The 115,343-nt window shown below is 60.4% G+C and carries 94 protein-coding genes and 1 riboswitch (2 of these 95 cut by a window edge); of the genes, 64 read left to right on the top strand and 30 right to left on the bottom strand.

Features of this window, described 5'->3' with window-relative positions:
* On the bottom strand, window positions 1-599 hold the beginning of the coding sequence (locus J2T60_RS09070; protein WP_253448711.1) for a GGDEF domain-containing protein. 1,294 nt of this gene lie to the left of the window's left edge; the window shows 599 of its 1,893 coding nt (coding positions 1-599); the start codon lies at window positions 597-599; the stop codon falls past the left edge of the window.
* A gap of 202 nt (window positions 600-801) precedes the next feature.
* On the opposite strand from J2T60_RS09070, the gene J2T60_RS09065 reads away from it, so the two are divergent.
* The 4 genes from J2T60_RS09065 (at window position 802) to pepN (ending at window position 10,849) form a co-directional block, all read left to right on the top strand.
* Entirely contained in the window at window positions 802-1,917 is a 1,116-nt protein-coding gene (locus tag J2T60_RS09065) for a pyridoxal-phosphate-dependent aminotransferase family protein (protein ID WP_253448692.1), read from the top strand.
* Window positions 1,918-2,638: 721 nt separating this feature from the next.
* Entirely contained in the window at window positions 2,639-5,473 is a 2,835-nt protein-coding gene (locus J2T60_RS09060; RefSeq protein ID WP_253448689.1) for a hypothetical protein, read from the top strand.
* 24 nt (window positions 5,474-5,497) lie between these two features.
* Window positions 5,498-8,116 carry an efflux RND transporter permease subunit gene (locus tag J2T60_RS09055; RefSeq protein WP_253448686.1) on the top strand — a complete coding sequence of 873 codons (2,619 nt, stop codon included), beginning with the start codon at window positions 5,498-5,500 and terminating at the stop codon, window positions 8,114-8,116.
* Between the two features lie 90 nt (window positions 8,117-8,206).
* Window positions 8,207-10,849: an aminopeptidase N gene (gene pepN / locus J2T60_RS09050; RefSeq protein ID WP_253448683.1), complete on the top strand. Its 2,643-nt coding sequence runs from the start codon at window positions 8,207-8,209 to the stop codon at window positions 10,847-10,849.
* Window positions 10,850-10,920: 71 nt separating this feature from the next.
* Here the strand turns inward: pepN and J2T60_RS09045 are convergent, their stop codons facing one another.
* Window positions 10,921-11,433, bottom strand: a complete 513-nt coding sequence (locus J2T60_RS09045) for an outer membrane beta-barrel protein (RefSeq protein ID WP_253448680.1) — start codon at window positions 11,431-11,433, stop codon at window positions 10,921-10,923.
* 152 nt (window positions 11,434-11,585) lie between these two features.
* Here J2T60_RS09045 and purT point away from each other — a divergent pair, with 152 nt between their 5' ends.
* Together purT and J2T60_RS09035 are read left to right on the top strand one after the other, a co-directional pair.
* Window positions 11,586-12,770: a formate-dependent phosphoribosylglycinamide formyltransferase gene (gene purT, locus J2T60_RS09040; RefSeq protein WP_253448677.1), complete on the top strand. Its 1,185-nt coding sequence runs from the start codon at window positions 11,586-11,588 to the stop codon at window positions 12,768-12,770.
* 133 nt (window positions 12,771-12,903) lie between these two features.
* Window positions 12,904-14,160, top strand: a complete 1,257-nt coding sequence (locus tag J2T60_RS09035) for an EAL domain-containing protein (RefSeq protein WP_253448674.1) — start codon at window positions 12,904-12,906, stop codon at window positions 14,158-14,160.
* Window positions 14,161-14,503: 343 nt separating this feature from the next.
* Here the strand turns inward: J2T60_RS09035 and J2T60_RS09030 are convergent, their stop codons facing one another.
* Window positions 14,504-15,715 (bottom strand): EAL domain-containing protein, encoded by a 1,212-nt coding sequence (locus J2T60_RS09030; protein WP_253448671.1) that lies wholly within the window; start codon window positions 15,713-15,715, stop codon window positions 14,504-14,506.
* A gap of 126 nt (window positions 15,716-15,841) precedes the next feature.
* Here J2T60_RS09030 and J2T60_RS09025 point away from each other — a divergent pair, with 126 nt between their 5' ends.
* From J2T60_RS09025 to J2T60_RS08995, 7 genes are read left to right on the top strand one after another with little or no spacing between them, the layout of a single operon-like run.
* Window positions 15,842-18,019, top strand: coding sequence for a CHASE2 domain-containing protein (locus J2T60_RS09025; protein WP_253448668.1), 2,178 nt, complete (start codon window positions 15,842-15,844; stop codon window positions 18,017-18,019).
* A 16-nt stretch (window positions 18,020-18,035) separates the two neighbouring features.
* The gene (locus J2T60_RS09020) at window positions 18,036-18,542 is read left to right on the top strand and encodes an SH3 domain-containing protein (protein ID WP_253448666.1); all 507 of its coding nucleotides are present in this window, start codon (window positions 18,036-18,038) and stop codon (window positions 18,540-18,542) included.
* A gap of 2 nt (window positions 18,543-18,544) precedes the next feature.
* Window positions 18,545-19,381 (top strand): M48 family metalloprotease, encoded by an 837-nt coding sequence (locus J2T60_RS09015; protein WP_253448663.1) that lies wholly within the window; start codon window positions 18,545-18,547, stop codon window positions 19,379-19,381.
* Window positions 19,329-20,684 (top strand): OmpP1/FadL family transporter, encoded by a 1,356-nt coding sequence (locus tag J2T60_RS09010; protein WP_253448660.1) that lies wholly within the window; start codon window positions 19,329-19,331, stop codon window positions 20,682-20,684. Before J2T60_RS09015 ends, J2T60_RS09010 begins: the two co-directional genes overlap by 53 nt.
* 18 nt (window positions 20,685-20,702) lie before the next feature.
* Entirely contained in the window at window positions 20,703-22,076 is a 1,374-nt protein-coding gene (locus J2T60_RS09005) for an alpha/beta fold hydrolase (protein ID WP_253448657.1), read from the top strand.
* Window positions 22,073-24,967 (top strand): TolB family protein, encoded by a 2,895-nt coding sequence (locus J2T60_RS09000; protein WP_253448654.1) that lies wholly within the window; start codon window positions 22,073-22,075, stop codon window positions 24,965-24,967. Before J2T60_RS09005 ends, J2T60_RS09000 begins: the two co-directional genes overlap by 4 nt.
* 43 nt (window positions 24,968-25,010) lie before the next feature.
* Window positions 25,011-25,502, top strand: coding sequence for a hypothetical protein (locus tag J2T60_RS08995; RefSeq protein ID WP_253448652.1), 492 nt, complete (start codon window positions 25,011-25,013; stop codon window positions 25,500-25,502).
* Between the two features lie 179 nt (window positions 25,503-25,681).
* On the opposite strand, the gene J2T60_RS13415 is transcribed toward J2T60_RS08995, so the two are convergent.
* Window positions 25,682-26,272, bottom strand: coding sequence for a CPBP family intramembrane glutamic endopeptidase (locus J2T60_RS13415; RefSeq protein ID WP_253448649.1), 591 nt, complete (start codon window positions 26,270-26,272; stop codon window positions 25,682-25,684).
* Window positions 26,273-26,412: 140 nt separating this feature from the next.
* On the opposite strand from J2T60_RS13415, the gene J2T60_RS08985 reads away from it, so the two are divergent.
* Window positions 26,413-27,900, top strand: a complete 1,488-nt coding sequence (locus J2T60_RS08985; protein WP_253448646.1) for a diguanylate cyclase — start codon at window positions 26,413-26,415, stop codon at window positions 27,898-27,900.
* A 1-nt stretch (window position 27,901) separates the two neighbouring features.
* Here the strand turns inward: J2T60_RS08985 and J2T60_RS08980 are convergent, their stop codons facing one another.
* A complete protein-coding gene (locus J2T60_RS08980) occupies window positions 27,902-28,960 on the bottom strand; it encodes an alpha/beta fold hydrolase (RefSeq protein ID WP_253448643.1) in 1,059 nt (352 codons plus the stop codon).
* A gap of 82 nt (window positions 28,961-29,042) precedes the next feature.
* Here J2T60_RS08980 and nfi point away from each other — a divergent pair, with 82 nt between their 5' ends.
* On the top strand, window positions 29,043-29,729 hold the full coding sequence (nfi, locus tag J2T60_RS08975) for a deoxyribonuclease V (protein ID WP_253448640.1): 687 nt from the start codon (window positions 29,043-29,045) through the stop codon (window positions 29,727-29,729).
* On the opposite strand, the gene J2T60_RS08970 is transcribed toward nfi, so the two are convergent.
* Window positions 29,721-31,334 (bottom strand): diguanylate cyclase, encoded by a 1,614-nt coding sequence (locus J2T60_RS08970; RefSeq protein WP_253448637.1) that lies wholly within the window; start codon window positions 31,332-31,334, stop codon window positions 29,721-29,723. The genes nfi and J2T60_RS08970 overlap by 9 nt on opposite strands.
* A 167-nt stretch (window positions 31,335-31,501) precedes the next feature.
* Here J2T60_RS08970 and J2T60_RS08965 point away from each other — a divergent pair, with 167 nt between their 5' ends.
* From J2T60_RS08965 to wrbA, 4 genes are all read left to right on the top strand, one after another.
* Window positions 31,502-32,893: a sodium/proline symporter gene (locus J2T60_RS08965; RefSeq protein ID WP_253448634.1), complete on the top strand. Its 1,392-nt coding sequence runs from the start codon at window positions 31,502-31,504 to the stop codon at window positions 32,891-32,893.
* A gap of 216 nt (window positions 32,894-33,109) precedes the next feature.
* A complete protein-coding gene (gene pyp, locus J2T60_RS08960) occupies window positions 33,110-33,487 on the top strand; it encodes a photoactive yellow protein (RefSeq protein ID WP_253448631.1) in 378 nt (125 codons plus the stop codon).
* A 44-nt stretch (window positions 33,488-33,531) separates the two neighbouring features.
* Entirely contained in the window at window positions 33,532-34,743 is a 1,212-nt protein-coding gene (pcl, locus tag J2T60_RS08955) for a 4-coumarate--CoA ligase (RefSeq protein ID WP_253448627.1), read from the top strand.
* 141 nt (window positions 34,744-34,884) lie between these two features.
* A complete protein-coding gene (wrbA, locus tag J2T60_RS08950; protein ID WP_253448625.1) occupies window positions 34,885-35,490 on the top strand; it encodes an NAD(P)H:quinone oxidoreductase in 606 nt (201 codons plus the stop codon).
* Here the strand turns inward: wrbA and J2T60_RS08945 are convergent, their stop codons facing one another.
* Both J2T60_RS08945 and J2T60_RS08940 read right to left on the bottom strand, forming a co-directional pair.
* On the bottom strand, window positions 35,491-36,600 hold the full coding sequence (locus J2T60_RS08945; RefSeq protein WP_253448623.1) for a peptidoglycan -binding protein: 1,110 nt from the start codon (window positions 36,598-36,600) through the stop codon (window positions 35,491-35,493).
* 3 nt (window positions 36,601-36,603) lie between these two features.
* Window positions 36,604-37,746, bottom strand: coding sequence for a flagellar motor protein MotA (locus J2T60_RS08940; RefSeq protein ID WP_366518301.1), 1,143 nt, complete (start codon window positions 37,744-37,746; stop codon window positions 36,604-36,606).
* 133 nt (window positions 37,747-37,879) lie between these two features.
* Between J2T60_RS08940 and J2T60_RS08935 the strand changes: the two genes are divergently transcribed.
* The 7 genes from J2T60_RS08935 to J2T60_RS08905 all read left to right on the top strand — a co-directional run bounded on the left by J2T60_RS08935 (window position 37,880) and on the right by J2T60_RS08905 (window position 44,512).
* On the top strand, window positions 37,880-38,974 hold the full coding sequence (locus J2T60_RS08935; RefSeq protein ID WP_253448621.1) for an MlaE family ABC transporter permease: 1,095 nt from the start codon (window positions 37,880-37,882) through the stop codon (window positions 38,972-38,974).
* 2 nt (window positions 38,975-38,976) lie between these two features.
* Complete coding sequence (locus J2T60_RS08930; protein WP_253448619.1) at window positions 38,977-39,738, top strand: ABC transporter ATP-binding protein; 762 nt, start codon at window positions 38,977-38,979, stop codon at window positions 39,736-39,738.
* Window positions 39,738-40,664 carry an MlaD family protein gene (locus J2T60_RS08925; RefSeq protein WP_253448617.1) on the top strand — a complete coding sequence of 309 codons (927 nt, stop codon included), beginning with the start codon at window positions 39,738-39,740 and terminating at the stop codon, window positions 40,662-40,664. Before J2T60_RS08930 ends, J2T60_RS08925 begins: the two co-directional genes overlap by 1 nt.
* A 10-nt stretch (window positions 40,665-40,674) precedes the next feature.
* Window positions 40,675-41,280 carry an ABC-type transport auxiliary lipoprotein family protein gene (locus J2T60_RS08920; protein WP_253448615.1) on the top strand — a complete coding sequence of 202 codons (606 nt, stop codon included), beginning with the start codon at window positions 40,675-40,677 and terminating at the stop codon, window positions 41,278-41,280.
* Window positions 41,277-41,768: a GNAT family N-acetyltransferase gene (locus J2T60_RS08915; RefSeq protein WP_253448613.1), complete on the top strand. Its 492-nt coding sequence runs from the start codon at window positions 41,277-41,279 to the stop codon at window positions 41,766-41,768. The genes J2T60_RS08920 and J2T60_RS08915 overlap by 4 nt, the downstream gene beginning before the upstream one ends.
* Before the next feature lie 113 nt (window positions 41,769-41,881).
* On the top strand, window positions 41,882-43,246 hold the full coding sequence (locus tag J2T60_RS08910; protein ID WP_253448611.1) for a dicarboxylate/amino acid:cation symporter: 1,365 nt from the start codon (window positions 41,882-41,884) through the stop codon (window positions 43,244-43,246).
* 729 nt (window positions 43,247-43,975) lie between these two features.
* A complete protein-coding gene (locus J2T60_RS08905; RefSeq protein WP_253448609.1) occupies window positions 43,976-44,512 on the top strand; it encodes a DUF924 family protein in 537 nt (178 codons plus the stop codon).
* A 13-nt stretch (window positions 44,513-44,525) separates the two neighbouring features.
* Here the strand turns inward: J2T60_RS08905 and J2T60_RS08900 are convergent, their stop codons facing one another.
* The 4 genes from J2T60_RS08900 to cysG form a co-directional block, all read right to left on the bottom strand.
* Window positions 44,526-46,334 carry a bifunctional sulfate adenylyltransferase/adenylylsulfate kinase gene (locus J2T60_RS08900; RefSeq protein WP_301288402.1) on the bottom strand — a complete coding sequence of 603 codons (1,809 nt, stop codon included), beginning with the start codon at window positions 46,332-46,334 and terminating at the stop codon, window positions 44,526-44,528.
* Window positions 46,335-46,364: 30 nt separating this feature from the next.
* The gene (locus J2T60_RS08895) at window positions 46,365-48,131 is read right to left on the bottom strand and encodes an SLC13 family permease (protein ID WP_253448607.1); all 1,767 of its coding nucleotides are present in this window, start codon (window positions 48,129-48,131) and stop codon (window positions 46,365-46,367) included.
* 13 nt (window positions 48,132-48,144) lie between these two features.
* Window positions 48,145-49,128 (bottom strand): cysteine synthase A, encoded by a 984-nt coding sequence (gene cysK, locus J2T60_RS08890; RefSeq protein WP_253448605.1) that lies wholly within the window; start codon window positions 49,126-49,128, stop codon window positions 48,145-48,147.
* A 147-nt stretch (window positions 49,129-49,275) separates the two neighbouring features.
* Window positions 49,276-50,706, bottom strand: a complete 1,431-nt coding sequence (gene cysG, locus J2T60_RS08885) for a siroheme synthase CysG (RefSeq protein WP_253448603.1) — start codon at window positions 50,704-50,706, stop codon at window positions 49,276-49,278.
* 229 nt (window positions 50,707-50,935) lie between these two features.
* Between cysG and J2T60_RS08880 the strand changes: the two genes are divergently transcribed.
* The 3 genes from J2T60_RS08880 to J2T60_RS08870 are packed head-to-tail and all read left to right on the top strand — an operon-like array spanning window position 50,936 to window position 55,165.
* Window positions 50,936-52,756, top strand: a complete 1,821-nt coding sequence (locus J2T60_RS08880) for an assimilatory sulfite reductase (NADPH) flavoprotein subunit (RefSeq protein WP_253448602.1) — start codon at window positions 50,936-50,938, stop codon at window positions 52,754-52,756.
* On the top strand, window positions 52,756-54,477 hold the full coding sequence (locus J2T60_RS08875; RefSeq protein WP_253448600.1) for an NADPH-dependent assimilatory sulfite reductase hemoprotein subunit: 1,722 nt from the start codon (window positions 52,756-52,758) through the stop codon (window positions 54,475-54,477). Before J2T60_RS08880 ends, J2T60_RS08875 begins: the two co-directional genes overlap by 1 nt.
* Window positions 54,455-55,165, top strand: coding sequence for a phosphoadenylyl-sulfate reductase (locus J2T60_RS08870; protein WP_445376058.1), 711 nt, complete (start codon window positions 54,455-54,457; stop codon window positions 55,163-55,165). The genes J2T60_RS08875 and J2T60_RS08870 overlap by 23 nt, the downstream gene beginning before the upstream one ends.
* A gap of 692 nt (window positions 55,166-55,857) precedes the next feature.
* Here J2T60_RS08870 and J2T60_RS08865 read toward each other — a convergent pair.
* Complete coding sequence (locus J2T60_RS08865; protein ID WP_253448596.1) at window positions 55,858-56,871, bottom strand: LysR substrate-binding domain-containing protein; 1,014 nt, start codon at window positions 56,869-56,871, stop codon at window positions 55,858-55,860.
* A 603-nt stretch (window positions 56,872-57,474) separates the two neighbouring features.
* A riboswitch (SAM riboswitch) is annotated at window positions 57,475-57,588 on the top strand.
* Window positions 57,589-57,687: 99 nt separating this feature from the next.
* Here J2T60_RS08865 and J2T60_RS08860 point away from each other — a divergent pair.
* The 7 genes from J2T60_RS08860 (at window position 57,688) to J2T60_RS08830 (ending at window position 66,250) form a co-directional block, all read left to right on the top strand.
* On the top strand, window positions 57,688-58,662 hold the full coding sequence (locus J2T60_RS08860; RefSeq protein WP_253448594.1) for an alpha/beta fold hydrolase: 975 nt from the start codon (window positions 57,688-57,690) through the stop codon (window positions 58,660-58,662).
* Window positions 58,649-59,839, top strand: coding sequence for a cystathionine gamma-synthase (metB, locus tag J2T60_RS08855; protein WP_253448582.1), 1,191 nt, complete (start codon window positions 58,649-58,651; stop codon window positions 59,837-59,839). Before J2T60_RS08860 ends, metB begins: the two co-directional genes overlap by 14 nt.
* Window positions 59,836-60,927 carry a homoserine dehydrogenase family protein gene (locus J2T60_RS08850; RefSeq protein WP_253448579.1) on the top strand — a complete coding sequence of 364 codons (1,092 nt, stop codon included), beginning with the start codon at window positions 59,836-59,838 and terminating at the stop codon, window positions 60,925-60,927. The genes metB and J2T60_RS08850 overlap by 4 nt, the downstream gene beginning before the upstream one ends.
* A 110-nt stretch (window positions 60,928-61,037) precedes the next feature.
* The gene (locus tag J2T60_RS08845) at window positions 61,038-62,324 is read left to right on the top strand and encodes an amidohydrolase family protein (RefSeq protein WP_253448576.1); all 1,287 of its coding nucleotides are present in this window, start codon (window positions 61,038-61,040) and stop codon (window positions 62,322-62,324) included.
* A gap of 2 nt (window positions 62,325-62,326) precedes the next feature.
* Window positions 62,327-63,529, top strand: a complete 1,203-nt coding sequence (locus tag J2T60_RS08840; RefSeq protein WP_253448573.1) for an amidohydrolase family protein — start codon at window positions 62,327-62,329, stop codon at window positions 63,527-63,529.
* An 88-nt stretch (window positions 63,530-63,617) separates the two neighbouring features.
* Entirely contained in the window at window positions 63,618-64,802 is a 1,185-nt protein-coding gene (locus J2T60_RS08835; protein WP_253448570.1) for an MFS transporter, read from the top strand.
* Window positions 64,803-65,008: 206 nt separating this feature from the next.
* Window positions 65,009-66,250: a GGDEF domain-containing protein gene (locus tag J2T60_RS08830; protein ID WP_253448567.1), complete on the top strand. Its 1,242-nt coding sequence runs from the start codon at window positions 65,009-65,011 to the stop codon at window positions 66,248-66,250.
* On the opposite strand, the gene J2T60_RS08825 is transcribed toward J2T60_RS08830, so the two are convergent.
* On the bottom strand, window positions 66,251-66,658 hold the full coding sequence (locus J2T60_RS08825; protein WP_253448564.1) for an arginine repressor: 408 nt from the start codon (window positions 66,656-66,658) through the stop codon (window positions 66,251-66,253).
* Between the two features lie 145 nt (window positions 66,659-66,803).
* Here J2T60_RS08825 and J2T60_RS08820 point away from each other — a divergent pair, with 145 nt between their 5' ends.
* The 11 genes from J2T60_RS08820 to J2T60_RS08770 all read left to right on the top strand — a co-directional run bounded on the left by J2T60_RS08820 (window position 66,804) and on the right by J2T60_RS08770 (window position 80,163).
* On the top strand, window positions 66,804-68,003 hold the full coding sequence (locus J2T60_RS08820; RefSeq protein ID WP_253448562.1) for an aspartate aminotransferase family protein: 1,200 nt from the start codon (window positions 66,804-66,806) through the stop codon (window positions 68,001-68,003).
* On the top strand, window positions 68,000-69,043 hold the full coding sequence (locus J2T60_RS08815) for an N-acetylornithine carbamoyltransferase (RefSeq protein WP_253448559.1): 1,044 nt from the start codon (window positions 68,000-68,002) through the stop codon (window positions 69,041-69,043). The genes J2T60_RS08820 and J2T60_RS08815 overlap by 4 nt, the downstream gene beginning before the upstream one ends.
* The gene (gene argB / locus J2T60_RS08810; RefSeq protein ID WP_253448556.1) at window positions 69,040-70,002 is read left to right on the top strand and encodes an acetylglutamate kinase; all 963 of its coding nucleotides are present in this window, start codon (window positions 69,040-69,042) and stop codon (window positions 70,000-70,002) included. The genes J2T60_RS08815 and argB overlap by 4 nt, the downstream gene beginning before the upstream one ends.
* Window positions 69,992-71,398 carry an argininosuccinate lyase gene (locus J2T60_RS08805; RefSeq protein WP_253448553.1) on the top strand — a complete coding sequence of 469 codons (1,407 nt, stop codon included), beginning with the start codon at window positions 69,992-69,994 and terminating at the stop codon, window positions 71,396-71,398. Before argB ends, J2T60_RS08805 begins: the two co-directional genes overlap by 11 nt.
* Window positions 71,391-72,647, top strand: coding sequence for an argininosuccinate synthase (gene argG / locus J2T60_RS08800; RefSeq protein ID WP_253448550.1), 1,257 nt, complete (start codon window positions 71,391-71,393; stop codon window positions 72,645-72,647). Before J2T60_RS08805 ends, argG begins: the two co-directional genes overlap by 8 nt.
* A complete protein-coding gene (locus J2T60_RS08795; protein ID WP_445376057.1) occupies window positions 72,647-73,708 on the top strand; it encodes a hypothetical protein in 1,062 nt (353 codons plus the stop codon). The genes argG and J2T60_RS08795 overlap by 1 nt, the downstream gene beginning before the upstream one ends.
* A 573-nt stretch (window positions 73,709-74,281) precedes the next feature.
* Entirely contained in the window at window positions 74,282-75,343 is a 1,062-nt protein-coding gene (gene argC / locus J2T60_RS08790; protein WP_253448544.1) for an N-acetyl-gamma-glutamyl-phosphate reductase, read from the top strand.
* Between the two features lie 99 nt (window positions 75,344-75,442).
* Window positions 75,443-76,993 carry an AbgT family transporter gene (locus tag J2T60_RS08785; protein WP_253448541.1) on the top strand — a complete coding sequence of 517 codons (1,551 nt, stop codon included), beginning with the start codon at window positions 75,443-75,445 and terminating at the stop codon, window positions 76,991-76,993.
* A 316-nt stretch (window positions 76,994-77,309) separates the two neighbouring features.
* The gene (locus tag J2T60_RS08780) at window positions 77,310-78,350 is read left to right on the top strand and encodes a hypothetical protein (protein ID WP_253448538.1); all 1,041 of its coding nucleotides are present in this window, start codon (window positions 77,310-77,312) and stop codon (window positions 78,348-78,350) included.
* Between the two features lie 130 nt (window positions 78,351-78,480).
* Window positions 78,481-79,575, top strand: coding sequence for an Lcl C-terminal domain-containing protein (locus J2T60_RS08775; RefSeq protein WP_253448535.1), 1,095 nt, complete (start codon window positions 78,481-78,483; stop codon window positions 79,573-79,575).
* Window positions 79,576-79,590: 15 nt separating this feature from the next.
* Entirely contained in the window at window positions 79,591-80,163 is a 573-nt protein-coding gene (locus J2T60_RS08770) for an Lcl C-terminal domain-containing protein (protein WP_253448532.1), read from the top strand.
* 24 nt (window positions 80,164-80,187) lie between these two features.
* Here the strand turns inward: J2T60_RS08770 and J2T60_RS08765 are convergent, their stop codons facing one another.
* Window positions 80,188-81,462: a HipA domain-containing protein gene (locus J2T60_RS08765; RefSeq protein WP_253448529.1), complete on the bottom strand. Its 1,275-nt coding sequence runs from the start codon at window positions 81,460-81,462 to the stop codon at window positions 80,188-80,190.
* Between the two features lie 185 nt (window positions 81,463-81,647).
* Between J2T60_RS08765 and J2T60_RS08760 the strand changes: the two genes are divergently transcribed.
* The 6 genes from J2T60_RS08760 (at window position 81,648) to J2T60_RS08735 (ending at window position 87,844) form a co-directional block, all read left to right on the top strand.
* Window positions 81,648-82,847 carry a GGDEF domain-containing protein gene (locus J2T60_RS08760; RefSeq protein ID WP_253448526.1) on the top strand — a complete coding sequence of 400 codons (1,200 nt, stop codon included), beginning with the start codon at window positions 81,648-81,650 and terminating at the stop codon, window positions 82,845-82,847.
* Between the two features lie 74 nt (window positions 82,848-82,921).
* Complete coding sequence (locus J2T60_RS08755) at window positions 82,922-84,829, top strand: ATP-binding cassette domain-containing protein (RefSeq protein WP_253448523.1); 1,908 nt, start codon at window positions 82,922-82,924, stop codon at window positions 84,827-84,829.
* A gap of 9 nt (window positions 84,830-84,838) precedes the next feature.
* Window positions 84,839-85,735 (top strand): alpha/beta hydrolase family protein, encoded by an 897-nt coding sequence (locus tag J2T60_RS08750; RefSeq protein WP_253448520.1) that lies wholly within the window; start codon window positions 84,839-84,841, stop codon window positions 85,733-85,735.
* Complete coding sequence (locus J2T60_RS08745) at window positions 85,736-86,404, top strand: rhomboid family intramembrane serine protease (protein ID WP_253448518.1); 669 nt, start codon at window positions 85,736-85,738, stop codon at window positions 86,402-86,404.
* 5 nt (window positions 86,405-86,409) lie between these two features.
* Window positions 86,410-86,811 (top strand): NfeD family protein, encoded by a 402-nt coding sequence (locus J2T60_RS08740; protein ID WP_253448515.1) that lies wholly within the window; start codon window positions 86,410-86,412, stop codon window positions 86,809-86,811.
* Entirely contained in the window at window positions 86,792-87,844 is a 1,053-nt protein-coding gene (locus J2T60_RS08735) for a synaptic vesicle VAT-1 family membrane protein (RefSeq protein WP_253448512.1), read from the top strand. The genes J2T60_RS08740 and J2T60_RS08735 overlap by 20 nt, the downstream gene beginning before the upstream one ends.
* 599 nt (window positions 87,845-88,443) lie before the next feature.
* On the opposite strand, the gene J2T60_RS08730 is transcribed toward J2T60_RS08735, so the two are convergent.
* Entirely contained in the window at window positions 88,444-90,582 is a 2,139-nt protein-coding gene (locus J2T60_RS08730) for a S9 family peptidase (RefSeq protein WP_253448509.1), read from the bottom strand.
* A 102-nt stretch (window positions 90,583-90,684) separates the two neighbouring features.
* Here J2T60_RS08730 and J2T60_RS08725 point away from each other — a divergent pair, with 102 nt between their 5' ends.
* Window positions 90,685-92,280 (top strand): amidohydrolase family protein, encoded by a 1,596-nt coding sequence (locus J2T60_RS08725; RefSeq protein WP_253448506.1) that lies wholly within the window; start codon window positions 90,685-90,687, stop codon window positions 92,278-92,280.
* A 45-nt stretch (window positions 92,281-92,325) separates the two neighbouring features.
* On the opposite strand, the gene J2T60_RS13410 is transcribed toward J2T60_RS08725, so the two are convergent.
* The 4 genes from J2T60_RS13410 to J2T60_RS08705 form a co-directional block, all read right to left on the bottom strand.
* Window positions 92,326-93,972, bottom strand: coding sequence for a GGDEF domain-containing protein (locus J2T60_RS13410; RefSeq protein WP_253448503.1), 1,647 nt, complete (start codon window positions 93,970-93,972; stop codon window positions 92,326-92,328).
* A gap of 120 nt (window positions 93,973-94,092) precedes the next feature.
* The gene (locus tag J2T60_RS08715; protein WP_253448500.1) at window positions 94,093-94,605 is read right to left on the bottom strand and encodes an elongation factor P hydroxylase; all 513 of its coding nucleotides are present in this window, start codon (window positions 94,603-94,605) and stop codon (window positions 94,093-94,095) included.
* Between the two features lie 55 nt (window positions 94,606-94,660).
* Window positions 94,661-95,074, bottom strand: coding sequence for a hypothetical protein (locus J2T60_RS08710; RefSeq protein WP_253448497.1), 414 nt, complete (start codon window positions 95,072-95,074; stop codon window positions 94,661-94,663).
* Between the two features lie 82 nt (window positions 95,075-95,156).
* On the bottom strand, window positions 95,157-97,493 hold the full coding sequence (locus J2T60_RS08705) for a Tex family protein (RefSeq protein ID WP_445376056.1): 2,337 nt from the start codon (window positions 97,491-97,493) through the stop codon (window positions 95,157-95,159).
* Window positions 97,494-97,682: 189 nt separating this feature from the next.
* Between J2T60_RS08705 and J2T60_RS08700 the strand changes: the two genes are divergently transcribed.
* Window positions 97,683-99,485 carry a tetratricopeptide repeat-containing diguanylate cyclase gene (locus tag J2T60_RS08700; protein ID WP_253448490.1) on the top strand — a complete coding sequence of 601 codons (1,803 nt, stop codon included), beginning with the start codon at window positions 97,683-97,685 and terminating at the stop codon, window positions 99,483-99,485.
* Window positions 99,486-99,499: 14 nt separating this feature from the next.
* On the opposite strand, the gene J2T60_RS08695 is transcribed toward J2T60_RS08700, so the two are convergent.
* The 4 genes from J2T60_RS08695 to J2T60_RS08680 form a co-directional block, all read right to left on the bottom strand.
* Window positions 99,500-99,898 (bottom strand): thiol-disulfide oxidoreductase DCC family protein, encoded by a 399-nt coding sequence (locus J2T60_RS08695; protein WP_253448487.1) that lies wholly within the window; start codon window positions 99,896-99,898, stop codon window positions 99,500-99,502.
* Entirely contained in the window at window positions 99,895-100,872 is a 978-nt protein-coding gene (locus J2T60_RS08690; protein WP_253448484.1) for a bile acid:sodium symporter family protein, read from the bottom strand. Before J2T60_RS08690 ends, J2T60_RS08695 begins: the two co-directional genes overlap by 4 nt.
* 29 nt (window positions 100,873-100,901) lie before the next feature.
* On the bottom strand, window positions 100,902-101,306 hold the full coding sequence (locus J2T60_RS08685) for a globin (protein WP_253448481.1): 405 nt from the start codon (window positions 101,304-101,306) through the stop codon (window positions 100,902-100,904).
* Window positions 101,307-101,418: 112 nt separating this feature from the next.
* Window positions 101,419-102,135, bottom strand: coding sequence for an SDR family oxidoreductase (locus J2T60_RS08680; protein WP_253448478.1), 717 nt, complete (start codon window positions 102,133-102,135; stop codon window positions 101,419-101,421).
* A 154-nt stretch (window positions 102,136-102,289) separates the two neighbouring features.
* Between J2T60_RS08680 and J2T60_RS08675 the strand changes: the two genes are divergently transcribed.
* The 3 genes from J2T60_RS08675 to J2T60_RS08665 all read left to right on the top strand — a co-directional run bounded on the left by J2T60_RS08675 (window position 102,290) and on the right by J2T60_RS08665 (window position 106,150).
* Complete coding sequence (locus J2T60_RS08675; protein WP_253448476.1) at window positions 102,290-102,847, top strand: hypothetical protein; 558 nt, start codon at window positions 102,290-102,292, stop codon at window positions 102,845-102,847.
* Window positions 102,848-102,954: 107 nt separating this feature from the next.
* Complete coding sequence (locus J2T60_RS08670) at window positions 102,955-103,632, top strand: rhomboid family intramembrane serine protease (RefSeq protein WP_253448473.1); 678 nt, start codon at window positions 102,955-102,957, stop codon at window positions 103,630-103,632.
* A 67-nt stretch (window positions 103,633-103,699) separates the two neighbouring features.
* On the top strand, window positions 103,700-106,150 hold the full coding sequence (locus tag J2T60_RS08665; protein ID WP_253448470.1) for a S9 family peptidase: 2,451 nt from the start codon (window positions 103,700-103,702) through the stop codon (window positions 106,148-106,150).
* A 601-nt stretch (window positions 106,151-106,751) separates the two neighbouring features.
* On the opposite strand, the gene J2T60_RS08660 is transcribed toward J2T60_RS08665, so the two are convergent.
* From J2T60_RS08660 to J2T60_RS08645, 4 genes are read right to left on the bottom strand one after another with little or no spacing between them, the layout of a single operon-like run.
* The gene (locus tag J2T60_RS08660) at window positions 106,752-107,336 is read right to left on the bottom strand and encodes a DUF3106 domain-containing protein (RefSeq protein ID WP_253448467.1); all 585 of its coding nucleotides are present in this window, start codon (window positions 107,334-107,336) and stop codon (window positions 106,752-106,754) included.
* Window positions 107,323-107,550 (bottom strand): hypothetical protein, encoded by a 228-nt coding sequence (locus J2T60_RS08655; protein ID WP_253448464.1) that lies wholly within the window; start codon window positions 107,548-107,550, stop codon window positions 107,323-107,325. Before J2T60_RS08655 ends, J2T60_RS08660 begins: the two co-directional genes overlap by 14 nt.
* Window positions 107,537-107,893: a hypothetical protein gene (locus J2T60_RS08650; RefSeq protein WP_253448462.1), complete on the bottom strand. Its 357-nt coding sequence runs from the start codon at window positions 107,891-107,893 to the stop codon at window positions 107,537-107,539. The genes J2T60_RS08655 and J2T60_RS08650 overlap by 14 nt, the downstream gene beginning before the upstream one ends.
* Window positions 107,890-108,417, bottom strand: coding sequence for a sigma-70 family RNA polymerase sigma factor (locus J2T60_RS08645; RefSeq protein ID WP_253448459.1), 528 nt, complete (start codon window positions 108,415-108,417; stop codon window positions 107,890-107,892). The genes J2T60_RS08650 and J2T60_RS08645 overlap by 4 nt, the downstream gene beginning before the upstream one ends.
* A gap of 153 nt (window positions 108,418-108,570) precedes the next feature.
* On the opposite strand from J2T60_RS08645, the gene J2T60_RS08640 reads away from it, so the two are divergent.
* The gene (locus tag J2T60_RS08640; protein ID WP_253448456.1) at window positions 108,571-109,518 is read left to right on the top strand and encodes a hypothetical protein; all 948 of its coding nucleotides are present in this window, start codon (window positions 108,571-108,573) and stop codon (window positions 109,516-109,518) included.
* A 149-nt stretch (window positions 109,519-109,667) separates the two neighbouring features.
* Window positions 109,668-110,561 (top strand): DUF4382 domain-containing protein, encoded by an 894-nt coding sequence (locus J2T60_RS08635; RefSeq protein WP_253448453.1) that lies wholly within the window; start codon window positions 109,668-109,670, stop codon window positions 110,559-110,561.
* 83 nt (window positions 110,562-110,644) lie between these two features.
* On the opposite strand, the gene J2T60_RS08630 is transcribed toward J2T60_RS08635, so the two are convergent.
* Together J2T60_RS08630 and J2T60_RS08625 are read right to left on the bottom strand one after the other, a co-directional pair.
* Window positions 110,645-111,712: a methyltransferase gene (locus J2T60_RS08630; protein WP_253448450.1), complete on the bottom strand. Its 1,068-nt coding sequence runs from the start codon at window positions 111,710-111,712 to the stop codon at window positions 110,645-110,647.
* 18 nt (window positions 111,713-111,730) lie between these two features.
* On the bottom strand, window positions 111,731-112,597 hold the full coding sequence (locus tag J2T60_RS08625; RefSeq protein WP_253448448.1) for a MipA/OmpV family protein: 867 nt from the start codon (window positions 112,595-112,597) through the stop codon (window positions 111,731-111,733).
* Between the two features lie 185 nt (window positions 112,598-112,782).
* On the opposite strand from J2T60_RS08625, the gene J2T60_RS08620 reads away from it, so the two are divergent.
* The 4 genes in view from J2T60_RS08620 to darH are tightly spaced (at most 2 nt apart) and all read left to right on the top strand, a layout consistent with a single transcriptional unit that may run on beyond the window.
* Complete coding sequence (locus J2T60_RS08620; protein WP_253448445.1) at window positions 112,783-113,736, top strand: dialkylrecorsinol condensing enzyme; 954 nt, start codon at window positions 112,783-112,785, stop codon at window positions 113,734-113,736.
* The gene (locus J2T60_RS08615; RefSeq protein WP_366518300.1) at window positions 113,729-114,889 is read left to right on the top strand and encodes a beta-ketoacyl-ACP synthase III; all 1,161 of its coding nucleotides are present in this window, start codon (window positions 113,729-113,731) and stop codon (window positions 114,887-114,889) included. Before J2T60_RS08620 ends, J2T60_RS08615 begins: the two co-directional genes overlap by 8 nt.
* Before the next feature lie 2 nt (window positions 114,890-114,891).
* Window positions 114,892-115,341 (top strand): DarG family dialkylresorcinol biosynthesis protein, encoded by a 450-nt coding sequence (locus J2T60_RS08610; RefSeq protein ID WP_253448442.1) that lies wholly within the window; start codon window positions 114,892-114,894, stop codon window positions 115,339-115,341.
* A gap of 1 nt (window position 115,342) precedes the next feature.
* On the top strand, window position 115,343 holds a 1-nt sliver of the coding sequence (darH, locus tag J2T60_RS08605; protein ID WP_253448439.1) for a BtrH-related acyltransferase DarH. Its footprint extends 1,037 nt past the window's final position; only 1 of the gene's 1,038 nt is visible here; its start codon straddles the right edge of the window (only 1 of its three bases is visible, at window position 115,343); its stop codon lies beyond the right edge, outside the window.

The raw sequence follows: 115,343 nt of genomic DNA, 5'->3' as shown, positions 1-115,343 counted from the left end.
CTGTTGAGCAGGGAGCTGACTGCAGCTACCCCGGCGTCATTGTCGCCCTGCTGTTTGCCGCCCCGGCGCAGCCATCGGCTGACACCCCGGTTTTCCTTTTCCACCTGACCAAAGGTTTCCAGTAGCTGGTTTTCCAGGGCCTCGGCGGTCTGCTTGAGTTCCCGGGTGCCGGCATCCTGCAGCCGGCTTTGCAGGCTGAGCAGGGTCTCGTCATCCGGATGCCGAGTCTTGATCAGCATCAGTATCTGCAGGAGCAGGCGTCGCAGCACCTGTTCCATTGATCCGCCGGTCTCCGGCAGGCGGATATCCTTCTCAGCCTGGTGTCGCAGAAAGCGGCCCATGCGCTCGATGGTATCCAGCACTTCTTCCAGGGCCGCATCACCACGGGCATTCTGGCGGATTTCTTCCAGATAGCGGCTCAGCTGGGAATCGCCGCCCATGCCGGCCATGGCTACCTGAGCCAGGGCGCGCCGCAGTCGCCGTTCCATTTCCCGGGCTTCATGTCCCTGGGCTTCCAGGCTGTCCAGAGCCTCCCGGTAACGTCGTTCCCAATGGGCCTGACCGTCTTCTTCGGGAGGGGTGCCGGATTGATCGTTCATGGTTGCTCCGCCAAGTGGGCGATCAGCAAAAGATATCATGTCAGCCTGCCCCAATCCCGGGGCCTCCCGATCGATGGTGGTGAATCCCCGACCGCTTCCTGCGACAATGCGCGCTTCCCGTTATCCGGCAGGTCAATGACTATGAGTGGTGACCGAAGAGGTGTTGCTGCTGGGCGACTGGGTGATGCAGTAGGAGAGAGCAATGAGCAATCAAGGGTTTTATCCACCGCAGCGGCTGTTGATGGGCCCGGGTCCATCCAATGTGTCCAGGCGCGTCCTGGAGGCCACGGCACGACCCACCATCGGGCATCTGGATCCCTTGTTCGTGGATTTCATGGACGCCACCAAGGGCCTGCTGCAATGGCTGTTTCGTACGGACAATGCTCTGACCCTGCCGGTCTCCGGGCCAGGCACGGCGGGAATGGAAGCCTGCTTTGCCAATCTGCTGGAACCGGGGGATGAGATCGTCATCTGTCGCAACGGAGCCTTTGGTCAGCGCATGGTGGAGATGAGCGAACGTATGGGAGCCCGGGTCGTGGTGGTGGATCAGGACTGGGGCCGGGCGGTGGACGTGGACGCCGTGGAGGCCGCCCTGAGCGTACACCCCGATGCCCGGATCCTTGCCTTCGTTCACGCCGAGACCTCCACCGGGGCCCGCTCCGATGCCCGGGCTCTGGCCCGTCTGGCACGTGAGCATGATTGCCTGAGCCTGATGGATTGCGTAACCAGTCTCGGGGGCATTCCGGTGGAACTGGATGCCTGGGAGGTGGATGCGGCCTATGCCGGCACCCAGAAATGCCTGTCCTGCCCACCCGGCCTGTCGCCGGTAAGCCTGAGCGAACGGGCCGCGGCCCGTATCCGGGCGCGGGAAAAACCGGTGCAGAGCTGGTTCATGGATTTCAGCCTGGTGATGAGCTATTGGGGCGGCGGCGGCAAGCGGGCCTATCACCATACCGCCCCGGTCAATGCCCTGTACGGCCTGCATGAGGCCTTGCTGGTGTTGCAGGAAGAGGGATTGGAGGCGTCCTGGGCCCGTCACGAACGGGTGCATGGAGAGCTGGTGGCGGCGATGGAGGATCTGGGCCTGGCTTTTCTGGTGCCGGCCGATGAGCGTCTGCCCCAGCTCAATACCGTCAAGGTACCCGAGGGGGTGGATAAGGCGGCGGTCCGGGCGCAGTTGCTGGATGAAGGCATTGAGATCGGTGCGGGGCTGGGGCCGCTGGCCGGGAAGGTTTGGCGTGTCGGGTTGATGGGGGAGAGTGCCCGATCGGAGAGTGTGGCGCGGTTGCATCGGGGGTTGAGGCAGGCGTTGTCGTAGGGGGGGATGATTTATAGCGCGCTGGCCCATTAGAGATCATCAACGGCCGCCGGGTCATCGAAGCCAAAGCCAGCTCACCTCCACCACTGCTTTAATTCAGGAGGATCGAGTGCAGGGTGGGACTGGCCAGGGCTGTGCGCGACAGGGATGTCGCGCCCAGAGCCCCAAGGATGGGTCCATGCGTCCCTGGACAGTTCCACCCTGTACTCGAGCCGTGAAATTTAAGCAGAAAACAATATCCTCAGCTGGCTGTGGCTAGAAAAGCCGGTAGTCGCCTAACGGAACAGCGCCTTAATTTGCCCAATGGGAACACTGAACAATCTTTAGAGCTGCTGCGTGCCAGCGCTTGGTCAGGTCGGATTGTTTTGGAGCGAGTTGAGTTTAGCCAGCCGATAGGAATGGTTTTCTTTCACGGCTTTTACGGCTCGAGCACATGGTGGAATTGTCCAGGGACGCTGTAAATCCGTCCCTGAGACGCTCTGGGCGCGACATCCCTGTCGCGCACAGCCCTGGCCAATCCCACCATGTGCTCGATCCTCCAGACTGAAAGTAGTGGTGGGTGTGAGCTGGCTTTGGCTTCGTTCCGCTTGCTTATGTAGCTAACTTCTTGAGGGGATAAAGCGACGATATTTGCGCTGGGATAGGATGGGGTTGCAGAAGGGAAGGGGATCGTGACAGTGAGTTTATTAAGACATCAAGGAACGACGCTAAAGGGGGCGTAATGAAAGTGGGTCATGGTATTGGGAGGGGGTTGCTGCTGTGTCTGGTGATGATGCCACTGACACTGTGGGGGCAGGCCAATCCCTGGTTGGAATGGCGCAGCTTCGACAGCGAGCATTTCCAGGTGCATTATCCGGCGGAGCTGGAAGCCACCGCGCGCCGGGCGGCCGGGATTGCCGAGGCGGTGCATGAAGAGCTGAGTGCCGGGATGGACTGGCAGCCAAGCCGGCCCACCCATCTGATTATCAATGACCAGTTTGATCAGGCCAACGGCTGGGCCACGCCACTGCCGCGCAACACCATCACCCTGTATCTTACCCCGCCGGATGGGCTCAACAGCCTGGCCCAGCACGATGGCTGGTTGCGGCTGCTGATTACCCACGAGTATCTGCATATCCTGCACCTGGACAAGGCCGAGGGTTTCCCCAAGGGGGCGCGTCGGGTGCTGGGGCGTCATCCTTTGTTGTTTCCCAATCTATTCAATCCCACCTGGATGATTGAAGGCCTGGCGGTGCATGTGGAAAGCGATGCCGAGCACGGCATTGGCCGCAGTCAGTCCAGCTTGTTTGAAATGATGTTGAGAGAAGAACTGGCGGACGGCTTCAAGCCCTTCGACCAAGTGGGCATGGATGGCCTGAGGGATTGGCCCGCCGGCACCACCCCCTATCTCTATGGGGCCTTCTTTTTTCGCTATGTGGCCGAGACCCGGGGCGAGGAGACGGTGCAGGCCCTGGTGGATAACTACAGCAACAACATCATTCCTTATCTGCTCAATCGCAATCTTCGTCAGACCCTGGCCCGGGACGGCGAGGCCCTGTGGTCGGATTTCGAAGGCTGGGTGCAAGACAACTTGATGCCGGTGCGCGAGGCGTCGGTGGAGGCGGGTCTGGTGGCCGGTGAGCGGCTTACCGAGCATGGTTTCAGAACCGCCTCCCCTCGGGCGGTGGCCGATGAACAGGGCGAGCGGGTTTATTATCTGCGTTCCGATGCCCGGGCCGAGCCGGCCCTGATGGTCTGGGATGAGGATAAGGGACCCCGGCATCTGGCGGATCTCAATGCGGGGGCCCGTATTGATGCCCACCCGGAGGCCGGCGTGCTGGTGGCCATGCCGGAGGTCTGTCGCAACCGCAATCACTATTACGATCTTTATCACTGGCAGCCCGACAGCCGGCGCCTGCGTCGTCTGACCCACTGCAGCCGCTATCGCGATGCCGTCTGGCTGCCCAATGGGGAAGGTATGGTTGCCGCCCGCATCGAGGCGGGGCAGGCGCGGATTGATCGCCTGGATGCCCGTGGTAGGCGCCAGCTGACAGTGTGGCGGGGCGAGCAGGACGAGATTCCCGGCCGCTTGGCCATGTCGCCCCAAGGCGATGCCCTGGCCCTGAGTCTCTGGCGGCCCGGGATCGGCTGGGGCCTGTATCGCCTATCCCTGTCCCATGGCCGACTGGAGGACCTTGGGATTTCCGGCATGATGGTGGGGGATGTTCGCTATGCCGCCGATGGACGTTCCCTGCTGTTCAGCAGCGACCATGGTGGTATTTTCAATCTCCGCCGCCTGGATTTGGACAACGGGCAGCTCACCACTCTGAGCCGGGTGGCGGGAGGGGCTTTTGCACCGACCCAGGCCCAGACAGGCTCCGACCTGTTCTATATCGGCTATTCCTCCGAGGGCTATGATCTTTATCGCCTGCCCCTGGACGAGCAATTGCTCGAGCCCTTGCCAGAGCCCCCCACCTTCCAGCCCAGGGCCGAGGTGGGCGAGGCGGTAGCAGGTGAGGACCGTGCTTACCGGCCCTGGTTGACCCTGCCGCCCACCAGCTGGACGCCCTTGCTGGCGGCCAGTGAATCCACTGTGGAAGTGGGGGCCCTGATTGAGGGTAATGATGTACTGGGGATTCACCGCTATTCGGCCGGGGGTTTGCTGGAACTGACCGAAGGGCTGGCCTCCGGTGCGCTGTCCTATCGCTATGCCGAGCGCTTGCAGTTTGGTCTGTCTCGCCAGCATGACTATTACCAGGCGGAGCTGGACGGGGAGGACGAGCAGTCCTTAATCCGGGCCCGGGCCGAGGACCAGGTGGATCTGGTCTGGACCCTGCCCTGGATTCGTGACGACTGGATGCTGGCAGGCCATCTTGGCGGGGCCTGGACCCGGGAGTCGGATGTATTCAATCATGACATCACTGAACCCTGGCCCACACGACGCAGCGGTGCGGCCGGTGTGGCCATCAGTTGGGATGACAGCAGCCGCTATCTGCATTCGGTCAGCCGCAGTCATGGTCGCCAGATTCGCTTCGTGGCCGAGGACAATAGTGTTTTCGGCAGTGATTACAGCGGCCTGGTTTACAGCGTAGACTGGCGGGAATACCTGCCCCTGAGTGGCGAGCATGTACTGTATCTGCGCGGGGTACATGCCTGGGGCAGTAATAACCCCCGGCCTTTCCGCCTGGGTGATGCCCATGCGGCGGATCTGTTGGATACGGGCGGGCTGTTTGATCGCCGTCGCTATGCCCTGCGTGGTTATGATCGCCTTGAGACTGGCCGTCGTCTGCAATTGGCCACGGCCGAATGGCGTTTTCCCATTGCCCGGCCACAAAGGGGTTTCACCCGTTTTCCCCTGGGTGCCCACCAGTTCTCGGGGCGTCTGTTTGCCGAGGCGGGTGCCGCCTGGGATTCGGGCAGCTCACCGGACGATTACCGGCGCAGCGTTGGCGGCGAGTTGCTGGCGGATCTGAACCTGTTCTACCGTGCCAATCTTCAATTGCGTCTGGGCCTGGCCCGTGGCCTGGATGAAGAAGAAGATACCCGGGCCTATCTGCTGCTGAGCAGTCCCTTTTAAAACCCATCGTTTTCAAGGACCCTCATGTTCGCATTCATTCGAGCCCTGTATTACCGCCTGACCCTGGATCACGGCTGGATTGTGCTGTTGCTCATGGTGGCCCTGCTGGCGGCGGCCGCCACCCAGGTGCGCCACTTCCATCTGGATGCCTCGGCCGAGTCCCTGATGCTGGCCGGCGACGAGGATATGCACTATTACCGCAAGGTGCGTGCCCAGTACGGCTCGGATGATTTCCTCATCGTGACCTTCACGCCCGAGGCGGCGTTGTTCAGTGATGAAAGCCTGGAACAGCTCAAGGTTTTGCGGGATGAACTGGTTAACGTGGAGTCGGTGGCCTCGGCCATGACCATCCTGGATGTGCCGCTGCTGCAAAGCCCGCCGGTGACCTTTGATGAGGTTCAGTCCGATATCCGGACCCTGTCCGATCCGGATACGGATCGGGACCTGGCCCGCCAGGAATTCCTGGAAAGCCCCCTTTACCGTGATCTTCTGATGAACCGGGACGCGGATACCACGGCCCTGCTTTTGACCCTGGAACAGGATGAGGAACTCTATGCCCTGCTGCAGCGCCGGGATGCCCTGCGTATTCAGGAAGTGGAAAGTGGTCTGAATGCTGAAGAAGTCGCCGAACTGGCTTCCGTGGAAGCCGACTACCGGCAAGCCAGTCGTGCCCATCAGGCAGAGCTGGAATCCACCATTGCCGATGTTCGCCGGATTCTGGATGCCCATCGCAATGGCAGCCGCATTCACCTGGGCGGGGTGCCCATGATTGCGGTGGACATGATCGAGTTCGTGCGCAATGACATCGCCACCTTCGGGGTGGGGGTGGCCCTGTTCATTATTCTCCTGTTGGCTTTTACCTTCCGGCGACTGCGCTGGGTCTTGTTGCCGGTGGGGGTTTCCGGCGGCGTGGCGCTTGGCATGACTGGCTTCCTGGGTTTCATGGACTGGCCGGTGACGGTGGTCTCCTCCAATTTCATTTCCCTGGTGCTGATCATCACCCTGTCGCTGATGATCCACCTGATCGTGCGCCACCGGGAGTTGCATCAGGCCCATCCCGAGGCGGATGGGCGATGGCTGATGGCGGAGACCATTGAAAGCAAGTTCAAACCTTCTTTATATACCGCACTCACCACCATGATCGCCTTCGGGGCCATGGTCTTTGCCGATATTCGCCCGGTGATGGATTTCGGCCTGATGATGGTTTGTGCCGTGGCCTTTGCTTTTGTGCTGACCTTCGCGGTGTTTCCCGCCGGCTTGGCACGCTTGAAGCCGGGCCCTCTGCCCACGCTGAGTCGGGACTATACGGCCCGTTTCAATGCCCGGGTGGCGGAACTGGTCAGCGGCCGGGAATTGCGGGTGATGGGGGTCTTCCTGCTGATCGCGATGATTGCTGCGGTGGGGATTACCCGCATTACGGTGGAAAATCGTTTCATCGATTATTTCAAGTCGGACACCGAGATCCACCAGGGCATGGCTCTGATCGACCAGGAACTGGGGGGCACCACGCCCCTGGATGTGGTGTTGGATCCCAGTCAGGCCTATCTGGACGATGGCGACTGGGGGGCGGAACAACTGGCTGAAGAAGCCGGTGATGACGCCAGCGAGGCCGGGGAGCCGGCTTCTACCGAGGAGAGGGATGAAGCCACTTCGGAGGATGACGATTGGGATGACGACGAGTGGGGGGATGATGACTGGGGCGATGACGATTGGGGTAATGGTGAATTGGACCGGGACGGTCCGGTAGGCGGCTATTGGTTCAATGAATACCAGGTGGATGTGATGGAGGATATTCACAACTACCTGGAGTCCCTGGACGAGACCGGCAAGGTGCTGTCGGTGGCCACCAGTCTCAAGCTCATGCGCCAGCTCAATCAGGGTCGCCAATTAAGCTCTTTCGAGATGGGCATCATGTTTGAGCAGCTCCCTGCTGACCTGCGGGAGATTCTCTTCGACCCCTATATGACCGACGATGGCGACCAGATTCGTTTCGACATTCGGGTGATCGATTCCGATCCCAATCTGGAACGCGACGCCCTGCTGAAAAAGATCCGCTCTGACCTGATGCGTCAATTCGACCTGGGCGAGGAGCAGATCCGTCTCAGTGGGATGCTGGTGCTCTATAACAATGTGATGCAGAGCCTGGTGCGTTCCCAGTGGGTGACCCTGCTGGTGGTGTTCTCGGCCATGATGCTGATGTTCGCCTTCCTGTTCCGCTCCCTGAAAATGGCCTTCATCGGTCCCCTGCCCACCCTGGTGGCCTCCATCTCGGTGATGGGCCTGATCGGTTGGGTGGGGCTGCCCCTGGATTTGATGACCATGACCATCGCGGCCATTACCATTGGCATCGGGGTGCATGACACCATTCATTACACTCACCGCTTCCAGTCGGAAGTGGCGGACAGCGGCAGCTATGCTCAAGCGCTCCGGGAAAGCCACCGCCAGGTGGGTCGGGCCATGGTGTATACCTCGGTGATTATCATCGCCGGTTTCTCCATCCTGACCCTGTCCAACTTCATGCCGACCATTTATTTCGGTCTGCTCACCGGGGTGGCCATGACCTTTGCCCTATTGAGTAACCTCTTTTTGCTGCCGGCCCTGCTGGGGCAATTCCGCCCCTTCAGCACCGGCAATGGCAACTGACAAGAAACCGGACATACGGGGCCGGCATCGTTGAACGCCGGCCCCCTGATCGGCTCCAAGTGATACGACGTTTTTAACGGGAATACCATCATGAGAGAAGACCAAGCCAGAACCATTCGATTGGCCGAATACCAGCCCCCCAGCTGGACGGTGGACAAGGTCCGCCTGCGTTTCGAGCTGGATGCCGAGGCCACCGTGGTCCATAGCGAACTCAAGATTCGCCGGGGCGAGGGTCCTCATTCCGATACCCTGCGACTGGATGGTGAAGCGCTGGAGTTGTTGTCCGTTCAGGTGGACGGTGAAACCTTGTTGGCCGCTGACTATGAACAGGACGATGAATCCCTGAGCTTTCCCATCAGCCAGGATCAGGCTACCGTCACCCTGGTCAATCGGGTCCACCCGGCCCGAAACACGGCCCTGGAAGGCCTGTATCAGTCCGCCGACTTTCTGCTGACCCAGTGCGAGGCGGAAGGCTTTCGCAAGATCACCTATTTCCCGGACCGGCCCGATGTGATGGCCGAGTTCGAAGTACGTCTGGAGGCCGACAAGGCCCGTTATCCGGTACTGCTGTCCAACGGCAATCCGGTGGCCAGCGGCGAGCTGGAAGACGGCCGCCACTTTGCCGAATGGCATGACCCCCATCCCAAGCCAAGCTATCTCTTTGCCCTGGTGGCCGGGGATTTGGGCTATATCGAAAAGCCCTACGCCACGTCGGCGGGCCGGGACGTGACCCTGAGGGTCTATGCCGAACATCGCAATATGGATCAATGCGATTTCGCCATGACCTCCCTGATCAATGCCATGCGCTGGGATGAAGAACGCTTCGGGCTCAACTATGACCTGGACGTCTACAACATCGTGGCCACGGACGACTTCAACATGGGGGCCATGGAAAACAAGGGCCTGAATATCTTCAATTCCCGTTTCGTCCTGGCCCGGCCGGATACCGCCACCGACGAGGACTTTTTGGGGATTGAATCGGTGATCGGCCATGAATACTTCCATAACTGGACCGGCAACCGGGTCACCTGCCGGGACTGGTTCCAGTTAAGCCTCAAGGAAGGCCTGACCGTATTCCGGGATCAGGAGTTCTCCGCCGATCGCAATTCCCGGGCGGTAAAGCGCATCGAGGATGTGCGTCTGCTGCGGGCCGGTCAGTTCCCGGAGGATGCCGGGCCCATGGCCCATCCGGTGCGCCCGCCGGAGTACCAGGAGATCAACAACTTCTACACCGCCACCGTCTACATCAAGGGCGCGGAAGTGGTGCGCCTGTATCACAGCCTGCTGGGCGAGGAAGGGTTTCAGAAGGGCATGCGCCTGTACTTCGAACGCCACGACGGGGATGCGGTGACCACCGAGGATTTCCTGGCGGCCATGGCCGATGCCAATCAAATGGATCTGTCCCGGATGCAGCGCTGGTATGACCAGGCGGGCACGCCCACCGTCCATGTAACGACTGACTACGATGAAGACAAGCGCCGTTTGACCCTGACGCTCAAGCAAAGCCTGCCGGACACTCCCGGGCAAAGCGATAAACAACCCACCCTGATTCCGGTGCCCATGGGCCTGCTCAACAGCCAGGGCCGGGCCATGCCCCTGAAGCTGGCGGGGGAGGAAAAGCCCCGGGGCGAGGAAGCCGTATTGCAATTGACCGAGACCGAACAGCGTTTTGTCTTTGAAGGGGTGAGTGAAAGGCCGGTGGTTTCCCTGCTGCGGGGCTTCTCGGCCCCGGTGAAGCTGGACTTTGATCAAAGCGATGCCGACCTGGCGCATCTGATGGCCCACGATCAGGATTCCTTCAATCGCTGGGAAGCCTCCCAGCGGCTGTGCTGCCGGGTCATTATTCAAGCCATGGAAGCCATCCAGGCCGGTCAGACGCCCCAGTTCCCGGACAGTATCGATCAGGCCTTTGCCGCATTGCTGCGTGATGACAAGGCCGATCCCGGTCTGCGGGCCGAGGCCCTGACCCTGCCGGCCGAGACCTGGTTGGCGGAGCTGGTCAGCCCCATTGATCCAGTCGCCATTGCCGATGCCCGACATGCCCTCAAAGTGCATCTGGCCAAACGCTTCCACGAGGATTGGGCGCGTTTGTATGCGGACAATCAATTGCAGGGTGAGTACCAGCCCGAGCCCCGGGATATCCTCAAGCGTCGCCTGAAGAACCTGGCCCTGTCCTATCTGGCGGCCAGCGGCGAGAGCGAGTCCGTGAAAAAGGCCGTGGCCCAGTTCGATACCGCCGATAATATGAGCGATCAGATGGCGGCCATGAAGTCGGTGGTGCTGGAAGGCCACACCCAGGGCGAATCTTTGCTGACCCGTTTCTACAAGCAGTGGAAGTCTCAGCCGCTGGTGGTGGACAAGTGGTTCACCCTGCAGGCCATGCGTAGCGATGGTGATGCGGTGGCTCGCATTCGGGAGCTACGCGATCATCCGGCGTTCAAGATCACCAATCCCAACAAGGTGCGTGCCCTGTATGGGGCTTTCGCCAATGGCAATCGCAAGTCCTTTCATGCCGAGGATGGGCGGGGTTATGAGCTGATCGCCGATGTGGTGATGGAGCTGGATGAATTGAATCCGTCCATCGCGGCCCGTCTGGTGAGTGTCTTCAACCCCTGGAAGCGGATGGATGAGACCCGTCAGGGCTTGATGAAGGCTCAGCTTGAGCGCATCAAGGCCAAGGGTAAACTAAGCCGGGATGTCAACGAAATCGTCTCGCGTGCCTTGGGCCAGTAAGGTTAAGCGACGCTAAACCAAAAAGGCCGGTCGAATGACCGGCCTTTTTCAGTTTCAGGCTGACAGGGAGATCAGAACGTCAGCGTGGCACTCAGGTAATCCAGGTCGGCTTCGAAATCATCATCCAGCTTCGTGCGTGTCCACTCGAAATGCCAATTGCTTACGCTGACACCAACGCCATAGGCGAAGTTGGTGCTTGACTGGCTGAAAGAGCCTCCGGCGGATGGGGAAAAGTCGAAGTCCGATTGGGCTACACCGATCTTGCCTCGAATTTTCACTGCAGGGGTCGGCGACTCACCCACAAAGAAAGCACTCAGCATGTTACCGCTGTAATCCATGCTGCCCATCAGGTCATCGAATTCGCCATCCGTCAGGGTTTGGGTGTAATTGCCTTCCACACTGAAAGGGGTGGCCGGAATGTTGATGTCCACCCGAAGGTTGACGGCGATGGCTGCGTCGTCATCATCTTCCAGCGTCAGAGCACCAGCGCCCACGCCGAAGTCGATCAATGGCAAAGCCTGGGCGGTGGGAGCGACAGTCAGGCTGCCGGCCAGGGCGAGGCCCGCGATAATCTGCTTGTTCATGATTCATTTCCTCTTCATTCTGCAAGGGGTCCCATTGCGGGAATCATCTTAACACCTGCAGCATAATCGCCAAGCGCCGTCCTTGCCATGTTGCTCGCGTGGGGACGGTATAATCCGGCCATTATCGTTGTCTGTTTTGCCATGAGGTGCTTATGAGCAGTATAGGAACTCCCGCCAGTCCCAGCGCCAAGCGTGTGATACTTCTGGGCAGCGGCGAATTGGGCAAGGAAGTGGCCATTGCCCTGCAGCGGCTGGGTTGTGAGGTGATTGCGGTGGACCGCTACGCCAACGCCCCGGCCATGCAGGTGGCCCACCGCCACCATGTCATCGACATGCTGGACGGGGAGGCCATTCGAGCGGTGGTGGACCAGGAAGCGCCCCATCTCATCGTGCCGGAAGTGGAAGCCATCGCTACCGATATGCTGGTGATCCTGGAGGAACGGGGTCACAACGTGGTGCCCAATGCCCGGGCCACAAAGCTCACCATGAACCGGGAAGGCATCCGGCGTCTGGCCGCCGAGGAACTGGATTTGCCCACTTCGCCTTATCAATTTGCCGAGAGCGAGGCCGAGTACCGCGCTGCCGTGGAGACGGTGGGGCTGCCCTGCGTGGTCAAGCCGGTGATGTCCTCCTCCGGCAAGGGCCAAAGCCTGGTGCGGGCGGAGAAAGATATCGTGCCGGCCTGGGAATACGCCCAGTCCGGGGGCCGGGCCGGCAAGGGCCGGGTGATCGTGGAAGGCTTTGTGGATTTTGACTACGAGATCACCCTGCTCACCGTGCGCCACCGGGACGGGACGGCCTTTTGTGAACCTATCGGGCATCGCCAGGAAGATGGTGATTACCGGGAATCCTGGCAGCCCCAGGCCATGTCCGAGCAAGCCGCCCGGCGTGCCCGGGAGGTGGCCGAGGCGGTGACCACGGCCTTGGGCGGCTACGGGGTCTTTGGGGTGGAGTTGTTCATCAAGGGCGATATGGTCTGGTTCAGTGAAGTCTCGCCGCGGCCCCATGACACGGGCTTGGTGACCCTGATCTCCCAGGACTTGTCCGAGTTTGAGCTCCACGCCCGGGCGATTCTGGGCCTGCCCATTCCCGCCATTCGCCAATGGGGCCCTTCGGCGTCCGCGGCCCTGGTGGTGCATGGGGATTCCCAGCAGGTCCGCTTTAGCGGCCTGGATCAAGCCCTGGCCGAGCCGGACACGGATTTGCGCTTGTTCGGCAAACCCGAGGTTCAGGGCAGCCGCCGTATGGGTGTGACCCTTGCCCGGGGCGAGGACATCGAGGAAGCCGTGGGCAAGGCAGTGGCGGCCCGAACGGCGATCCAGGTGGACTTGGGCTAGATGTCGACCCGCTTGGGCGATCAATCGCCTATCCTGCTAAGCTGAAAAAAGCCGTTTGCCGAAGCGGCGCGAAGTCAGTCAAAAGGGTTTTCATATTGGTGCCCGCCGGGGCCGTCATTCAGGGGAGCATGGCATGCCGGATCAATTGCCCAGAGAGCAGTTCGCGGCCGGAGAGCAGATCTTTGCCCAGGGAGATCTAGGCGACAAGGCCTATTTCATTGACCGGGGCAGTGTGGACATCAGTGCCGAGCAGGGCGGGCGGCGGGTGGTGATTGCCCGCCTGAAGGCCGGTGATTTGTTCGGCGAGCTGGCCCTGATCAATCAGCAGACCCGCTCGGCCACGGCGGTGGCGGTGGAACCCACCGAAGTGGTGGCTATCACCGCGGCCCAGTTGGACCGGGCGCTGAAAGGCGCCAACCCTTTGCTACGCAAACTGCTGCAGGTGAATCTGGGCCGTTTCCAGTGGACCCAGCAGTTCATGCTTCAGAATACCGAGAGTGGTGATGCAGGCCAGCCACTGGAAAAACGGGCCAAACGGGATCTGGCCCTGGAAAAGGAAATCGAGACGGCGATCGGGGAACGCCAGTTCGAAATGCATTACCAGCCCATTATTGCCCTGCGGGGGGGAAACACCGTGGGTTTCGAGGCCCTGATGCGCTGGCGCCATCCCCGGCGGGGCTTGCTGTATCCGGCCGAGTTCATCGAGGTGGCCGAACGAACGGGGCAGATTGTTGAGATGGGGCGCTTTGCCCTGGAGGAATCCCTGAATGCCCTGAAGGCCTTCCAGATGCTGTCCAGCGGGGCCGGGGCCAGCCCCCGTCCGCCCCTCACCGCCCTGGCCGAAGCAGCACCGGAACCCCGGCCCCGCTCCCGGGACCCCTTGTTCATGAGTATCAATGTGTCGGGGCGCCAGCTCTTCGAGCTGCAGGAGATCGATACCATTGGGGATCTGGTGATGGCTTCCGGGGTGGACCCGAAACAGGTCAAGCTGGAGATCACCGAGAGTTTGCTGGTGGATGATCCGGGCCATGCTGCGGCGGCCTTGCAGATGCTGCGTGAATACGGCATGAAGATCGCGCTGGATGATTTCGGCACCGGCTATTCCAGCCTGAGCTATCTCCATCAGTTCCCCATGGATACCCTGAAAATCGATCAGACCTTTGTCTCCACCATGGGCCGCGATCCCAAGAGCTATCGCATTGTTCGGGCCATTGTGGGTTTGGCTCAGGAGTTGGGCATGGAGACCATTGCGGAGGGCATCGAACGGAATAATCAGCTGGCCGGTTTGCGGGAAATCGAGTGCGACTATGGCCAGGGTTATCTGATGTCCCGCCCGGCTTCCTTCCGCGAGGCCCGCAAGTTGCTCCAGAGTCGTCAGGCGCGCTGGTAAACGCTTGGGACGCCAAAATAAATTCAGCTACAACAGCACCCAGAACGAAGCCGAAGCTAGCTCACCTCCACCACTGCTTTCCAACTGGAGGATTGAGCACATGGTGGGATTTTCCAGGGCTGTAAGCGACAGGGATGTCGCGCCCAGAGCGTCTCAGGGATGGATTCACAGCGTCCCTGGAAAATCCCACCATGTGGTCAAGCCGTGAAGCTTCGAAAGCAGTCCACTTCCCTCCGGCTGGCTGAGCTTGAATCGCACCGTAGATTTCTGAAACTGACAGTATTAGGACATTGAGCCATTAGAATGTTGAATCGTGTTCCTATTGGGTGATGGTCCTGGAGGCCTAATGCCTCGGCACCTCAAACCGTGGGGCACCGGCCAGCAGCTGGCGGATCTGATCGGCGGTTTGGGGCTTGGCCATGAGAAAGCCCTGGACGTAATCGCACTCGAAGCGATTCAGACTGGCCAGCTCCTCCTCGTTCTCCACCCCCTCCGCAATGATGTTCAGGTCCAGATCCCGGGCCAGGCCCGAAATGGCCCGCACGATGCGCTCCCGGCGGGGATCATGGATCATGTCCTGGACAAAGGAACGGTCGATCTTGAGGGTGTCCAGCGGGAAGAGATGCAGATAGCTGAGGCTGGAATAGCCGGTGCCGAAATCATCAATGGCCAGGCGCACGCCCAGGTCCCGCAATTGCTGCAGGGCGATGGCCGCGTGCATGGGATCATCCACCAGCAGGCTTTCGGTGATCTCCAGCTTGATCCGCTCCGGGGCTACCCCCGATTGCTTGAGCACCGCACCGAGATGCTCGATTTCGTCCAGCTCCAGCAATTGGCGGCCGGAGACATTCACACTCATGAAAAGCGGTGGCTGCTCGTCGAGTGCCTGTTGGTCCACGATGGCCTGAAAGCCCTTGAGCTGTTCCAGGGCTTCTTCCAGAGCCCAGGCCCCCATGGCGACGATCTGGCCGGTGGCCTCCGCCACGCCGATGAACTCGCCGGGGGAGACCGTGCCCCGGTCCGGATGGCGCCAGCGCATCAGGGCCTCGAAACCGGCGATATGCCCTTTTTCCAGATCCACAATGGGCTGATAGAACAGCTCGAATTCCCGGGTCTTGATGGCGCGGCCGATTTCCGCCTCCACATTGCGGTCCCGCTCAGCCTGGTGGGCCAGGGAACTGTCTTCGGACTTGGGGGAGGCATGCTGGAGCATGAAGCGCTGGGTCCAGATGAAGCGGCCCAGGTTGCCCCGCAGCAGGGTTTGGAGCAGGGGGTCCGCGGAATCAATGGCGGCCTGCAGGCGCTCGGTGGAGATGACCGTGGCCTCGGTGTCGCGAGTGGTGGTGGCGGTGGCCGTGCGGGCCTGATGGCTGATCAGGGCCAGTTCACCGAAGACCTCACCGGGGCCCAGATTGGCGATGACCACTTTCTTGCCACCCTGATCGGTGGAAATCTCCACCTGGCCGGAACGGATCAGATAGGCATGGTCACCGGGCTCACCTCGATGGAATATGGTTTCTCCAGCATCGAAACGCGTGTTGGGCAGTTCGGCCATTGTGTCCCTCCCCGGCAATCCTTTCGGCGACAATCCCCCATAAGGGGGACAGCTGTCAACGCCCCATCCAGGGGGCCGTTACTGGCATCGGAAATGGTTACACTGTGGATTGGGGGTAGTGTCTGAATGCAATGGTCACATCACAAAAAGCAGGCGCGATGGCTGGTCCTGATCGGACTGCTGGCCGGATTGCTGGTAACGCTGATTCATCTGGCGGGCGGTTTTCAGCGCCTGGAATGGATCAGCCAGGATGCCCGTACCCAGGTCATGCGTTCAGAGGCCCGGGTTCACGAGGATCTGGCGCTTGTGCTCATTGATGAAACCTCGCTCACCCAGCTCAACCCCCTGCTGGGTCGTTTTCCCTGGCCCCGCTCGGTGTATGCCGATCTGCTGGAATTCCTGGCCCAGGGCAACCCCCGGGCGGTGGTCTTTGATGTGCTGTTCAGCGAGAACCAGTGGCTGGACAATGAGGCCCGTGACGCGCTGAGTCGGGAGGACGAGGCCCTGGCCATGGAAACGGCGGCCGCCGGCAATGTCCACCATGCCCTGCATGTCCACCGGGAGTCTCCGGATGAGCAGGCCGATACCGTTCGTGCTCAGGCCCTGCCGGATTTCGTGGTGAATCGCCATGCCCTGAGCCGGGCCGAGGGTTTTCCGGATCTGGGGCGGAACAGTTATCTATTGCCCTTTGATGAGCTCGCCCAGATGTCGGCGGGCCTGGGCGGCGTGGGCCTGGATTCTGATGCCGACGGGGTTTATCGCCGGGTCAGTCCCTTTTTCGTCTATCAGGACGCGGTCCTGCCCGGTTTGTCCACCACCGCTTTGCATGAGCAGCTGGCTCCCGAGGTCCTGCAGCAAGGCGATCAGGCCCTTCACATGAACGGGCAGGTATTGCCCGTGGACGGGGAAAGCCGTCTGCATGCCAACTTTTATGGAGATGTGCCGGCTTTTTCCTTTTCCGGACTGATTCAGAGCCGTTCCGCACTGCTTCGGGGTGAAGCGGATCGCATGCTGGTTCAGCCGGAGGAGTTCGAAGACAAGATCGTGTTTATTGGCGGTTCGGCCATTGGGCTACACGATATCAAGCACACGCCCATGGACAGTCGAACGCCCGGGGTGGAAATTCACCTGACCGCCGCCAGTAATCTCCTTAAAGGAGATTATCTGCGGCCCATGCCGGTCTGGTTCACGCCGGTGTTGATCATGGCCTTGTCTCTGCTCACTGCCCTGGGTTTTCTCATGAGCCGGGTTTATCGCCAGTCGCTTTTACCCCTGGCCCTGATGGTGGCCCATGTGGGGTTTGCCTTCTGGGCCTTTGGCCAGCATTACCTGGTGGATCTGGTGGCGCCGGTGGCGGGTCTCGCCTTCAGCGGCCTGTTCTGCATGGCCTACGTCTCCGCCACCGAGGGGCGTGACCGACGACGGGTGCGGCGCATGCTCTCTCAGTATGTCTCACCGGCGGTATTGGCCGAGGTGGTGGATCGTTACGAGGATCACATCAGCGCCGAGGTGGGCACGGATGAGGAAATGACCATCCTGTTCTCCGATATTCGAGGATTCACCGGTATCTCCGAAAGCTATCCTCCGGCCCAGGTGGTGGAACTGCTTAATCGTTACCTGTCCCGCCTGAGCGATGCCATCTTTGATCACGACGGTACCCTGGACAAGTTCATTGGTGACGCCATCATGGCCTTTTGGGGGGCGCCTATCCGGGTGGCGGATCATGCCGACCGGGCGGTGTTGGCGGGCCTGGCCATGCAGCGGCAGGTGGATGCCCTGAACCAGGAACTAGAGGCGGAAGGCCAGCCCCTGCTGCGGACCGGTATCGGCCTGCATAGTGGACGAGTGGTGCTGGGGAATATCGGTTCCGATCGAAAGCTTGACTACACTGTGATTGGTGACAATGTGAACCTGGCTTCCCGCATCGAGGGGTTGACCAGTCACTATGGTTGCCCCTTGTTGATATCGGATATCACCTATCGCGCCCTGTCACAGGAGGTGATCTGCGCTTTGGTGGACCGGGTGCGGGTCAAGGGCAAACAGCAGTCAGTGGCGGTCTGGCGCCCCCTGGCGGGGCCCGAGGATGGCCCGGAATGGCGACAGCAGGCCATGGCGATTCGTCAGACCACGGAAGCCGCCTGGGCCTGTTATGAGGCCCGGCAATGGGATGAGGCATTGGTCGCATTCCAGGCCCTGCCGGAAGGGGACCCGGTCAGGGCCGTCTTTGTTGAACGATGCCGGGCTTACGCCCGTAGTGGTGTGAGTGACGACTGGCAGGGTGTCCACGGTCTGGACAGCAAGTGATCTAGGGAGATGAATGATGGGGATGAGATTCTGTTTGATGGCTGGCCTGGTACTGGCCGCTTTGCCGTTCAAGCCGCTGATGGCGGAAACGGTCGCGGCGTCCGAGGACGGGACGGTCTACGTGCAAACCCAGGGGGCCGCCCTTTTTGAAGACCCCAGCTTCGGGGGAGACCCGGTGGCTCGACTGGCCCAGGGACTGGAAGTCCGGGTGCTGGCCGAGGAGGATGGCTGGCAGAGAATCCGGGTTGAAGAGCTGGAGGGCTGGATGCCGGCCATGGTGCTGCGGGATACCCCGCCCACGGGCCGGGAAAGCCATGTGGATGAAGCGGCTGAACTGGAATCCAGCGCCCGCCGGCGGGCTTCCGCGGTGACCACGGCTGGCGCCATCCGGGGTGTTGAGGAGGATGAGCGTCTGCTGGATGATCCCAATCTTAATATCGAGGCCCTGCGTCGGATGGAAGAGCTGGGCGCCAGCCCGGAAGAGGCCCTGCAGTTCATGAGCGAAGAAGAAGAGGAACGCTAGCCATGGGGCGATTGCGCGGCGCCGGATTCATTCTGCTGTGTCTGAGCCTGCTGGCCCCGCAGTGGCTGGCTGCGGAGCATCCGGCCCGGGCGCGACTCCATCAGATTCAGCCGGTTCAGGCCGCCGAAGCCAATGAGCGGGCCGAAATCCGCGTGGGCCGGGAAGTGGCGGCAAGGATTCTGGCTCGCCATGAACTGCATCCGGATGCCGAGTTGCAGCGTTACGTGAATCTGGTGGGACGAGGCCTGTCCATGCATGGCGAGCGTCCGGCCCTGGATTTCTATTTTGCCGTGCTGGATTCCGAACAGATCAACGCTTATGCCGCCCCCGGTGGCTATGTCTTCGTGACCGCAGGGGCCTTGGCCCTGATGGAGGATGAAGCCGAGCTGGTGGGGGTGCTGGCCCATGAAATCGCCCACGTGGATGCCCGGCACATCGTCAATGCCCTGGGCATTCGGGCGCCGGAAAGCTCTCCCATGGCAGGCCTGACCCGCTTCTTTGGCGGGGCCGGGGAAGCGGCCCAGGTCTTTTTCAGCCAGACCGTGGAGCAGGTGGTGGAAGTACTGTTCGAGGAGGGCCTGCAAAGGGACGATGAATTTCAGGCCGATGCCATGGCAGTGCGCCTGGCGGCCCGGGCCGGTTATGATCCACAGGGCCTGTCCCGTTTTCTGGAGCGAATGTCTGAGAAAGATAATGGACGCGCATTGGATGAGGTCTCCAGCACCCACCCGGCGGCCAGTGAGCGACTGTCCCGGCTAAGCCGGCAATTGGACGAGGAGGGTTTGAGTGAAGCAGACCGGCAACGTCGAGCAGCACGATTCCAGCGCCATGTGCCCTGAGGCCGTCCGGCAGGGGCCCATCAACCATCGCAACAAGTGGCGGGGCCTGGCCCGGCCGCTTATATTGCTGGCGGCCACCTCCCTGGCCGGCGCGGCCGTGGCGGATGAATACCATTACCGGGATATTCTTATCGGCACCCGGGCCTCTGCCATGGGAGGCGCCTACACGGCCATCTCCGACGATCCCTCGGGCTTGTATCACAATCCGGCGGGGATCGTGCATGCCAGCGAGTTGAATCTGTCCGGCAGCGTCAATGCCTGGCACCGGACCCGGGTGACTTACGAAGACGTGCTGGGCGATGGACGTGACTGGAACCGGGAGTCCGGCACGCTCATTCCCAACTTCTTCGGTATTACTCAGCCGGTGGGCCCGGGGGTGCTGGGTTTTTCCTATGTGGTGACCGACTCCATCCAGGAGGATCAGGACCAGACCTTTCTGGATGTGGAGAATCGTGAACGCTTCACCATTAATCTCAATGACAATCAATCGGTCTACAAGCTGGGCCCCTCCTATGCCTGGCAAGTGAATGACCAGTTGTCGGTGGGGGTCAGTCTGTATTTCCACTTTCGGGAGCAGGAAGAGATCAACAATCAGTTGATTGTGCTGGATGCTGGCAGTGGCCCAGGGGCGGGTGATTCAGATATCGAATGGCGATACGTGCAAACCCAGAACGACGAGTGGGGCATCAAGCCAGTGATTGGCATCATGTGGGAGCCTGATGATCGGCTGGCTCTGGGTGCCAGTATTCGACAGGCCAATGTGGCGAGCGCGGAGAATTACCTTTTCTTCACCTGCCATGGTTCTTCGATATCGGACAGCGCTCTTTGCCCGGAAGGGGATATCGATTATGTGGAACTCAGTGATGATATTCGGCGGGATCACCCGGTGGAGATTCGCCTGGGCGCGGCTTGGTTCCACAGCCCCCGCTTTCTGCTGTCTGCCGATATCAGTTATCACACTGCCCATACTGATGTGGTCCGGGGTGTGGATGGGCGGGATGTGGAAGGCACCTGGAATATCGCATTGGGTAGCGAGTACTACCTGAATAATCAATGGGCAGTGCGAAGCGGGGTTTTCACCAATCGGGCCAATACATCCTCGGACGTGGTGGCCCATGATCATGTCAATCTCTACGGTATTTCGGCCAGCCTGGCCCGTTTCACCCGCAACTCTTCCCTGGATCTTGGTTTCAGCTATTCCCGGGGACGCGGCGAGGGGCAGGTACTGCCTGCCGGCAACGAGCCCCAGACAATGGTGGCCGAGAACATCACCATCTTTCTTTCCAGTTCCTATACCTTCTAGCTAAATAAGGGAAGCGGCATGCGGGCTGATAGAAAGCGGGCTTGTGGATGGCTGAGTCGGGGTCTGTTCCTCTTGCTGCTGCTCATGGTTGTGCCGGTGCATGCCTTGCCTGGTCTCGAGAAAACCCGTCTGCCTGATCCGGTTCTGGGTGAGCATGTCACCGTGTATCACGGTGGCAAGGAAGGTGGGCATCCCGTGGTCCTGGTTCATGGTATTGGCGGTGATTCCGTCACAGCATGGAATGCCCTGGTACCGCCGTTGAGGGATGACTATTTTCTGCTGGCCATGGATCTGCCGGGCTTCGGTGATTCGGCGGGGGGCAATCGCCTGTACAGCCAGGATGCCTACGCCGAAGTGCTTCAGCATGTAATTGAGGAATTCACCGATGAGCCGGTGATTCTGATCGGTCACTCCCTGGGCGGTGCAGTTGCACTCCGCTATGCGGCTCGCTATCCAGAGCAGGTCCATCGTCTGCATTTGGTAAGTGTGGCGGGTATTCTCCATCAGGCCAGTTATACCGAATTCCTGGCCGGGGGCGGGCCTTATGATGGAGAGCGGGCGGATACCGTTCACCCGGTACTGGGTAAGGCCATTCGCAAATTCGTCCGTCGGGCCCCGGGAGGGGAGCGGGTATTGGGCAGTCAGTTGCTCAGGCGACTGATATTGAGAGGGGATCCGGAGCGCATAGCGGCCCTGGCATTGGTGAGCACGGATTTCAGTGAAACCCTGGATCAGGTAAGCGCGCCCACTGCCGTCTATTGGGGCGTGGATGATGCCACTGCCCCCCTGCGAACGGGGCAATTGCTGGCGGCCCGTCTGCCCCAGGGTAGTCTCACGGTCTTTGATGATGCCGGCCATATGCCCATGCGGGAAACCCCGCAGCGTTTCAATCGCAGCCTGATCGAGGCCCTGGACCGTCCGATCCGCCATGGCGAAGCAGTGCGGCCACCAGTGGGGGCGGGTCGCCGGGATGCGGTGTGTCAGGGTGAGTCGGGCTGGCGATTGAGCGGGGCCTATCGCCATGTGGTGATTGAAGACTGTGATTCGGTGGTGCTGGATCGGGTCTCCGCTCGCTCATTGGAGATTCGCGATTCCCGGGTGAAAATTCACGCCTCCGCCATTGTCAGGGAATCGGAGGACGAGCCTGCAGTGCTTGCCCGAAACAGCCGTGTCAGTGTCACGGCCGGTCGGCTTCAGGGCGAGCCGGTGATCGATACCGGGCGCAGTTCCCTGGACCTGGCCGGGGTGCGCCTCCAGGCCCAGGACATCCTGGTGAGCAACCCGGAACCATCGGCCAGCGAGATCGTGTTTTCCGTTTCCGCTTTCCAGAAGCCCGGGGAAGCGGGATATCTGCATCGGGTTATTGGCCTGGAAAAAGGAGAAACAATGTGAGCCTGGCAAGGATGGGAATGGCGGCATGGCTTGGTTGTTCATTGATGGTTGCCGTGTCCACTGCGGTGGCGGCTCACCCCTCGGAAGAATGGCGAACTCTGGAAACGGAACGTTTTCGATTCCATGTCCCGGTGGAAGCGGAACCCTGGGCCCGGGGGATCGTTCAGGGCAGTGAAGTCCTGGCGGATGAAGTCCATGAACTGGTGGGCTATGAACCGGAAGGGCGCATCGATGTGCTGGTGGTGGACCCTTTCAATCAGCCCAATGGAATGGCCCTGCCCATCATCGGCAAGAGCCGTATGGTGCTGTTCACCACGCCCCCTCAGTCCGATTCGGTGATCGGCAACTTCGCCCACTGGGATCAATTACTGTTCATTCATGAACAGGCCCATCTGGCTCATCTGGCTCGGCCGCCCCGGGGCCTGGTGGGCCCGGGTTGGCGTCGCCTCTGGTTGCCCCTGGGCCTGGGCCCCCTGGCCCAGGAGCCCATGTGGATGATCGAGGGTTATGCCACCTGGGTGGAAGGCAAACTCACCGGCCGGGGTCGGCCCAACAGTGATTTCCGTGATGCCCTGATTCGCCAGTGGGCCCTGGAGGGACGGCTGCCCTCCTATGGGGCGGTCAGCCGCCCGGACGGTGATGACTGGATGGCCCGGACCATGGCCTATCTGGTGGGCTCGGCCTATTTTGACTGGCTGGAGGAAAGAGAGGGTCCCGAGGCCTTTCAGGACGTCTGGGCCCGGGCCACGGCCCGGGAACGTCGCTCATTTTCCGAGGCCTTCAAGGGGGTCTTCGGAGACAGTCCGGCCGATCTCTATGCCCGTTTTACCGCAGAGCTGACCCATGCGGCTCTGGTGCGGGAAGAGACCCTGGCGGACAATCAGCGTTGGGGCCGGCTTTGGCAGGACTATTCGGGCAACACCGGGGATCTGGCGGTTTCGCCGGACGGGGAATACCTGGCGCTGGTCAAGCGCCAGCCTCGGCAGGCTAGTGAACTCAAGATTCTGACCCTGAATGACAATGAGGCGCGTTTTGAACGCTGGCATGAACAGCAGGCGCAATTATTGGAGCGGGACCCGGACGATGTGAAAGCCGTGGAGCCCGACAGTCTTCCGCGCTCACCGTCGTATCGTTTGCCGGCCCCCCAGGCGCGGGATATCCGCCATCCCCGCTGGATACCCGGACAATCCGAACTGTTGTTTGCCCAGTCCACCGTGGATGCCCGGGGTCAGCAGCGGTCCGATCTGTTCCGCTGGAATTACGAATCCGGCCAAGTCAGTCGCATCAGCCGCCATGCCAGCCTGCATCGTGCGGATCCCTCGCCGGAGGGGGATTGGGCAGTGGCGGTTCGCCAGGTTCATGGACAGTCCCAGCTGGTCCGGGTGGATCTGGACGATGGGACTATTGAGGCAATAACGGAGCCCCGCCTGGATGTGATTCACGATTACCCCCGTTTCCATCCGGACGGTGAGTACTTGGCTTATATGCGCCATGAAGCCGGCCGTTGGCAGCTGGTGGAACGGCGCTTGTCAGATGGTCACGAGCAGGTTTTGATGGATTCCCGGGGTGAGGATTTTCTTTCCCATCCCAACTGGTCGGCGGATGGGGAGCGGTTATTCTTCACCCGAAGCCGGAATGGGCATCTGGATCTCTACATGCTGGACCGAGCCGCCGGCACCCACTTTCAACTGACACAATCGCCCCATATCGCATTCCAGCCCGAGGCCATTCCAGACCAGGCCGGCCTGCTGTACCTCAGCCATGGTCGTAGCGGCATGCGGGTGATGAAGCTCGATGAGTTGGAGCCTGTCCCACTTGCCAAGCCGGCCGTCCTGGGAGAGGACAAGCTGGCTTCCCTGAAGGGGATGGATATCGACCAGCGGGCCTCGGTGGAAAGTCGGCCTTATGGCGCGGGGCCACAGTTTGCCAGCAGCCTGTTGGGTTTTCGCTGGCACCGTGCGGATCGCAGTCTGGATCTCGGTATTCGTGGGGGCGATCCGGTGGGTCGCCTGGACTGGATGCTGGCGGCCAGCCGTTCCAGTCGCGGCAGTCTGGACGGGGAAGTGGCCTCGGTGGGCTGGCATGGTTGGCCCGCCAGCCTGAATATGAGCCTGTTTCGTCTGGATACCGCCCTGGGGGAACAATCGGATATGCCCCATGCCCTGCGGGAGACCTTTGTTGATCAGGAGCAGCGTGGCCTGCGCCTGGGGACGGCCTATCGCCAGCAAATGGGCTTGTCTCACTGGCGTATCCAGGGCGGCTTGAACCATGCCCGTTTACGCCAGGCGGGTCAGACCCTGGACCAGGACTGGCTGGATCTGGGCATTGCCTTTCAGGGGCATTGGCGTCGTGGCGATTGGCGATTGCAGGGGGGCGTTCAGCTGCAGACATGGCGCGGTGACAGTGATGATCAATCCTGGGAACGAGATGACTGGTCATTGAACCTGGGGGGCGGCTTTCGCAATACACGACTCCAGGCAAGCTGGCATCAGGCTGAGCTGGGCAAGACCGCCCCGGGTATGGCCTCCCTCACGCTGGGGGGGCAGATGGGGACGGTGAATAATCAAAAGACCCAGCCTCTTACCCTCTACGAGCCGGCGATTGCCGCCGGGCTTTTGCAGGGGCAGGTTTATGAAAAACAGGCGTTGAGCCTGTCGGGTCCCGGTAACGCGCGGCTATTCCACCGTCGCCATCGAATGGGTATGAGCAATGCCGGTGAAGGTGAATGGTTGAAGGTAAGCGGTTTTGAAGTGTCCGCGATCCAGGTTCCGGGGATTCTAGCCTTGCCGGAGGTGAGGGGGATTGCGCTGGGTCTGGGTTTCGGACAAGTACACGGTGAAGGGCGGGAAGGCCATCGACGGGCCTGGCTCAATCTTCGTTATGACTGGTAATGCCTGCCTGTTGGCAGTTAAATCAATCCAAGGGAGATAAAAAATGAAAAAACTCAGTTTCGTGGTGTTTGCTGCTTTTCTGCTGCAGGCCTGTGGGGGTACCTATGTGGCCGATGAATATCCGCTCAATGAAGACCGGGTATCGAGTTTTCAGGTGAATGGGGAGGTCAGTGTCCGTTCCGCTTATGATGAACCCCATCCCATTCGCATTACCAATCTGGATGCCGATCTACAGCAGATCAGTGAGCAATTCGCTGAGCAGATGGGCCAGGAGATCGATCGTCATCATAATGGGGATGGTGGTGCTGACAAGCACATCATGGTCCGTGTTACCGATATGAACCTGGCTAACCGTATTGCCTATATGGAAGGGCGGGTTAGTGTGGAGCTGGAGTTGGGTAACGGGGAACAGGTGAGTTTCGAGCGGCGCAATGGCAGTCCGGGAGTGATTTACCGGGTCCTTAATGGCACTATCGCTCTGGCTGTGATCGAGGCTTTGGAGGATGAAACAGTGCGTGCTTACCTGGCCGAATAGCAGTTCAGATTATAGACGTATCAATGAGCCCGTCCTTGTTTTCAAGGCGGGCTTTTTTTGTTTTCAGTCGATCAGTTATCCATCAAATCGACAATTTATATTCCTATATCGGCTTCGTTCGGATTGCCCAGGTAGCTTGTTTTGAGAGATGGCTTGTTTTGAATCGTGCCAAATTCTTTTCAATCTTGAGGGGTGGTGGTGCTGGGTAAGCGTCGCAGGTAGTACTGGAAGGCGAGCCAGTCGTACAAGGCATGGATGAGGATGACCAGTAGCAGGTTACCGGACCAGAGATAAATCAGGCCCATGTAAAAGCCCATCAGACAGGCAATGATGAAATAGGCCCGGGAGATGCAGTGGGCCAGGCCGAACAGCAGGGAAGACAGAATCAGGCCAGCCTGCCAGCCCAGCCATTCCGCAAGACCGGCCTGAATCACCCCGCGAAACAGCAGCTCTTCCCCCACCCCCGCCAGAATCGCCAGCAACAAGGCCCAATGCTGGGACTTGCCCTGGAACAGGGTGGCCATCATCTCCGCCACCTGGGTTTCCAGGCGCCGGGCCCACTGGAAGCCGAAGGGTAGCAAGGCCATGTAGAACAGGAACATCAGGGCAGTGCCGGCCAGCGTCAGGCCAATGGTGGCAAGATCGAAATGGAGGTCTGCCCAAGGGGTCAGTCCCAGCCAGAGGGCGAGGATCAGGGCCACCGGAATAAAGGCGGCCTGAAACAGGAGGGCCCCATAGAGTGGGTGGCCGGTCTTTTCTTCTTCCTCCACAAACAATCTCCCCAGTGAACGGTGGCCACCATTATGTTGCCGGGGGTTTGCAAGTCAATGAGTGGCGAGAGCTTCCCTACCGAACTATATTCGATCTATGTAAAAACAAAAACGGCTGTTGAAGCTGGAAAGGAGGGGGGATGCATGCCGATTTGTCGATCACTCGTATCGGGATGGTGCTTCTCCTGGCCCTGCCCGGGGCCGGGGCGGCAGCCGACATAGGAAGTAGCGAGGCCGTGTCCCTGCTGGATCGGCCCATGTGGGTGCTGGAAGTATCCCAGCAGGCCTATCTAATGGAGCGGGAGCCGCTGACTTTTTGCGTGGATCCCGATTGGCTTCCCTTCGAAGCGATTGATGAGGCAGGGCGGTATGTGGGTATGGGGGCGGATTTTCTGGCCTTGATGGAGCAGCGGGGCGCATTGGAGCTGGAGTTGCTTATCACGGATAGCTGGTCGGAAACCTTGCAGAGAGCCCGGGACGGTGACTGCGATTTTCTTCCCCTTGCCATGGCTACGCCGGGGCGGGAGCAGTATCTGACGTTTAGCGAACCCTATCTGGAAACCCCTTCCGTTCTCGCAACCCGATCCGACGGCCCCTATGTCCGTGACATTGCGGCGGTGACCCATCAACCGCTGGGGATCATGAAGGATTTCAGTTTTGTGGAAATCTATCGTCAGCGCTATCCGGATATCAATCTAGTGGAAGTGGACAGTTATGAGCAGGGTATTGAGGGGGTGATCGAGGGTCGGCTTTTCGGCTTGTTGGGTAATATGGCCAGTATCCGTTATGCCATACGGGAGTCGGGGAACGGGCAGGTGAAAATCAATGGCCGACTGGAGGGGGATTCCCGGCTCTCAGTGGCGGTTCGTCAAGACAAACCCGAGTTGTTGGCGATATTTCAGACGCTGGTCGCTTCCATTTCAGCAGCCGAGCGTCAGGTAATCATCAACCACTGGTATGGTCAAACATCCGGGGTGGCGGCCGCGGATACCCAGCGCTTGTCGATGATGTGGGCCCTGCTGGTGTTGGTGTCTTTGAGTATTGTGCTATTGCTGTATTGGGGGTATCGACTTCGACTTCTCAACAGGGGCCTGGAAGCGACCAATCAGCGTCTGACCCATCTCAATCGTACCGATGCCCTCACGGGGCTGTTCAATCGCCTGCATTTTGATGACTGCCTGGCCCAGGCCATGACGCGGGCCAAACGAAATAATACGCGGTTGTCGGTGGCCATGATCGATCTGGATCATTTCAAGCGCCTGAACGATCAGTATGGTCATGCATTTGGTGATCATTGCCTGAAAGCGCTATCCAGGATCATGAAGCATATGCTGCAGCGGGGCACTGAGGTCGTGGCCCGCTATGGCGGGGAAGAGTTTGTGGTTTTGTCCGAAGGCAGCGATGCCGAGGCTTTTGTGGCACAGCTGGCCCATTTCCGCCGGGAAGTGGCAGCGAGCCGCATGTGTTTTGGCGGGAATGAGGCCGGGCTCAGTGTCAGTATCGGTGTTTACACGGCCATTCCCCGTCTCAACGAATCGGCCATGCGTTTCCTGCTCAAGGCGGATGTGGCCCTTTATGAGGCCAAGGCCGAGGGGCGTAACCGCCTGGTGGACCATTCCCCGCGTTGAATCAGTCCTCGCATAAGAGGGCAAGGCCGGCTGACTTGGTCAGTTCCCGGCCGGAAGGCAATGCCGTAGTCGGTGAGTGTTGCCATTCCAGCATATCCATGAGGGTTTCCCTTGCCCGCCGGTCACGGCTGAGAAAGTGCCATCCCTCGGGGTAGTAGGCAAAGCGCCAGTGGTGGTTCTGGGGGTCGGGCAGGGTCTTGAGCATATTGCAGATGGCCTCGGGCGGGACCACTTCATCATTGCCCCCGTAAAGCAGCAAGGTCGGGCCCGGCAGTTCGGCACTGGCGGCCAGGGCATCGCTCATGAGGTGGGAGATGCCGTCCAGGGCATCCATTCGACTGCGGTGAATCACCAGGGGATGTTCATCCCAGTAATCGGCCCAGGTGGGATCGTCTGTGGGTTCCACCGCCACCCATTCACTGTCCAGCTTCATGCCCGGGGTCAGGCGGACCCCCAGCCACAGGCCAAGACGCTGATACCAGGGCTGGGTTTCACGGGCCCAGACCGCTGGTGCCATGAGAATCGTGCCGTCCACCTCGGGTGCCTGTTCGCCGGTGAGGGCAAGAATCGCCACCGCCGCACCCATGCTCTCGCCCAGTAGATAGAGGGGTTGTTCGGGGTAGCGGTCCCGGAGTAACGCCAGGGCGGTCCTGGCATCATCCACCAGGCGGTCCCGGCCGGGCCAGATACCCCGTTGTTCGGTGGTACCAAAGCCTCGTTGATCATAGGCATATACCGCCGTCCCTCCACGGGTCAGGACATGGGCCACGGTTTCATGGGAAGCGCGAAAATCATTGAAGCCATGCAGGGCAAGCACAACGCTTTCCGGTGAGCTGTCTGGGAGCCAGCGACTCAGCGGCAGTTCATAGCCGTCCTCGGCCAGCAGGCGGTGACCTTCCAAGCGGGGAAGGGTTTCCCCTTCACCAGCCTCCCAGCCCGGGTCCAGGGCCGGCCCCGGGCTCTGGATCATGGCCTGGGCGCAGCCCTGAAGCAGAAACAGGACGGCCAGCAGCAGCCATTGCCCGCCTTGCAGGGTGGAGGATGATTGGACTGTCGCCACGGTGTACCGCATCCTTTTCGTTGGCCGGAATCGTTAATACTGTCCTATGGTCACCATCTTAGGGCATTGCCGGAGAATTCACATGGATGCTGACAGTGCCAAACGCAGGAGTGTGGCGCATGCCTGGAACCTGACGCCGGAAGAGGCCAGGGGATTGCAGAAGACCCTGGCTGAAAGGCTGATCCTCAACGACCAACTGGGGCCGGTCCAGACCGTGGCCGGTGTAGACATCGGTTTCCCGCGGGGACGTGGCATCACCCGCGCGGCGGTGGTGGTGCTTCGCCTGGATGACTTGAGCGTGGTGGAGCAAGCGGTGGCGGAAGAGCCAACCCGCTTTCCCTATGTGCCGGGCTTGCTGTCCTTTAGGGAAGTGCCCGCCGCATTGCGGGCCTTGCAGCGGCTCTCCCGGCCGCCGGACTTGTTGCTGTGCGATGGCCAGGGGACGGCCCATCCGCGTCGCTTCGGGGTGGCCTGTCATCTGGGACTGCTCAGCGACATCCCGGCCATCGGGGTGGCCAAGAGCCGCTTGCTGGGCGAGCATGCCCCGCTGGCCAGGGAAAAAGGGGCCTGGCAGCCTTTGCGGGACAAGGGAGAAACCATCGGTGCGGTGTTGCGTAGTCGAGCGGGTGTCAGGCCCTTGTATGTATCGCCGGGGCATCGCGTCAGTCTTGAAACAGCCCTGCATTACACCAGTGCCTGCTTGGGCCGCTATCGCCTGCCGGAAACCACCCGGGTGGCGGATCGTCTGGCGGGGGACCGATCAGCGTGAGCGTACCTGGTTGCGACCGGCATGCTTGGCTTCGTAGAGGGCCTTGTCCGCTTCGCGAATCAGGATGGGGCCGCTGCGCTTATCGCCATCCAGCTCGCTGACACCCAGGCTGAGGGTGATGGGGATGGTTCCCGCCTGGGTTTCAATGGGTTGATGGGCCAGGGTCGCCCGAATCCGCTCCGCGATGGCCACGGCATCCTCGAGGCCGGCGCCCGGCAGGATGATGCCGAATTCTTCCCCGCCCAGACGTCCCACTTGGTCCAGTTGCCGCCGTCCGCCCTGGAGAAAGGGCATGAGCTTTTGCAGGATTTCATCCCCCACGGGGTGCCCATGGGTATCGTTGATGGGTTTGAAATGGTCCAGGTCGGCCATGATGATGGACAGCGGCGTGCCCTGCCGGCGGGCGTCGGCCACGGCATTACGCAGGGCGCGCATGAATCCCCGGCGGTTGAACACAGCGGTCAGGGAATCCTTGTAAGCCAGACGCTCCAGGGCCATCTGGCGTTGTTTCTGGGCGCTGACATCCACCGAGACGGCAGAGATGCGATCCAGCTCGCCATCGTCGCCGTAGTGGGCAATCAGGGTGGTCTGAACAGGGATTTCCTCTCCGCCGGGGGTGCGAAAGCACATTTCCCCGGACCATTGCCCTTTTTCAAGGGCCGTGGGCAGCGCCTTTTTGGTCAAGGTTTCGAAGGAATCCTTGCTGTGGACCTTGCGGGGTTTGAAGCTGTCCAGGGCATCATGGGGCCCCAGGCCCAGAATCTCCCGCCCCGCCGTATTGAGATAGATCAGCTCCCCCTCCGGCCGGCTGATACCGATAATGGCCGGGGTGGCTTCAATGATTTCGAACAATTGTTGCTGAGACTGTTCAGCCGCCCGTAGATGGGTGATGTCTTCCAGGATGCCATCAATGAATACGGTCCCGTTGTCATCCTGCTGCTTGCGTACCGAGACCCGATAATGGCCGACTTTTCCCTTCATACTGCACAGCTTGACCGTCTGGCTGTACCAGTCCTCGGCCTGTTGCAATCCCTCGATGAAATGTTCGCGGGTAGCCTTGTCCGCATACAGATCCCGCACCGGGGTCGCCAGCAGGGTTTCCACACTGTCAGCTTCTGCGATCCGGACCATTTCCTGGTTCACGGACAGGAATTGCCCTTGTTGGTCCATGGTGCTTCGATAGATGCCCACCGGCAGGTTTTCCACCACGTCCCTGAGGACCGCCAGTTCATGTTCATTGTCATTGCGGGCGGTGACATCATGGATGATGGACAGCAGATAGGTCTTGCCCTTCAGGCTGAGGGGAGAGCTATAGACTTCCACATCCCGTAGACTTTCATCCGACAGTCGATGCTGGAAACGGAAGTGGTTTCTTTGTGATTCGCGAGCAGCGGACATTTCCTGCCGTATCCGCGCTTCCGGCAGGGTGTTGAGATCTGAAATACGGCGCTGGCTCAGCGTCGCTTGGTCGAGACCGTAAAAACGGCAGGCTGCCGCATTGGCATCTCGAATATGGCCGGTGTCAGGATCCACAAGCAATTTGATGGCTTGGCTGTGGTGGAACATCTGTTCAAACAGCCTTGCTTCCGGATCGCTGGCAGTCACCGCCACGAGACTCCTATTGGGAGGGGTAGGTCGATACTACAGGGGCGCCCCTCATGGGTCACCCCCACAGACGGGGGCTCCCGGCGCCGGCTCCGACAAACGGAGCTGGTCCTGCCTAGCCATACCTTGCTAGATTGATCCGTCATTTCCCTTTTGGAGCAAGCCCAATGGCGACCACCGCCACGCTTATTTTGTACCTGGTCGTATTGCTGGGTATTGGTGTCTGGGCCCGGAAGCGGGTGGGGGACAGTGCCGATTTTCACCTGGCCGGTCGGCGATTGGGGCCGCTGGTGGCCTCCTTGAGTGCCTCGGCCAGTTCGTCCTCGGTCTGGACGCTGTTGGGCATGAGCGGGGCGGCCTACCTCTGGGGGATACAGGCCATCTGGCTGGTGCCCGCAGTGGTGTCGGGTTTTGCCATCAACTGGTGTCTGGTGGCCCCGCGGCTGCGTCAGAGCAGCCACGATAATCAGTCCCTGACCCTGGTGGAGTATCTTTCCCGGGATTGTTCACCCCGGATTTCGAGAACCCTGCGGCTGCTGGGCGCGGCCTTGATTCTCTTCTGTTTCAGCCTCTATGTGGCCTCTCAGTTTCAGGGGGCGGGTATTGCCATCGCCACGGCGACACCGGTGGACAGCACCGTCGCCATTCTGGTGGGCGCTTTTATTGTGGTTCTGTACGTGTTCATGGGTGGTTTCTGGGCCGCCAGCGTGACCGATGCCCTGCAAGGCTTTCTGATGCTGCTGGTGGCCCTGGTGCTGCCTTATGTGGCCTTGTTTGCGGTGGGTGGGCCCGGCGAGTTGTGGCTTGGCCTGAAGGCATTGGAAGATCCCAGCCTGACCCGTCTGGTGGATCAGCCGAGCCTGCTCCTGGCCATGGTTTTCGTGGCCGGCCTGTTTGGCATTGGTCTGGGCTATCCGGGCCAGCCCCATGTGGTCAATCGCTTCATGGCCATGCGTTCCCAGGACGAGATCCGACTGGCTCGTAATGTGGCCCTGATCTGGGCAACGCTGATCTATATCGGCATGGTGATTCTCGGCTGGAGTGGCCGGGTCTTGATGCCGGATCTGGCGGATCATGAGTCGGTTTTGCTGGAGCTGAGTGTCTCCCTCTTGCCGGCCGTGATCGGGGGGGTGGTGACCGGGGGCGTGCTGGCCGCCATCATGTCCACGGCCGACAGTCAGCTCCTGGTGGCCAGCGGTTCGGTGAGTCATGACATGCGCCGTGGTCACCATTCGGTGCTTATTGATCGCCTGGTGGTCCTGCTTCTGGGCGGGATCGCGGTGGTTTTGGCCCTGTTTGTCCCGGAAACCATTTTCGACCGGGTCCTGTTTGCCTGGCAGGTGCTGGGCAATGGCTTTGGTCCCCTGCTGCTGGTGCTGCTCTTTTGTGGTGCCGTGGCCGGCCCCTATCGTCTGGCTGCCATGATGGCCGGCGCCGGGATGACCATTGTCATCAGCTTGTTCCCGGATGCTCCCGGCAATGCCGCGGAGCGTCTGATCCCCTTCTTCCTGGCTTTCCTTCTGGCCTATCTCGGCTACCGGGCCCGCCCCAGGTCCTGACAGGATTTTTCGTCGGAGCCTGCTTCCTGCTGCCACGCATCACACCGACCCGGATAACCATCCGGGTCGGTGTGGCTACCGCTGGTCGGTTTTGTACAGGAAAACACCCAAAAAGCTAGACAGTATCGATACAAAGCGTCTAAGGTTTCTCCGCACTTGAGGCATTTCGCCAAGATTGTTATCTAATAATTTATTACATAATGCAGGAGTGGCACCATGGAGCAGATCAAGTTCGGCACTGATGACATCGAGAACACCCTGGCCAAAATGGATGACAAGGGCCTGGATCAACTGGCCTTCGGCGCGGTTCAGCTGGATGCCAAGGGCAATATTCTTCATTACAACTCGGCAGAGGGTGAGATTACCGGTCGTGATCCGGCTGCCATGAAGGGCAAGAACTTCTTCCGGGAAGTGGCCCCTTGTACAGACCGCCCGGAATTTCGTGGCAAGTTTCAGGAAGGCGTGGCCAATGGCAATCTCAATGCCCTGTTCGAATACACCTTTGATTATCAAATGCAGCCCACCAAGGTGAAGGTGCACATGAAAAAGGCCATCTCCGGCGACAGCTACTGGGTCTTCGTCAAGCGAATCTAAAGCGGACGGGCCCTCGAAGCCGGGGGCCCAATGGAGTGGCCTCAATGAACGCTGTTTACCCTGACCGAGCCGGAATTCTGGATGTCCTGCGCTGTTTGACCCGGGATACCCTGGCTACCCTGCGCAATGAGTCCTTGCTGGACTATGCGCCGGATGACTGGGCTGAAGATCAGCACCTGAATGAAGCGCCGTTATATGCCGATTCCCTGGAGGTCCTCACCCTGGCCGGGCATGTGAACCGCCTGTTCTCGATGGACGAGACCGGTCTGGAGGATTATCTCCTGCGACGTCGTACCCTGGGAGATTGGGCCGATCTGGTGGAGAAGGTAGTCAGCGGTGATGGTTTGAGCCTGGGTAGTAGCGGTTTGCGCTTTCTTACCTCCGGCAGTACCGGCACACCCCGGGAGCATGCTCATTCCTGGTTTGCCCTGGGGCGGGAAGTGAATGAACTGGCCAAACGATTTGCCCGTCGCCAGCGCATCCTCTGCCTGGCTCCCCGGCACCATATTTACGGTTTTATTTTCGGTGTCCTGCTGCCACGGGCACTGGGTGTTCCGGTCCTCACCGAGCAGGATGCGGAAGCCGCCATGCTCAGGGATCTGCGTGCCGGTGACCTGATCATTGGGTTCCCGATGCGCTGGCAGTATGTGGAAGGCTCCCGGCAGGCCTTCCCCGAAGATGTGGAGGGTGTGACCTCTACCGGTCCCTGTGAGGAGGCACTCATCCATCGGCTGCGGGCCAAGGGCCTCAGCCGCATGCATGAGATCTACGGATCCACCGAGACGGGTGGCATCGGCATTCGCACTCGCCCCGAGGCGGCATTTACGCTTTTTCCCTGGTGGCAGTTGGGCAGGGAATCATCCATGACATTATTCGAGCGTGGGGTAGCGACCGCCTCACAAGGCATTCCTTTGCCGGACCGGCTGACCACTGAGGGCAAGCGTCACTTCCGCCCCCTGGGCCGCCGAGATGGTGCCGTCCAGGTGGGCGGGATCAATGTCAGCCCTGAGCTGGTGGCTCAGCGCCTGTGTCATCACCCGGCTGTGGCGAAGGCCGTGGTGCGCCCCGGCCCTGCCGGGCGTCTCAAGGCTTTTCTGGTTCCGGTCTCTAATGGGCCTGCCGGCGATAACTTGAGCGAAGCGGCGATGCGGGCCTGGATGAGTGAAAACCTGCCTGCCCATGAGCGCCCCGCGGAATTGCGCTTCGGCGATGAGCTGCCACGCAATGCCCTGGGCAAGGCCGCTGACTGGGCCTGATACATTGGAAAGTTGCCGTCCCCGTCTGTCGCGGAAAGGGCAAATCGGGGCTGGTAATTAGTCCATTTTCGTACTAAATTGAAGGGTAGAGTCGGCGCTACCGTATTGGACGCCGAGAAATCAGCCGCAAGGAGAGTCGCAATGACCAAGGTATTAGTTCTTTATTACAGCACCTGGGGACACGTAGAGACCATGGCAAACGCTGTTGCCGAGGGCGCCCGCGGCGTGGACGGCACCGATGTGACGGTGAAGCGGGTGCCCGAAACCATGCCCCAGGAAACCGTGGAGCAGATTGGTGCGAAGGTGGACCAAGCAGCCCCGGTGGCTTCCCCGGATGAATTGGCGGATTACGATGCCATCATCTTTGGCACGCCCACCCGTTTCGGCAATATGGCCGGCCAGATGCGCAACTTCCTGGATCAGACCGGCGGCCTCTGGGCCCAGGGGAAACTGATTGGCAAGATCGGTAGCGTGTTCGCCTCCACTGGCTCCCAACACGGTGGTCAGGAAACGACCCTGACCTCCTTTCACCTCACTTTGATGCATCACGGCATGGCCATATTGGGTGTGCCTTACAGCTGCAAGGCCCTGACCAATATGGACGAGATCACCGGCGGCACCCCCTATGGCGCCACCACCCTGGCGGATGGCGATGGCAGCCGCCAGCCCAGCGAAAACGAGCTGACCATTGCTCGCTTTCAGGGTCAGCACGTGGCCGAATTTGCCAAGCGCCAGTTTGGCGGATGATCAGCGATTGGTGAGTCGTAATTCGATACGGCGGTTCCGGGCCCAGGCCTCGGGGCCGTCGTCTTCGTCCACCGGCTGGTGTTCACCGAAACCGGCCGCCGCCAACCGCGCCTCGGGCAGGCCCTGCTCGGAGAGATAATGGACGATATTCAGGGCCCTGGCCGTGGACAGCTCCCAGTTGGACGGGAATTCTTCAGTGCGAATGGGCCGGCGATCGGTATGCCCTTCCACCTGTAATACCCAGTCGATGTCATCCGGAATCCGTTCGCTGATGGTGGCGAAGGTCTCCGCCAGTTGATCCAGGGTTTGCCGGCCCTCGGGGCCGATGTCGGCGGAAGCGGATTCAAAGAACAACTCCGACTGGAAGCGAAAGCGGTCGCCCACGATTTCGATTTCCTCGATGTCATCCAGGGCTTCCCGCAGCCGGCCGAAGAACTCCGAGCGATAGCGATCCAGCTCTTCCACCTTTTCCGCCAGGGCAATGTTCAGGCGTTCTCCCAGGTCCTGGATCTCGGCCCGTTGGGTGGCCATGGTGGCCTCGGAAATATCCAGGGCCTGGGACAGGGCGCTGAGCTGTTCCCGCAAGGCCCGGATATCTTCCCGTAGGGCCACCACTTCACTCCGGGCTTCTTCGGCCCGCCGTGATTCTTCGTCAAGGGCTTGTTCGCTTTCTTCCAGTTCCGATTCCAGCACCACGACTCTATCCCGTTGTGCTTCAAGGGCCTGCTCGGTTTCCTCCAGTTCCGCGCTTCGTTCCGCCAGGGTTTCCCGCAAGCGGGCCCGGGCCGCCTGGCTCAAGACCAGCTCCCCCTCCAGGGTGTCCCGGCGCGCCAGGGTGGCTTGCAGGGCGCTGTCCAGTTCCGCCACCCGGCCTTCCAGGCGTTGGCGTTCCTGGCGCTCCATGGACAGGGTGTCGGCGAGTTCCGAGATTTCCTCTTCCAGCGCGGCCAGGGTTTGGTCCCGGTCGTAGAGGGTGTCGCTGAGATAGAACTGGGCCACCACGAAAAACAGCAGCACAAAGACAAACACCAGCAGGATCGTGGCCAGCACATCCACGAATCCGGGCCAGATATCGAAGCCGTTACGGCTGCGTCGGGAACTGCCCATCATGGTTTAGCGGCCCCCGTCCTGGGAATGACCAATGGTCCGGGTCAGCAGGCGGATCTCTTCCCGCAGCGTTTCCAGCTGCTGGGCCCGATCCTGGCTGATCTCGCTGTGCAGGCGTTCGGTGGAGCGGGCCATTTGCTGCAAGCCGCTCTGCAGACCTTCGCTTTCCTGATTGCGTTGCTCGGTGGCGTCGGCCAGTCGCTCCAGCACCGGGCGCAGTTCGTTCTGGGTTCGGTTCAGTGAGGCCAGGCCCTTGCGTTCGGACTGACTCTGTTCCGCCAATCGGGCCAGCTCGGTGGCCAGCTCCGCCAGGCGGCTGTCGGCGGCACGGCGGTCCTCTTCCGAGCGCTGCATCATGCGCTGGAGTTGCTCCAGGGAGTCCGCCGTCTGCTCCAGCAGGGCCTGGATATAGGCCGGCACACTGCCTTCCTCGCCACCACCGGCCAGGGCGCCGCTGCCCAGGCGGGTCTGGCCGGATAACCATTCCTCCAGGTCGTTGTAGAAACGGTTCTGGGCGGTGGCCGCCTGCAGATCGATAAAGCCCAGCACCACGGCCCCGGAGAGGCCGAACAGGGAGGAGGAAAAGGCCGTGCCCATGCCGCTCAAGGGGGCTTCCAGTCCTTCTTGCAGTTCCTGGAAAAAGACCTGGGCGCTGCGGTCATCAATGCTCAAGCCGGAGATCACCGAGCCCACCGCCCGCAGGGTATCCAAAAGCCCCCAGAAGGTCCCTAGCAGCCCCAGAAAGACCAGCAGCCCGATGAAATAACGGGACAGGTCCCGGGATTCATCCAGTCGAGCCCGGACGCCGTCCAGCAGGGTACGCAGGGAAAGGGTGGAAAGGCTGAGGTTGTCCGCCGAACGGCCCGTGAGCATCTGTGCCATGGAACCCAGCAGGCGGCTGGGTGGGCGTTTTACCGTGCCACGTTCGCCCCGGCGGAAGGCTTTCAGCCAGTTCAGCTCCGGCTGCAGGACCAGCACCTGACGGGCGTTGATGAGAATGCCCACTGCCAGCACGGCCAGAATCAGGCCGTTGAAGATGGGGTTGGCCAAGAAGGCCTGGCGGAGCGGTTCCATCAGCAGCAGGGCGATCAGGGCCACGGCGCCGAGAAACAGGGCCATCCAGATCAGCACGCGGGACGGATTACGCACAATCGTTCTCCTGGCTAGGGTTGTGATGACTGTGACCATTCATCATGGCCTTGGTGCCGTGTCGGCTCAAGTCATCCATCAGGACAGTTCCTGATAAACTGACTGCATTCGGGGATCAGGATCAGGGATTGCCATGAAGGCGAAGGTCCGTTTTCAGCGGAATCAGCTCACCTGCGAGGGTGATTGGCGACTGGCGTCACTGGGGGTGGTGGAGACGGAGATGCCCCCGCCGCCATCGGCGGCCGGCACGTTGACCCTGGATGCCCGTGGCCTGGACCAGCTGGATCTGGCCGGTGCCCGCATCCTGCGCCGCTGGGTGGAGGCCGCCGAAGCCAAAGGCGCCTCGGTTGCCCTGCAATTCTCCCCCTCCCATCAACGCCTGTTTGAGTTGGCCGAGGCGGTCCAGACCGCCTCCGAGCAGCAGGCGGCCCCGGATAATCCTCTGGCCCGCCTGGGTCGGCTCAGTGAACAGCATGCTCGGGAATTGCTCGACTCTCTGGCCTTTATCGGCGAGACCGCCCAGGCCTTGCTGCCCCGTCTGCTCCGGCCCTGGCGTCTTCGGGGGCGGCGATTCATGTCGGAATTGGAACAGGCCGGGGTCAATGCTTTGCCCATCGTGGGGTTGTTGAGCTTTCTGGTGGGGATTGTGATTGCCTACCAGCTCACCACCAGCCTGGAGGAGTATGGGGCCACGGCGGTATTGCCGGAGCTGTTGAGCAGTACCATCTTGCGGGAGCTGGGGCCCCTGGTGGTGGCCATTGTGGTGGCTGGGCGAACCGCCTCGGCCTATGCCGCCCAGTTGGGCACCATGAAGATTAATGAAGAGATTGATGCCTTGAAAACCCTGGGCATCAGTCCTTTCGACATGATGGTGCTGCCCAAGCTGCTGGCGCTGGTAGTGGCGGTTCCCCTGCTTACCGTGCTGGCCAATCTCACCGGCATGCTGGGCGGCGTGGTGGTGAACTGGCTGGCCTATGATCTGTCGCTGATGGATTTCCTGCGTCGTCTGCCCGAGGGGATGGGGCATCGCCATCTCTGGCTGGGCCTGATCAAGGCGCCGGTGTTTGCCGTGGTGATTGCCATTATCGGCTGCCGCCAGGGGCTCCGGGTGGAGCGGGGCGCCGAAGGAGTGGGGCGGGCCACCACCACTGCCGTGGTACAGGCCATCTTTGCGGTGATCGTGATCAATGCCTTCTTTTCCATCCTGTTCAATATACTGGGGCTGTAATCATGGATGAGAATACAGCGGTGATTCAGGTACGGGGGCTGGTGAACCAGTTCGGTAACCATCGTGTTCACGATGGTCTGGATCTGGACGTCTGGCAGGGAGAGACCCTGGGGCTGGTGGGTGGCAGCGGCACCGGCAAGACCGTGCTGCTTCGTACTCTGTTGGCTTTGCATCAGCCCACCGCCGGCAGCGTCAAGCTGATGGGCCAGGGAATGATCGGCGTCGATGAGGCCCGGCTGCGTGCTCGCCGCCAGCAGATCGGCATGCTGTTTCAGAACGGTGCCCTGTTCGGCGGTTTGACCATACTGGAGAATGTGGCTTTGCCATTGCGGGAGCACACCCGGCTGTCTTCTGCGGTGATTGAGGAACTGGCCTTGATCAAGTTGCGCATGGCGGGCCTCGGACCGGAGGTGGCCGGGCGCTATAGTAATGAGTTGAGCGGCGGCATGATTCGCCGGGCCTCGCTGGCCCGGGCCCTGATCATGGATCCGGCCCTGTTGATCCTGGATGAGCCCACCGCGGGCCTGGATCCGATTAATGCTGCAGCCTTTGATGATTTGATTCTGGAGTTGAGCGACCTGCTGGGTCTTACCGTGCTCATGGTGACCCATGACCTGGATGCCCTCTGGCAGGTGACCGACCGGGTGGTTTATCTGGGGCAGGGAAGGGTTCTGGAAACCGGGCCCATTGCCCGTCTGAGTCAATCCGAGCAGCCCGAAGTGGCACGGTACTTCTCTGATCGACGCCGGCCGAAGGAGGCCTGATGGAAACACGCAGCAACCATACCCTGATCGGCCTGTTCGTGGTGATTTTCACCGTAGCGGCAGTGGCCCTGGGGCTCTGGATTGCCGGGGAACTTCGCCAGGGTGAAACCCGGCACTACACGGTCTATCTGGAGGAGTCGGTCTCCGGCCTGGGGGAGAACTCCCGGGTGCTTTTCCAAGGGGTGCCGGTGGGTCGGGTGAGCGAGCTGGCCCTGGACCCGGATAACCCCAGCCGAGTGCGTTTGACGCTGGAGATCGAGGCGGATGTGCCCATCCGCACCGATACCCGGGCGGTGCTCAGAACCCAGGGGGCCATGGGAAGCATGCGCCTGGAGCTGGAATCCGGTGAAGCGGATGCCGCGCCCCTTGAGACGCCGGAGGGTGAACCCTATCCGGTGATCCAGTCCCGTCCCTCCTTCTGGGCGCGGGTGGATGGCAGTGTGGATGAAGGTCTGGCGGCGGTGGATACCGCAGCCCGCCAGCTCACCCGCCTGCTGAGTGATGACAATATCGATGCCCTGGCCGAGACCCTGCATCATCTGGAGACCTTCAGCGGTACTCTGGCCCGCAACAGTGAAGAGATGGATCGGGTGCTGGCGGGGGCGGCGGATATGGCCGAAGCCGGGGAATTGCTGGCCGATCGTCTGCCCGAGACCCTGGATCGACTGGATGCCGCCCTGCTGGGCGTGGAGCGTTTCAGTGATTCCGTGGAGCGAGCGGCGGATGATGTCTCCCGCCTGGCTGGAGAAGGTGAACAGACCCTGGATATCGTCAATCGCCATACCTTGCGGGAGATGGATGCCTTGTTGCGTCAGCTCCAGCAGCTGAGTGATCGCATGAGCCGCCTGAGCGAACAGCTGTCCGACGAACCCAATCAATTGTTGTTCGGTCCACCTCGCCGGGAACCGGGCCCGGGTGAACAATAAGGGGAAGCCCATGAATCGCCTTCAAATGATGATGCCGGCCTTGCTTGGCCTGCTGCTGTTGTCCGCCTGCACCATTCTGCCGGAGCAGGAGAGCGCACCCAGCACCCATTTGCTGGAATGGCGTGGTGAGCTCGCGCCCCTGTCCAAGCAGCCCTTTGAAGCCATTCAGGTGGCCATGCCCAGCAGCCATCCGGCCTATGACTCCGCCCATATGGCCTATCGCCGGGATGACCATGAATTGCGTCACTACGCGCGCAATCAATGGGCCGATAAGCCGGCCCGGCTGATTGGCGCCGCCATGGCCGAGGCCATCAGCGATGCCGGTCTGGCGCAGGATGTGGCCGCGCCCGGCAGCCGGGTGACGGCCTCCCATCGCCTGGACAGTGAGTTGATCCGCCTTGAGCAGATTTTCGATGAGCAGGGTTCCCATGTGCGCCTGACCATCCGTTATCGCCTGGTGGATGCCACCACCGGGGAGCGCCTGGGTGGTGTGCGGCATGATCTGGTGGAAGACAGCGAGAGCGAGGATGCCCCTGGCGGGGTGGCCGCGGCCAACCGGGCCCTGTCCCGGAGCCTGGAGCAGTTGATTGAAGCCTTGCCGGGCTGGCGCTCATGATGATCGAAGTGGCCGAACCCCGGGATTTTCCCGCCATTCTCCGGATGAACCGGGAGTGGGAGCATTTTCTGAGTCCCCTGGATGAGACCCGCCTGAGCTGGCTGCATGAAATGGCCGCCTACCATCGGGTGATTCGTCACCACGATCAGGCGGTGGCGTTTCTGTTGGCCTTCGCACCGAATTGCGCCTACGACAGTAGCAACTACCGCTGGTTTGATCGCCGCTATGATGACTTCGTTTATATCGACCGGGTGGTGGTTTCAGATGCTGTTCAGGGTCAGGGGGCGGGGCGTTTGCTGTATCAGGACTTGATGGACTGGGCGCGGGCGAAAGGCTGGCATCGTGTGTGTTGCGAGTTTGATCTGGAACCGCCCAATGAGCGTTCCCGTCACTTTCATGAATCCTTCGGCTTTGAGCAGCAGGCTGTTCAAAGCGATCCCAATACCGGCAAGAAGGTCGGATTGCAGCAATGCAGACTGACAGGTTGAGCAGGCATCAGGTGGATAAGCGTATGCTGGTCAGTGAACCACTGCCGAGGAAGCTCACGCCAGTGAATTGCCATGATTCCCGATATTAATCAGTGCTTCCCGGGGAGGTCGGCATGATTGGCACCATCAGCGGTACCTCACCCAGTCCGGTTCATCGTCTGGCCGGGCGTCTTAAAGGGCTGCTTCGCAGCCACCTCTGGGCCAAGGTCATCGTGGCCATGTTTCTGGGTGTGGGCGCGGGGCTCTTGCTGGGGCCGGATGCCGGCCTGGTGGACCCGGCCCTGGCCACACTGATTACCAACTGGCTTGCTTTGCCGGGCTATGTCTTTCTGGCCCTGATCCAGATGATCGTGATTCCCCTGGTGGTGGCCTCCATCATCCTGGGCATGGCCTCGTCCGAGAGCATGGCTTCCCTGCGCAGCACCGGGATTCGCGCCGGGGTGTTTTTCATTGTCACCACCCTGGCGGCTGTACTCATCGGCATGGCCGTGGCCCTGACCATTCAACCGGGGCTGTATCTGGATGCCAGCAGTGTTCAGGATCAATTGCGGCCGGCTGCGGAGCAGGCCGAGGCGGTTCCGGCACCGGGCCTGGCCTTGCAGGACCTGCCTTCCCGATTAAGCGAGATGATCCCCAGCAACCCTTTGAAGGCGGGGCTGGAACAGAACATGATGCAGGTGGTGGTGTTTGCCATCCTCATCGGTGTGGCCCTGGTGAGCCTGCCTCGCAAGCATCAGAAACCGCTGCTGGCCCTGTTGGCGTCCATCCAGGAAATCACCATGGTGGTGGTGCGCTGGGCCATGCTGCTGGTGCCCTTTGCGGTATTCGGCCTGCTGGCACAGATCACCACCCGCCTGGGGATTGATGCCTTGCTGGGCATGGGGCTGTACGTGCTGACGGTCGTGCTCGGCCTGATTCTGGTCCTGATCATGTATTTGCTCATTTACCGTTTCAAGACCGGACGGCCCATCCGCTATTTCCTCACCGCCGCCCGGGATGCCCAGCTACTGGCCTTCTCCACCTCCAGTTCCGCCGCGGTGATGCCGCTGACCATGCAGACGGCGGAAGCCCGGCTGGGGGTGAGTGCCGCCATTACCCGTTTCGTCATTCCCCTGGGGACCACCATCAATATGGCGGGCACGGCCCTGTATCAAATGGTGGCCACTCTGTTCCTGGCGCAGGTGTTCGGCGTGGAAGTGGGGCTGGCTACATTGATTCTGGTGGTCTTTCTGGCGGTGGGGGCGTCCATCGGCTCACCGGGGACGCCGGGCATCGGGATTGTGATTTTGTCCATGCTGCTGGGCAGTGTGGGTATTCCCGCCGCGGGCATTGCATTGATCATCGGTGTGGATCGCATTCTGGATATGTGCCGGACCACGGTGAATGTGACCGGCGATCTGGTCGCGGCGGTGGTGCTGGATTCACCCACCCAGTCGACGGATGACGTATCAGCACCGACCCAGTCGGAATCGACTTGAATAAAAGATTCATCGCGAAGTTTTGGGGAGCGTAAGGATGACGGGTAATTCGGTTATCTGCCACGCGGTCACAAAAGACGCCTGAAGTGTGAAGTTTGACGAGTGACTAGATTGGCAAGTTGATCGAAGCCGAAGCCAGCTCACCCCACCGCTGCTTTAATTCGGGAGGTTCGAGTACCGGGTGGGACTGGCCAGGGCTGTGCGCGACAGGGATGTCGCGCCCAGAGCCCCAGGGATGGGTCCATGCGTCCCTGGACAGTTCCACCCGGTATTCGAGCCGTGAAGCTTAAACAGAAACCTATACCCTCAGCTGGCTGTAGCTCGAACGGACTCGAAAATGGCTAAGGAACGATTTACCGGGCCTGCCCAATGTGAACACGGGCCAGTGTTTCAATTGCTCATCAGTCAACACGGTCAGATTAGAATCCTACGAGGCGATTCAAGCTTTACCAACCGGAGGGGACTGGACGCTTTCAGGGCTTCACGGCTCGAGCACATGGTGGGATTTTCCGGGGACGCTGTGAATCCATCCCTGAGAAGCTCTGGGCGCGACATCCCTGTCGCGCACAGCCCCGGCAAATCCCACCATGTGCTCGATCCTCCAGGCTGAAATTGTTGGAGAGATGAGTTGGCTTGGGCTTCGTTCGATTTGCCGAGGTAGACAGCCCCGAATAAGATGGTGCTGGTCACTCTCCGGTCTGCTCCGGCTGAACGATAAAGGATCGTGTCATGTATCAGCAAGTGCTGGATTTCTGGTTTCAGGAAAACGGTCCCGAACAATGGTTCAAGTCCGATCCGGACTTCGATGAGACCATCCTTGAACGGTTTAAAACACTGCATGATCAGGCCGCACTCTGCGAATGCTGGCAGTGGCGGGAAACGCCCCATGGGCGCCTGGCCGAGATCATTGTGCTGGATCAGTTCTCCCGCAATATGTATCGCGATACCCCGGCGGCCTTTGCCCAGGACCCACTCTCCCTGGCCCTGGCCCAGGAGGCGGTGGCGGTGGGGGCCGATGCCTCGCTAAGTGCTCCGGAGAAGGCCTTTCTCTACATGCCCTATATGCACAGTGAGTCCGCCCTGATTCACGAGCAGGCCGTTCAGCTCTTCGATCAGCCCGGGCTTGAGCAAAACTACGATTTTGAGCTTCGCCACAAGATCATCATCGACCGCTTCGGCCGCTATCCTCACCGCAACGCCATCCTTGGCCGACCCTCCACAGCGGAGGAAGAAGCCTTCCTGCAACAACCCGGCTCCAGTTTCTAGCAGTTCCCCCGCTTCAGCGCACCGTCAGTTGTCGGTCCAACAGGGGTACCCGGGTCTCCGCTTCTTCATTGGCCGCATCCCTGGGCAAGTGCCGGGGACGAAGATAGCCGGCCTGTTCCAGATAGTGGATGATTTGATCCACGGCGGCATCCGGGCTTACATCCCGGGTGTCGATGGTCAGTTCCGGATCCTTGGGTGGTTCATAGGGATCGCTGATGCCGGTGAAGCCTTTGATCTTGCCGGCCCGGGCCAAGGCATACAGGCCCTTGCGGTCCCGTTGTTCGCAGGTGGCCAGGGGGGTGCTGACATGGATCTCCACGAAACCGCCTTCCGCTTCCACCATGGCCCGGGCCCGCTGGCGGGTATCGGCATAGGGGGCAATCTGGGCGCAGATGGCGATGCCGCCGTGGCGGCTGATCTGGCTGGCCACCCAGGCAATCCGGAGGATATTCCGGTCCCGGTCTTCCCGGGAAAAGCCCAGCCCTTCCGATAGATTGCGCCGCACCACATCCCCGTCCAGCAGGGTGGTGCGACGCTGGCCCTGTTCCAGCAGCCGGGCATTCAGGGCCTCGGCAATGGTGGACTTGCCGGAACCGGACAGGCCGGTGAAAAACAGGGTGATTCCCTGGCGATGACGGGGCGGATGACGGTGGCGCAGCTCGGCGGCCACCTCCGGCCAGGTGAACCAGTCGGGGATCTCCTCGCCCTGCTTGAGTCGCTGTCGCAATTCAGTACCGGAAAGGCTGAGCACGGTTTCATCGGAGCGGGCGGCTTCGGCCGGCAGATAACGCCCCCGCTGGGCCACATAGACCATCTTGCGGAAGGGCACCATTTCAATGCCCAACTCATCGGCATGGGCCTTGACCAGTTCCTGGGCTTCATAGGGCCCGTAAAAATCCTCCCCTAGGGCATTCTTGCCCGGCCCGGCGTGATCCCGGCCGACGATGAAATGACTGGCCCCGAAGTTCTTGCGGATGATGGCATGCCAGAGGGCTTCCGCCGGCCCGCCCATGCGCATGGCCAGGGGCAGCAGACTGAGCCGCACCGATTCCCCCTGATAGCGTTGCAGCAGATGTTGGTAGCAGCGAACCCGGGTGTAGTGGTCGATGTCTCCGGGCCGGGTTTGGCCCACCACCGGATGAATCAGAATCGCCGCCCCGGTTTGGCGGGCGGCCTGGCGGGTCAGTTCCTGGTGGGCCCGATGCATGGGGTTACGAGTCTGAAAGGCCACCACCTTTTGCCATCCCTGCTCGGCGAGCAGACGACGCAATTCCGCCGGGCCTTGGCGCAGGGCCTGGAAGTCATGATGCACGGGGGCCTGGATGCCGGTGAGTGTGCCACCCAGATACACCGGCCCGCTGTCTTCCAATAGATAGGCCACGCCCGGGTGGGTAGGGTCCTCACTGTCAAAGACCTGGCGGGCCTCCAGAAGTCGATCCGGCCGCCAGAGATCACTGAGGGTGAGGATGGCCAGGTTCAGGCCCTGCGGATCCCGCAGGGCAATGCGGTCGCCAACATTCAGGCCACGGGCAAAGTCTTCGCTGACATCCAGGGTGATGGGCATGGGCCAGAGCAGGCCATTGGCTAGGCGCATGTCGGACAGCACCGATTCATAGTCTGTCTGGGTGAGGAAACCTTGCAGCGGTGAAAAGCCGCCATTGAGCAGCAGCTCCAGGTCGCATAGCTGTCGATGATTGAGTGACCAGCCGGGCAGGGTGGCGGCTTCCCTTTGCAGGGCCGCTTGTTCCGAGGCCGGCGCCATTCGGTTCACCAGTTGACCACCGTGTGGCGGGTTCAAACCATCTGTCCATTGTTCAGGCATGTCTCTCTCCTTTGCTAAGTAGGCAGTGTTCTAAAAGGGCCAGATCCAGGGGGTGAGGCCGATCACCACCAGGCCGGTGATGCCGTTCATGGGCAGGCCGGCCCGCAGGAAATCATTGAAGCGATAGCCCCCCGGGCCCATGACCATGAGGTTGGTTTGATAGCCCATGGGGGTGATGAAACTGGCGGAGGCGGCCAGCATCACCGTGACCGCAAGGGGCATCAGGGCGATATCCAATTGCCCGGCGGCGGAATGGGCCACATAGATCATCAAGGCGGCCGCGGCATTGTTGGTGACAATGGCGGTGAGCAGGGCGGTGGCCCCATACAGCAGGGCCAGCAAGAACCAGGGTTGGCCCTGGGACAGGACCAGTAGTTGCCCGGCGGCATGGCCGGCCAGGCCACTGTTCTGCAGTGCCTGGCCGATCCCCAGGGCCGCGCCGATCACCACCAGCAATTGCAGGTCCACCTGCCGGCGGATGCTGCTGGCGCTGGTGCAGCGCCCGATCAGCATCAGGCCCGCGCCCAAAAGGGCGGCCTGAAAAATGGACAGAAGCCCGAGCCCGGCGGTGGTGATTACGCCGACGAGGATGGCCAGTGCCAGGCCCGCCCGTTCGTGCCGGGGTAGCTGGCCGTTTTTCAGGGGACTGACCAGGTGAAAGTCCCGGGACTGGGCGTGTTGGCGGGTGAAGCCTTCCCCGCATTCCAGCAGCAGGGTGTCGCCGGCTTTCAGGCGTACATCCCCGGGCTTTTGATGCAATCGTTTGCCCTGGCGGGCGGCGGCCAGCACCACCGCGCCGTAATGATTGCGGAAACGGCCTTGCTTGATGGTTTGCCCCAGCATGGGGTGGCGTTCGGAGACCACCGCTTCCACCAGCCGTCGTTGCGAGCGGGGTTGATCCAACTTGAAGACTTGATCGGTGGCCGGATGCAGGCCGCGGATCTTTTGCAGTTCCACCACTGCATCGGGCACGCCCACAAACACCAGGTGATCACCGCCTTCAAGACGTTCCTGGGGAGAAACGGCAGGCAGCAAGGTACCCTGGCGATGGATCTCCACCAGATAGCTGCCGGCCAGGTGGCGCAGCCCGGCCGCCGCCACGGTTTTCCCCCGCAGCGGGCCGTGTTCGTCCACCCGCATCTCCACGCTGTATTCCCGGCTGTTTTCCAGGTCGGCGATCACCGCCGGGCGGTTGGGAAACAGCCACCGCCCTAACAGCGCCATGACAACCAGGCCCACCACGGCCACCGGCAGCCCCACCCAGGCGATCTCGAACAGGCCCATGCCGGGTCCGCCTTCGTCAATCAGATAGCCGTTGACGATCAGATTGGTACTGGTGCCGATCAGGGTGCAGCCGCCCCCCAGGATGGCGGCATAACTCAAGGGCATGAGCAGGCGGGAACGGGACAGGCCGTAACGCCGGGTCCAGGCCACTACGGTGGGGATCATCATGGCCACCACCGGGGTGTTGTTCATCACCGCGCTCAGGCCCGCCACCGGCCAGCTCAGACGCAGCTGGGCCCGGGCCTCGCTTTTGGGTTGGCCCAGAAAGAGCTGGCCCAGCCATTGAGTGGCCCCGGTATCCCGCAACCCGGCCACCACGGCATAGAGCACGGCGATGGTGGCCAGGCCTTCATTGGAAAAGCCCGACAGGGCCTGGGCCGGGGTCAGCACGCCGCCCAGCAACAGCAGGGCCAATGCCGCCATGAAGGCGGCATCCATGGGGGTGCGGCCAACCATCAGCGCCAATACCAGCCCGGCCACCACGGCGGTGGTGGTCCAAAGTGCCCAGTCCATAATGCCCCTCAGCTCATGCGGCGGCCGGACCCCGGGGTGGCGCGGCCAAATCGGCCAGCCACTCATCGTCGGAGCCGTCGTGAATGTCCTCGAACAGGGGCGTGGAGAGATAGCGTTCCCCGGTGTCCGGCAACATGGCCAGGACACTGCTGCCCCGGGGCGCACCGGCGACTGCCTTGAGGCCGGCGGCTACGGTGCCGCCGGCGGAAATCCCGACAAAGATGCCTTCCTCCCGGGCCAGGGCCAGGGCGGTGTTGATGGCTTCTTCATCGCTCACCGGTAGCAGCGCATCGGCGATGTCGGTATTGAGCACCGCCGGCAGGAAATCCGGGGTCCAGCCCTGGATCTTGTGGGCCGCCCATTCCTTGCCGCCCATCAGGGAGGCACCGGCGGGTTCAGTGGCAATGATCTTGAGATCGGGGCGGGCGGCCTTGAGCACCTCGCCGGCCCCGGTCAGGGTGCCGCCGGTGCCCCAGCCGGAGACGAAGTAATCCAGCCGCCGTCCGGCAAAGGAACGCAGGATCTCGGGGCCGGTGGTGTTACGGTGATAGGCCGGGTTGGCCTCGTTCTCGAATTGACGGGCCAGGAACCAGCCGTGTTGTTCGGCCAGTTCTTCGGCCTTGCGGACCATGCCCGTGCCTTTCTCCTCCTTGGGCGTGAGGATCACCTTGGCCCCCAGGGCCCGCATCAGCTTGCGCCGTTCCACCGAAAAGGTTTCCACCATGGTGGCCACGAAGGGATAGCCCTTGGCGGCGCAGACCATGGCCAGGGCAATGCCGGTATTACCGGAGGTGGCTTCCACCACGGTTTGCCCGCGCTTCAAGGCGCCGCGTCGTTCGGCATCTTCAATGATGGCAATGGCCAGGCGGTCCTTGACCGAGGCCATGGGATTGAAGGCCTCCACCTTGACGTAGAAGTCGATGCCTTCCGGCGCCAGGCGATTGAGCTTGACGATGGGGGTGTTGCCGATTGTCTCGAGAATGGAGTTGTAAATCATGCTGTCTCTCCTGATGAATATTGGGTCTTAAGCCAAGGCAATTGCCTGCTAGTTGTGGGAGCGGCATTCCTGCCGCGACAAGGCTTGAACGACACCGCTGTCGCGGCAGGAATGCCGCTCCCACTGCCAAGGGCTGGTTGATCGGGATCAAACCACCGCTTGTTGCAACTGCTCGGCGGATGTCTCGGCGACGATGGGGGCCTGGCCGTACCAGTTGAGCTCACCGGCCAGGCGGGCCACCTCGCCCACATAGATCAGAGCCGGTGATTGCAGCTGGTGGCGCTCGGCCAGCTCACTCATGCTGCCCAAGCGACCCACGATCACCCGTTGTTCCGGCCGGCAACCGTTTTCCACAAAGGCCACCGGGGTATCGGGATGACGGCCGTGGGCGGTCAACTGGGACTGGACCCGGCCGATCTGGCGCACCCCCATGTAAAAGGCCAGGGTCTGGCGGCTATGGGCCAGATCATTCCAGTCCAGGGTGTCCACCGATTCCCGGCAATGGGCAGTGACCAGCCAGACCGAATGGGCATGATCCCGGTGGGTCAGGGGCAGTCCGGCATAGGCCGCGCAGCCCACGGCGGCGGTAATGCCGGGGACCACTTCATAGGCAATGCCCCGTTCACGGAGATAGGTGATCTCCTCGCCACCGCGGCCAAAGACGAAGGGGTCGCCGCCTTTCAAACGAACCACCACCTCGCCGGCTTCGGCTCGTTCGGCCAGGAGTTGATTGATGCGCGCTTGGCTGAGTCGGTGATGGCCGGCCTTCTTGGCCACATCAATGAACTCGGCATCCCGCCGTGCCAGATCCAGGACGCGCTCATCCACCAGCCCGTCATGGACAATCACATCGGCGGCCTGCAAGGTCTGCAGCGCCTTCAGGGTGAGCAGTTCCGGGTCGCCCGGCCCGGCCCCCACCAGATAGACATGGCCTTCGCCAAACAGGCCGTCTTCCTTCAAGGCCGCTTCAAAACGTTGCCGGGCCTCGTCTTCCTGGCCGGCCCGAATGAAACGGGCCACCGGCCCATCCACCAGCCATTCATGGAAACGCCGCCGGCGGCTGAACTCGGGGATCGCCCGGGTGATGTGATCCCGGACCTCACCCACGAACTCGGCCAGCCGGGCGGTGGCCTGGGGCAGCAGGCGTTCCATGGTGTCGCGCAGCCGCCGGGCAAGCACCGGCGAGGTGCCGCCGGTGCTGATGGCCACCATCACCGGGGAACGGTCCACGATGGCCGGCATGATGAAACTGCAGTTATCCCGGTCATCCACGGTGTTCACCAGCACCCGCCGTGCCTCGGCCTCCCGGGCCACCCGTTTCTGGAGAAAGGGATCATCCGTGGCGGCATAAACCAGCCAGGCTTCTTCCAGGTCCTGGTTTTCAAAGGCACGCTGAATCCATTCAATCCGGCCTTTCTGTTCCAGCTGTTTCAAGCCGTCACAAATCTCGGGGGACACCACTCGGACTTGGGCACCGGTGCGCAGCAGCAGACGAATCTTTCGCTCGGCCACCGTGCCGCCCCCGACCACCAAAACGGGTCGTTTGTCGGTGGCCACAAAAATCGGCAAGTAATCCATGGTGTACATCCCTTATTGATGAAACTGTCATCGAGCTTAGGGATGCAATGGAAGTCTGAGAAATACTGTTTACTGACAAGCTAATGACTGAATGGAATGAACATGAAGGAAGGATTTCCGGTGGTGATCTTTCGATAGCTAAAGGGAATATACGTATGAAGAATCAATCGTTATCAAAGCGACCAGGGCCCATTAGGCTTTTCCTCAAATGCCAAACGAGGAGAAGACCATGGCGGCCGTTCCTGCACAGACCCTGCAGCTTCAACAAAGGATTGATGCCCTGGCCCGTGAGCTGGATGAGCGGGAAAAGATCTGGGCGTCCGGTTATCTGTCCGGGCTGGCGGCCGCCGGTGGCAGCGCTGCCCCGTCCGATGATGCCCTGTCTCAGACGGGCGGGGCGGTGGCGAAGACAGCAGCGTCCTCCTCTGCCAGCCGTGTCCTTAATATCTGGTACGGCTCGGAAACCGGCAATGCCCGGCGGGTGGCCGAAGGGCTGGCCGAGCAGGCCCGGAGCCAGGGGCTTGCCGTCAAGTTGGCAAGCTTGGCCGATGTGCGTCCCCAGCAATTACGCAAGCAGGAACTGCTCACCCTGGTGGTTAGTACCCACGGGGAGGGTGATCCCCCGGAGGATGCCGAGGCACTCCACGACTATCTCAATAGCGACAAGGCCCCCAAGCTGGAACAGTTGAGCTATGCCGTGTTTGCCCTGGGGGATTCCTCTTATGAACACTTCTGCCAGACCGGCAAGGATTTCGATCAGGCCCTGGAACGGCTGGGTGCCAAGCGAGCCTTGGAACGAGTGGATGCCGATCTGGATTTCGAGGATGTGGCCGCCCAATGGCAGCAACAGACCCTGGAGACTTTCCAGGACAAGCTGGACAGTGGTGAATCAGAAGGTAGCGGACCGATCCTTCAGGCTGTCAACACGGAAGCCACGCAATGGACGCGGGACCATCCCTTCCAGGCGGAAGTGCTGGCCTCCCATCCATTGACCGTGGCCCCCTCGGGCAAGTCGGTGCATCACATTGAGCTCTCTCTAGAAGACAGCGGCATCCAGTATCAGGCCGGGGATTCGGTGGGCATCTGGACGGACAATGCCCCGGAACTGGTTGAGGAAGTGCTTGAACTCACCGGCCTGGATGGCGAGCAGTCCGTGACCCGAAAGGATCAGCAACGGTCCCTGCGTGAATGGCTGGGCGGCTACCTGGAACTGACTCGTCTCTCCCGGCCCGTGATTGAAAAGTATGCCCAGTTGGCCGATGCCGCCGAGCTCAAAACCCTGCTGGAAGATGCCAAGGCCTTACGCGCCTGGATTGAGGAACACCAGGTGGTGGATCTTTTGCATCGTTATCCCGCCGAGCTGGATGCCGACACCCTGGTGCAATTACTGCCCGGCATCACGCCCCGCATGTATTCCATTGCCTCCAGTCCGGCCAAAACCCCGGATGAGATTCACCTCACGGTGAAGACCCTGGGCGGGCAGGCCGAACAGGGTCTGCGGGCGGGCGCCGCTTCCTGGTATCTCAACGAGCGCCTGGAGACGGGTGACAGGGTGCGTCTGTTCGTGGAGCCCAATCCCCGCTTCCGCTTGCCGGAGGACGGCAAGGCCCCGGTGATCATGATCGGCCCCGGCACTGGTGTGGCCCCCTTCCGGGCCTTTGTCCAGGAACGCCAGGCCCTGGGGCATGAAGGGAAGAACTGGTTGTTCTTCGGTGAACAGCATCGCCGTACGGATTTTCTTTATCAACTGGAATGGCAACGCCATCTGAAACAGGGCGGGCTGGATCGAATCTCCTTGGCCTTCTCACGCGATCAGGTCGAACGAATCTATGTTCAAGATCGGCTTCGTGAGTCGGGTGAAGCAGTCTTTGAATGGCTGGAAGCCGGGGCCCATCTCTATGTCTGCGGTGATGCCAAACGCATGGCCGCCGATGTGGACGCGGCCCTGGTGGATATCGTGGCCCAGGCCGGCCATCGATCCACCGAAGCCGCCCAGGACTATCTCAAGACCCTGCGTCGGGACGGGCGTTACCAGAAGGATGTGTATTAATGCGTGATGAGAAACAGAAAGAGCAGGCACTGGATGAAGTGGAAGCCATCAAGGCCGAAAGCCGGGGCCTGCGTGGCCGGCTCCATATCGGCCTGGAAGAGACGGTGACCGGCGGTATTGAAGCATCGGATACCAAGGTCATCAAGTTCCACGGCATCTATGAACAAGACGACCGGGATGTCAGGAGTGAACGGAAAAAGGCCAAGCTGGAGCCTCTTTATTCCTATATGCTGCGGGTGCGTATTCCAGGTGGCGTGTTGAACGCCAAGCAATGGCAGCAGCTAAGTGTTTTGGCCAGGGAATACGCCAACGGCACCCTTCGCCTGACCACCCGTCAGGCGGTGCAGTTTCACGGCATCTACAAGGAACAACTGCGCCCCTTGGTTCGGGGGCTGGATGCGGTACTGCTGGACAGCATCGCCGCCTGCGGGGATGTGAACCGCAATGTGATGTGCACCCCCAATCCCCTGCTGAGTCCTTTGCATGCCTCGGTGCAGCGGATCAGTGAACGCTTGAGCCGGGAGTTGCTGCCGGAAAGCCGGGCCTATCAGGAGCTCTGGCTGGAAGGACGGGACTGTGGTGGTGAGGGCGAGGTGGAACCGCTGTATGGACAGACCTATCTGCCCCGCAAATTCAAGATTGCGGTGGCAGTGCCGCCCCTCAATGACGTGGATGTCTTCGCCCATGACATCGGCTTTATTGCCATTGAATCGGAAGGGCGTTTGCAGGGCTTCAATGTCAGCGTGGGCGGTGGCCTTGGTATGAGCCATGACGTGGCCGATACCCATCCGCGTCTGGGGGATGTCATTGGCTTTTGCCCGCCCCAGGATGCGGTACGGGTGGCGGAGGCGATTGTTTCCATCCAGCGGGATTATGGCAACCGGGTCAATCGAAAGCGTTCCCGCCTGAAATACACCATCGAGGATTATGGGCTGGACTGGTTCAGAAAGGAGTTGGACTGGCGCCTGCGCAAACCCCTGGCCGAGGCCAGGCCCTATCAGTTCCATCACAATGGTGACCGCTACGGCTGGGTGGAAGCCGAGGACGGCCTTTGGCATCTCACTCTGTTTGTGGAGAACGGGCGACTCAATCCGGATGCCATAGAGGCGCTGGAGGAAGTGGTTGGGCGTTATCCCGACATCGAGTTTCGGGTCAGCCCCAACCAGAACCTGATCATTGCCGGGGCCACCGCCCAGCAGAAGCTGGAGTTGGATCTGCTTTTGGAAGAGCGGGGCCTGACCCAGGCCGAAAAACTCTCAGCCATTCGTTTGCGGTCCATGGCCTGCGTGGCCTTTCCCACCTGCCCCCTGGCCATGGCGGAAGCCGAGCGTTATCTGCCCAGCCTGCTGGATCGTGTCGAGGCCTTGCTGGAAAAACATGGCCTTGGCAAGGCACCCATCACCCTGCGCATGACCGGCTGCCCCAATGGCTGTGCCAGACCCTATCTGGCCGAGATCGGTCTGGTGGGCAAGGGCCCCGGTCGATACAACCTCTACCTGGGCGGGGCCTTCAATGGTGAACGGCTGAACCGCATCTATCGGGACAATGCCAATGAGCAGGAGATTCTCACCACTCTGGACATGTTGTTCGCCCGCTATGCCCGGGGGCGGGAGGAGAACGAGCGTTTTGGTGATTACCTGATTCGCGTGGGTGTGACTTCCGAAGTGATAAGCGGCCAAGAGGTGAGAGAGCATGACCATGGTAAAGCCGTTGCAAACTGAGTACAGCCTGGTGCATCAAGCGGTCAATGAACTAAGCCACTTGGATGCCGAGTCCCGGCTTGAGTGGGCCTTGTCTCATTTGCCCCATCGACAGGTTCTGGCGTCCAGTTTCGGGGCCCAGTCGGCGGTGATGCTTCATCTTGTGACCCGCTTGCGCCCGGATATCCCCGTGGTGTTCATTGACACGGGCTATCACTTCGCGGAGACCTACCGCTTCGTGGATGAGCTGCATGATCGACTGGACCTGAATCTGCATGTCTATCGCCCCCGCTACAGTGCGGCCTGGCAGGAGGCCCGTTATGGCCGGCGATGGGAGCAGGGACTGGCGGGGCTTGAGGCCTACAATCAGGAGAACAAGGTGGAGCCCATGCAGCGGGCCTTGCGTGCGCTGTCGGCCGGCACCTGGTTTTCCGGGCTTCGCCGGCAGCAGGCGGAAAGCCGAAAGGATGTGCCGCTGGCTGAACGGCGCAATGGGCGAATCAAGTTTCATCCCATTTTCGATTGGACGGACCGGGATGTGCACCAGTACCTGAAAGCCCATTCATTGCCATACCACCCTTTGTGGGAGAAGGGCTATGTGAGTATCGGGGATTGGCACACGACCCGGCCCCTGAGTCAGGTTGATAGCCTCGAGGAGACACGCTTTTTCGGCCTGAAGCGGGAGTGCGGACTTCACGAGTCGGTCTAATCATGTGCTCGAGCCGTGAAGACCTGAAAGAAACCCATTCCTATCGGCTGGCTAAACTCAACTCACCCCAAAACAATCGGATCTGACTACGCGTTCGTGCTCGGCAACCCTAAAGATTCTTCAGTGTTCCTGTTGGGAAAATTAAAGCAACGTTCCGTTAGGAAGTTTACGGCCTTTTTAGCCACTGCCAGCGGAGGGTGTTGTTTTCTGTTTGAACTTCACGGCTCGATTGCAGGGTGGGCCTTTCCCGCTGTGAATCCATCCCTGAGACGCTCTGGGCGCGACATCCGTGTCAGGGCCACTCGCCCAGGTCCCTACGCACTCGCAGTTGCCCCTGAGCCGTTCTGATTCAAGGCGCAGTGCGCCGCACAGTGGTGTTAACCACGGGCAAGCGCTGCAACGCCGAAGCAGGACGGCTCAGGGGCAACCCGAAGGGCCCCACCCCGGCTTCCTCTCGACTGCGTTGCGACTCGCTTATGTAGCACGGTGGCTACACGGCGCTCCTCGCGCCTTGCGAGAGAAAGCCGGGGTGGGGCTGCGAGCGCGTAGGGACCTGGGCGAGTGGCCTAGCCCTGGAAAGGCCCACCCTGCACTCGATCCTCCAGTTGGAAATCAGTGATGGGTGTTAGCTGGCTTTGGCTTCGTTTGGACTGCCAATGTAGATGGTTAGCTCAATGTTTTATGGACTTTGGCTAGCAACCCGCAGCCACCCGGGGCTTGGGTTGATGAGCATGTACCGGCAAGGTCACGTCCTCGAACAAGGTCTCCACCGCCTTCTGATCGGGTGCCTGGCGGGCCGCCTCCACCCGCTCCGGCGTCAGATGGGGGGCCAGCCGGCTGAGGAAATCCAGCTGATAGCCCCGAAGCAGACTGTCCCGACGAAAGCCGATCCAGGTGGTCAGGCGGGGAAAGAGATGCTGCACATCCAGGGTCACCAGATCCTTGTCCACCTCTTCCTCTACCGCCATGGCGGCCAGCAGACCCACACCCAGCCCCATCCGGACATAGGTCTTGATCACATCCGCATCCCGGGCCGTGAAGCCGATATTGGCTTCCAATCCCTTGGCCTTAAAGGTGCGGGACAGGGAAGACTCCGGCCGGTCACTGAAGACATAGGTCACCAGCGGGTGTTGCGACAAGGTCTCCAGGGTGGGAGCGGTTCTGCTTGCCGCCAGGGGATGATCCCTGGGCACCAGCAGAACCCGGTCCCATTGATAGACCGGCAACATGGTCAGCCCCGGAAAGAGGTGCTGGCTGCTGGTGGCCATGACGAAATCCACATCCCCGGCCGACACCATGCCCGCCAGCTGATCCGATGTGCCCTGGTGGATATCAAAGCCTACGCCTGGGTGAGCCTGGCGAAAGCCCTGGATCACCGGTGGCAGTACATAGCGGGCCTGGGTATGGGTCGTGCCCAGCCGCAGGGTGCCCTGGGCATCGCCCTTGAGTTCGGCGGCCAGGTTCTTGATGTTGGCCACCTCCTGCATGATGTGACGGCCACGCTCCACGGCTCTTTCTCCTGCGGCGGTAAGGGCATCAATCCGCTTGCCGCGCCGGATGAACAGCTGAAGCCCCAGCTCATCTTCAAGCAATCGTATTTGCTTGCTGATGCCCGGTTGGGAGGTGTAAAGATTCTCCGCAGCCGTGGTGATGTTAAAGCCATTGTCCACAATGGCCAGCAGGTAGCGTATCTGTTGTAACTTCATCTTTCTTATCCCCCCTCGACCCGGTGGCGTCATTGCCCGGGAGTCGAGTCTTTGCGATCTGGATATGCTTGGCTGAAAAACAGCCCGAATATTATTGGCGTTCCGCACGGCACATTCGTGCCTCGGGACAGGGCCAACAAGTGAGGGGGGAGATGCAACAGCCTCTGGTCTTCCTGACCAGGGGGAGTAGCCATGTTCTTGTCAATCGCTCGCTGCTTCGTGCACGCATCGTTAACCTCCGGTTCATGACCGGTTCTGATGGGTGCTTGCGGGCGAGGAGGGCCGTTTCGGCTTGCCGGGGAGGGCCCGATAGCGGAGGCAAGTCACAGCCTACCGCTTTAGCTGCATTTGTTGAGCGCCCGCAAGCTGGTGTCAAATCGGCGCTATCGGGGACAACTTTTAACGCAAATGAGCTGCAAGTCAAGGGCAGTGCGCCGGCATATGGATATGAAATTTTGGAATAAATATTCCCGTCAATGAGTTAGACGGTTTTGCTTTTCATTGACCCGACGAAAGGTTTACCCCATTCGAACAGGGTGATCGTCAAACATAACCAACGATTCTTTGACCCTGCACAACAGGGCACCTAATCTCTGCGTCAACAGCTCATCAAGACCGGTTGAGGGACAGGCCCGACGATACCGGGGCAACCAGTGGAGCCATCCACAAAGGTGCCAACTCCTGCGGGGAGCCGAAAGGCTTGCCGAGAGATGAGCGGAGTCTGTGACGCTTCAGGCCTGCACGCCTTCATCACCTACTTCGCTTGATCCTCTCCTCCCCGCAGTTCATTGACAGGGAACCGGGGAGGAGAGACCCGTGCACGATGTGATCAGCCTGCGGACCCGGGATGCGGACCATAGTGGTTCCTCATCCATTGAAGGCACATTACAAGTGAGATTGGATGCCGGGGGTGAAGCGGTAACTGCCTCCATGGCTTATCGCTTGAGCGGCCGGTCAGGACTTCCCCTTGTATTGGTGCTGGGCGGGCTTAACAGCAATCGGGCCATTGAACAGTGGTGGCCGGAGCAACTCGGGCCCAAGGGGCCACTGGACTCGCGCCGTTATCGACTGCTGAGCGTGGACTGGGCCTGTCCGCAAGGCCGGCCGGAAAGAACCCTCCTGACGCAGGACCATGCCCAGGCCCTGGAGGTGCTTCTAAAGCGCCATGACATTGCCCGACTGCATCTGCTCTGTGGTGCTTCCTACGGGGCCATGGTGGCCCTGGCACTGGCCGAGCGAGGGCAGCTTGCCATCCGCCGACTGCTGACCATCAGCGGGGCCCATTACAGTCATCCGGTTGCCACCGCCGCACGCTATCTGCAAAGAGAAGTGGTACGCCTGGGGGCGATGGCTGGCTTTCCGACCGCGGGTTTGAATATTGCCCGGGGCTTGGCCATGAACAGTTATCGCACCCGCGAGTTGTTCTCTGAACGGTTTCCCCAGGCAGATGCCGCTGAACGCCTCGATAGTATTCAGTCCTATCTTTCCCATGTGGGCAACGACTTCGCGGCCCGTTTTTCGGTGGAACGTTTTCTTGATCTGTCCGAGTCCCTGGACCTGCACCAGGTAAACCCACAAGGGATTGATTGCCCGGCCACGGTGGTGGCCGTGGATTCGGATCAGCTGGTTCCCCTGTCTCAGATGCAAGCCCTGGCCGGGTCATTGGCCGGGCCCACGGATTTCCATTGCCTGCAATCGCCCTATGGTCACGATGCCTTTCTCAAAGCGCATCAGGCCATTGCTCATGTTCTGAATCAATGTCTTGAGGAGAAGCAACATGCCACGGCCTGAATCCCAGCCCCAAACCATCTCCGTTCGAACGGGTGTGGATAGTGATAGCCAATACGGGGGTGTCATCCCGCCCATCCATATGAGCAGCACCTTCAGCTTTGCCGGCTTCGGTGAAGCCCGGGCCCATGATTACAGTCGTTCGGGCAACCCCACCCGTGACCGACTGGCGGATGCCTTGCGTGATCTGGAAGGGGGTGTGGCGGCCACGGTGACGGCGACCGGCATGGCTGCCATCACCACGGTCTTGCAGTTGCTGGGCCCCGAAGATCGCATACTGGCGACCCATGATTGCTATGGGGGAACCTTTCGCCTGCTGGATGCCTGGGCTGAAAAAGGGGCCTTCAAACTGGATTTTGTTGATTTCAATGATCCCGATGCCACTCGTCAGGCCTTGTCTCAAGGCCCCAAGCTGGTCTGGTTGGAAACACCCAGCAACCCCCTGTTGAGGATCACCGACATTCAACGGGTGGCGGAACAGGCCCGGGCGGCGGGTGCCCGGGTGGTGGTGGACAACACCTTCCTCTCACCGGTCCTGCAACGGCCCCTGGATCTGGGAGCGGACATCGTGGTGCATTCCACCACCAAGTACATCAATGGTCACAGTGATGTGATCGGGGGTGCCATTATCAGTGGTGACCCGGAACTGGGCGAGACCATCGCCTGGTGGGCCAATTGCCTGGGGGTCACCGCCAGTGCCATGGATTGCTGGCTGACCCTGCGGGGATTGAGAACCCTCCATGCCCGGCTCAGATTGCATCAGGAAAACGCCGTCAATGTGTGTGAGTTCCTGTCCGAGCATCCAGCCGTGAAGACCGTGCATTACCCCGGCCTGGCCAGCCATCCCGGGCACCTGATTGCCCGTCGCCAACAGAACGGTTTCGGGGCCATGCTCAGCTTTGAGTTGAATGGGGGCGAAGCTCAGGTCCGGGAGTTCCTCTCGCGGCTGCGATGTATCACCTTGGCCGAGTCCCTGGGGGGTGTGGAATCATTGATCGCCCATCCCGCCACCATGACCCATGCCGCCATGCATCCCGATGCCCGCCAGCGGGCCGGTATCGGTGATGGCCTGCTGCGTCTGTCGGTGGGGATTGAATCGCCCGGCGATTTGATCGCGGACCTGGACCAGGCTCTCTCCGGCCTCGCCCAGCCCACGGCCTTTGAAGGAGGCCTGTCATGAGCAGCGTGAGACAGCAACCGTCGGTGACCGTTTTGGACCGCAGCGCTCGTGACAGCCGATCCATCTGTCCGCTGGTGGTGATCGGCAGCGGCAACGTGGGGGGAGAGTTGCTACAGCTGCTTGATGATCGGCGCCCGGGCAGCGTATCGCTTTTGGGTTTGGCCAACTCCCGCACCATGTTGTGGAATGAGTTGGGGCTGAGCCTGGATGGTATTCGCCAGCAACTGGCCGAATCGGATCAAGCCAGCTGTTTGGACGAACTGGCCTCCCGTCTACTCGACCAAGGTCCGCAGGGGGTGATTGTGGATCTGACTGCCAGCCGGGAAGTGGCGGATCGCCATGCGGGCTGGATCCAGGCCGGCCTGGATGTGGTTACTGCCAATAAATGGGCTGCCGCTGGAGAGGCGCAAGGCTATCAAGCCCTGCTGGGGGCGGAAGAGGCGGGGGTTGGCCGCTATCGCCATGCCACCACGGTGGGGGCCGGGCTGCCTCTGTTGGACAGCCTGCAGCGACTGCGCTCGGCCGGTGAATCCATCGTGAGTGTGTCGGGCCTGTTTTCCGGCACCCTGAGTTATCTCATGCAGGGGCTTCAGTCGGGACGCGGCTTGGCTAAGTCGCTATGGGCGGCCCATGAGCAGGGACTCACCGAGCCCGATCCTCGCCTGGACCTGTCGGGGCTGGATGTGGCCCGGAAACTGGTGATTACCGCACGGGCAGCGGGCTTCGAACTGTCTTTGGAAGACGTGAGGATTGAAAGCCTGGTGCCGCCGTCATTGATCGATTGTGATTTGTCCACTTTCTTCGCCCAAGGCAGTGAGCCGCTGGACAGCCATTGGGCCGGGATACAGAGCAAGGCCGAAGCGGGCATTCCCCGTTATGTGGGGCAGGTGGACAACCAGGGCCAGGCCTCCGTGGGGATTCAATGGCTGCCGACGGCCCATCCCTTTGTGGGCGTGGGGGCCACGGACAACATCTTTGAGATCCGTAGTGATAGTTATCGGGACACCCCGCTGATCATTCGCGGCCCAGGCGCCGGTTCCCGGGTAACCGCCGTACAGGTCCTGGCCGATATCCATTCCCTGATCTGAGTCCCCGGTAGACAGTCCGATTTCGTAGCAGTGTCGGCTTCTGCTATGGTCAGCACTTCCGTCTTTCATCCACCGCTTTTGCGGTGGGTGGCTTGCCAGGAGAGAAGATCATGAGGAAGTGCTTGTTGCTGGTGACTTGCATGTTGATGTCGGCATGCAGTGCCTATGCCGAGCCCCAAGCGTTTACCGGGGCCAAGATCTATCCGGTATCCGGCCCGGTGATTGAAGACGGCGTGTTGTTGATCGACCAAGGTCGCATCCAGGCCGTGGGCGCCGTGGATGAGGTTCGTATTCCGGACGACGCCCGGGTGACCGATGTCACCGGCAAGGTCATCATGCCGGGGCTGGTGGATACCCATTCCCATCTGGGGAATGTGGATGGTGGGGATCGCTCCAATGCCATGCACCCGGGAGTCCGCGCCCTGGACTCGGTCAATGTAAAGGCGGACAGTTTCCGCCGGGCCATGGCGGGGGGGATCACCACGGTCAATGTCATGCCCGGCTCAGGTCACCTGATGAGTGGGCAAACCCTTTATCTTAAGCTGCGTGCCGATCCCAAAACCGTAGATGACTGGTTGTTCTGTGATGATCCCATTCGGGATGTCTGTGGCGGCATGAAGATGGCCAACGGCACCAACCCCATCCGGGACAATGCCGGCCCCTTCCCCGGAACCCGAGCCAAGTCCGCCGAACTGGTGCGTTCCCTGTTCAACCAGGCCCGGGACTATGAGCATCGCCGCGATCGTGCCGACGACGGCGAAGTGGATCGGGATCTGGGCATGGAGGCGCTGTTGCAGATCCTCTCGGGTGAGCGAACCGTGCACTTCCACACCCATCGGCATGACGACATCATCACCGCCCTGAGAATGGGCGAGGAGTTCGGTTTCACACCGGTCTTGCATCATGTGAGCGAAGGTTGGCGGGTGCCGGAGCAGATTGCCGAGGCCGGTGCCAAGGCCTCCATCATCATGGTGGATTCCCCCGGCGGTAAGCATGAAGCGGTGAATCTGCTCTGGAAGACGGCCCCGGCCCTGGAAGAGGCCGGCGTGGATACGGGCTTCCATACCGATGATTACATCACCGACTCCCGGCTCTTTTTGCGTTCCGGCGGTCTCGGCGTACGCGCCGGCATGAGTCGGGAAGGGGCCATCGAGGGGCTGACCCTGGCCGGTGCCCGCATTCTGGGCATGGAAGACCGGATCGGTTCCCTGGAATCCGGCAAGGATGCCGACTTCATCATCCTCAGCGACGATCCCCTCTCGGTCTATACCCATGTGGAAGAGACCTGGGTGGAGGGCCAGCGTGTCTTTGACCGGGATGATCCGGAACAGCGTGAATGGGCCACCGGCGGTTATGAAATCTTCCGCGGTGAAGCCGGCCACAGTCATGGAGAATGAACATGCGATGTGTTGATAAACGATTTTTCTGGGCAGCTTGCCTGCTGCTGTTGGCCGGCAAGCTTCAGGCGGATATTGCCATTCATGGGGAGACGGTCTTCCCGGTGAGCGGTGACCCCATTGAGGACGGCGTGGTACTGGTGGCGGATGGTCGCATCCAGGCCATTGGCCCGGCATCAGAAGTGGAGGTTCCCGATGGCTATGAGCGCCACGAAGCAGCGGTGGTCACGCCGGGGTTGATTGATGCCCGCAGCGTGGTGGGCCTGGCCGGCATGTATAACGTGCCCGCGGATCAGGATCAGCTGGATACCACTGCTCCCATCCAGGCGGGGTTGCGGGCCCTGGATGCCTACAATGTGGATGAAGGTCTGGTGGAATGGTTGCGTTCCTTGGGCGTGACCACCCTGCACACCGGCCCGGCCCCCGGTGCCCTGGTCTCCGGCCAGACCATGCTGGTGCGTACCAGCGGCAATACCGTTCAGGATGCCTCCATCCGTGATGTGGCCGGGGTCAGCATGACCCTGGGTGCCGGCATCGCCCGGCATTTCGAATCCCCCGGTACCCGCTCCAAGGGCGTGGCCATGATCCGCCAGGCCTTTGAAGATGCCCGGGCCTATGGCCGCCAGGACCCGGATGAACGCAGCACCGATCTGGGCAAACAGGCCTTGTTGGATGCCCTGAATGGCGATTTGCCCGTCTTTATCCACGCCAATACCGCCACCGATATCATCACCGCCCTGCGACTGGCCGAGGAGTTCGATCTCGAGTTGGTGCTGGAAGGGGCGGCGGATGTGTACCGGGTGCTGGACCGGGTCAAGGCCGCCGATGTGCCGGTCCTGCTTCACCCCACCATGACCCGGGCCGGCGGAGAATCCCGCAACGCCGCCTTTGATACCGCCGCCCGTCTGCAGGAAGCCGGCATCCCCTTCGCCATTCAAGGGGGCTATGAGGCCTATGTGCCCAAGGCCCGTTCGGTCCTGTTCGAAGCGGCCATTGCCGCCGCCAATGGCCTGGGACGGGACAATGCCCTGGCCGCCATCACCCTGGGCCCGGCCCGTATCCTGGATATGGATGATGAGCGGGGCAGCCTGGAGACCGGCAAACGGGCCGATATCGTGTTGTTTGACGGTGATCCCTTTGAATACGCCAGCCGTGTCTGCAAGGTCTTCAATGGCGGCGAGCTGGTCTCGGAGGAATGTCTTTAATCGATTGCAGAGACTGATTGGACACCATGGACTCGAGGGACAGGGAGGTCTTTCGAGATGACATGAAGGGTGCAGGGAGTCATTGCCAATGATCGCCAGACGCTCGGGCCGGCCCCTCTTCATCATTGTGCTGGCCCAGTTCTTCGGCACCTCCCTTTGGTTTACCCCCAATGCGGTGATTCACTCCCTGACCCAGGATTGGGCGGTGGATGCCACCGCCTTGGCCCATCTCACCAGTGCCGTGCAACTGGGTTTTATCAGCGGCACCCTTTTGTTTGCCCTCAGTGGCCTGGCCGATCGTTGGCCGGCCAGTCGCATCTTTTTTGTCTGTGCCCTGGCCGGTGCCGGCTTCAATGCTCTGTTTGCCTTCTCGGGGGCGTTGGAACCGGCCTTGCTCTGGCGCTTTCTCACCGGCTTTTCCCTGGCCGGTATCTATCCCCTGGGCATGAAAATGGTGGCGGCCTGGGCGCCGGAACGAAAGGGGTTGGCTCTGGGCTGGCTGGTGGGCATGCTGACCCTGGGCACGGCATTCCCCCACCTGGTGAATGCCCTGGGTGTGAACTGGCCCTGGCAGGGTGTAGTGATGGTCTCCTCGGTGCTGGCGGTGGCGGCCGGTCTGATGATCTTTCGCTTGGGGGATGGCCCCCACTTGCCGGCCCGGGGACGCTTTGACTGGGGCGGTGTGGTGACGGCCTTTCGCCATGCCCGCTTTCGGGCGGCGGTGTTTGGCTATTTCGGGCATATGTGGGAACTGTATGCCGTCTGGGCGCTGGCCCCGCTGCTCATGGCCGCCGCTTTCGCTGAGGGCGGAAGCAGTGCATCCGCCTCCCTGGCCGCCTTTGTCTTTATCGCCTCCGGCACCATCGGCTGCATTGCCGGCGGTTTCCTGAGCCGCCGATTCGGCAGTGCCCGGGTAGCAGTGGTGGCCCTGTCGATTTCCGGCGCCTTCTGTCTTGCCTGGCCCTGGCTGGCGATATTGCCCTCATGGCTTTTGTTGCCCCTGCTATTGCTCTGGGGCATGGCGGTGGTGGCCGATTCTCCCCAGTTCTCGGCCCTGGCCGCGGAAGCCGCACCCCGGGCATCGGTGGGTAGTGCCCTGGCAGTGATGAACAGTATGGGTTTCCTGTTGACGGTATTTGCCATCGAACTGACCACCGCTTGGTGGCCGGTATGGGGACATTCGGTGATCTGGGTGTTGCTGATCGGGCCGGTGTTGGGGCTTCTGGCAATGAGACCCTTTTTCAGTCGGAGGCCGGCGTCGGCACAAGACTGACTTGCAGATGCCTCCCCGCTGGGTTAAACAGAGTCGAGACATTACGAAAGTAGATTCGTAATGGCTGGCAAGCGCCGGCCTTCCAGATCACCAGGACATGCCGGACAAATTGAATCGAGGTAATGCTGAAACCCCTTGAACAATGGCTTAAACGCTTCGGACCAACGATCTATAGCGTTTATTCGCCACTCCTTTTGAGCCTTGCGTTGTTGACACTTATTCTCTTTCGGGAAGAATTGCTCAGCGCGTTTGGTTCATTCACCAGCTTCCAGCTTGTGCTGGTTTTTGCCTTGTGCCTGGGCATATTGCTGCTAGGTTTCCCCTCCTCGCGATTGGGTTATGTCTCTTTTGATCGCATTACCCAGGCCGGTTTGATCTGGTTGGTGGGTCCGGTTGGTTCGGCCGTTTTCAATGGCTTGGCCTCTCTGGTGTTTCCCTTCTATATCCGCAAGCGGACGGGTCAGAATCGGAGAGAAGCCCTGTTTCGGGCCATGCATAATGTGGGCATGATCATTTTCGTGATCATGGCGGGTGGTTGGGCCTTTAGCATGAGCGGGGGCGCGTACCCGGTTCGGTCCCTGGAACCAGGGATTCTGCTGCCTGTTGCCGCTACCATCCTGGCCATGCAATTGGCCAATGGTTTTTTCGTTCGTGTTCGCTATGCCTTGACCCATGCCCGTGTCGCCGAGCCGGTAGATTGGTTTGCCAATACCCTGGAACCGGCGGCGGCCCTGATTGGTTTGCTCACCGTGGTCATCGCGGTGAATACCGATCAAGTGACGACTCTGTCTTATCTCTTTGTCTTGTTGGCGTTGATGTTCACGGTCAAATGGCTTAGTGACAGTCGCCAGCGACTGGAAGAAAAGGTGCGGGAACGTACGGCCCATATCGCCGCCCAGAACGAACGTCTGGAACGGGCCCAGGCCCGTCAACAGGAACTGGTTTCCGCCCTGGATCGCTTGAGCCGGGAAGATGCCCTCACCGGCTTGTTCAATCGCCGGCATATTGACGACTTTCTGAAACAGGAGAAAGGTCGAGTGGATCGTTACGGGGGCACTCTGAGCGTGGCCCTATTGGATCTGGATCATTTCAAGCAGATCAATGACCAGCATTCCCATCAAGTAGGCGACGAGGTTCTGCAGGAAGCTGCCCGGATACTGCAGGAATCGGCCCGGGAAAGTGATGTGATAGCCCGTTACGGAGGCGAGGAGTTTTTGTTGGTCTTGTCCAATACGGATTTGTCCGGTGCCCAGGCGGTGGTGGAACGTATCCGACGGGCCATTGCGGAATCACCATGGGAAAAGATTCAGGCAGGGGTTCGATTAACCGTCAGTGGTGGCGTGGCCGAACTGGAAGTCGGAGGCAGTCTGGACAAGCTGCTCAGCTTGGCCGACCAACGTCTCTACGAGGCCAAGCAGGCCGGCCGAAACCGTATTATTGCCGCCTGATCACGATCGTCCGAAGACATCCAATACCCGTTCCCGCAAGGTCTCCAGGGAAACCCCCGCGTCGCAGGCAATGAAAATAGTATCGTCACCCGCCACAGTGCCGGCCATGCCGGCCGGCTGCCGTTTGTCCAAGTGCAGGGCCAGCATCTGGCCATGGCCCGGGTCGGTTTTCAGCACGATGAGATTTGGTGGTACCAGCGCGAGATCAATGCGTGGCAGCACGGCCACCGGCTCCTGCGTCACCCGATAACGGCCGTTCTGCTTACGGATGGAGAGCTTACCGAGGTGCCGGGACAAGGTGGGCTGGGTCAGTTCAAAGCCCTGCTCAGCCAATCGCTCAAGGAGGGTGGCCTGGTCGCGAATGGCTTCCGCTTCGATGATGGTCAGAATCGCCTGGTCGATATCCATTTGCATTGAATCCGCATATTCAAGTGAATATGCGCATATTATCAGGTTTACTCCGAATAATCTCGGTAATTTTTGGATATTCGGTTGAATATATGCATTTCTGGGCGCATGATATACGCACAGTTCATCTCGTGCGAGGTTCATCATGTCGGCCCAGGCCGCAGTATCAGATACATCCGCCGCGTCATCGGCCCTGCTGGCCACCTATCCGGCCTTTCCCTTTGCCATTGAATCGGGGCAGGGCGAGCGGATCGAGGCACAAGGCGGCCGGTCCTATCTGGATCTGTATGGCGGTCACTGCGTGGCCCTGACCGGTCATGCCCACCCCGCGGTGGTCTCGGCCGTCAATGAGCAGATGCAGACCCTACCGTTTTACTCCATGGCCGCTCGTTTGCCGATTCGGGACCAGGCCGCCCAGGGCCTGGCCAATTTTGCCCCGGCGGGGCTTGATCGGGTCTTTTTCTGCAACAGCGGGGCGGAGGCCAATGAAAATGCCCTGCGCCTGGCTGCCGTGATCACCGGTCGTTCCCGTTTTCTCGCCTTTGACGGGGCCTTTCACGGCCGCAGCCAGCTGGCTCTGTCGGTGTCGGATGTGCCGGGCCTGCATGCCCGGGCCCCGCAGCTTCAGGCCCCGGTGGATCGCCTGCCTTTCGGTGACATGGCCGCCCTGGAAGCGGCCGATCTGGATGCGGTGGCGGCGGTCATCGTCGAGCCCATCCAGTCCATGGCCGGGGTCCGGGGTGCCGCCACAGCCTGGTTTCAGGCCCTGCGCCAGCGCTGTGACGCGGCCGGCACCCTGTTGATTTTTGATGAGATCCAGACCGGCATGGGCCGCCTGGGCACCCCCTTCGCAGCGGATCTGCACGGGGTCACGCCGGATTTATTGACCACCGCCAAGGGCCTGGCGTCCGGTTTTCCCATGGCCGCACTACTGATGCGCCAGCCGGTGGCCGATGCCTTGGAACCGGGGGATCTGGGCAGCACCTTCGGCGGTGGGCCCGCCGCCTGTGCCGCCTTGCAGGCCACCCTGGCGGTGATTGAGCAGGAACAGCTCATGACTCAGGCCCGTTCTGCTGAGTCGGCCCTGCGCCGGGGCCTGGCCGGTAGCGTGGTCCGCCAGGTTCGGGGCGTGGGCTTGTTGCTGGGCCTGGATGCCGGGGACCAAGCGCCCGCGCTTAAGGATTGGCTGCTGGCTCAGGGCATTCTGGTGGGGGCTTCCAAGGACCCGGCCGTGCTGCGTTTGATGCCGCCCCTTAATCTTTCCCCCCAGGCGATTTCCACCTTCATTGCCGCAGTCCATGGCTTTTCCGGGACTGGCCCGGGCAAGGAGGACGTCTCGTCATGAAGCACTTGACCCATATGGAGGACCTTGGCGTCGCCGGGCTCCAACAAGTCATCCGCCAGGCATTGAGCTGGAAGCAAGCCGATCCCGGCAAGCATCTGGCCGATGCCCTGCTGGGCATGCTGTTCTTCAATCCTTCATTGCGGACCCGCGCTTCCTTCGAGGCGGTGATGGCACGTGGTGGTGGCAGCTCCCTGGTGCTGGAATCCGGCAAGGGCGCCTGGGCCATGGAGCATCGCGACGGTATCCCCATGGATGGCGACCGGCCCGAGCATGTCCGCGAAGCCGCCCCCGTCCTGTCCCGCTATGTGGACCTGCTGGCGGTGCGCAGCTTCGCCGCGCTTGAAGATGACGCCCAAGACGAGGCTGATCCCATGATGCGGGCCTTTCGGGCCCATGCCACGGTGCCGCTGATCAGCATGGAATCGGCCCGGGAGCATCTCTGCCAGGGTCTTGCGGATGTCCTCACCCTGGCGGAGCGCTTCGGCGGGCCGGACGGCGACCTCAAGGGCCAGCCGGTGACCCTGAGCTGGGCCCCCCATAGGAAACCCCTGCCCAAGGCGGTGCCCAATTCCTTTCTGCTCAGTGCGGCGGCCGCCGGTTGCGAGGTGCGTTTGGCCCATCCCCCGGGCTTCGAATTGCCGGCCGCCGTGATGCAGCAGGCCGACGATCTCGCTGCCCAAAGCGGTGGCTCGGTGTATGTCAGTCATGACCAGTCCGCAGCGGTGGCGGGCAGCCGGGCCGTTTATGCCAAGGCCTGGGGCCCGGTCTTGCCCTGCGCGGGGGATGCCCCGGCCATGATGCAGGCCCATCCCGACTGGCAGGTCGATTCCCGGCTGATGGCCAAGGCCGCCGGGGATGCCTGTTTCATGCACTGCCTGCCGGTCCGCCGGGATCTGGAAGTGGCCGCCGAATTGCTGGACAGCCCGGCCAGTGCCGTGGTGGACCAGGCCGAGAATCGTTTCCATGTCCAGCGGGTGCTGGTGGACATGGCCCTCAAATCATTTAAGCAAACCAGTAATCAATCATGGAGTGTGGCATGAGTCCTCATCTCAATCCCTGGCGGACTTTGCGGTCGGCCGCGCGTTATGTGCATCAATTCCGGGACCAGATATTTGTCATCAAACTGGGTGGCGAGCTGCTGGATGGGGCCGAACAACGTCGACGGATTGCCGAGCAGCTGGCCGTGCTCTGGCAGTTCTCCATTCCCCTGGTGATCGTTCACGGCGGCGGGGGTGACCTGGATCGTCTTTGTCACAGCCAGGGCGTGGCGGTGGAAAAAAAGGCCGGGCGTCGCATCACCAGCCCCGAAGTGCTGGAAGCCGCCAAGATGCGTTTCGTCGGTAGCACACAGACCAATCTGCTGGCCGACTTGCGATCCGCCGGGCTGTCTCCGGTGGGCTTATCTGGCGTGGACGCGGGTCTGGTCACGGCCGAGAAACGCCCGCCGGTGCCCATCGACGGGGAAAACGTGGATTTCGGTGAAGTGGGCGATATCACCACGATTCGTCCTGCCATCATCCACCAGCTGTTAGCGGCCGGGCACCTGCCGGTGATTGCCCCCTTGACCGCCGATGACGATGGCCGGGTCTTCAACACCAATGCCGATACACTCGCCGCCTCATTGGCCGCGAGCCTCAAGGCGGAAAAACTGTTCTATCTGCTGGAAACCGCGGGCCTGCTGTCGGACATCAATGATCCGGCCAGTCTGCTGACCGAGGCCGACCCTGAGACCTTGAAGAACATGATCGCCGACGGGGCCATTCAGGGCGGCATGCAGCCCAAGGCGGAATCGGTGATCCAGGCCCTGGCCGGTGGCGTGGCCCGGGTGCATCTGGTTTCCGGCCTGGATCCGGACGCCCTCCTGGAAGAGGTTTTCACCAATGAGGGCAGCGGGACCATGGTTCATCAGTCCAACGGGATTCATCAAACCACCGCATTTGAAAATGAGGACAGCAAAGGGTCCGCGCTGGATCAGGAGGCGGTGGCCCATGTCGGCTGAACAGGCAAGCAAGATGAAACAGAATGCTGGGGCCGATCTCCTCTGGGCCAAGGGTCTGCCGCTGGACCGGGCCATCCACGATTTCACCGTGGATGAAGACCCCTTGCTGGACCCGGCCCTGCTGCCCTGGGATGTGGTGGGCAGTACCGCCCATGTGCGCATGCTGGTCCATGCCGGGTTGATGTCGACGGCGGATGGCGATGCCCTGTGCCGGGGGCTGGCTGAACTCTATCCCCGCACATTGGCCGGGGAGCTACCCATTCGCCCGGACCAGGAAGACGGACACACCGCCCTGGAACAGGCCCTGATTCAGCAGGCCGGGCCGGTGGGCCGCCGCGTGCATCTGGGGCGCTCGCGCAATGACCAGGTGATCCTGGCCTTTCGGCTTTATCTCCGGAATGCCGTACTTACCCTCGGGGAGCAGATTGCCGAGCTGGCCGGGGCCTTCACTGAGTTCGCCGGTCGCCACCTGGAGCAGCCCCTGCCGGGTTATACCCATATGCGTCGGGCCATGCCCTCCAGCGTGGGCCAGTGGGCCCTGAGCTTTGCCGAGGGCCTGAATGAAGAGCTGGAGGCCCTGGACGGGGTCTGGCGGCGGCTGGACCGCTGCCCCCTGGGGGCGGCCGCCGGTTTCGGTGTGCCCTTGGCCATCGACCGGGAATACACCGCCCGCCTGCTGGGCTTTCGCAAGGTGCAGCGCAATCCGGTGGATGTGAACAACAGCCGGGGCCGGCATGAACTGGCCCTGTTGAACTGGCTGTCCTCGGTGGCCGGGGTGCTGGAGAAATACCTCTGGGATCTGGCCCTGTTCACTACCGAGGAATACGGCTTCATGCAGCTGCCGGATGCCTTTACCACCGGCTCTTCCATCATGCCCCAGAAGCGCAACCCGGATGTGGTGGAACTGGCCCGGGGCCGTTGCCGTGAGCTCAAGGGCCTGGCCGCCGAGCTGGCCCATCTCACCGGCGGCCTGCCCTCCAGCTATCACCGGGATTCCCAGCTGATCAAGGCGCCGGTATTGCGGGCGGTGGACCGGGCCCAGGGCCTGTTCACGGTCATGGCCCGCTTGGTGCCGGCGGTACGGGTTCACAGCGAGTGCCTGGATGCCGCCTGTGAGGACGAACTCTACGCCGCCCATGAGGCTTGTCGCCGGGCCGCGGACGGCCTGGCCTTTCGGGATGCCTATGGCGAGGTGGCCGCCGAGATCCTGGGTGAGCGTTTCGCCCCCGATCGCCATGCCCTGTCCGCCACCCATACCGGCGGGGTGGGGCGAACCGGCATCTGCGCCTGCGAGGCGGAGATCGCCGGGCGACGGGAATGGCTGACGCGCCTGCGCAGCCGGGTGGATGACCGCATCAATGCACTCTGGATAGAAACGGATTCAAAACATGAGTAACAAGCAGACCAAAACCCACAAGGGTGACATCGTCCTGGCCTTCTCCGGTGGCCTGGACACCAGCTACTGCGCCGTCTGGCTACAAGAACAGGGCTGGGCCGTGCATACCGTGACCGTGGATACCGGTGGCTTCGATACGGCTGAACTGGCCGACATCGAGGCCTCGGCCAAGCGTGCCGGGGTGGCCGGCCATACCGTGATCGATGCCCGGCCCGCCCTGTTTGATCGCTTCCTGCGCTTTCTCATCTACGGCAATGTGCTCCGGGGCGATACCTATCCCCTGTGCGTCTCCGCCGAGCGGGTTTGCCAGGCCGAGGCCGTGGCCGAGCATGCCCTGGCCCTGGGGGCCAAGGCCCTGGCCCACGGTTCCACCGGCGCGGGCAATGACCAGATTCGTTTCGATGTGGCCTTCCAGGCCCTGGCGCCGGATTTGCCGATCATTACCCCCATTCGGGATCAGGGCCTGTCCCGTCAGCAGGAGGTGGACTACCTGGCCGGGCAGGGGATCCACGTCCCCGAATCCACCGGTACCTATTCGGTGAACCAAGGACTCTGGGGCACCACGGTGGGCGGCCGGGAGACCCTGGACAGCTGGCCGGAGCTGCCGGAGGCGGCTTATCCCGGCGGCCGGCCCAAGGCAGGGCCGGAGGAATCCCGGGATATCACCCTGAGCTTTGAGCAGGGCGTCCCCGTGGCCCTGGATGGCGAATCCCTGGCGCCAGTGGCCTTGATTGAATCGGTGGCGGCCCTGGCCGGGCATTTCGGCATCGGCCGGGGCGTGCACCTGGGCGATACCATTCTCGGCATCAAGGGCCGGGTGGGTTTCGAGGCCGGCGCCGCCGCCCTCCTGATTCCCGCCCATCGGGAACTGGAAAAACTGGTGCTGTCCGGCAAGCAGCTGTTCTGGAAATCCCAGCTGGGGGACCTCTACGGCAGCCTGATCCATGAAGGCCAGGCCTATGACCCTCTGGTCAAGGATCTGGAAGCGTTTTTGAGCAGCAGCCAGCAAAGGGTGACGGGCGAGGTACGCCTGCGTCTGCAACCGCGCGCCGTCACCGTGTTGGGCCAGCGCTCCCCCCATTCCCTCATGGATGCCAATACCGCCGCCTATGGTGAGGCCAATCATCTCTGGAGCGGCGATGATGCCCGGGGCTTTGCCCGAGTCTTCGGTGTCGCCCAGCGCCTGTCCGCTACACAAGCTCAGAACGCCAAGCCGGGTCATGAGCAGGACAAGGACGAGGTGGCGTGATGAGAATCCAGGTGGACAAGATCGCCTCGGTCACCCGCAACATGGGTCTGGACAAGCGCCTGACCCTGTCGGCCCAGATCGAAGCCAAACCGGGAGCGGTGATCGCCGCCCGGGTGCTCAATGACAAGAACAGTTACAACATCCTGGAGGATGTCTTTGGCCGCCTGAACCAGGTCAACAGCGGCGATGTCATCGTCGGCGCCCTGGGCCATCGTAATGCCCTGCACGGCTATGAAGGCATCATGCCCCAAAAGGTCAGCGCCGGGGATACCCTTCAGCTGCTGAACCTGGGTGGGGTAATCGGCGAATGCGTCTCCCACAACCCTGAAGTGGGCCCGCCCTTTGAGCTTGAAGTGCTGGGCCAGGTGATGGTCTATCCCGAGTTCCAGTCCCGCCGGGGCGTGCCGGCCCGGGTTGCGGACCATGCTGTGGCCGCCGGTGCCGCGCTCCCCGACTGCCCGGTGATCTATGTGGCGGGCACCTGCATGAATTCCGGCAAGACCGCCGCCGCCACCCGCCTGATCAAGGGCCTGCGCCAGTCCGGCCTGAAAGTGGCGGGTTGCAAGCTCACCGGCATTTCCGCCCTGCGGGATATCCTGGAGATGCGGGATTACGGCGCCGAGTGGGTGATGGATTTCACCGACGCCGGTGCGGTGGGTACCGATACCGACAATGCCGCGGCCCTGAGCCACCATGTCTTCTCTGCCCTGGGCCGTCATCGCCCGGATGTGATCGTGGCGGAGACGGGTGACGGCATCATGGGGGAGTACGGGGTGCAATCCATTCTGGCCGATCCCCGGCTCAAGGCTCTGAATGGCGCCTTCATCTTTTGTGCCAATGATCCGGTTGGTGTGGCCGGTGGGGTGGCGGCCTTGCGTTCGGAGTTCGATATTCCGGTGGATGTAATCACTGGGCCGGCCACGGACAATGCGGTGGGTCTGCGCTTTATCCGGGATGGCCTCGGCATCCCGGCCCACAATGCCCGCCGAGACGGGGAGGGTTTGCTGGCCCATGTCCAGTCCCTCTTGAGCACTTGGCCGACGCAGCGTGCTTCGGCCTGAACATGTCTATAATCGTGATTACACTCAAACATACTCAATCACGGTGACGTTGGATGATTGAGGACATGATGAAGCTATCGATGTGGCCAGCCCCAGGGATGGGTCCATGCGTCCCTGGACAGTTCCACCCTGTACTCGAGCCGTGAAGTTTAAACAGAAACCAACATCCTCAGCTGGCTATGGCTAGCATGGCCGGTGAGCCGCCTAATGGAACAGAGCCTTAATTTTCCCAGTGGGAACACTGAACAATATTTAGAGCTGCTGCGTGCCAGCGCTTTGTCAGATCCGATTGTTTTCGGGCGAGTTGAGTTTAGCCAGCCGATAGAAATGGGTGTCTTTCAGAGCTTCACGGCTCGATCACATGGTGGGATGTTCCAGGGACGCTGTGAATCCATCCCTGAGACGCTCTGTGCGCGACATCCCTGTCGCGCACAGCCCTGGAACATCCCACCATGCGCTCAATCCTCCAGAATGAAAGTTGTGTGGGAGTGAGCTGGCTTCGGCTTCGATGAGTGGGCCGAGATAGAAGGTGCGGGTTGCAGTGCATAGGCCGGCAAGGCACAGAGGAAAGCTATGAACGACAGTATTGAACCGAAAACGGTAACGGCATTAATCCTGGGTGCCGCCGGCTACGGGGGTGGGGAACTGCTGCGTCTGCTCCACGCCCACCCGGCGGTGGGCGATGTTCAGGCCGTCTCCGCCTCCCATGCCGATCAACCCTGGCATGCCGCCCATCCCCGTTTAAGGGGCTTCGTACCGGGTGTCTTCAATGCACGTCCCGATTTTGAGGCCCTGGCCTTGGCCGAGCACCTGGTCATCTTCTCCGCCCAGCCCAATGGACGACTGGCCGGGCAATGGCCTGATCTTCAGGCACAATTGCTGGACCACGGCCTGTATGAAAAAAGTCGGGTGATTGATTTGTCCGGTGACTTTAGGCTGACCGATCCTGCCGAGTATCAGGCCGCCTATGGACAGGCCCATCCCTGTCCGGAATGGTTGGATCAATGGGAATATGGTCTGAGTGAGCACAGGGGAGAAGAGCTGGCCGGTGCCAAGCTGATCAGTAACCCGGGTTGTTTTGCCACCGCCATTCAGCTGGCCTTGAAACCCCTGCTTAGTTTGGGCGTGCCGGATTGGGTCTCCATCAATGGGGTGACCGGCTCCTCCGGCTCCGGGGTGCATCCTTCGGCCAACACCCATCATCCGGAACGGGCCAACGACTTTCGTGCCTATAAGGTCCTGGCCCATCAACATGAAGCCGAGGTCCGCGCGGCCCTGTCCAATGGCCAGCGGCCCTTGCCCACTCTGGCCTTCGTGCCTCACTCGGCCCCCATGACCCGGGGTATCTTCATCACCCTGCAGGCGCGGCTGCCCGACCTCACTCGGGACGAGTTGTTGCAGGGCTATGAATGGTATTACGGCAAGGCACCCTTTATTCGTTTATCGGAATCCTCGCCGCGGATCCATGCCGTGGTGGGCAGCAATGCCTGTGACATCGGCTTGCAGGTGCATGAAGGCCAGGTGGTGGTGATGGCGGCCCTGGATAATCTCATCAAGGGCATGGCTGGCCAGGCGGTGCAGAACATGAATCTCAGCCTCGGCCTGCCCGAATCCAGCGGTCTGGGTCTGCTGTAGCGTTGGGTTCAGGCCGGCGGATGCGCGGGCCCCCAATTTGTCCTACTATGCGCCCCTTTGCCTGGACGATTCCGTCCCGACGACGCAGGGGAGAAAGGCATGGGCAAGGGTGCGGGTGAGCGCGGCCAATCCTTCGGCCAGTGGGTGGAACGGGTAGGGCGGAAGATTCCCGATCCAGTCATTATCTTCATGGTGCTGTTGCCGGTGGCCATCCTGCTGGCCATGTTCATGGGTGGGCATGAGTTCCAGTCCATGGGGGCTGGTGGTGAGATGGTGACCTACTCCATCAAGGGCATGCACGAAGCCGAGCATGTGCGCTGGCTATTCGACAATGCCCTGGTGGAAAACTGGCTGGCCTTCGGCAACGGGGTGCTGGGGGTGATTCTGGTGGTGATGCTGGCCATCGGCATCGCCGAGCATTCTGGTTTGTTTGCGGCCCTGATCAAGCGTGTCGGCCTGCACCTACCCACCAAGTGGCTGCCCCTGCTGTTGATCTTTCTCGGCATCACCAGCTCGGTGGCCACTGATGCGGGCTACCTGGTTCTGATTCCCCTGGCCGGGCTCCTGTATGCCGGTATCGGCCAGAACCCCCTCATTGGCATGGCCGCTGCCTTCGCCGGTGTCTCCGCCGGTTTCAGTGCCAACCTGATTCCGGGCACACCGGTGGATGTGATCATCGGCATGAATGCCCAGGTCTTTGCCGAGTCACAGGGCGTGCCCTTTGAAAATGCCGCCGGCGATACCCTGCGACCGGCCACCATGCATTACTACTTCATTGCGGTCTCCACCTTTGTCCTGGCGGGTGTGGGGGCCTGGGTCACCCATCGCTGGGTCAAGCCGAGGCTGGACAAGCAAAGCTGGGTGGTGCCGGAGGAAATCAACTTCGAGGAATTCGCCCTCAGTGATGCCGAGCGGCGGGGGCTTCGCTGGTCCGGTGTGGGTGTGCTGGTGGCCCTGGCGATTATTGTCGGCCTGTCCCTTGGCCCCTTGGGGCCCTATGTGGATGCGGACGGCAATGAACAGCTGCCGTTTCTGAACAACATCATTATTCTGATTTCTTTCTTCTTTGCCATTGTGGGCTGCTTTTTCGGTTTTGCCGCCGGCAAGTTCCAGCGCACCTGGGATGTGGTCCAGGCCATGGTGGCCCAGATGAATACCCTGGGCTATGTGATGGTGCTCACCTTCTTCTGCTACAACTTCCTGGGCGTGTTGACCTATAGCGGATTGGGGGCCTGGATTACCTATCTGGGTTCCCAGGGGCTGCTGGCCCTGGGCGTGCAGGAGTTCCCCATCTTGCTGATTATCGGTTTCATCTTCACCACGGCGATTATCAATATCTTCGTGGGCGGCCTCACATCCAAGTGGATGCTGCTGGGGCCGATCTTCATCCCCATGCTTTACTACGTGAACTCGGACATGACCCCGGACCTGGTGGCCGCAGCCTACCGGGTGGCGGACTCCTCAACCAATATCATCACACCCATGATGACCTATGCCGGTGTGATCCTGGCCTTTATGCGCAAGTACAAGCCGGAGATGGGGTTCGGGGACATGCTCATCATCATGATTCCCTACTCTCTGGCCTTCATGACCATATGGACGGCCTTGCTGGTGGGCTTTTTCGTATTGGGCATTCCCCTGGGTTTCTAAATGTGACGCTTTATCAGGGCGTTGGAAGTATTTTCAAGGCGACAACTTGAAATACGACGTCTCATCGTTACTGGCTTGCCGGGAAAGGTAGGTTCAGGGTTCGTCTGGAACGGCCTTTTCCCTGATTGATTGCATATTGGGCGTGAGCGTTTTTCTGTTTCTGCCTTATGTAAATTGTATTGATTCTAAACTGCATTTGCCTATTGACAGAGAATTTAGGGGGGGGTAATACTTTTCTCAGCGACCCTCATATGAGGATCGCATTAAAGGAGTAGAGAGAGTTGATTAGGATATGAATGAAGATGGGAGGTAGGTTGTGAAAAAGGGAGTTATGATCACTTTTGCAACTCTAGTATCCGCAGGTTCTTTACTGAGTTCCGGTCCGGGGGTCGCACAAGAACTAGAGAACCAGGAAAAGCACGAAGAAAAAGCAATTAACGAGGATGTTAATTTAACAGGTGGAGGAGCATGGGGATGGATAATCGCAGCTATCTTGGATGCCGTGGAGAGCGCTGTTCAAGATGAGATTGATTCGTTAATCAGTGATGCCCTGTTTGGCAGTGATGGCCCGAATGTTGTCCACCTTAGCCAGCAAAGTCTCGATGAGATATCGACGATTGTGGATGATTCGAATTTTGAGGTCGAAAGGCAAAACTTTATTACCAAATTTGAGGCGCTCAAAACTGATATTGATGACTACCATGATGGCGCATCACTTGCAAACCCCTATTATGACTTTAATCTCTTGGAAACGATGCGTTCTAGGTCCGCTGAGTTGGTAAGCCACCACCTGTTTAGGGAGGAGTATAACGCTGCTAATTTCCTCAGTGCAGGTGTTTATTCGGCTGCGGCCGCTAAAAGAGCATCAATTTTGACCGAGCGCGTATTGCATGGCAAAAATAGCCCGGAACATCTTTCGGCGGAAACGGATTATCTTGCTGGCGAGTTAGCTGTATTAGGTGCTGAGGCAGACCAGTTTATCTTGCAAAATGTTTGGGTGCAGGTTCCTTCTGCTGGTCAATGTGATCTTGACCCGCTGTCTCGCGATGAGCGAGAAGACGCTTCAGCAGCAGAGGTCTCTAATAGTCGGGACTTTTCATCTGTTCAGTTAAAAGGTCTTAGCTATATAAAAGATCAACAGGCTAATCCAGAGTCTACCTTGAATTCACCGTGTTATTTTACGGCATTTGATTCCATTCAAGGGCGTCACGAGTCATATTATATTCCCTTGCATGGGTATTCAGGATCCCATCGATTGGCTACCCACCAGCGAAATGACTGGGCAGATGAGTACCGTGATCTCTTTAAGGGCGGTTCGGATTATCACGAAACGATTCAATATCTTGAAAATCTTTGATTAGGGTCTGGTGACGCCTGGGCGGGCTAGATTTTTTCCTTGGCACGCCTAGGCGTTTTTCGTAGCCTTCTGGTTCAGAAAATCCGTTTTCCTATATGTTGGCACAAGCTATATGACGATGATTAGACGCATGGCTATTCTGGCCTCATTTTTTGTGACCTTGTCAGGATGTTTCGCATCTGATGAGGAAGTTGATGACCTTGAGGCTCAGCTTCGGACTATGGATTCCTCTGTACTTGTGGACTGGAGCCACATTGAAGGGGCTACGTATAGCCTTTATCTGACTGAAATTGGAAGTGATCAGAGTCCTGAGGCAGGGGAGTATACGTATTATGGGGTTACGCCCCCCTATGACGTTGAAGGGCTTGAGAATTTTGTCGGATACGAGGTTGTTCTGTCGGCATATGGTCCACTGGGGGAGACACTTTATGAAGAGCGTCTTATGGCCCAACCAGAGCCCCCCTTTGAGCCGCTAGGGAAGAGCAATGATACGGGTGTTGTTAGGTGCATTTCTTCGGATGGGAGCTGGGTGGACTGTGATGATGCCGATATCTCCGGTCAGGACGCAGAGCATGGCCGGGATTCGGAAAGTCGATCCGGCGACTTGGAAAAACGGGGTGCCGGGAATGCAGGGTTCGACTTTACCAAGATATCGAGACATGGTGCCACGTTGCCGGATGAGGCGATGGAGTGGTCCTGTGTCAGGGATAATGTGACCGGCCTTGTTTGGGAGGCAAAATCCTTTGATATCGAAAAGTTAAATGCTTATGGCCACCTTTATACATGGTATGAGAGTGATTATTCGGTCAATGGGGGTCATCCCGGGACAAAAGGTGAGGATCGAGACACAAAGATTTGTCCCTTTGAGCGGTGTGACACGGCCTATTATATATCTCTTATGGAGAGTGAAGATTTTTGTGGCCAGAGTGGCTGGCGTTTGCCGGAGCGACGTGAGTACCTTAGTGTTATTGATTATGGTCGTGATTACGAAAGTTCCGAGGCAGGGCAAACTGTAAAAATTGATGTTGAATACTTTTATGTTTCAGATTTGCCAAGAAGGTACGGTGTGTTCACTACAGGTTATTGGACGGCGAATAGCGTACGAGTTGATCATGAATTGACGAACCCGGAGGCATGGGTGTTCTCTGAGAGAACCGGATATATTATGCCGGATTTCAAGTCAGTTCCCCAGGAAATTAGGCTGGTTACGGAATGGGAAGATTAGAGGTCAAGGAGGCTGATGATGGATCCGCGTGTGGGATATCTTGCCGTATCTCTATTGACTTTTTCTGCTGTGAATGCGTTGCATGCATCGGTTACCCAAGACTGCTCGGCTCATATGCCACGTTCTACGCCTAACGAGTCTTTTGAGCTGGTACAAGGAGGCATGGCGGTGCACAAGGAAACGGGTCTGAAATGGGCTCGCTGCCTTGTTGGTCAGGAGTGGGAGGATGGTAGTTGCGTTGGCTCTCCTAAAGTGGTCCGTTTCTTCCCGCAGGCGGCGGACGTTGCAGAGGACAGTAATTACGGTGGTTACGAGGATTGGCGTGTCCCGAATATCAAAGAGCTGGAAAGTATTCTGGAGTATGCTTGCAGGGACCCGGCCTTTAATCTGGAGGTGTTTGATGCCCAGCCTGCGCAGTCAGTGCTCTGGTCTTCAACGCCCAATGAGACAGGGGATGGAGAGATGAATATCTGGACCATCGATGCCAGGACGAACATCGTCGGGAATATGCCTATGGATATCCGCCCCTATAGCGGTTACCCAGAGTATCATTTTACACATGTACGGTTGGTCCGCGATCCAGAGTAAGGCGCCATACAGGATCGATGCTATTCATCCACCAATGCGTTCAAGACGGTCTGTGACTTGTCTGCCCTGGCCCGCGGCCAGCTTGCGGAAGTCGAAACTGAGCTTTTGCTCATTGGACAGGCGTTGCCAGTAGTCGGCGGCCAGGCGGGCGGCTGAGCGCCAGCGCTCCAGGGCGCCGCCGCTGGGCAGGGGCGGCTCGGGCAGGACATCCGGTATCCGGCCATCCGCCGACGGTGCCGCGGCCATGGGCAGCATGTCGAAAACCGGGGCCAGGTTGAGCTTGTCGTCTTCCTGGGGGAAGAAGGCCAGGTTGTCCCCGCCCTGGTCATCATTGCCGATCAGGGCCGCGAATTCCGCCAGCCAGGCGATGGTCTCGGCATCGCTGTTATCCAGTCGCGCCGCCCGCCGCAAGGCGGTGGCCGATTGCCGCCAGTCGTCTGGGTCCACGCCCTTGCCCCGCAGATGGGCCAGGCGGATCACGGCCCGCCGTCCCAGCCGTTCCACCCGGTCGAAGCGGGGCAGGCAGAGAAAACGATAGCCTTCGGCATCAATCAAGCGGGCCGGGCTGGCGTCGATACCCTGTTTGCGCAGCATCTCCAGGGCAACGGCTTCGGCGACCAGCAGATCGGCCCGGCGTTGTGCCACCGGATCACTGTCCAGCGGGGTGAACTTGGCCAGGATTTGATGGTTCTCCATCCAGGCAGTGAATTTGGGCCATTGCCCGCCCAGCAGGCCGCTGGGCCATTGCCCGGATTCAACCGCTCTGGCAAGGGCCGGGAGCTCATCCATGCCCCGCGCTGACGGATCCAGGGCCAGGAATCGGGCCAGGGCGGCTTCACCAATGATCAGATTGCCCGGCAGGTCTTCGCCCCGCTCACTCAGCAGACGTAGTAGGCTGGCTTCATCCGGCCGTTCGGAATGGTCCAGCGCTTGGGCCATATAGCCCGCCGGCCAGCAGTCGGCAATCTCCGGGGGCAGGCCGGTTCCGATGCGCAGATGACCGTCATCGCTTTCCCAGGCCCATTCGGCCGGCTCCAGGGCCCGTAGCCGGGCATGGGGATGGGCCCGGCCATGTTCGTCCACCCGCGCCACCGGAATGCTTTCAGGCAGACCCGGCAGCGGCCGGGGAATGGCATAGCGAATGCGCCGGGTCTGGCCCAGGCGCAGGATCTCTCCTTCCGTCTCCCGCATCAGGCGGGAGAGGGTGGGGCGGCTTATGTTCAATGCCTTCTGAACGGTGGCGGAGGACAGCGGCCCTTGCTCGGCGAGCAGAGCGTGGAGCTTTTCGTGGCGTGACATCGCGGTTGTCTGCGTCCAAGGTTGTGAAACAAATGCAGGAATGAAAAACCGCGCTGATTAAAGCGGACAAAACCTTGGGGGTCAAGTCGGACACGAAGATGAAAGCCCGTTTTTCGTCGCGCCAGGTCCCCAGGACATCTATCCTGGGATGAGTGTTGACGATCTTAATGTGGGAGTTGTGGCGGATGGGGAAATGGCGTGGATGGGACAAGCTTGTCGAGCGAAGCCCCTGGCATCAATGGCTGAAAAGCCATTTCCCCTCGCCCTATCAAGTCTACGCTTTCACTCTGCGTTTCAGGGACCCGGAACTGGAAAGGGGCTTTTCCCGTAGTTTTGAACTCAACCCCCTGCTGCTGGGACGCTTGGCCCTGTTTGTCGGGGCGCTTGCCTACGCCCTTTTTGGCCTGATGGAAGATGTCTGGATAGGGAGCCAGCAGCCTTTTCTTTGGTGGTTGCGTTTCGGGGTGGGCATTCCGATTATCGCCCTGGCTTTCGGTTTGACCTTTCTGCCGGGAATCCGGCGATACACGGACTGGATTCTGGCTATTGTCATCCAGCTTATCGGGCTTTCCCTGATCGCCATGATTTTCACCACCCAGGCGGCTGATACCCGGCCCTATGAATCGGTCTTCTATCTGCTGGGCCTGGTCTTGCTGTTGATCTTCAATTTTGTGGGCTTTCGCATGCGGGTATGGGTGGCTGCCCTGAGTGGCTCCGTGGTGATTGCCAACTTCGTTCTGGTGGGGTTGTTCTGGGGCTATGAAGAGCCTTATTTCACCTCCATGGGCAGCATGTATCTGCTCACCGCCATGGTGCCCTTGCTGTTCGGGACCACCATCTCCGAATTTTTCGCCCGCAAGCATTTCGTGGATTCCTTGAATCTGGAACATCAGGCCCGTACGGATGTGTTGACTGGCCTGGCCAATCGGCGGGCGTTCATGGAGCGCTTGCAGCAGGAGTACGCCCGTTACCAGCGTTATGGCACGCCCTTTGCCGTTGCCTTACTGGATGCGGATTATTTCAAGCAGGTGAATGACCGTTATGGCCACGATGCCGGCGATGCGGCCCTAAAGGCCCTTGGGCGAATTATGTCTGAGCATTGCCGGGAGACCGATCTGCTGGGTCGCCTGGGTGGTGAGGAATTCGGGCTGTTGATGTCCCAGACGGAAGGCCGGTGCGCCCGTCAAGCCTGTGAACGATTGCGGGCCGGCGTTGCGGAACAGCGATTTCACCTGCCGGACGGCAAGGAGATTGCCATGACCATCAGCCTGGGGATGAGTGTGGTTCGGCGGGATGATGGCGGTATTGATGCGGTCCTGAAGCGGGCTGATACGGCCATGTATGCTGCCAAATCCAGCGGCCGGAATCGGGTGCGTATGGACTAGCCGCCCACGAGGTCGCCGAAGTTCCGGGTGAATGGCCTTGGCCCCGCACCCCGGGCGCGGTAGAGTGCGCGGCCATGATTCAGCTATCCAACATCAGCCTCCGCCGTGGCCGGGACTTCCTGCTGGAAGAAACCGGCACCACCCTGTTCCCCGGCCACAAGGTCGGTCTGGTCGGTGCCAACGGCACCGGCAAGAGTACCCTGTTTGCCCTGTTCATGGGCGAGCTCAGTGTGGATGCCGGCGACGTCTCGCTCCCCTCGGACTGGGTGATTGCCCATATGGCCCAGGAGTTCACCGACCTGGACCGCCCGGCCATTGAATTCGTGCTGGATGGCGACCCGGCCTTTCGGGCGGCCGAAGCCGCCGTCGCCGAGGCCGAGGCTCAGGGTGAGGGGGAGGCCATCGCCCGGGCCCATGCCCAGTACGGCAATGCCGATGGCTATTCGGCCCGGGCCCGGGCCGGGGAATTGCTCAACGGCCTGGGTTTTGCCGCTGCCGCCCATGAGCGGCCGGTCTCGGCCTTCTCGGGGGGCTGGCGGGTGCGACTGGGCCTAGCCCAGGCCCTGATGTGCCCCTCCGACCTGCTGCTTTTGGATGAGCCCACCAACCACCTGGATCTGGAGGCCGTGCTCTGGCTGGAGGAATGGCTGCGCCGATACCAGGGCACCCTGCTGCTGGTCTCCCATGACCGGGAATTTCTCGATGGGGTGGTGGATGAAATCCTCCACATTGAGCATCAGCGTCTGAATCACTACAGCGGCAATTACAGTGAGTTCGAGCGCCAGCGCGCGGCGGATCTGGCCCGGCAGCAGGCTTTGTATGAAAAGCAGCAGCGCGAAATCGAACACATGCAGAAGTTCGTGGACCGCTTTCGCTACAAGGCCACCAAGGCCAAGGCCGCCCAAAGCCGCATCAAGGCCATGGAGCGGATGGAAAAGCTGGCCCCGGCGCATGTGGATTCCCCCTTTGATTTCCAGTTCCCGGAACCCCCGCGTGCCGGCAGCCCCCTGATCAAGCTGGAGGATGTGTCCCTGGGGTATGGCGAGACCACCATTCTTCGGGACATTGAACTGAGCATCGCCCCCGGCGACCGGATCGGTCTTCTGGGTCCCAACGGGGCGGGGAAGTCCACCCTGATTCAGGCCCTGTCCGGGGAGTTGGAGCCTTCGGCCGGCACCATCCACCGGGGTGCCAATCTGCGCATCGGCTACTTCGCCCAGCACCAGCTGGAACAGCTGGATCTGAAATCCAGCCCCCTGATGCATCTCCAGAGGCTGGCGCCCAAGGTCTCCGAACAGGCCCTGCGCAACTTCATCGGCGGCTTCGGTTTCCACGGCGATATGGCCACCGGGCCCGTGGCGCCCCTGTCCGGCGGCGAGAAGGCTCGCCTGGTGCTGGCCCTGCTGGTCTGGCAGGCCCCCAATCTGCTGCTGCTGGATGAGCCCACCAACCACCTGGATCTGGAAATGCGCCATGCCCTGACCATGGCCCTGCAGGGATTCGAGGGGGCGGTGATTACCGTCTCCCATGATCGCCACTTGCTCAACAGCACGGTGGAGGCCTATCAGCTGGTCTGTGACGGCACGGTGTCCGAGTTCGACGGGGATCTGAAGGACTATCGCAACTGGCTGGATCAACGCCGCCAGGCGGACAATGCCGAACGCCGCGCCCAGGCCCCGGCCAAGAGCAACCCTGGTGACCGCAAGGCGGCCCGGCGGGCGGCCGCCGAGCGCCGCCAGGCCTTGAAGCCCCTGCGGGACAAGGCCGGCCGCCTCATGAAGGCCTTGGAAGCCCGTAACGAGGAGCTGGCCAAGCTGGAAACCGCGCTGGCGGATCCAGATCTGTACGAGGACGAGAACAAGGATCGGATGACGGCCTTGCTCAAGCAGCAAGCCGAGTTGAAGCAAACCCTGGCTTCCCTGGAAAGCGACTGGATGGCGGCGGAAGAAGCGGTGGAAGCGGCCGAACGCGAGATTTCATGAGGCGATTGGATGAGAGTTGAAGCCGAATCCCATTTCCTTCCCATCGGGGACGCCTACGAAATCCACCTGCGCCGCTTCCCCGGCGAAGGCCCCATGCTCCTGCTCCTGCATGGTGCCATTGAGAACGGGCGGATCTTCTACAGCCGTTCCGGCCGGGGCCTGGCCCCCTGGTTGGCCGGGCAGGGCTTTGATGTCTGGGTGATGGATCTGGGCGGCCGGGGGGAGAGTCGGCCCCCCATTCACAGTGGTTTGCACTATAGCCAGACGGATTCCATCCGCCATGAAATCCCAGCAGCCATGGATTATCTGGCCAATCAGCGTCCCGGCGTGGCCCAGCACTGGCTGGCCCATTCCTGGGGCGGTGTCATGATGACCGCCACCCTGGCCCGCTACCCCGAGCGCATCCCCCGGGTGGCTTCGCTCTGTTTCTTCGGCAGCAAGCGCCGGGTCCGGGTCTGGAACTGGCAGCGGTTGCTTTATGTGGATCTGATCTGGTGTTGGTTGTCATCGTTGATCACCCGCCTGGTGGGTTACCTGCCGGCTCGGCGCCTGAAGTTCGGTTCCGATGATGAATCCCGTCTCAGTCATGCCCAGGGCAAGGCCTGGGTGCGACAGACCCGATGGGTGGATCCGGAGGACGGCTTTGATTATCACCGGGCCCTGTCGGAACTGACCTTGCCGCCGGCCCTGTACCTTGCCGGTGCCGCCGACCCGGCCCTGGGCCATCCGGAGGATGTGAAACGCTTGATGGCCGAGTCTGGCCAGGGGGAGCAGCATTTTCGTCTCCTGGCCCGCGCCCATGGTAATCAAAAGGATTACGGTCATATCGATATGTTGACCGCTCCCAGTGCTGCGGAGGATCATTTCCCCGAGGTGGCAGGCTGGCTTCAACGGCAAGGGGATTGAATGGATGATGTCTGGCGATTGAAACGCACAGCCTGGCTGATGGGCGGCTTTGTCGTCCTGCTTTGGCTGGTGCAACTGATCAATGTCTTGTCTCCCCTGGAGCTGCGAGGCTTCGGCCTGCGTCCCCGGGATGCCTTCGGTTTGACGGGGATTGTCTTCGCCCCCCTGCTGCATGGCTCCTGGAGTCATCTGTTCAGTAATACCCTGCCCCTGTTCATACTTGGCACCGCCATGCTGTTCGGGACTCCCAAGGCCGCCCGGCTGGCCTTGCCCTTCATCTGGCTGGCCTCCGGTGTGCTGGTCTGGATCTTCGCCCGGGACGCGGTCCATGTGGGGGCCAGCGGCCTGACCTATGGCATGCTCTTCTTTGTCTTTGTCATCGGTGTGTTGCGTCGTGACCGGCGATCCATTGCCCTGGCACTGCTGGTCTTCTTTCTCTACGGCGGCATGATCTGGGGGGTGCTGCCCCAGGGCCCCGGCGTGTCTTTCGAATCCCATCTCTTTGGTGCCCTGTGCGGTATCCTGGCCGCCATCTTCCTGCGCCATCACGACCCCCTTCCACCTCGCAAGCGTTATGCCTGGGAGTATGAAGAGGAGGAAGATGAAGCCTTTCCGGGTGAAGTGGATACCCGGTATCAGGATGATGGCATACGGGATGAACGCTTCTAGGGATCATGGCCACGCTACTGAAATATTGCCTCCTGCAAATCCCCGGCCTGCTTCTGTTCGGCCTCATTCTCTACATCCTGGTGGCCTGGGACTGGGTATCACTGCAATTGGCCGGCATCCTCCTCCTGGTGTGGCTGATCAAGGATGCCTTGTTGTATCCCGTCTACCGGCCAGCTCTGGAAGGGGGGCAATCCGCAGGGGCCCATGCGCTGGTGGGTTTGACCGGCAAGGTCCGAACCGAGTTGGACCCCCAGGGCCTGGTGGAGGTGGCCGGTGAACGCTGGCAGGCCCGCAAGGCGGGTGAACAAGCCATCCCGGCCGGCGCGCGGGTACGGGTGATTGCGGCCCATGGCATGGTGCTCACGGTACGCCCGGTGGAGTCAGACAATGCAGATTATTCGGATTGATCGGCCCGGGGGCCATGATCGACTGCGGGTGATGGAGGCCCCCGATCCGGTGCCGGCGGCGGATGAAGTGCTTATCGATGTGGCCGCCGTGGGCGTTAACTTTGCCGATTGCATTGCCCGCATGGGGCTTTACAAATCCGCCCGGGAAAAGGTGGGTTGGCCGCTAATCCCCGGCTTTGAAGTGGCCGGTACCGTGGCGGCGGTGGGCGAGTCGGTACAAGGCTTTCGCCGGGGTGATCGGGTCATGGCATTGACCCTGTTCAATGGCTATTCCACCCGGCTTGCCGTGCCCGCCGAGCAGGTCCAGGCCGTTCCCGCGCATTGGTCCCTAAGCGAAGCCGCCGGTTTCCCCACCGTCTTTCTCACCGCCTGGTATGCCCTGCATGTCCTGGGACGTATCCGGCCGGACCATCGCCTTCTGGTACATTCCGCCGCCGGGGGTGTGGGTCAGGCCCTGGTTCAGCTGGGTTTGCAGGCCGGGGCCGATGTGGTGGGTGTGGTGGGGGCCGAGCATAAACGCGAGGCTTTGTCTCCTTACGGCATCCCGGTCATCGACAAATCCAGCCAGGACTTGTGGGCCGAGGCCCGGGCCCATTCGCCCGAAGGCTATGACCTGATTTCGGATGCCAATGGTTATCGCACCTTAAAGCAGAGCTATGCCCATCTGGCCGCGGGTGGCCGCTTGATCGTCTACGGCTTTCACAGCATGTTCTCCTTCGATCGCCATGGCCGCGGCCGGCTTAACTGGCCGGCGCTCATCATGGCCTGGCTGCGCACACCCCGTTTCGATCCTCTGGCCATGACCAGCGATAACCGCAGTGTGCTGGCTTTCAATCTGAGCTTCATGGGGCATCGAAAGGGTGTGCTGCGTGACGGTTTTGATCAGTTACTGTCCGGCGTGAATGCTGGCACCCTCAAGCCTCTTCCGGTAACCACCTATCCCTTCGAGTCAGTCGCCCAGGCCCACCACGATCTGGAAAGCCGCCAGACCACCGGCAAGCTGGTGCTGACCACGTCGGAACAAAGCCAGTAAGGTTCAACCCAAAGAATCATCTACTGCGGTACTCCGAACGAAGCCAAAGCCAGCTCACACCCACCACTGTTTTAATTTGGGAGGATTGAGTCGTTGGTATTCCTTTTCAGGATCGTAAAAATCTTGGACGATTTTTACGAAGCCCCCAGGGATGGGTCCACGGCGGTCCTGAAAAGGAATACCAATGAATCAAGCCGTGAAATAAAAGCAGAAATCTATACCCTCAGCTGGCTGTGGTTCGAAAGGCCGGTGAGCTGTCTAACGGAACAGTGCTTTAATTTGCCCAATGGGAACATTGAAAAGTTTTTAGGATTGCTGCAAACCAGTACTTAGTCAGGTCCGGTCATCTCGGGGCGGGTTGAGTTTAGCCAGCCGATAAGAATGGGTTTCTTTCAGGGCTTCACGGCTTGATCACATGGTGGAATTGTCCAGGGACGCTGTAAATCCATCCCTGAGACGCTCTGGGCGCGACATCCCTGTCGCTTACAGCCCTGGACAATCCCACCATGTGCTCAATCCTCCAGGCCGAAAGTCTTGGAGTGTGTGAGCTGGCTTCGGCTTCGCTATACGGGCTGATATGAGTTGTTGTGGTCGCTCATTTAATTTGAGGGCTTGGCTGATAGTTTGCCCATGACTTTCAGGGCGAAGGCGAAGAGATCAGCTTCCTCCTTCAGTGCCTCAAAACGGGCCGCCGAACCCCCGTGGCCGGCCTCCATATTGGTCTTGAGCAGATAGGGCCCGCCCCGGGTCTCGGCCCGCAGCCGGGCAATCCACTTGGCCGGCTCCCAATAGGTCACCCGGAAATCCGCCAAACCGGCCGTGGCCATCACCGGCGGATAGACCGCATCGTCACGCAGATTCTCATAGGGCGAATAGGACTTGATGGTCTGGTAATCCGCCTCCGACTCAATGGGATTACCCCACTCCGGCCATTCCGGCGGGGTCAGGGGCAGGCTGGGATCGGAGATGGTGTTGAGTACATCCACGAAAGGCACCCCGCCAATGGCGCCGGCAAAGTATTCCGGATCCAGGTTGAGCGTGGCGCCCACCAGCAGGCCACCCGCTGAACGACCATCCAGCACGATACGGCCTGCTTGGGTGTAACGGTGTTCCACCAGGGCCCGGGCAGCGGTCAAGCAATCCTGGAAGCTGTTGGGCTTGTGCTGGAGCTTGCCGTCCCGATACCAGGGCTGGCCCTTCTCCGAGCCACCCCGGACCTTGGCCACGGCGTAAATGACGCCACGATCCACCAGCGACAGCTGGGTGAGGGAAAAGGCATCCGGAAGATTCATGCCGTAGCTGCCATAGCCATACAGCAGGACCGGGGCGCTGCCATCGACTGGTGTGGATTTCAGACGCAGGATGATGATGGGCACCATGGCCCCATCCGCTGTTTCGGCATCCAGGCGCTCCACCACATAGCGATCGGGATCATGGCCACTGGGCACGACTTGGGTCTTGCGCAGGCGGCGCTCACCGGTGGCCATGTGGTAGTCGAAGGTCTGGGCCGGTTGGGCCGGTGTGGAATAGACAAAGCGCGTCCATTGGGTATCGAATGCCAGGCCCGGGCGCAGGCCCAGATGATAGGCCTCGGCCTCCATGGGTACTTCCCGGTTTTCGCCTTGGTAGTTGTCAATGACCAGCCGCGGTTTGGCATCCACCCGTTCCAGGCGAACCCAGTGATTTTTGTAACAAACAAAATCACTGATATGGCGGCCGGGTTGATGGGCAACCACGTCTTCCCAGTTGTCCGGTGCCGGCCGGGTGATTGGTGTGCGCACAATCTTGAAATCAATGGCGCCTTCGATGTTGGTCAGGATGTAGAAATGCTCGCCCCGGTGTTCGACTTCGTAGAGCACATCGTCTTTTCGGGGTGCGATCAATTGAGGTTCGGCATCGGGTTGAGTGGCCGGGATGAAGCGGGTTTCACTGCTGTCGTGATTGCCCGAGCTGATCAGAATGTAGTCACCGCTCTGGGTTTCTGAGACCGAGACAAACTGACCATCATCCGGTTCATCAAAGACAATGCGATCATCCGCCGGGTCCTGGCCCAGGTAGTGCTGCTTGACCCGCTTGGGCCGTTGATTGTCATCCCGCTCCACATAGAAAAAGCTTTTGGAATCCGCCGCCCAGACCACGCCGCCATCGGTGCTTTCAATCACATCGGGCAGGTCCTGGCCGGTTTCGGTATCCCGTACCCGCAGGGTGTAATACTCCGATCCGGTGGTATCCACGCCATAGGCGATCAGGCGGTGGTCCCGGCTGTGATCCACCGAAGCGATGGAAAAGAAGGGCTGGCCCCGGCCCTCGGCGTCCCCGTCGAAGAGGATGGTCTCTTCTTCCTTGCCCCGGGAGCGGCGGGCAAAGAGGGGATAGTCTCCGCCTTCCCGGAATCGCAGGTAGTACTCGTAGGGGCCATCCGCTTCGGGGACTGAGGCGTCGTCCTCCTTGATCCGGCCCCGCATTTCCTGGAACAGAGCTTCCCGTAGATCAGCGGCATCCGCCATCATGGCATCGTGATAGCGATTTTCCGCCGCCAGCTGTTCCCGGATGGGGGTCTTGAGCAGGCTCGGGTCTCGCAGCAAAGCCTGCCAATTGTCATCCCGCAGCCAGTGATAGGGGTCCTGTCGGCTTTCCCCGTGCTGCTCGATGGTCTTGTCCTGGCGCGGCACTGGCGGGGCTTGGATATCGGCCTGCTGGGCGAAGTGGCGGGCGGCGGGATGCTTGGACTTTTCCATGGCAGAGTCTTCACGGTCGTTGCGGGTTTCAGAGGGGCGGAAGATATCACAGGGCCGGCCTGCTAGGATAAGGCCGTTTCTTATTTCGGAGGGTCGTCCGCCATGCCTGTGATTCGTCTCGTGTGCTTCTTGCTGATTATCGCCCTGAGCAGTACGTCGGCCCTGGCCGCCATCGAACCCGCCTCGGAGCGCAGTGAAGGCGAGGGTCCTTATGATCGACTGATCCTGCGGGGCGCGACCCTGATCAACAGCACCGGCGCACCCCCCAAGGGCCCGGTGGATATCGTCATCCGGGACAATCGGATTGAGGACATCCATGTGGTGGGCTATCCCGGTGTCGAAATCGACCCGGAGGGCCGACCCGAGGCTGGCGAGGATGATCGGGTGCTGGATCTGGAAGGCATGTATGTCCTGCCGGGCTTTGTGGACATGCATGCCCATATCGGCGGTGCCGCCCAGGGTACGCCGGCGGATTATGTGTTCAAGCTCTGGATGGGCCACGGCATCACCACCATCCGGGACCCGGGCAGTTTCAACGGTCTGGACTGGGTGCTGGAACACAAGGAAAAGAGCGGGGCCAATGAAATCACCGCCCCCCGGATTCAGGCCTATGCGGGCTTTGGCATGGACCATGACGGGCCCATCACCACCGAGCGCCAGGCTCGCCGCTGGGTTCGCGGCATGGATCGTCGGGGCGCGGATGGTTTCAAGTTCTTCGGCGCACCGCCCAAGGTTTTAAGAGCTGCCATCGAGGAGGCCAATGACCGCGGCCTGGGTACGGCCCAGCATCATGCCCAGCTGGAAGTGGGGCGGGCCAATGTGCTGGATACCGCCCGCTGGGGTCTGGACACCATGGAACACTGGTATGGCTTGCCCGAGGCCCTGTTCGAGGATCGCACCCTGCAGGATTATCGCCGGGACTATAACTACCAGAATGAATACCACCGCTTCTCCGAAGCCGGCAAGCTCTGGAAGCAGGCCGCCGAACCCGGCAGTGAGCACTGGCAGGCGGTGCGTGATGAGTTGATTGAATTGGGGCTAACGCTTAACCCCACCCTGACCATCTACGAGGCCAACCGGGATTTCATGGCCCAGCGCCGGGCCGAATGGCATGAGTATTACACCCTGCCGGCCTTATGGGATTTCTTCGAGCCCGACCGCCGGGCCCATGGCTCCTACTGGTTCGACTGGTCCACCCAGGACGAAATCAACTGGAAGGAAAACTATCGCCTCTGGATGCAGTTTCTGAATGACTACAAGAACCACGGTGGCCGGGTGACCGTGGGGTCGGATTCCGGCTATATCTACAAGCTCTATGGCTTCGGCTATATCCAGGAACTGGAATTATTGCAGGAAGCCGGCTTTCATCCCCTGGAAGTAATTCGTGCCGCCACCCTGCATGGGGCCGAGGCCTTGGGCATGGATGATGAGATTGGTTCGGTGGAGCCCGGCAAGCTGGCGGATCTGGTGGTGGTGGAGGAAAATCCCCTGGAGAACTTCAAGGTCCTGTTCGGCACCGGCGCTATTCGGGTGGATGAGCAGAACCAGCTCAAGCGCGTCGGTGGTGTGCGCTACACCATCAAGGACGGCATCATTTTCGATGCCGAGCAATTACGCGCCGATGTGCGTGACATGGTTGAGGCTGCCAAGGAAGAGGCGGGCGTGGAGCGTTTGAAACAGCCGGCGTCCGAGTATTGAAAATGGGCAGGTTCGATTTGCTGGTGTCCGGGCAAGACCCGGACATCAGGCGGGCCTGGGTGAAGCGGATACCTGGTTTCTGCCATTGCTCTTGGCCACGTAAAGGGCCTCATCCGCCCGATGGAAAAGATTGTGCAATGTATCGTCGGCTTGATAATCAACAACGCCGAAGCTGGCGGTGCAAGCGCATTGATCGCCGATATCCTCGCGCAGGGATTCAGCCAGCTGAGTGGCATCCTTGAGTTCGGTGTCTCTGCAGATGATGACGAACTCTTCGCCACCCCAGCGACCAACCGTGTCCACGCGCCGTGCTCGCTTGGTGAGGGTTTTGGCTACCTTCTGTAGCACCTCGTCACCGGCCAGGTGGCCATGGTGATCATTGATGCGCTTGAAGTGATCCAGGTCCATCAAGATCACGGATAGGGGGTGACCATAGCGCTCACTGCGCTGGATTTCCACGGCGAGCTCGGATTCGATACTGGCCCGGTTGGCCAGGCCGGTCAAAGAATCGGTTCTTGCCTGTTGTCCCAGACCCTGGATTCGGGAATGGGCCGAACTGAGCATGCTATTGAAGTGAGACGTCAATAATTGGAGCTCACTGACATACCGGCCCAGCCCTTTCAGTCTCACCGGACGCCATGCCTCGATATCAGCGGCGGCCTGGGCCAGGGGGTTGGCCAGTGCTTTTCTGGCGATCAAAAACACGACACAGCTCAGTAGCAGAATGATGCCGAATGCCAGACTTGCGGCGTAGGTCATGCCTTGTCGGGTTTGCTGGACTGCATCAATCTGTACTTCTACTGCCGCCATGACACTGATGTCCCAGGTTTCCTCCGTGGGGATATCCATCAGATGGATATAGTGACGAGCGCTTCCGCTTTCACTGTCCAAAATCCGAACAGGCTCATCCCTTTCCTTGGCGGCCCGCAGGTGTTCGATCTTCGTTTGCTGAGCTTGGTAGTGTTCTTCCAAAAGCGCGGCTTTGTCATCCCCTTCACTGCGGTCCGGTGTGAGTGAGAGTAGCCAGTCATCCCACATCAGAAAGTGAAGGTTTGCCTGGAATATCTGTCTATCGGACAATCGCTGTTGAACATTTTGAAAAAAATGATCGAGCATGGGTGAGACAAAACCCAGCTCCAGGGTGTAGCCGCTATCACCCAGTGGTGAATAGCTGTAAATACGAAACTCCCGAGAAACCATTTCCAGGACCGGGGCACTCACAACGATGTCATTTTCCTGATGTGCCCGTTCAATCATGTACCGCCCATCGAATAATCCCGGATGACTGAAATCCAGGTCCTGATCCGGCGGATAGGTGGTTTCGATCACTTGAAGTTCGGGGTTTATAAGATAGATATCAGTGGGGACACCCGACAGATCCTCGGCCATCCGCTGAAGTGCCTCTATATCCGGTGGACCGGAGACCGCTTCAGCATGTGTCAGAACCGCTTGGTGTACTTTCAGAAAAGCTTGGCGGCGGGATTCCAGAACAGGCTCAATGACGCCGTAGGTGGCTTGCAGTTCCGCCTGAATGCTTTCAAACAGCGCGGATTCCACATGGGCCTGCATGCGTTCGCTTTGCCAGTGCACTTGCAAGGAAAAAACAGCGAGGACCAGTGCCAGTACCACCGAGAATGAGAGCAGCACCATCACAAGCAAGGTGGATATGGGTCTGGGTCTAATCGTTTTCACGCATTTTCCACCTCATGAGCACAAAGCCCTTATCAATGACCCCAGCTCTTTCTTGATACAGGGCATGACTGGATCATGGCTCGCCTGTGAGGGCTTGTAAACCTGGGATTTGTTTATGGTTTATCGATCCCAAGCGCCGGGGTGGCGTTGGTAATAGACGGACAGGACACTGATAAATGTCTGGGCCCGGGGCGGAAAGCCTTTCTCCTCCAGTGTACGTAAAGTCGCTTCCACCTTTGCTTGAAAGCGTCGGCTTTGCTCGATGGGGCCGTCCAGGTTGTCCAGGCTGATGCGGAAGGTTTTTTGGCAGGCCCGGCTGAAGGCCCACTCGATGGCCTGGGGACGGGCTTCCACCGCCTCGAAGCGGGCCTGTTGTTGGGCATCCCGGCCATCGGGTTCATACCAATAGCCGTAATCCACCTGCTGGCGCCGCTGCCTGCCGGCAATGCACCAATGGGCGATCTCATGCAGACCGCTGGCGAAGTAGTCCAGGCGGAAGATAATTCGATGGCGCAGATGATTCTGGTCGGCAGGGAGGTATAAAGGCTCTTCGCCACCCCCCACCAGTATGGTGTTGTGGCTGGCTTCGAAGGTCTGATTGAAAAGCTGAATGAGGTCGCTGGCGTAATGCATGATGGCTTGAAAGGAATGGTCGGGCCCCGGACAGTTGCCGGGGCCCGGACCCAAATCAGGGCATCTGGAGGCCGCCGCCACCGCCGCCGGGCATGCCGCCCTGGCCACCGCCCATGCCACCCATGCCGCCGGCATCGCCCGGGGTCATGATCTTGGAGGCCTGCTCACGGCGCATTTCCTCGGCCTTTTTCATCATCTCTTCCAGCGCCTGGTGGGCACCGCTGTCGAATTGGGCAATGGCCGAGGCCAGGTTGTCCGCCTCGATTTCAAAGTTAATCGGCAAGGCGCCGGCTTCGGTCATCACCTGGGTGCTGCCCAAGTAACGCACACTGCGGCTGTCGTCGTCGCTACCGTCGGATTTGACCGGAACCAGACAGCGGATGCTGCCCACCCGGGCATCGGTGTAGTTTTCTTCCCGATAGAGATTGTCCGCGTCCATTTCCATGCGCGGCATGTCCTGCTCACTCATTGTTGACTCCGTAAGCGATTGGAATTTGCCGCCCATTGTAACCTAATCCCCCGGCGGCTTTCGCCCACCGGGGGACGAGATACTATTTCCCGAGCTTTTCCTTCAGGGCCATGGCCAGGGCGCCTTCCGGTTCCTTCTGGCGGGCGGGTTTTCCGCCACCGCCCTTGCCTTTGCCCTTGGCGGTTTTGTCCGGCTTGGCGTGCTTGGGAGCCCCGCCGGGCTTGCCGGCTTCGGCGGCGGCATCGGAGCGCATGCTGAGGCCGATGCGCTTGCGGTCCACGTCCACTTCCATCACCCGCACGCTGACAATATCACCGGGTTTGACCACGTCCCGGGGATCCTTGACGAATTTGTCCGCCAGTTGGGAGATGTGGACCAGGCCGTCCTGGTGGACACCCACATCCACGAAGGCGCCGAAGTTGGTCACATTGGTGACCACCCCTTCCAGCTTCATGCCGGCTTCCAGGTCACTGATCTTTTCCACCCCTTCCCGGTACTGGACCGTACGGAATTCCGGGCGGGGATCCCGGCCCGGCTTTTCCAGCTCTTTGAGGATGTCTTCCACCGTGGGTACGCCGAAGCGCTCATCGGTGAAATCCTGGGGGTCGAGCTTTTTCAGCTGTTTCTCGTCACCGATGAGCTGGGACAGCTCCCGGCCGGTCTTGTCGCGGATTTTCTCCACCACCGGATAGGCTTCCGGGTGGACCGAGGAGGCATCCAGGGGATGGTCGCCGCGGATGCGCAAGAAGCCGGCGGCCTGTTCAAAGGCCTTGTCGCCAAAACGGTAGATCTTTTTCAGTTGCTTGCGGCTGCTGAAGGGGCCGTTTTCATCCCGGTGACGGACCAGATTCTCGGCCAGCGCCTGGCTCAGTCCGGAGACCCGGGAGAGCAGGGCGGCGGAGGCGGTGTTGGCATCCACGCCCACCGCGTTCACACAATCCTCCACCACCGCTTCCAGGCTGCGGCCCAGTTTCACCTGGCTCACATCATGCTGGTACTGGCCCACACCGATGGACTTGGGTTCGATCTTGACCAGTTCCGCCAGTGGGTCCTGGACCCGGCGGGCGATGGAGACCGCGCCCCGCAGGGACACATCCAGATTCGGAAATTCCTTGGCTGCCGCCTCGGAGGCTGAATACACCGAGGCCCCGGCTTCCGAGACCACCAGGTACTCCACGCCCCGCAGGCCCTTTTCCTGGGTCAGTTCCTTGATCAGCTTTTCCGTTTCCCGGGAGGCGGTGCCGTTACCGATGGCGATCAGGTTCACCCCATGGCGCTCCACCAGGGTGCGCAGGGCGGCCAGGGACTGCTGCCACTGTTTCTGGGGGGCGTGGGGATAGATGGTGGCGGTTTCCACCAGCTTGCCGGTGGTGTCCACCACCGCCACCTTGGAGCCGGTGCGCAGGCCCGGGTCGAGACCCAGGACGGTTTTCTCACCGGCCGGGGCGGCCAGCAGCAGATCCCGCATATTGCCGGCGAAGACCTGAATGGCCTCTTCCTCGGCCTGCTCCCGAATCCAGCTGGTCAACTCGGTTTCCAGGCGGACCAGGATCTTGATGCGGCCGGTGAAGCGCACCGCATCGGCCAGAAAGTCATCCGCCGCCCGGTTTTGGTGAGACCAGCCCAAATGTCGCGCCACCATGGCCTCGATCTGGGCCGGCTCGGCATTCTCCAGTTGATCGGGGGCGACGATGTCGAGCCGCAATATGCCTTCATTGCGACCCCGTAGCAGGGCCAGGAAGCGGTGGGACGGGATCTTGGCCAGGGGTTCGGCGTGTTCGAAGTAATCCCGGAACTTGCTGCCTTCCTGCCGTTTTTCCTCCACCACCCGGGATTCAATCCAGGCACCTTTCTGCATCCATTCCCGAATTCGGCCCACCAGCTCGGCGTCCTCGGCCCAGCGCTCGGAGAGAATGGCGCGGGCCCCTTCCAGCACCTTGGCGGTGTCGCCGTAGCCGCTGTCGGCGTCTACGTAATCGGCGGCCAGGGCTTCAGGGTTCTGGCTCGGGTCCTCGAATAACTGATCGGCCAGCGGTTCCAGGCCGGCCTCGATGGCCATTTGCCCCTTGGTGCGGCGTTTTTTCTTGTAGGGCAGGTATAGATCTTCCAGCCGGGTTTTGTTTTCCGCGGCCTTGATGGCCTTTTCCAGCTCCGGGGTCAGCTTTTCCTGCTCGGCAATGGATTCCAGGATGGTGGCCCGGCGCTCTTCCAGTTCCCGCAGATAGCCCAGTCGTTGCTCCAGCTCCCGCAGCTGGGTGTCGTCCAGACTGCCGGTGACCTCCTTCCGGTAGCGGGCGATGAAGGGCACGGTGGCCCCGTCATCCAGCAGCTTGACGGTGGCGTTGACCTGGGCGGGGCGCACCCCCAGTTCCTCGGCGATGCGGTGGGTGATGTTTTCCTGGCTGGCTGCTTTATCCATCATGACTCTTTGGTTGCAATGCTGAATGGAAATCGGATGGCTAGGCCCTCCGGGGTGGAGGCATTACACCGACTGGGGACTGGATGTGCAAGATTGAAAATCCACGGTTCTTGTGTTTTGCGAGATATCTGAATAGAAAACCCTTAAGATGACCAGATGATTTCTTCCCGGGGAGCGGAGCTGTTGCCAATGAATGCCAGCGTTTTACCGATGACCTTGCTGTGGCTGTGCCTGCTCCTTGTTCTCCCCTATCAGTCTCATGCCTCCCAGGTGGCGGAGCCGGTCTCGGCCCTGCTGACGGATGCCGGCGAAGAAAGTGATTCGAATGCGGCCTTGCCTTTGCTGGAAGAAGCTCTGGCACTGGCCCGTTCCCTGGAAAATCCTGCTGGCGAGGCTCAGGCCCTGCTGCAGATTGCCAACATCCAGCGGGATCAGGGACGCCGGGAAGCTGCCCTGATGACCTTGTCTGCTGTGAAGGCGCTTGCGCTGAGAAGCGGTGATGAACGTTTGCATGCCGAGGCCGAACATGTGCGTGCCACTGTCTATCTGGACGCAGGTGACTTCGAGGAAGCCTTGCGACTGAATCAGGCCGTGCTTCGCCTGGCAGAGGGTATTGAGGATCAGGTGTTGCTGGCTGCTGCCAACAATACCGCTGGGAACCTGCATTTCAGCCTGGGTGATTCGGAGCAAGCCAGGCGATATTACTATCGAGCCCTGGAAGGATATGAAGCACTGGAGGACCAGGGTCGCTACGGCATCATGCTGGGTAATATCGGCAATACCTTTAATGACGATGGCGATTACGAATCGGCCCTGCCGTATCACCAACGATCCCTGGCCTTGATGCAGGAGCTGGACCGCCCAACCTCCGCCGCGTATCAACAAGTCAACATCTGCAATACCTTGATCAGTATGGAATCTCTGGAACGGGCGGTGGAGTATTGCAGGCAGGGTATCGAAACCCTGGAAGGCTCCGGGCATTTTCGGGCCTTGCACTATGCCTACAATCGCTTGGCGGATTTGTACCTGAAACTGGACCAGCCGGAGCAGGTAGAAGCGCTCTATATTGCTGCACTGGAACTGTCCAGAGAATTGGAAGCACGCCCGCAGCTGGTGGACAGTCATCGTGCGCTGTCAGAGTTCTACGAATCCGTTGGCGACTATGCCAGAGCGCTGGTACATGCCCGTGACCATTTTTCAGTCCACAGTGAGTTGATGGATGCCCAGCGCCAGGAAGCCATTCTGGAAGCGGAAGAGGCTTTCCAGGCGGAGCAGCGGCAACAAAGAATTGAACACTTGGAACTGGATGCAGAGCTTCGGGAAATGACCCTCAGGAATCGTCAGATCCTCAGTATCGTGGGTTTTGCGCTGTTCCTGCTGGCTTCTCTGGTCGCGGTACTGGCCTGGCGAGCCTATCGGATTCGTCGGGTCAGTGGCGAGCGGATCGAGAAAAAGAACCAGGAGCTGTCCCGGGCTCTGGATATGATTCAGCAGTTGGCGCGTCAGGACCCGCTTACCGGCTTGGCCAATCGCCGTCATATTCTGGAGGTGGTCAAAGCAGAGCAATCCAGGGGCAAGCGGAGCGAAAAGCCCATCACTCTGGCGCTCTATGATATTGATCACTTCAAGCTGCTTAATGATACCCATGGCCACCATGTGGGCGATCAGGTGTTGGTAGCCTTGTCCAAACGGGTGCAATCCCAGCTTCGTGCCAGTGATTGCCTATGCCGCTGGGGCGGCGAGGAATTTCTGCTGCTGATGCCGGAAACGGATCTGGAACAGGCGGGGGTGGTGACTGAGAAAATTCGCGAGATTGTGGAGGCCGAGCCTTTCGATACAGACGCAGGTCCGCTGTCAGTGCGCATCACCATCGGCGTGGCCCAACTGTCTGGCAGTGATCTGACCGAGGCCGTACGTCACGCTGACCATGCCATGTATGAGGGCAAGGCCAAGGGCCGTAACCGTGTTGTCATGAAAGGACAGGGAGGCTAGGACACTCGGCCGATTCAATCCAGGTCGCATTCTCGCATGCGGCGGGGAAAGCGCCGATCCGCCCAGCGCCGATACAGGCCGGAGAGGATGGGCCGTAGCCCGGGCAGGGCGGCAAGTCGGGCCAGCCAGCGCCAGCGGGGCAGGGCGGCCCAGAGGGCGATGAAGCCATCCCATCCCACCCGCCAGCGCCCGTCGCCATCCAGCATGTGGAAGTAGCGCATGGCATCCACCCAGGGGATGCCCGTGCCGGCCAAGGCCGTGGGTTCGGCGTGGATGTCGATCCAGTCCAGCGCGTCCGCGCCCCGGCTGCGTTGATAAAAATCGATTTCCCGCCGACAACGGGGACAGCCACCGTCGTATAAGACCACAGGCCGGCGCGGTGTCACGGTGTTTGCTGCGTCTTGCTCGCTCATCGAATCAGTCTCGGTATCCAGTGGGTCAGCAGGATCAACAAGCCCAATTCCAGCATGGCCTGGAGCAGGATAACAGCCGTGGCCAGATCGGACTTCACCGGCAGGGCCAGGGCAAAGGGTAGCACCACGAAGGAATTGCGGGAGCCGGCATTAAAGCAAAGGGTTCGACGGGCGGGAACCGCCAGCTGGAACACATGACCGATGCCCAGGGCGATGAGCAGCGCCACCAGAGTCCAGCCCAGAAAGATCGAGATCAGAGGTTGCAGTTGTCCCAGTTCCGAATGCAAGAGGTCGGATAGCTCCACCGCCGTGACCAGAAAGATTACCGCCATGAGCAGGAACAGTGGCGCATGCCGCAGGCCATGGATTAGCGGGTCCAGGGCCTTGATGCGGCGATTGAGTCGCTGGGCTGCCAGAGCAAGGGACAGCGGGACCAGAAACAGGCCGACGAAGACGGCCAGGAAACGTTCCAGGCCGAATGCCTCCAGTGTGCCGGGCCCCAGAAAGAGGGTTATCCAGAAGGGAATGGTCAGCACTTGCCCCGCCAGGAGCAAGGGAATGGCGGCCGTGGCCCGTTCCGGATTGCCCCGGCCCAAGAGATTGAAGCTCAGAAACCAGTCCGTACAGGGGGCCAGCAGCACCAGGATGACCGCGAATTGGATGACTGGGTCCGCCGGCAGCCAAAAGAGCGTCAGGCCGGTGAGCAACGGCAGGATGCCGAAGTTCATCAGGGCCACCGCGCTCAGGAAGCGTCGATCCACCAGGGCTCGCTGCCAACCCCTCAGATCCAGGTTCAAAAATACCGTGAACAGCAGTGCGCCCAGCAGGGGCCAGATGGCCACCTGCCAGCCGGCCACCAGTGCGGTCTGCCAATGACCGGTGGCCAGGCCGGCCAGAGCAGCCAGCAGCAGGGGAATGAGTTGCCAGCGTTCCAGGTTGCGCCAGCTAAGCCATGATGTGCTGCTTTTTCTCATGGTGGTTAGTGTACCCCCATGAGTGGCCTTCAGTACTGGCTGATGATCATCTCAATGGCCGGTTTCAACGCTTCTTCCCAGCGCCGGCCCAGTTTCGGGGTATAGCGGGGGTCGCTCTCGGCCACGGTTTCCACCAGGCTTCGGATCCAGTAGGGGTAGAGTGACGGTTCCACCGGCGTGTGACCCTCGCGGCTGTGGACTTTTGCGATATCCGCAATCTGGCGGCGGGCGGCCATTGGGGTGCCGGCATAGGTGATGGCCATGCTGATGCCCCGGCGGATCAGCTTGTTCTGCAGCTGCCAATCGGTATGGGTGAACATGGGCGGAATTTTCTCATGGCTGGAAAGCAGGCGACGGTAGAAGTCCTCAACGAAATTCGGGTTTTCGCGCAGACAGCGTCCGAAGCTTTGTTGAATGTCGCCATACTGATCCATGATGCTTCCTCACAAAATTCGACCGGGCCGTAGGATAACAGCACAAGCTAATATATGTATGACCTAGATCAAGTCACCATTCAGCGGGAATCAATTGTGAGCTTGACCCCATCTACCAATCGATCTTTGCCCGGTCCCGCCAGAAAGCGCCGGATTCGGTGACCTCGGGGTCGGTGGCCAGCCAGATGATGGTATCGATGCCTTCTTCGATGGAGCGGCTGGCCTGCTCGCCGCCCAGATCCGTGCGCACCCAGCCCGGACAGACCGAGTTGACCAGGATGCTCCGTTCCTCCAATTCCTTGGCGAAGACCCGGGTGAGACTGTTCAGCGCAGTCTTGGATAGGCGGTAGCCCAGCCAGCCGCCGTCCATCTCGCTCAGCTGTCCCATCCCGGAGGACACATTCACGATTCGCCCTCCCTCGGGCATCATCAGGGCCAGGGCCTGGATCATGCGCAGTGCACCCAGGGTATTGGTGTTGAGGGTTTCCATGACGGTCATGGGGGAGACGATCAGGGGGTTGGCGGAGCGCTCACCACCCGCCTGGCGGCTTTCGATGTTGATGCCGGCATTGTTGATCAGCACATCCACCCGGCCATAGTTTTCCCGGATGTAACGGCCCAGGTCCTTGACCTGTTCGGCCCGATTCACATCCACCACCCGAAGCTCCACTGACCGCTTCTCCTGCTGCAGTGTTTCCACCGCCTGCACGCCGGGCTCCGAATCCCGGGCGCAAAGAATGACATGGTAGCCCGCATCCGACAGGGCACGGCAGCTGGCCAGACCCAGGCCTCGGTTGGCGCCGGTGACAACTGCGATTTTCGCTTGCATGATGGTGTACTCCGATGCTTATCTGTTCCGGGGAATCAGGCCGGGATTATACAGGTCCCGCCACTCATTCTGAGCGTTGCGGGGATGGCCGATGGCATCTACACCGTTAAAGCCTTCAATACCCTTGGCGTTGCGGCTGGGGTTTACCCTTTGGATGATTTTCTGGGTGACGGTGATCCTGAACAATCAGGGGCCCCAGAACTTCTTCTGGCTCTGCAACCTGGCTCAGTTCATCCTGCTCTATGCCCTGTGGGCCGGCAATCGCCTGCTGATCTCAAGCCAGGCGGGTGTGGTGACCCTGGTGGGACTGGGCTGGAGCCTGGATTTTTTCCTGGGCCTGCTGCTGGGCGACAGTGTCACCGGTTTTACGGCCTATATGTTCAGTGATGACTTGTCGCTGCTGGCCCGCGCCACCTCTCTGTACCACGTCTTTCTGCCATTGGTGTTTGTCTGGTTGGTCCGCCGCAATGGCTATGATCGTCGCGGGCCGTGGCTGCAATCCCTGATCGGAGCCTTTGGGGTGATCGGGGCCTGGCTCTTCACCGAGCCGCATCGCAATGTGAACTGGATGTATCAGCCCTTCGGCATGGAACAGACCTGGATGCCGGATCCCCTCTGGGCAATGGTCTTGATAGTGGCCTATCCGGTGCTGCTTTATTGGCCCGGACATTGCTTGATCACCTGGCTGGCCCACCGTCGCCACAACGCTTGAGCTCCGTTTTTAAACCATTTTCCCATCCGGGGGATCGATTTCCTCCGGCGATGGTCACATGGGCAGCGCGGGAAGCCGGGATAAATGGCCGTAAAGGACCGTAAGTTGTGATACCGATTGCCGATAACAACCCCAGCCATCGAAAACCCATCGTAACCTGGGTGTTTTTGATCGGCTGTGTGCTGGTGTTCCTATGGCAGTTCAGTCTGGGCCAGCCCGGTTTTCAGCAAGCGGTTTATCAATTCGGCCTGATCCCCAAGGCCCTGTTCCAGGTGCCCTTCGGGCATCCGGATCTGGTGGTGGCGCCTCTGGCCACCATTGTCACCTCCATGTTTCTGCATGGGGGCTGGCTACATCTCATCGGTAATATGCTGTTTCTCTATGTCTTCGCCAACAATATTGAAGACAGCATGGGCCATGGCCGTTTTATCGTCTTCTATCTGCTCTGCGGTCTGGCCGCCGCCATGACCCAGGCATTGATGGCACCGGATTCCACCATCCCAATGGTGGGCGCCAGTGGGGCCATTTCCGGTGTGCTGGGTGCCTATCTCATGTTGCACCCCTTCGCCTGGATTAAATTGCTCATGCCCTATGTGGTGATCTTCTTCGTCTGGGTGCCGGCCTGGCTCATGTTGGGGGCCTGGTTCGGATTTCAGCTGCTCCAGTCCATGATTGCGCCTGCTGACCAGGCGGGCGTTGCCTTCGGGGCCCATGCCGGTGGTTTTGTGGCGGGCATGATTTTGGTCTTGTTCTTCAAGCGCCCCGGCGTGAAACTATTTCGTTAAAAAATTCCAGTGAACCACCGATCGTAATCGATCAGGTATTTTATCGTCTGAAGATAAAGGAAGGTCTATGTCTTGGAAACGAGGGTTATTTATTCGCAGTGGTGTGGCCGGTCTGTTCATGGTGGCCCTTTGTTGTGTGCCTTTATCGGTGCTGGCCCAGGGAGAGTCGGTGGCCAGTTATCAGAAGCCGCCTCAGGAAATCATCGACCTGGTGGACGCGCCACTGACACCCAGTCTGCGTCTCAGCCCCCAAGGGGATCAGTTGCTGTTAATGGAACGGCCCGCGTTGCGGACCATCCGGGACCTGGCCGAGCCCGAGCTTCGTTTGGCGGGGATTCGCTTCAATCCGGAAAACCATGGTCCCAGTCGGCCCAACTATTATCTGGATCTCAGTTTGAAATCCATCGATGAGGGCGTCAGCCGTTCCGTCAGCGGTCTGCCCGATCGCCCCCGTATTCGTGATGTCCGTTTCTCGCCGGATGGCCGCCAAGTGGCCTTCACCCAGGTGGCGCCGGACCGGGTTTCCCTCTGGCTTGTTGATGTCGAGTCGGCCGAGGCTCGGGAGGTGTCCGAGCTGGACGTGCATGCCTCCTATCCGGGAACGCCCTATGAGTGGGGCCCGGACAGTGAATATCTCTTGGTCCGCCGCGTTGCGCCGGACCAAGACACCGCCCTGGAAACGGACGGGGTTCCAGAAGGGCCCATCGTCCAGGAGAATCGGGGTCGTGCCGCACCGGCGCGAACCTATCAGGATTTGCTGGAAGATTCCCACGACGAGCGCCTGTTTGAACATTATTTTCAGGTCGAACTGGTTCGTCTGAGCCTTGAAGGCGAGCAAACGATTCTGGCTGACGGGATTATCTCCAGCTTCTCCCCTTCACCGGATGGTCGTTATCTGCTGGTGGAGACCTTGCAGCAACCCTGGTCCTATTCGGTGCCGTTCTTTCGCTTTGCCCGCACCATTGAGGTTCTTGACCACGATGGAGAGGCGGTTCATGAAGTGGTGGACCGGGACCTGGCCGATGATTTGCCCATTGCCTTTGATGCCACGGTGACCGGGCCTCGCAGCGTGAGCTGGCGCAGCGATGCCGATGCCACCTTGTTCTGGGCGGAAGCACAGGATGGCGGCGATCCCCGGGAAGAGGTGGAGGTGCGTGAACGGCTTTATCTGCTGGATGCGCCCTTCGACGGAGAGCCGGTGGCCCTGGCCGAGCTGGGTGACCGTTTCCGCGGTGTGACCTTCGGTGATGGCGGCACCGCCCTGGTTCTGGAGCGCTGGTACAACAACCGGGCCGAGACCATGTGGCAGGTGGCACCGGACCAGCCTGAGACCGAGCCCCGCAAGCTCTGGGAGCGTTCCTGGGAGGATCGTTACAATGATCCCGGGGAACCCATGACCCGCCGTGGCGAAACAGGACATCGCGTACTGGTTCTGGATGACGGTGCCTTGTTCATGTCCGGTGACGGGGCATCGGAGGAGGGGGATCGTCCCTTCCTGGACCGCTTTGAACTGGACAGCAAAGACAGCGAACGCTTGTGGCGTTCCGAATCCCCCTGGTATGAATCCGTTGTGGCCATGCTGGATGCCGAGACACCGGTGGTTCTGACCCGGCGTGAGCAGGTGGATACACCACCCAACTACTATTGGCGGGACCTGGCTACTGACAGCCTCGGCCAGATTACTGACTTTGAGCATCCCTTGCCCGAGCTCAAGGGGGTCAGCCGGGAACTGATCACCTATGAACGGGAAGATGGTCTGCCTCTGTCGGCACAGATGTATCTGCCGGCCGACTACGACCCGGAAGAGGATGGCCCGCTGCCTACCCTGGTCTGGGCCTATCCGCGGGAGTATCGCAGTGCCGATGCGGCCGGCCAGATTCAGGGTTCGCCCTATGAGTTCAATCGTCTTAGCTATTGGGGTCCTCATTTCGCCTTGACCCAGGGTTACGCTGTGCTGGATCGCGCTACCATGCCGGTGGTGGGCGAAGGGGATCAGGAACCCAACGACACCTTCATCGAGCAATTGGTGATGAATGGCGAGGCTGCGGTGCAGGCCGGTGTTGAGCAAGGTGTGACCGATCCGGACCGGGTGGCCATCGGTGGGCATTCCTACGGGGCCTTCATGACTGCCAATGTGCTGGCCCACTCGGACACCTTCCAGGCCGGCATTGCCCGCAGTGGTGCTTTCAATCGTACCTTGACGCCATTTGGCTTTCAGCGTGAACAGCGCACCATCTGGGATGACACGGATCTCTACATCGGCATGTCACCGTTCTTTGCGGCCGATACCCTGGACAATCCCATCCTGCTGATCCACGGGGCCGAGGACAATAACTCGGGGACCTATCCCATGCAGTCCGAGCGTTTCTTTGAGGCGCTGCGGGGTCTGGGTGGAACGGCCCGGCTGGTCATGTTGCCCGAGGAGTCCCACGGCTATCGTGCCCGGGAGTCGGTGCTTCACATGCTGCATGAGCAGCTGGAATGGATGGAGGAGTTTGTTCGCCAAGCGGATAACTAAGCCAGACCAATCCATTGCCAAAAAAAACGCCCCCGGTGTCATGAGCATCGGGGGCTTTTTTTATCCAGACGATCCACCTAGGCAACTCGAACGAAGCCAAAGCCAGTTCATCCCACCCTGCACTCGAGCCGTGAAGCCCTGAAAGCAGTCCACTCTTCTCCGGCCGGCAAAAGGTAAATCTCCTCGTAGGGTGTGACCTGATCACGTTAGGCCTTTGAACCATTGAAACGGTGGCCCGTGTTCGAACTGGGCACGTCGAGAATACCTTGCGTTAGCCGCATTCGATGCTGTTCGAGCTACAGCCAGCTGAGGGTGTTGGTCTCTGTTTAAGCTTCACGGCTCGACCACATGGTGGGATTGGCCAGGGACGCTGTGAATCCGTCCCTGAGACGCTCTGGGCGCGACATCCTTGTCGCGCACAGCCCTGGCCAATCCCACCATGTGCTCGATCCTCCAGATTGAAAATTGTGGGGAATATGAGCTGGCTTGGGCTTCGTTCGAGTTGCCGAGGTAGAGAGTCCCCGATGGCGTGGATACCGTTGCTATTCTCGGGTATCAATCCAGCATTCTTTGTGGATGCGCATCTGAATAAGGGTTTCTATTAGCCCCCGGGGCCACCCGGGCCACCTCTCCGGTCGCGCCGTTCCTCACGCCGTTCCCGGCCCTGTTCACGGCGCTCCTCGCGCATCTCCCGACGCTGTTCACGACGCTCCTGGGCCTGTTCGCGACGTTGCCGGATCATCTCCCGACGCTCTTCCGGATCCATGCCTTGCCAGCGCTCCCGCATTCTGTCCCGTTCTTCCGGGTCCATGCCCTGGTAGCGCTCAAAGGCCTGTCTGACCCGCTCCTGAGCATGCTCGGGCATGGCCTGGTAAGCGGCATAGCGTTCACGGATGGCGTCTCGCTCTTCCGGGTCCATACCCTGCCAGCGCTGGAAACGCTCCCGGGCCTGTTCCTGTTCCTCGGCGTCCATGGCCTGCCAGCGTTCCGCCCCGCGCGCCAGATTCTCCCGTCTTTCCGAGGGCAAGGTCTCCCATTGCTCGGACATTGGGTCCAGCAATGCCCGCTGGTCCGCATCCAGTTCATCCCAGCTTGGTCCTGCCTGAATGATGGTAGCGGTGAGCAGGCCCAGCACAAGCACCAGTGCCTGGACCGGTTTTGCCATAGGCTGTTTACGCGTTTTCATCATCGTTCTCCTGGCCATCATCATCGGCCTCGATGCCACTATCTTCCAAAGCAGGGAGCAGGGTCGGGTCAATCCATTGATCGTTATCTGCCTCGCTGAATTCACCAATGAACTCCAGCAGTGCCGGGTCCGGGGTCTCCTCCGCAGCCCACAGGACACCCCCTGGTGTCAGCAGAAGCACACTGGCGAGGAGGGGGATTTTAGGACGTTTCATCCATTTCCTCCTCCAGCCAGAGATAGAAATCCAGTTCGGCATAAAAGTCGAGGTCTTCTTCCGCCAGCAGGATATCCAGATCGTCCACCGCCACTTCCGCCTGGACGGTATCTACCGTGGCGTCCTGCTCCCCGGGTTCTCCTGGCCATAGCAAGAGGACCATCAGACTGGCCGCTGCCCCAGCCGGTATCCAACTCCAGCGGCCCAGGGCGGTGAGGCTGGATCGATGATTGGATTGGGCCAGGGCCGAACGGCGGGCATTGGCCAGTCGTTGACGATCCGACGTGGGTGTGATGTCGATCCGCTGTTGATAGCGTTGCTGCAATATGTCCCGTTCCTTCATGGGTCCCACCTATCTCCAAATCGTGTTCTGAGTCGGGCCATGCCCCGGGCGTACTGGGTCTTGACCGAGCCCGGTGAGCAGCCCATGTGCCGGGCCGTCTCCGCGACATCCATGCCTTCCAGGAGGCGATATACCACCGTTTCCTGCTGGCGGGGTGGCATGTCCCGAAGCACTTGCCCAAACACCCACCAGAAATCCTCATCCTTGGCCCTCTGTTCCGGTTCCTGTGCACTGGGCCCGGCCGTGGTGGCGATCAGGTCGGATCGCTCCGGGTCGGCATTGTCCAGAAACAGCCAGCGTCGTAATGTGGCCGCTCGCTGCATGTCCAGAATGCGGTTACCCAGTATGCGAAAGAACAGTGGACGCCATTCCGCTTCGGGCTTGTGGGCGTATTTTCTGACCAGTCGGAACATGGCATCCTGTACTGCGTCATGGGCTTGGTCCGTATCCCCCAGCCGTAGCTCCGCCAATCGGAAGGCACGGATTTCCACTTCGGCCAGAAAGGCATCCAGTTGACTGCTCACTTACCCTCTCCCCGCATATCCCGTCGGATGCCTGCGTCCTTTCGCGGTCTGTACCTTATATAACGACTAGCGTCTCCCATTGGTTGACATATCACCGCATCAATTGCCAATGCTCGTTTAGAATGCACGATATGCCACCCAAAGCGAGTATGGATGATGGATGAGATTGCGCCAATACGACAGCCCATGCACCGCTGGGCATTGGCTCTGCTGTTTCTTATCATCAGTACGCCCCAGATACTGCAGGCCGGGGATTGGGCGGTGGATACCTCTCTGGGGATATCAGAGGGTGGAACCTGGCGTAGTCATCTGCTTGTGGAACGACTCCTGGGGGAGAGCAGCCATATTTATACCGGCCTGGGTCAGACCCGGGTAGACAGTGACGACCTGGCCTTGGACACCCGTAGCCTGAGCCTGGGCGGGGGGCATCGATTGAATGAGAACGTTAGCTTGGGTAGCTGGTATGAACGTTGGGGTCGTTCCGGAGATATCAGCAGTGACAGCCTTAATGGCCGCCTGAGTTGGCGCCCGGGGCCTTATCGTTTGAGCCTTGTGCCTGGTTTTCGTTGGGTCACCCTGCACGCCGGTGCCCCCGCTGCAGGGCCAAATGGCCAGGGTGGTGGGCCCCCGGACCATGTAGATCTGCCCCCCGTTCGGGAGGGCAGTGATGGTGAAGAGCTGGCCGAGGACTTTGACCTATTAAGCCGTTCCCTGGGGCTCCGTTTTGGGCGCGAACTGGGGGAAGACTGGCGCCTGCGTGTTTCGGCCACCTGGTATGACTACGACAAGGACGCGGCCACCTTGGCCACCCGCGAGGGGGTGGAGAACCTCAGCCTCAGTGCCCTGACCCTGGCCCAGGGTTTTAGCGAGCATCGCTATGGCCTGGGTGTAAGTTGGTCCTTCGACGAATGGCGAGAGCTGGGGCTGGACCTGGGCCGGGACAAATCGGCCGTGGATGGCCTATACAGCGATACACTAAGCCTGCGTTACCTCACTCCTGTTGGCCGGCAATGGGATATGGAGCTGGAATTGGGTGCGGCTCGTACCGAGGGCTTCGGTCGCAGTTGGTTTAGCGGCGTCCATTTAAGCTGGTATCCGTGATTTTTTGCCTGGAATTTGTCAACCGTTTCGCTTGTGTCTCCGTTGAAGGTACCGAACAGCGAGTAAAAAGCCCGGGTGGGTCGATGCGTCAATCAGGCAATCGGCCCTTCCCGGTAAATTCCTCTCCAGCCTGCAACAGGAGATGAAGAATGAAGACAAGTGTATTTGGGAAAAACATCGCGATGGCTGCTCTGCTGCTGGGTTCGGCTGGGTTTCTGGCCGCTTGCTTCAGCAGTAGCGATGATGATGCCAGTCTTACTTTGAGTCTGACTGACGCGCCGGTGGATGAAGCGGAAGCGGTTGTGGTTCGCTTCACCGGGGTTGAACTTCAGCACAGCGGTGAAGGCCGTGTGGTTTTCGAGTTTGATGAGCCGCGGGAAATTGATCTGCTGGCGCTTCAGGGCGAGGCCCATGAGGTTATTCTGGACGATGAAAGCCTGCCTGCCGGTGAGTATCAGTGGATTCAGCTGAACGTTGAAGCCCAGCGGGGTGTTGAAGATTCCTACATCGAAACCAGTGACGGAGGAATCCATTCCCTGTATGTGCCCAGCGGCGCCCAGAGTGGGCTGCGTCTGGTGAGTGGCTTTACCCTGTCGGCCAATGATGTTGCCGATTTCACCATCGACTTCGATCTGCGCAAGTCCGTGCATCGCCCCGGCGGAGCCTTCAATGATTACTTCCTGCGTCCGGCACTGCGTTTGGTGGACAATACCGAGGTGGGCACCCTGGCCGGTTCGGTGTCTGCCAGCTGGGCAGGCGATGAGGCTTGCACCCCAGCCGTTTATGTCTATGAAGGCCATGGTGCGGAAACCGGAAGCGAAGGCAGTGACAATGCGCCCGTAACGTCCTCCGGTGTGGCCATGAACGAAGATGGTATTTTCCTCTTCGAAATCGGCTTCCTGCTGGTGGGTGACTACACGGCTGCTTTCACCTGCGAGGCCGATGAGGATGATCCGGAAGAAGCCAACGACATCGAGTTCCTGCAGGTTCAGGATACTGCCATTGAAGTGGGCGAAACCACCGAGATCCGCTTCGAGCCCTGATCGCGATATCAATAGGGTCTGAATGGCCCAAGCAAAAAAGCCACCCCAGGCGGGGTGGCTTTTTTGTGGCATGCAGTAATTGCTCAGGCTCGCCGACAACTGAGGAAAGTGTGTCCACCGGCAGGCAGGTCCACCTCCTTTTCAACCACCAGACCAGCCTGCTTTACCAGCTCGAGAAAACGGTCATAGTGGTACATGCGGCTGTTGCCATTGGCCAGGCAGGTGAAGTAGAGTGAGGTTACATCCAGACTGAAGCGGGCGGCTTCAAAGCCCTGTCGGTCCGGGAATAACTCCACAATGAAAAGCCGGCTGTCTGCATCCATGGAAGCTGCGGCACGTTGCAGGATGCTGACGATTTCCGGTTCCGAAAAACAGTCCAGAAACTGACTCATCCAGATGGTATCGGCCGCTTCGGGAAAGCGGGTATCCGTTTTCAACAGATCCGCCGGGTAATAGTCGGCTCGATCCCCCACACCCGCTGCTTCCAGATTCTTTTTTGCCTCCTTGAGCTGTCCCGGGAGATCCATCAGGGTGACTTTAATCCCGGGATCATGGTTGAGGCACTTCAATGCCCAGCGGCCCGTGTTGCCACCCACATCCAGCAAATGCCGAATGGGACGTTGGAAGACCAGTTGAAGTAGCTGGTCGAAGACCTGATCGGAATAGTAGTGATCGAACTCGAACCAGCTCTGCTGGGCGGGTTCGGGCAACTGGGTCAGACCCTCATAGATGGTTTTCCAGGGCCCAAGGGTCTTGAGACCGGCCGGACGGGATTCCCGCAGGGATGCCTCCAGATAGGGCAGGGCCTGATAGGCCACGTCCCGGGTGAAATTGATATTCACCCGGGTCATCTCGTCATGCAGAACGAAGAAACCCACCCGGCCCAGGTGAAAGCACCCTTCATCGTCCCGTTCCACTAGGCCGATGTTGCGGCCCACATCCAGCAGAACCGACACGGCATACTCGCTCAGACCGGTGTCATCCACCAGGCTTGCCAGGCTGTGGCCGCCCTCGCCCTGATCCAGTGCGGCCAGCAGGCCACAGTCCCGCATAACCACGGTGGCTTGAAAGGCGAAAGGGCCGAAGGCCAGAAACTGGGCATAGGATTTGGCCTCGACCGCGCGCATGCGGCCTTTGGAACTGGGCATCATGTTGTATTTCCCCAAGAGTTATAGACGACGTTTTCCAAAGATATAGGCGGCAGACACGCCCACCGATTGTTGCCTGGATTCTCGTAACAACGGGCTGTCGATCACGACACTGTCACTGAAATTTTCATGCCGAACAAAGCCCCCCAACCACCAAGGACCCTGGCGCCAGGCCAGGCCCATGGAGGCCACATAGGCGGTAAAGCCTTCCTCGGCCTGATAGGCCGGTCGGTCCGGTGTCGTTGCGGACAGGGGGACCCCGTAAAAGTGTTGATGGTAGTCGGTGGAACCGTACCGGGCACTGAGTCGTCCCTGAAACTCCCATTGATGTGGTCCCAGATGGAAATCCCGCTGGACTTCGGCATTGGGGGAGAGGACCCAGCCGGTCCGGCTCAGACTGCTGCCATCCAGTTCCACCGCCTGGCGCAGCGGCAGTGAGAGACGATACTGCCAGGTATCCGGATTCCCTGGGGTCCAGCGGGGAGAATATCTGAGCGCCAGGCCGATTTCCCCCAACCATCCCAAATCTTCCATGCCTTCCCGGGCCTCATTGTCATCGGCGTCCACCCGCAGGGCCCCACCACTGCTGATATCCAGACCGAAGCGATCGCCTTGCCAAAGCCGACCCTGTAGATCGCTGCCATCCAGTTCCACCCGCTCGCTGTAATAAGTGAGGTAGGGGAAGGGCATCATCACGGTGTGGCTCTGATCCGATCCGGGATAATGGGGGAAAGCGAGCCGGGTCAGTCCGATGCCATATTCCAGTGTGCCCCCGGCCCAGCGGGAAGTTTCACCTTGGGTATCATTGGATGCGGCGTCCTCCCCTGAGCAGACCATTGGACTGGTCAGGGTCAATGCCGAGGCCAATATGAGGGCAAAACATCGCATGCATGCATGATCCTTGTATGGCAAGTCTCTTCCTACCCCCCGTCTGGAGGGTTTGGGGTTATTTCCAGGCCGCTTACACTGCGCCTGTGGCGACCATTGTATTTGACTTATAATTCGGCCGCTGACGGCATGGTCGCCGCTTGGCGGTCTTTGGACGATGACGAACTCTGGGGCAAAAAGCAGATATGGGCAAACGGGTCTTGGTGGTTTACTGGTCACAGAGTGGGCAAACCGATCAGGTGGCGCAATCCCTGATTGAACCTCTGGAAGCCAGCAGCGAGGTGGACGTGGTCCATGGCCGCCTGCGCCCCAAGGTCGCGTATCCCTTCCCCTGGACGGTGACCCGCTTTCTGGATGTCTTTCCCGAATCGGTGCATTTGCTGCCCCCGGAGATGGACCCCCTGCTGCTGGATGATGAGCAGTTTGACCTTGTGATTATGGTCTATCAGGTCTGGTTTTTGTCACCCAGTTTGCCGTTTACCGGTTTCCTGCGTTCCCAACAGGGCCGACGAATCCTGCACAATACCCCGGTGGTCACGGTGACGGCCTGCCGCAATATGTGGTTGACCGCCCAGGAAAAGATGAAGTCCCTGCTGGCGGAGGCCGGGGCTCGGCATTGTGACCACGTGGCCCTGGTGGACCCGGGGCCGCCTCTGGCCACCTTTATTACCACGCCCCGCTGGATGCTGACGGGTCGGCGCGGGTCACCAAATGGGCGCTTGCCGCCCGCTGGCCTGCATGAATCCCAGATATGGAGCACCCGGCGTTTTGGCTATGCCCTGCTGGATGCGCTGTCGAGAGACGAGGAACGGCAGGGCAAGGCCATGTTGACCGGCCTGGAGGCTGCCAGGGTGGACCGTCGTTTCATCATGAGTGAGGCCATTGGCCATCGTAGCTTCAAGTTATGGGGGAAGCTGATTCGGGCCGTAGGTCGCCCCGGGCAGCGTCGACGCTATCCGGTGCTCTATCTCTACATGATCTTTTTGGTGCTGATGATCGTGACCGTGGTGCCGATGAGTCTGCTGGTCCAGGCCCTGGCCCGGCCGCTGCTGGCCCGCCGCCTGAAAGACAAACAACAACGTCTGGAACAGCCTTCCGGGGCTGGCCGGGAGAGAATGGAAGAGTTCTGTCGTGAATAAGGTCTGCATTACCAGTTTGAGCCGCTTCATGCCCGGTGAAGCGGTGACGAATGACGCCATGGAAAAGGTTCTGGGCCAGGTGGGTGATCGGCCCTCCCGGGCCCGGCGGGTGATTCTGCGCCAGAACGGTATTCGCCGTCGTCACTATGTGCTGGATTCGGAAAACGGTGAGCCCCGCTGGAACAATGCCCAGCTGACAGCCGAGGCTATTCGGCGTCTGGATGGCAAGGTGTTTGATCCCGAGGGCATGGACCTTCTGGCCTGTGGTACCAGCATGGCGGACCAGCTGATGCCCTCCCATGCCGTCATGGTCCACGGTGAGTTGGGGGCGGGGCCCTGCGAAACCGTGTCCACCAGCGGCATCTGTAGCGCCGGCATCCTGGCCTTGAAACAGGCCTGGCTGGCGGTGGCGGTGGGTGAAGCCCGGCAAGCCGTGGCCACCGGGTCCGAGACGTCTTCATTGATGATGCGGTCGGCCCATTTTCAGGCGGAGGCAGAGGCGCTGGCCCAAGAGAGGGCGGAAGCGGTGACCCAACGTCCGGAGCTGGCCTTTGAAAAGGAGTTTTTGCGCTGGATGCTCTCGGACGGGGCAGGCGCCATGCTGCTATCAGACCGTCCCGGTCCGGGACCGGTGAATCTTTGGATTGACTGGATCGATTCCACGTCCCATGCCGGTGATATGCCGGTTTGCATGTATGCCGGTGCCGAGAAGAATAAGGCTGGTTATCTAAAGGGCTGGCGGGAGTTTGGAGGGCCTGAAGCGCTGGGCCGTAATTCGGTAATGGCGGTCAAGCAGGATGTTCGTCTGCTCAATGATGAAGTGGTGAAAAAGACCGTGGATGAGACCCTGCCCCGGGTCTGTGCTCGTCGGGGCCTGGATGTTTCCAGCGTGGACTGGTTCCTGCCCCATATGTCCTCGGAGTACTTTCGGGGCCCTCTCACTGAGGGTATGGCCCGGGTGGGGACGGAGATTCCCCAGGATCGCTGGTTTACCAATCTGGCGGAGCGCGGCAATACGGGGGCGGCTTCCATCTTCATCATGTTGGAAGAGCTCGCCGCCAGTGGTCAGCTTGAGTCCGGTCAGAAGATTCTCTGTTTTGTGCCCGAAAGCGGGCGCTTTACCAGCTGCTGGATGCAGTTGACGGTGGCTTGATCATGGTCAGTGATGTCCCCAACAACAAGGCCTCTGTATCGCCCCCGGATGTCGGGGGGTCGGAGGACGAGCTGGCATCGGAAGAGAACCGGGTGCTGGAGGGTGAGCACAAGGCTGTCTATCGCCGGGATGCCTCCGGCCATTATCGGATGATCCCGTCCGAGGGCTGGAAGGTGGAGGAGGTCGTGACCACGGCGGCGGTCGCGGAATTCCAGCGACTGGCCCGGGAAGCCCGGGCGGCGATCCAGGCCGGGCGGGCATCGCCTCTGGCCTTTTACATGTACGAGCGCCGCCTGGATCCGGGTAGTCTCGCCCAGGCCATGGGCATCATGAGCTGGCGCGTGCGCCGGCATTTGCGCCCCGGGCCTTTTTCCCGTTTGTCACCCCGGCTGTTACGACGTTATGCCGAGGTGCTGGACATGGATACCGAACAGTTGAAACAGGAGCCCTGAGA

The sequence above is a fragment of the Natronospira proteinivora genome (genome assembly GCF_024170465.1).
Classification (GTDB): Bacteria; Pseudomonadota; Gammaproteobacteria; order Natronospirales; family Natronospiraceae; genus Natronospira; species Natronospira proteinivora.
The sequence above is the reverse complement of the archived record's forward strand: the minus strand, read 5'-3'. Positions and strand labels throughout refer to the sequence as shown.

What these genes read in the sequence shown, in the direction of transcription:
- J2T60_RS08815 (WP_253448559.1), top strand. Translation starts at nt 68,000, where the DNA reads ATGAAGCACTTGACCCATATGGAGGACCTTGGCGTCGCCGGGCTCCAA.
- J2T60_RS08690 (WP_253448484.1), bottom strand. Translation starts at nt 100,872, where the DNA reads ATGAGAAAAAGCAGCACATCATGGCTTAGCTGGCGCAACCTGGAACGC.
- J2T60_RS08820 (WP_253448562.1), top strand. Translation starts at nt 66,804, where the DNA reads ATGTCGGCCCAGGCCGCAGTATCAGATACATCCGCCGCGTCATCGGCC.
- J2T60_RS08700 (WP_253448490.1), top strand. Translation starts at nt 97,683, where the DNA reads ATGAATGCCAGCGTTTTACCGATGACCTTGCTGTGGCTGTGCCTGCTC.
- J2T60_RS08635 (WP_253448453.1), top strand. Translation starts at nt 109,668, where the DNA reads ATGAAGACAAGTGTATTTGGGAAAAACATCGCGATGGCTGCTCTGCTG.
- J2T60_RS08715 (WP_253448500.1), bottom strand. Translation starts at nt 94,605, where the DNA reads ATGCATTACGCCAGCGACCTCATTCAGCTTTTCAATCAGACCTTCGAA.
- J2T60_RS08870 (WP_445376058.1), top strand. Translation starts at nt 54,455, where the DNA reads ATGGTAAAGCCGTTGCAAACTGAGTACAGCCTGGTGCATCAAGCGGTC.
- J2T60_RS08755 (WP_253448523.1), top strand. Translation starts at nt 82,922, where the DNA reads ATGATTCAGCTATCCAACATCAGCCTCCGCCGTGGCCGGGACTTCCTG.
- J2T60_RS08930 (WP_253448619.1), top strand. Translation starts at nt 38,977, where the DNA reads ATGGATGAGAATACAGCGGTGATTCAGGTACGGGGGCTGGTGAACCAG.
- J2T60_RS08985 (WP_253448646.1), top strand. Translation starts at nt 26,413, where the DNA reads ATGCATGCCGATTTGTCGATCACTCGTATCGGGATGGTGCTTCTCCTG.
- J2T60_RS08650 (WP_253448462.1), bottom strand. Translation starts at nt 107,893, where the DNA reads ATGAAGGAACGGGACATATTGCAGCAACGCTATCAACAGCGGATCGAC.
- nfi (WP_253448640.1), top strand. Translation starts at nt 29,043, where the DNA reads ATGGATGCTGACAGTGCCAAACGCAGGAGTGTGGCGCATGCCTGGAAC.
- J2T60_RS09045 (WP_253448680.1), bottom strand. Translation starts at nt 11,433, where the DNA reads ATGAACAAGCAGATTATCGCGGGCCTCGCCCTGGCCGGCAGCCTGACT.
- pcl (WP_253448627.1), top strand. Translation starts at nt 33,532, where the DNA reads ATGAACGCTGTTTACCCTGACCGAGCCGGAATTCTGGATGTCCTGCGC.
- J2T60_RS08900 (WP_301288402.1), bottom strand. Translation starts at nt 46,334, where the DNA reads ATGCCTGAACAATGGACAGATGGTTTGAACCCGCCACACGGTGGTCAA.
- J2T60_RS08680 (WP_253448478.1), bottom strand. Translation starts at nt 102,135, where the DNA reads ATGCAAGCGAAAATCGCAGTTGTCACCGGCGCCAACCGAGGCCTGGGT.
- J2T60_RS08695 (WP_253448487.1), bottom strand. Translation starts at nt 99,898, where the DNA reads ATGAGCGAGCAAGACGCAGCAAACACCGTGACACCGCGCCGGCCTGTG.
- J2T60_RS09030 (WP_253448671.1), bottom strand. Translation starts at nt 15,715, where the DNA reads ATGGCCGAACTGCCCAACACGCGTTTCGATGCTGGAGAAACCATATTC.
- J2T60_RS08935 (WP_253448621.1), top strand. Translation starts at nt 37,880, where the DNA reads ATGAAGGCGAAGGTCCGTTTTCAGCGGAATCAGCTCACCTGCGAGGGT.
- J2T60_RS08770 (WP_253448532.1), top strand. Translation starts at nt 79,591, where the DNA reads ATGATGGATCCGCGTGTGGGATATCTTGCCGTATCTCTATTGACTTTT.
- J2T60_RS09035 (WP_253448674.1), top strand. Translation starts at nt 12,904, where the DNA reads ATGCCGGATCAATTGCCCAGAGAGCAGTTCGCGGCCGGAGAGCAGATC.
- J2T60_RS08610 (WP_253448442.1), top strand. Translation starts at nt 114,892, where the DNA reads ATGGTCAGTGATGTCCCCAACAACAAGGCCTCTGTATCGCCCCCGGAT.
- J2T60_RS08905 (WP_253448609.1), top strand. Translation starts at nt 43,976, where the DNA reads ATGTATCAGCAAGTGCTGGATTTCTGGTTTCAGGAAAACGGTCCCGAA.
- J2T60_RS08625 (WP_253448448.1), bottom strand. Translation starts at nt 112,597, where the DNA reads ATGCGATGTTTTGCCCTCATATTGGCCTCGGCATTGACCCTGACCAGT.
- J2T60_RS08750 (WP_253448520.1), top strand. Translation starts at nt 84,839, where the DNA reads ATGAGAGTTGAAGCCGAATCCCATTTCCTTCCCATCGGGGACGCCTAC.
- J2T60_RS08725 (WP_253448506.1), top strand. Translation starts at nt 90,685, where the DNA reads ATGCCTGTGATTCGTCTCGTGTGCTTCTTGCTGATTATCGCCCTGAGC.
- metB (WP_253448582.1), top strand. Translation starts at nt 58,649, where the DNA reads ATGCCACGGCCTGAATCCCAGCCCCAAACCATCTCCGTTCGAACGGGT.
- J2T60_RS08675 (WP_253448476.1), top strand. Translation starts at nt 102,290, where the DNA reads ATGATTTTCTGGGTGACGGTGATCCTGAACAATCAGGGGCCCCAGAAC.
- J2T60_RS08920 (WP_253448615.1), top strand. Translation starts at nt 40,675, where the DNA reads ATGAATCGCCTTCAAATGATGATGCCGGCCTTGCTTGGCCTGCTGCTG.
- J2T60_RS08620 (WP_253448445.1), top strand. Translation starts at nt 112,783, where the DNA reads ATGGGCAAACGGGTCTTGGTGGTTTACTGGTCACAGAGTGGGCAAACC.
- pyp (WP_253448631.1), top strand. Translation starts at nt 33,110, where the DNA reads ATGGAGCAGATCAAGTTCGGCACTGATGACATCGAGAACACCCTGGCC.
- J2T60_RS08640 (WP_253448456.1), top strand. Translation starts at nt 108,571, where the DNA reads ATGATGGATGAGATTGCGCCAATACGACAGCCCATGCACCGCTGGGCA.
- J2T60_RS08735 (WP_253448512.1), top strand. Translation starts at nt 86,792, where the DNA reads ATGCAGATTATTCGGATTGATCGGCCCGGGGGCCATGATCGACTGCGG.
- purT (WP_253448677.1), top strand. Translation starts at nt 11,586, where the DNA reads ATGAGCAGTATAGGAACTCCCGCCAGTCCCAGCGCCAAGCGTGTGATA.
- J2T60_RS08875 (WP_253448600.1), top strand. Translation starts at nt 52,756, where the DNA reads ATGCGTGATGAGAAACAGAAAGAGCAGGCACTGGATGAAGTGGAAGCC.
- cysK (WP_253448605.1), bottom strand. Translation starts at nt 49,128, where the DNA reads ATGATTTACAACTCCATTCTCGAGACAATCGGCAACACCCCCATCGTC.
- J2T60_RS09065 (WP_253448692.1), top strand. Translation starts at nt 802, where the DNA reads ATGAGCAATCAAGGGTTTTATCCACCGCAGCGGCTGTTGATGGGCCCG.
- J2T60_RS08915 (WP_253448613.1), top strand. Translation starts at nt 41,277, where the DNA reads ATGATGATCGAAGTGGCCGAACCCCGGGATTTTCCCGCCATTCTCCGG.
- J2T60_RS08840 (WP_253448573.1), top strand. Translation starts at nt 62,327, where the DNA reads ATGCGATGTGTTGATAAACGATTTTTCTGGGCAGCTTGCCTGCTGCTG.
- J2T60_RS08825 (WP_253448564.1), bottom strand. Translation starts at nt 66,658, where the DNA reads ATGGATATCGACCAGGCGATTCTGACCATCATCGAAGCGGAAGCCATT.
- J2T60_RS08835 (WP_253448570.1), top strand. Translation starts at nt 63,618, where the DNA reads ATGATCGCCAGACGCTCGGGCCGGCCCCTCTTCATCATTGTGCTGGCC.
- J2T60_RS08740 (WP_253448515.1), top strand. Translation starts at nt 86,410, where the DNA reads ATGGCCACGCTACTGAAATATTGCCTCCTGCAAATCCCCGGCCTGCTT.
- J2T60_RS08660 (WP_253448467.1), bottom strand. Translation starts at nt 107,336, where the DNA reads ATGAAAACGCGTAAACAGCCTATGGCAAAACCGGTCCAGGCACTGGTG.
- J2T60_RS08895 (WP_253448607.1), bottom strand. Translation starts at nt 48,131, where the DNA reads ATGGACTGGGCACTTTGGACCACCACCGCCGTGGTGGCCGGGCTGGTA.
- J2T60_RS08765 (WP_253448529.1), bottom strand. Translation starts at nt 81,462, where the DNA reads ATGTCACGCCACGAAAAGCTCCACGCTCTGCTCGCCGAGCAAGGGCCG.
- argG (WP_253448550.1), top strand. Translation starts at nt 71,391, where the DNA reads ATGAGTAACAAGCAGACCAAAACCCACAAGGGTGACATCGTCCTGGCC.
- J2T60_RS08880 (WP_253448602.1), top strand. Translation starts at nt 50,936, where the DNA reads ATGGCGGCCGTTCCTGCACAGACCCTGCAGCTTCAACAAAGGATTGAT.
- J2T60_RS08705 (WP_445376056.1), bottom strand. Translation starts at nt 97,493, where the DNA reads ATGGATAAAGCAGCCAGCCAGGAAAACATCACCCACCGCATCGCCGAG.
- argC (WP_253448544.1), top strand. Translation starts at nt 74,282, where the DNA reads ATGAACGACAGTATTGAACCGAAAACGGTAACGGCATTAATCCTGGGT.
- argB (WP_253448556.1), top strand. Translation starts at nt 69,040, where the DNA reads ATGAGTCCTCATCTCAATCCCTGGCGGACTTTGCGGTCGGCCGCGCGT.
- J2T60_RS09060 (WP_253448689.1), top strand. Translation starts at nt 2,639, where the DNA reads ATGAAAGTGGGTCATGGTATTGGGAGGGGGTTGCTGCTGTGTCTGGTG.
- J2T60_RS09025 (WP_253448668.1), top strand. Translation starts at nt 15,842, where the DNA reads ATGCAATGGTCACATCACAAAAAGCAGGCGCGATGGCTGGTCCTGATC.
- J2T60_RS08710 (WP_253448497.1), bottom strand. Translation starts at nt 95,074, where the DNA reads ATGAGTGAGCAGGACATGCCGCGCATGGAAATGGACGCGGACAATCTC.
- cysG (WP_253448603.1), bottom strand. Translation starts at nt 50,706, where the DNA reads ATGGATTACTTGCCGATTTTTGTGGCCACCGACAAACGACCCGTTTTG.
- J2T60_RS08995 (WP_253448652.1), top strand. Translation starts at nt 25,011, where the DNA reads ATGAAAAAACTCAGTTTCGTGGTGTTTGCTGCTTTTCTGCTGCAGGCC.
- J2T60_RS08685 (WP_253448481.1), bottom strand. Translation starts at nt 101,306, where the DNA reads ATGGATCAGTATGGCGACATTCAACAAAGCTTCGGACGCTGTCTGCGC.
- J2T60_RS08785 (WP_253448541.1), top strand. Translation starts at nt 75,443, where the DNA reads ATGGGCAAGGGTGCGGGTGAGCGCGGCCAATCCTTCGGCCAGTGGGTG.
- wrbA (WP_253448625.1), top strand. Translation starts at nt 34,885, where the DNA reads ATGACCAAGGTATTAGTTCTTTATTACAGCACCTGGGGACACGTAGAG.
- pepN (WP_253448683.1), top strand. Translation starts at nt 8,207, where the DNA reads ATGAGAGAAGACCAAGCCAGAACCATTCGATTGGCCGAATACCAGCCC.
- J2T60_RS08845 (WP_253448576.1), top strand. Translation starts at nt 61,038, where the DNA reads ATGAGGAAGTGCTTGTTGCTGGTGACTTGCATGTTGATGTCGGCATGC.
- J2T60_RS08805 (WP_253448553.1), top strand. Translation starts at nt 69,992, where the DNA reads ATGTCGGCTGAACAGGCAAGCAAGATGAAACAGAATGCTGGGGCCGAT.
- J2T60_RS09005 (WP_253448657.1), top strand. Translation starts at nt 20,703, where the DNA reads ATGCGGGCTGATAGAAAGCGGGCTTGTGGATGGCTGAGTCGGGGTCTG.
- J2T60_RS08630 (WP_253448450.1), bottom strand. Translation starts at nt 111,712, where the DNA reads ATGATGCCCAGTTCCAAAGGCCGCATGCGCGCGGTCGAGGCCAAATCC.
- J2T60_RS08760 (WP_253448526.1), top strand. Translation starts at nt 81,648, where the DNA reads ATGGGGAAATGGCGTGGATGGGACAAGCTTGTCGAGCGAAGCCCCTGG.
- J2T60_RS09015 (WP_253448663.1), top strand. Translation starts at nt 18,545, where the DNA reads ATGGGGCGATTGCGCGGCGCCGGATTCATTCTGCTGTGTCTGAGCCTG.
- J2T60_RS08795 (WP_445376057.1), top strand. Translation starts at nt 72,647, where the DNA reads ATGAGAATCCAGGTGGACAAGATCGCCTCGGTCACCCGCAACATGGGT.
- J2T60_RS08965 (WP_253448634.1), top strand. Translation starts at nt 31,502, where the DNA reads ATGGCGACCACCGCCACGCTTATTTTGTACCTGGTCGTATTGCTGGGT.
- J2T60_RS08745 (WP_253448518.1), top strand. Translation starts at nt 85,736, where the DNA reads ATGGATGATGTCTGGCGATTGAAACGCACAGCCTGGCTGATGGGCGGC.
- J2T60_RS08865 (WP_253448596.1), bottom strand. Translation starts at nt 56,871, where the DNA reads ATGAAGTTACAACAGATACGCTACCTGCTGGCCATTGTGGACAATGGC.
- J2T60_RS08655 (WP_253448464.1), bottom strand. Translation starts at nt 107,550, where the DNA reads ATGAAACGTCCTAAAATCCCCCTCCTCGCCAGTGTGCTTCTGCTGACA.
- J2T60_RS08945 (WP_253448623.1), bottom strand. Translation starts at nt 36,600, where the DNA reads ATGATGGGCAGTTCCCGACGCAGCCGTAACGGCTTCGATATCTGGCCC.
- J2T60_RS08910 (WP_253448611.1), top strand. Translation starts at nt 41,882, where the DNA reads ATGATTGGCACCATCAGCGGTACCTCACCCAGTCCGGTTCATCGTCTG.
- J2T60_RS08665 (WP_253448470.1), top strand. Translation starts at nt 103,700, where the DNA reads ATGTCTTGGAAACGAGGGTTATTTATTCGCAGTGGTGTGGCCGGTCTG.
- J2T60_RS08775 (WP_253448535.1), top strand. Translation starts at nt 78,481, where the DNA reads ATGGCTATTCTGGCCTCATTTTTTGTGACCTTGTCAGGATGTTTCGCA.
- J2T60_RS08925 (WP_253448617.1), top strand. Translation starts at nt 39,738, where the DNA reads ATGGAAACACGCAGCAACCATACCCTGATCGGCCTGTTCGTGGTGATT.
- J2T60_RS08850 (WP_253448579.1), top strand. Translation starts at nt 59,836, where the DNA reads ATGAGCAGCGTGAGACAGCAACCGTCGGTGACCGTTTTGGACCGCAGC.
- J2T60_RS09020 (WP_253448666.1), top strand. Translation starts at nt 18,036, where the DNA reads ATGGGGATGAGATTCTGTTTGATGGCTGGCCTGGTACTGGCCGCTTTG.
- J2T60_RS08730 (WP_253448509.1), bottom strand. Translation starts at nt 90,582, where the DNA reads ATGGAAAAGTCCAAGCATCCCGCCGCCCGCCACTTCGCCCAGCAGGCC.
- J2T60_RS09055 (WP_253448686.1), top strand. Translation starts at nt 5,498, where the DNA reads ATGTTCGCATTCATTCGAGCCCTGTATTACCGCCTGACCCTGGATCAC.